Annotated in this window: 99 protein-coding genes and 1 tRNA gene (2 of these 100 running past the window's edge); 60 read left to right on the top strand and 40 right to left on the bottom strand. The window is 53.3% G+C overall.

The window, feature by feature from the left end:
• Positions 1-622, top strand: partial view of a histidine ABC transporter ATP-binding protein HisP gene (gene hisP / locus I6L74_RS01895; RefSeq protein WP_059179337.1) — the 3' portion only. The gene continues 152 nt to the left of window position 1, outside the view; only the last 622 of its 774 coding nucleotides appear in the window; the start codon falls outside the window, past its left edge; its stop codon occupies positions 620-622.
• A 33-nt stretch (positions 623-655) separates the two neighbouring features.
• On the opposite strand, the gene I6L74_RS01890 is transcribed toward hisP, so the two are convergent.
• From I6L74_RS01890 to yfcG, 4 genes are all read right to left on the bottom strand, one after another.
• Positions 656-1,165 carry a GNAT family N-acetyltransferase gene (locus I6L74_RS01890; RefSeq protein WP_059179336.1) on the bottom strand — a complete coding sequence of 170 codons (510 nt, stop codon included), beginning with the start codon at positions 1,163-1,165 and terminating at the stop codon, positions 656-658.
• A 57-nt stretch (positions 1,166-1,222) separates the two neighbouring features.
• Complete coding sequence (locus tag I6L74_RS01885) at positions 1,223-2,116, bottom strand: TIGR01777 family oxidoreductase (protein ID WP_059179335.1); 894 nt, start codon at positions 2,114-2,116, stop codon at positions 1,223-1,225.
• 19 nt (positions 2,117-2,135) lie between these two features.
• The gene (folX, locus tag I6L74_RS01880) at positions 2,136-2,498 is read right to left on the bottom strand and encodes a dihydroneopterin triphosphate 2'-epimerase (RefSeq protein WP_059179334.1); all 363 of its coding nucleotides are present in this window, start codon (positions 2,496-2,498) and stop codon (positions 2,136-2,138) included.
• A gap of 72 nt (positions 2,499-2,570) precedes the next feature.
• On the bottom strand, positions 2,571-3,200 hold the full coding sequence (gene yfcG / locus I6L74_RS01875; RefSeq protein ID WP_059179333.1) for a GSH-dependent disulfide bond oxidoreductase: 630 nt from the start codon (positions 3,198-3,200) through the stop codon (positions 2,571-2,573).
• Between the two features lie 137 nt (positions 3,201-3,337).
• On the opposite strand from yfcG, the gene yfcF reads away from it, so the two are divergent.
• The 3 genes from yfcF to yfcD are packed head-to-tail and all read left to right on the top strand — an operon-like array spanning position 3,338 to position 5,198.
• Positions 3,338-3,982, top strand: coding sequence for a glutathione transferase (gene yfcF / locus I6L74_RS01870; RefSeq protein ID WP_059179499.1), 645 nt, complete (start codon positions 3,338-3,340; stop codon positions 3,980-3,982).
• Positions 3,983-4,037: 55 nt separating this feature from the next.
• Entirely contained in the window at positions 4,038-4,589 is a 552-nt protein-coding gene (yfcE, locus tag I6L74_RS01865) for a phosphodiesterase (RefSeq protein ID WP_059179332.1), read from the top strand.
• Between the two features lie 54 nt (positions 4,590-4,643).
• On the top strand, positions 4,644-5,198 hold the full coding sequence (gene yfcD, locus I6L74_RS01860; protein WP_059179331.1) for an NUDIX hydrolase YfcD: 555 nt from the start codon (positions 4,644-4,646) through the stop codon (positions 5,196-5,198).
• A 3-nt stretch (positions 5,199-5,201) separates the two neighbouring features.
• Here yfcD and I6L74_RS01855 read toward each other — a convergent pair whose 3' ends face one another.
• The gene (locus tag I6L74_RS01855; RefSeq protein WP_015959845.1) at positions 5,202-6,221 is read right to left on the bottom strand and encodes a LacI family DNA-binding transcriptional regulator; all 1,020 of its coding nucleotides are present in this window, start codon (positions 6,219-6,221) and stop codon (positions 5,202-5,204) included.
• 236 nt (positions 6,222-6,457) lie between these two features.
• Between I6L74_RS01855 and I6L74_RS01850 the strand changes: the two genes are divergently transcribed.
• The 5 genes from I6L74_RS01850 to I6L74_RS01830 all read left to right on the top strand — a co-directional run bounded on the left by I6L74_RS01850 (position 6,458) and on the right by I6L74_RS01830 (position 10,432).
• Positions 6,458-6,901 carry a PTS sugar transporter subunit IIA gene (locus I6L74_RS01850; protein ID WP_059179330.1) on the top strand — a complete coding sequence of 148 codons (444 nt, stop codon included), beginning with the start codon at positions 6,458-6,460 and terminating at the stop codon, positions 6,899-6,901.
• Positions 6,902-6,978: 77 nt separating this feature from the next.
• Complete coding sequence (locus I6L74_RS01845; RefSeq protein ID WP_015959843.1) at positions 6,979-7,251, top strand: PTS sugar transporter subunit IIB; 273 nt, start codon at positions 6,979-6,981, stop codon at positions 7,249-7,251.
• A 16-nt stretch (positions 7,252-7,267) separates the two neighbouring features.
• The gene (locus tag I6L74_RS01840; protein ID WP_059179329.1) at positions 7,268-8,659 is read left to right on the top strand and encodes a PTS ascorbate transporter subunit IIC; all 1,392 of its coding nucleotides are present in this window, start codon (positions 7,268-7,270) and stop codon (positions 8,657-8,659) included.
• Positions 8,656-9,486, top strand: a complete 831-nt coding sequence (locus I6L74_RS01835) for a transketolase (RefSeq protein WP_059179328.1) — start codon at positions 8,656-8,658, stop codon at positions 9,484-9,486. The genes I6L74_RS01840 and I6L74_RS01835 overlap by 4 nt, the downstream gene beginning before the upstream one ends.
• Positions 9,479-10,432 carry a transketolase family protein gene (locus I6L74_RS01830; protein ID WP_059179327.1) on the top strand — a complete coding sequence of 318 codons (954 nt, stop codon included), beginning with the start codon at positions 9,479-9,481 and terminating at the stop codon, positions 10,430-10,432. Before I6L74_RS01835 ends, I6L74_RS01830 begins: the two co-directional genes overlap by 8 nt.
• A 60-nt stretch (positions 10,433-10,492) precedes the next feature.
• Here the strand turns inward: I6L74_RS01830 and pta are convergent, their stop codons facing one another.
• Both pta and ackA read right to left on the bottom strand, forming a co-directional pair.
• The gene (gene pta / locus I6L74_RS01825) at positions 10,493-12,634 is read right to left on the bottom strand and encodes a phosphate acetyltransferase (RefSeq protein ID WP_059179326.1); all 2,142 of its coding nucleotides are present in this window, start codon (positions 12,632-12,634) and stop codon (positions 10,493-10,495) included.
• A 76-nt stretch (positions 12,635-12,710) separates the two neighbouring features.
• Entirely contained in the window at positions 12,711-13,913 is a 1,203-nt protein-coding gene (ackA, locus tag I6L74_RS01820) for an acetate kinase (protein ID WP_059179325.1), read from the bottom strand.
• Positions 13,914-14,250: 337 nt separating this feature from the next.
• Here ackA and yfbV point away from each other — a divergent pair, with 337 nt between their 5' ends.
• The 4 genes from yfbV (at position 14,251) to I6L74_RS01800 (ending at position 17,869) form a co-directional block, all read left to right on the top strand.
• Positions 14,251-14,706, top strand: coding sequence for a terminus macrodomain insulation protein YfbV (gene yfbV / locus I6L74_RS01815; protein WP_059179324.1), 456 nt, complete (start codon positions 14,251-14,253; stop codon positions 14,704-14,706).
• A gap of 91 nt (positions 14,707-14,797) precedes the next feature.
• Positions 14,798-15,292, top strand: coding sequence for a YfbU family protein (locus I6L74_RS01810; RefSeq protein WP_015959836.1), 495 nt, complete (start codon positions 14,798-14,800; stop codon positions 15,290-15,292).
• A gap of 10 nt (positions 15,293-15,302) precedes the next feature.
• Positions 15,303-15,962 carry a sugar phosphatase gene (locus I6L74_RS01805; protein WP_059179323.1) on the top strand — a complete coding sequence of 220 codons (660 nt, stop codon included), beginning with the start codon at positions 15,303-15,305 and terminating at the stop codon, positions 15,960-15,962.
• A 74-nt stretch (positions 15,963-16,036) separates the two neighbouring features.
• Positions 16,037-17,869 carry an SLC13 family permease gene (locus I6L74_RS01800; protein WP_059179322.1) on the top strand — a complete coding sequence of 611 codons (1,833 nt, stop codon included), beginning with the start codon at positions 16,037-16,039 and terminating at the stop codon, positions 17,867-17,869.
• 32 nt (positions 17,870-17,901) lie between these two features.
• On the opposite strand, the gene yfbR is transcribed toward I6L74_RS01800, so the two are convergent.
• Both yfbR and alaA read right to left on the bottom strand, forming a co-directional pair.
• Complete coding sequence (yfbR, locus tag I6L74_RS01795) at positions 17,902-18,501, bottom strand: 5'-deoxynucleotidase (RefSeq protein WP_059179321.1); 600 nt, start codon at positions 18,499-18,501, stop codon at positions 17,902-17,904.
• A gap of 93 nt (positions 18,502-18,594) precedes the next feature.
• The gene (gene alaA, locus I6L74_RS01790; RefSeq protein WP_015959832.1) at positions 18,595-19,812 is read right to left on the bottom strand and encodes an alanine transaminase AlaA; all 1,218 of its coding nucleotides are present in this window, start codon (positions 19,810-19,812) and stop codon (positions 18,595-18,597) included.
• An 885-nt stretch (positions 19,813-20,697) separates the two neighbouring features.
• On the opposite strand from alaA, the gene lrhA reads away from it, so the two are divergent.
• The 14 genes from lrhA to nuoN all read left to right on the top strand — a co-directional run bounded on the left by lrhA (position 20,698) and on the right by nuoN (position 37,409).
• Entirely contained in the window at positions 20,698-21,636 is a 939-nt protein-coding gene (gene lrhA / locus I6L74_RS01785) for a transcriptional regulator LrhA (RefSeq protein ID WP_059179320.1), read from the top strand.
• A 630-nt stretch (positions 21,637-22,266) separates the two neighbouring features.
• Positions 22,267-22,707, top strand: a complete 441-nt coding sequence (gene nuoA, locus I6L74_RS01780; RefSeq protein ID WP_015959830.1) for an NADH-quinone oxidoreductase subunit NuoA — start codon at positions 22,267-22,269, stop codon at positions 22,705-22,707.
• 15 nt (positions 22,708-22,722) lie between these two features.
• Positions 22,723-23,397 (top strand): NADH-quinone oxidoreductase subunit NuoB, encoded by a 675-nt coding sequence (gene nuoB / locus I6L74_RS01775; protein WP_015959829.1) that lies wholly within the window; start codon positions 22,723-22,725, stop codon positions 23,395-23,397.
• 90 nt (positions 23,398-23,487) lie between these two features.
• The gene (nuoC, locus tag I6L74_RS01770; RefSeq protein WP_072241875.1) at positions 23,488-25,287 is read left to right on the top strand and encodes an NADH-quinone oxidoreductase subunit C/D; all 1,800 of its coding nucleotides are present in this window, start codon (positions 23,488-23,490) and stop codon (positions 25,285-25,287) included.
• A gap of 2 nt (positions 25,288-25,289) precedes the next feature.
• Positions 25,290-25,790 carry an NADH-quinone oxidoreductase subunit NuoE gene (gene nuoE, locus I6L74_RS01765; protein WP_015959827.1) on the top strand — a complete coding sequence of 167 codons (501 nt, stop codon included), beginning with the start codon at positions 25,290-25,292 and terminating at the stop codon, positions 25,788-25,790.
• A complete protein-coding gene (gene nuoF, locus I6L74_RS01760) occupies positions 25,787-27,124 on the top strand; it encodes an NADH-quinone oxidoreductase subunit NuoF (protein ID WP_059179319.1) in 1,338 nt (445 codons plus the stop codon). The genes nuoE and nuoF overlap by 4 nt, the downstream gene beginning before the upstream one ends.
• A gap of 179 nt (positions 27,125-27,303) precedes the next feature.
• Complete coding sequence (gene nuoG / locus I6L74_RS01755) at positions 27,304-30,030, top strand: NADH-quinone oxidoreductase subunit NuoG (protein WP_059179318.1); 2,727 nt, start codon at positions 27,304-27,306, stop codon at positions 30,028-30,030.
• Positions 30,027-31,004, top strand: coding sequence for an NADH-quinone oxidoreductase subunit NuoH (gene nuoH, locus I6L74_RS01750; RefSeq protein WP_059179317.1), 978 nt, complete (start codon positions 30,027-30,029; stop codon positions 31,002-31,004). The genes nuoG and nuoH overlap by 4 nt, the downstream gene beginning before the upstream one ends.
• A gap of 13 nt (positions 31,005-31,017) precedes the next feature.
• On the top strand, positions 31,018-31,560 hold the full coding sequence (gene nuoI, locus I6L74_RS01745; protein WP_015959823.1) for an NADH-quinone oxidoreductase subunit NuoI: 543 nt from the start codon (positions 31,018-31,020) through the stop codon (positions 31,558-31,560).
• Positions 31,561-31,571: 11 nt separating this feature from the next.
• Positions 31,572-32,126, top strand: coding sequence for an NADH-quinone oxidoreductase subunit J (gene nuoJ, locus I6L74_RS01740; RefSeq protein ID WP_015959822.1), 555 nt, complete (start codon positions 31,572-31,574; stop codon positions 32,124-32,126).
• A complete protein-coding gene (gene nuoK, locus I6L74_RS01735) occupies positions 32,123-32,425 on the top strand; it encodes an NADH-quinone oxidoreductase subunit NuoK (protein ID WP_015959821.1) in 303 nt (100 codons plus the stop codon). Before nuoJ ends, nuoK begins: the two co-directional genes overlap by 4 nt.
• On the top strand, positions 32,422-34,263 hold the full coding sequence (nuoL, locus tag I6L74_RS01730) for an NADH-quinone oxidoreductase subunit L (protein ID WP_059179316.1): 1,842 nt from the start codon (positions 32,422-32,424) through the stop codon (positions 34,261-34,263). The genes nuoK and nuoL overlap by 4 nt, the downstream gene beginning before the upstream one ends.
• A 152-nt stretch (positions 34,264-34,415) precedes the next feature.
• Positions 34,416-35,945: an NADH-quinone oxidoreductase subunit M gene (gene nuoM / locus I6L74_RS01725; RefSeq protein WP_015959819.1), complete on the top strand. Its 1,530-nt coding sequence runs from the start codon at positions 34,416-34,418 to the stop codon at positions 35,943-35,945.
• 6 nt (positions 35,946-35,951) lie between these two features.
• Positions 35,952-37,409 carry an NADH-quinone oxidoreductase subunit NuoN gene (nuoN, locus tag I6L74_RS01720; RefSeq protein WP_059179315.1) on the top strand — a complete coding sequence of 486 codons (1,458 nt, stop codon included), beginning with the start codon at positions 35,952-35,954 and terminating at the stop codon, positions 37,407-37,409.
• A 104-nt stretch (positions 37,410-37,513) separates the two neighbouring features.
• On the opposite strand, the gene I6L74_RS01715 is transcribed toward nuoN, so the two are convergent.
• Together I6L74_RS01715 and rnz are read right to left on the bottom strand one after the other, a co-directional pair.
• Positions 37,514-38,509 carry a chemotaxis protein gene (locus tag I6L74_RS01715; protein ID WP_059179314.1) on the bottom strand — a complete coding sequence of 332 codons (996 nt, stop codon included), beginning with the start codon at positions 38,507-38,509 and terminating at the stop codon, positions 37,514-37,516.
• A 64-nt stretch (positions 38,510-38,573) separates the two neighbouring features.
• Positions 38,574-39,491 carry a ribonuclease Z gene (gene rnz, locus I6L74_RS01710; RefSeq protein WP_059179313.1) on the bottom strand — a complete coding sequence of 306 codons (918 nt, stop codon included), beginning with the start codon at positions 39,489-39,491 and terminating at the stop codon, positions 38,574-38,576.
• A gap of 71 nt (positions 39,492-39,562) precedes the next feature.
• On the opposite strand from rnz, the gene I6L74_RS01705 reads away from it, so the two are divergent.
• The 10 genes from I6L74_RS01705 (at position 39,563) to I6L74_RS01660 (ending at position 49,587) form a co-directional block, all read left to right on the top strand.
• A complete protein-coding gene (locus I6L74_RS01705) occupies positions 39,563-40,027 on the top strand; it encodes a GNAT family N-acetyltransferase (RefSeq protein ID WP_059179312.1) in 465 nt (154 codons plus the stop codon).
• A 50-nt stretch (positions 40,028-40,077) separates the two neighbouring features.
• On the top strand, positions 40,078-40,383 hold the full coding sequence (gene elaB / locus I6L74_RS01700) for a stress response protein ElaB (protein ID WP_015959814.1): 306 nt from the start codon (positions 40,078-40,080) through the stop codon (positions 40,381-40,383).
• A 98-nt stretch (positions 40,384-40,481) separates the two neighbouring features.
• Positions 40,482-41,777: an isochorismate synthase MenF gene (menF, locus tag I6L74_RS01695; protein WP_059179311.1), complete on the top strand. Its 1,296-nt coding sequence runs from the start codon at positions 40,482-40,484 to the stop codon at positions 41,775-41,777.
• Positions 41,778-41,865: 88 nt separating this feature from the next.
• Positions 41,866-43,536, top strand: coding sequence for a 2-succinyl-5-enolpyruvyl-6-hydroxy-3-cyclohexene-1-carboxylic-acid synthase (menD, locus tag I6L74_RS01690; RefSeq protein WP_059179310.1), 1,671 nt, complete (start codon positions 41,866-41,868; stop codon positions 43,534-43,536).
• Entirely contained in the window at positions 43,533-44,309 is a 777-nt protein-coding gene (gene menH / locus I6L74_RS01685; RefSeq protein WP_059179309.1) for a 2-succinyl-6-hydroxy-2,4-cyclohexadiene-1-carboxylate synthase, read from the top strand. The genes menD and menH overlap by 4 nt, the downstream gene beginning before the upstream one ends.
• Complete coding sequence (gene menB / locus I6L74_RS01680; RefSeq protein WP_059179308.1) at positions 44,306-45,163, top strand: 1,4-dihydroxy-2-naphthoyl-CoA synthase; 858 nt, start codon at positions 44,306-44,308, stop codon at positions 45,161-45,163. The genes menH and menB overlap by 4 nt, the downstream gene beginning before the upstream one ends.
• Positions 45,163-46,128 (top strand): o-succinylbenzoate synthase, encoded by a 966-nt coding sequence (gene menC / locus I6L74_RS01675; protein ID WP_059179307.1) that lies wholly within the window; start codon positions 45,163-45,165, stop codon positions 46,126-46,128. The genes menB and menC overlap by 1 nt, the downstream gene beginning before the upstream one ends.
• Positions 46,125-47,486: an o-succinylbenzoate--CoA ligase gene (gene menE / locus I6L74_RS01670; protein ID WP_059179306.1), complete on the top strand. Its 1,362-nt coding sequence runs from the start codon at positions 46,125-46,127 to the stop codon at positions 47,484-47,486. The genes menC and menE overlap by 4 nt, the downstream gene beginning before the upstream one ends.
• Positions 47,487-47,657: 171 nt before the next feature.
• On the top strand, positions 47,658-48,200 hold the full coding sequence (locus tag I6L74_RS01665; RefSeq protein WP_059179305.1) for a YfaZ family outer membrane protein: 543 nt from the start codon (positions 47,658-47,660) through the stop codon (positions 48,198-48,200).
• A 187-nt stretch (positions 48,201-48,387) separates the two neighbouring features.
• On the top strand, positions 48,388-49,587 hold the full coding sequence (locus I6L74_RS01660) for a nicotinamide mononucleotide deamidase-related protein YfaY (protein WP_059179304.1): 1,200 nt from the start codon (positions 48,388-48,390) through the stop codon (positions 49,585-49,587).
• A gap of 31 nt (positions 49,588-49,618) precedes the next feature.
• On the opposite strand, the gene glpC is transcribed toward I6L74_RS01660, so the two are convergent.
• Genes glpC through glpA form a run of 3 tightly spaced genes read right to left on the bottom strand, consistent with a single transcriptional unit; the run spans position 49,619 to position 53,683 of the window.
• Entirely contained in the window at positions 49,619-50,809 is a 1,191-nt protein-coding gene (glpC, locus tag I6L74_RS01655) for an anaerobic glycerol-3-phosphate dehydrogenase subunit GlpC (protein WP_059179303.1), read from the bottom strand.
• A complete protein-coding gene (gene glpB / locus I6L74_RS01650; protein WP_059179302.1) occupies positions 50,806-52,065 on the bottom strand; it encodes a glycerol-3-phosphate dehydrogenase subunit GlpB in 1,260 nt (419 codons plus the stop codon). The genes glpC and glpB overlap by 4 nt, the downstream gene beginning before the upstream one ends.
• Complete coding sequence (glpA, locus tag I6L74_RS01645; RefSeq protein ID WP_059179301.1) at positions 52,055-53,683, bottom strand: anaerobic glycerol-3-phosphate dehydrogenase subunit A; 1,629 nt, start codon at positions 53,681-53,683, stop codon at positions 52,055-52,057. Before glpA ends, glpB begins: the two co-directional genes overlap by 11 nt.
• A 253-nt stretch (positions 53,684-53,936) precedes the next feature.
• On the opposite strand from glpA, the gene glpT reads away from it, so the two are divergent.
• On the top strand, positions 53,937-55,289 hold the full coding sequence (gene glpT, locus I6L74_RS01640; protein ID WP_015959802.1) for a glycerol-3-phosphate transporter: 1,353 nt from the start codon (positions 53,937-53,939) through the stop codon (positions 55,287-55,289).
• A 23-nt stretch (positions 55,290-55,312) separates the two neighbouring features.
• Here the strand turns inward: glpT and yfaE are convergent, their stop codons facing one another.
• The 4 genes from yfaE to ubiG form a co-directional block, all read right to left on the bottom strand.
• A complete protein-coding gene (gene yfaE / locus I6L74_RS01635; protein WP_059179300.1) occupies positions 55,313-55,567 on the bottom strand; it encodes a class I ribonucleotide reductase maintenance protein YfaE in 255 nt (84 codons plus the stop codon).
• Entirely contained in the window at positions 55,567-56,697 is a 1,131-nt protein-coding gene (nrdB, locus tag I6L74_RS01630) for a class Ia ribonucleoside-diphosphate reductase subunit beta (protein WP_059179299.1), read from the bottom strand. The genes yfaE and nrdB overlap by 1 nt, the downstream gene beginning before the upstream one ends.
• Before the next feature lie 51 nt (positions 56,698-56,748).
• Positions 56,749-59,034 carry a class 1a ribonucleoside-diphosphate reductase subunit alpha gene (gene nrdA / locus I6L74_RS01625; RefSeq protein ID WP_059179498.1) on the bottom strand — a complete coding sequence of 762 codons (2,286 nt, stop codon included), beginning with the start codon at positions 59,032-59,034 and terminating at the stop codon, positions 56,749-56,751.
• A 350-nt stretch (positions 59,035-59,384) separates the two neighbouring features.
• A complete protein-coding gene (ubiG, locus tag I6L74_RS01620; RefSeq protein WP_059179298.1) occupies positions 59,385-60,113 on the bottom strand; it encodes a bifunctional 2-polyprenyl-6-hydroxyphenol methylase/3-demethylubiquinol 3-O-methyltransferase UbiG in 729 nt (242 codons plus the stop codon).
• A gap of 146 nt (positions 60,114-60,259) precedes the next feature.
• Between ubiG and gyrA the strand changes: the two genes are divergently transcribed.
• Both gyrA and rcsC read left to right on the top strand, forming a co-directional pair.
• Positions 60,260-62,926 carry a DNA topoisomerase (ATP-hydrolyzing) subunit A gene (gene gyrA, locus I6L74_RS01615; RefSeq protein WP_059179297.1) on the top strand — a complete coding sequence of 889 codons (2,667 nt, stop codon included), beginning with the start codon at positions 60,260-60,262 and terminating at the stop codon, positions 62,924-62,926.
• A 129-nt stretch (positions 62,927-63,055) separates the two neighbouring features.
• On the top strand, positions 63,056-65,905 hold the full coding sequence (rcsC, locus tag I6L74_RS01610) for a two-component system sensor histidine kinase RcsC (RefSeq protein WP_059179296.1): 2,850 nt from the start codon (positions 63,056-63,058) through the stop codon (positions 65,903-65,905).
• Positions 65,906-65,956: 51 nt separating this feature from the next.
• Here the strand turns inward: rcsC and rcsB are convergent, their stop codons facing one another.
• Together rcsB and rcsD are read right to left on the bottom strand one after the other, a co-directional pair.
• Positions 65,957-66,607, bottom strand: a complete 651-nt coding sequence (gene rcsB / locus I6L74_RS01605) for a response regulator transcription factor RcsB (protein ID WP_015959795.1) — start codon at positions 66,605-66,607, stop codon at positions 65,957-65,959.
• Between the two features lie 15 nt (positions 66,608-66,622).
• Positions 66,623-69,295 carry a phosphotransferase RcsD gene (rcsD, locus tag I6L74_RS01600; RefSeq protein WP_059179295.1) on the bottom strand — a complete coding sequence of 891 codons (2,673 nt, stop codon included), beginning with the start codon at positions 69,293-69,295 and terminating at the stop codon, positions 66,623-66,625.
• Between the two features lie 741 nt (positions 69,296-70,036).
• Between rcsD and I6L74_RS01595 the strand changes: the two genes are divergently transcribed.
• The 6 genes from I6L74_RS01595 to mgtE all read left to right on the top strand — a co-directional run bounded on the left by I6L74_RS01595 (position 70,037) and on the right by mgtE (position 77,438).
• Positions 70,037-71,167: a porin OmpC gene (locus I6L74_RS01595; protein WP_059179294.1), complete on the top strand. Its 1,131-nt coding sequence runs from the start codon at positions 70,037-70,039 to the stop codon at positions 71,165-71,167.
• 116 nt (positions 71,168-71,283) lie between these two features.
• Positions 71,284-72,339, top strand: a complete 1,056-nt coding sequence (gene apbE / locus I6L74_RS01590) for an FAD:protein FMN transferase ApbE (RefSeq protein ID WP_059179293.1) — start codon at positions 71,284-71,286, stop codon at positions 72,337-72,339.
• Positions 72,340-72,411: 72 nt separating this feature from the next.
• Positions 72,412-73,476, top strand: coding sequence for a bifunctional DNA-binding transcriptional regulator/O6-methylguanine-DNA methyltransferase Ada (ada, locus tag I6L74_RS01585; protein ID WP_059179292.1), 1,065 nt, complete (start codon positions 72,412-72,414; stop codon positions 73,474-73,476).
• Positions 73,476-74,126: a DNA oxidative demethylase AlkB gene (gene alkB / locus I6L74_RS01580; protein ID WP_059179291.1), complete on the top strand. Its 651-nt coding sequence runs from the start codon at positions 73,476-73,478 to the stop codon at positions 74,124-74,126. The genes ada and alkB overlap by 1 nt, the downstream gene beginning before the upstream one ends.
• A 76-nt stretch (positions 74,127-74,202) precedes the next feature.
• Positions 74,203-75,846 carry a multidrug ABC transporter permease/ATP-binding protein gene (locus tag I6L74_RS01575; protein ID WP_059179290.1) on the top strand — a complete coding sequence of 548 codons (1,644 nt, stop codon included), beginning with the start codon at positions 74,203-74,205 and terminating at the stop codon, positions 75,844-75,846.
• Between the two features lie 155 nt (positions 75,847-76,001).
• On the top strand, positions 76,002-77,438 hold the full coding sequence (mgtE, locus tag I6L74_RS01570) for a magnesium transporter (protein WP_059179289.1): 1,437 nt from the start codon (positions 76,002-76,004) through the stop codon (positions 77,436-77,438).
• On the opposite strand, the gene I6L74_RS01565 is transcribed toward mgtE, so the two are convergent.
• The gene (locus tag I6L74_RS01565; protein ID WP_059179288.1) at positions 77,401-78,648 is read right to left on the bottom strand and encodes a SulP family inorganic anion transporter; all 1,248 of its coding nucleotides are present in this window, start codon (positions 78,646-78,648) and stop codon (positions 77,401-77,403) included. The genes mgtE and I6L74_RS01565 overlap by 38 nt on opposite strands.
• 241 nt (positions 78,649-78,889) lie before the next feature.
• Between I6L74_RS01565 and mqo the strand changes: the two genes are divergently transcribed.
• Positions 78,890-80,545, top strand: a complete 1,656-nt coding sequence (gene mqo, locus I6L74_RS01560) for a malate dehydrogenase (quinone) (protein ID WP_059179287.1) — start codon at positions 78,890-78,892, stop codon at positions 80,543-80,545.
• 37 nt (positions 80,546-80,582) lie between these two features.
• On the opposite strand, the gene eco is transcribed toward mqo, so the two are convergent.
• Positions 80,583-81,092, bottom strand: a complete 510-nt coding sequence (eco, locus tag I6L74_RS01555) for a serine protease inhibitor ecotin (protein WP_059179286.1) — start codon at positions 81,090-81,092, stop codon at positions 80,583-80,585.
• 207 nt (positions 81,093-81,299) lie between these two features.
• Here eco and I6L74_RS01550 point away from each other — a divergent pair, with 207 nt between their 5' ends.
• The gene (locus tag I6L74_RS01550; protein ID WP_059179497.1) at positions 81,300-81,560 is read left to right on the top strand and encodes a DUF2534 family protein; all 261 of its coding nucleotides are present in this window, start codon (positions 81,300-81,302) and stop codon (positions 81,558-81,560) included.
• Positions 81,561-81,616: 56 nt separating this feature from the next.
• Here I6L74_RS01550 and I6L74_RS01545 read toward each other — a convergent pair.
• The 3 genes from I6L74_RS01545 to I6L74_RS01535 form a co-directional block, all read right to left on the bottom strand.
• Positions 81,617-81,693, bottom strand: a tRNA-Pro gene (locus tag I6L74_RS01545).
• Between the two features lie 74 nt (positions 81,694-81,767).
• On the bottom strand, positions 81,768-83,528 hold the full coding sequence (yejM, locus tag I6L74_RS01540; RefSeq protein ID WP_059179285.1) for an LPS biosynthesis-modulating metalloenzyme YejM: 1,761 nt from the start codon (positions 83,526-83,528) through the stop codon (positions 81,768-81,770).
• A 19-nt stretch (positions 83,529-83,547) separates the two neighbouring features.
• Positions 83,548-83,775 carry a YejL family protein gene (locus tag I6L74_RS01535; protein WP_059179284.1) on the bottom strand — a complete coding sequence of 76 codons (228 nt, stop codon included), beginning with the start codon at positions 83,773-83,775 and terminating at the stop codon, positions 83,548-83,550.
• 142 nt (positions 83,776-83,917) lie between these two features.
• Here I6L74_RS01535 and yejK point away from each other — a divergent pair, with 142 nt between their 5' ends.
• Complete coding sequence (yejK, locus tag I6L74_RS01530) at positions 83,918-84,925, top strand: nucleoid-associated protein YejK (protein ID WP_059179283.1); 1,008 nt, start codon at positions 83,918-83,920, stop codon at positions 84,923-84,925.
• Between the two features lie 51 nt (positions 84,926-84,976).
• Here yejK and rplY read toward each other — a convergent pair whose 3' ends face one another.
• Positions 84,977-85,261, bottom strand: coding sequence for a 50S ribosomal protein L25 (gene rplY, locus I6L74_RS01525; RefSeq protein ID WP_059179282.1), 285 nt, complete (start codon positions 85,259-85,261; stop codon positions 84,977-84,979).
• 124 nt (positions 85,262-85,385) lie between these two features.
• A complete protein-coding gene (radD, locus tag I6L74_RS01520) occupies positions 85,386-87,146 on the bottom strand; it encodes a DNA repair helicase RadD (RefSeq protein WP_059179281.1) in 1,761 nt (586 codons plus the stop codon).
• A 150-nt stretch (positions 87,147-87,296) separates the two neighbouring features.
• Here radD and rsuA point away from each other — a divergent pair, with 150 nt between their 5' ends.
• From rsuA to I6L74_RS01505, 3 genes are all read left to right on the top strand, one after another.
• The gene (gene rsuA / locus I6L74_RS01515) at positions 87,297-88,004 is read left to right on the top strand and encodes a 16S rRNA pseudouridine(516) synthase RsuA (RefSeq protein WP_059179280.1); all 708 of its coding nucleotides are present in this window, start codon (positions 87,297-87,299) and stop codon (positions 88,002-88,004) included.
• 15 nt (positions 88,005-88,019) lie between these two features.
• A complete protein-coding gene (locus tag I6L74_RS01510; RefSeq protein ID WP_059179279.1) occupies positions 88,020-89,216 on the top strand; it encodes a Bcr/CflA family multidrug efflux MFS transporter in 1,197 nt (398 codons plus the stop codon).
• Positions 89,217-89,547: 331 nt separating this feature from the next.
• Positions 89,548-89,892 carry a YejG family protein gene (locus I6L74_RS01505; RefSeq protein ID WP_059179278.1) on the top strand — a complete coding sequence of 115 codons (345 nt, stop codon included), beginning with the start codon at positions 89,548-89,550 and terminating at the stop codon, positions 89,890-89,892.
• Positions 89,893-89,895: 3 nt separating this feature from the next.
• Here the strand turns inward: I6L74_RS01505 and yejF are convergent, their stop codons facing one another.
• The 9 genes from yejF to I6L74_RS01460 form a co-directional block, all read right to left on the bottom strand.
• On the bottom strand, positions 89,896-91,485 hold the full coding sequence (gene yejF / locus I6L74_RS01500; protein ID WP_059179277.1) for a microcin C ABC transporter ATP-binding protein YejF: 1,590 nt from the start codon (positions 91,483-91,485) through the stop codon (positions 89,896-89,898).
• A 1-nt stretch (position 91,486) separates the two neighbouring features.
• The gene (locus I6L74_RS01495) at positions 91,487-92,512 is read right to left on the bottom strand and encodes an ABC transporter permease (protein WP_059179276.1); all 1,026 of its coding nucleotides are present in this window, start codon (positions 92,510-92,512) and stop codon (positions 91,487-91,489) included.
• Positions 92,512-93,606: a microcin C ABC transporter permease YejB gene (locus tag I6L74_RS01490; protein WP_059179275.1), complete on the bottom strand. Its 1,095-nt coding sequence runs from the start codon at positions 93,604-93,606 to the stop codon at positions 92,512-92,514. Before I6L74_RS01490 ends, I6L74_RS01495 begins: the two co-directional genes overlap by 1 nt.
• A 9-nt stretch (positions 93,607-93,615) precedes the next feature.
• Positions 93,616-95,418 carry an extracellular solute-binding protein gene (locus tag I6L74_RS01485; RefSeq protein ID WP_059179274.1) on the bottom strand — a complete coding sequence of 601 codons (1,803 nt, stop codon included), beginning with the start codon at positions 95,416-95,418 and terminating at the stop codon, positions 93,616-93,618.
• A gap of 89 nt (positions 95,419-95,507) precedes the next feature.
• The gene (locus tag I6L74_RS01480) at positions 95,508-97,064 is read right to left on the bottom strand and encodes a cyclic di-GMP phosphodiesterase (protein WP_059179496.1); all 1,557 of its coding nucleotides are present in this window, start codon (positions 97,062-97,064) and stop codon (positions 95,508-95,510) included.
• 194 nt (positions 97,065-97,258) lie between these two features.
• Complete coding sequence (gene mepS, locus I6L74_RS01475) at positions 97,259-97,828, bottom strand: bifunctional murein DD-endopeptidase/murein LD-carboxypeptidase (RefSeq protein ID WP_015959769.1); 570 nt, start codon at positions 97,826-97,828, stop codon at positions 97,259-97,261.
• Positions 97,829-98,238: 410 nt separating this feature from the next.
• Complete coding sequence (locus I6L74_RS01470) at positions 98,239-98,955, bottom strand: phosphatase PAP2 family protein (RefSeq protein WP_059179495.1); 717 nt, start codon at positions 98,953-98,955, stop codon at positions 98,239-98,241.
• Positions 98,956-98,987: 32 nt separating this feature from the next.
• Positions 98,988-99,974 (bottom strand): CobW family GTP-binding protein, encoded by a 987-nt coding sequence (locus I6L74_RS01465; RefSeq protein ID WP_059179494.1) that lies wholly within the window; start codon positions 99,972-99,974, stop codon positions 98,988-98,990.
• Positions 99,975-100,094: 120 nt separating this feature from the next.
• Complete coding sequence (locus I6L74_RS01460) at positions 100,095-101,561, bottom strand: mannitol dehydrogenase family protein (RefSeq protein WP_059179273.1); 1,467 nt, start codon at positions 101,559-101,561, stop codon at positions 100,095-100,097.
• Positions 101,562-101,766: 205 nt separating this feature from the next.
• Here I6L74_RS01460 and uxuA point away from each other — a divergent pair, with 205 nt between their 5' ends.
• A complete protein-coding gene (gene uxuA / locus I6L74_RS01455; protein ID WP_059179272.1) occupies positions 101,767-102,957 on the top strand; it encodes a mannonate dehydratase in 1,191 nt (396 codons plus the stop codon).
• Positions 102,958-102,990: 33 nt separating this feature from the next.
• Here uxuA and yeiP read toward each other — a convergent pair whose 3' ends face one another.
• The gene (gene yeiP, locus I6L74_RS01450; RefSeq protein WP_015959764.1) at positions 102,991-103,563 is read right to left on the bottom strand and encodes an elongation factor P-like protein YeiP; all 573 of its coding nucleotides are present in this window, start codon (positions 103,561-103,563) and stop codon (positions 102,991-102,993) included.
• Between the two features lie 165 nt (positions 103,564-103,728).
• On the opposite strand from yeiP, the gene I6L74_RS01445 reads away from it, so the two are divergent.
• Positions 103,729-103,983, top strand: coding sequence for a YkgJ family cysteine cluster protein (locus I6L74_RS01445; RefSeq protein ID WP_059179271.1), 255 nt, complete (start codon positions 103,729-103,731; stop codon positions 103,981-103,983).
• Here I6L74_RS01445 and setB read toward each other — a convergent pair.
• Positions 103,980-105,161, bottom strand: a complete 1,182-nt coding sequence (gene setB, locus I6L74_RS01440) for a sugar efflux transporter SetB (RefSeq protein WP_059179270.1) — start codon at positions 105,159-105,161, stop codon at positions 103,980-103,982. The two genes, I6L74_RS01445 and setB, sit on opposite strands and share 4 nt — an antisense overlap.
• Before the next feature lie 365 nt (positions 105,162-105,526).
• On the opposite strand from setB, the gene fruB reads away from it, so the two are divergent.
• The 3 genes from fruB to fruA are packed head-to-tail and all read left to right on the top strand — an operon-like array spanning position 105,527 to position 109,303.
• Positions 105,527-106,657: a fused PTS fructose transporter subunit IIA/HPr protein gene (gene fruB, locus I6L74_RS01435; RefSeq protein WP_059179269.1), complete on the top strand. Its 1,131-nt coding sequence runs from the start codon at positions 105,527-105,529 to the stop codon at positions 106,655-106,657.
• Positions 106,657-107,595, top strand: a complete 939-nt coding sequence (fruK, locus tag I6L74_RS01430) for a 1-phosphofructokinase (RefSeq protein WP_059179268.1) — start codon at positions 106,657-106,659, stop codon at positions 107,593-107,595. Before fruB ends, fruK begins: the two co-directional genes overlap by 1 nt.
• A gap of 16 nt (positions 107,596-107,611) precedes the next feature.
• A complete protein-coding gene (gene fruA, locus I6L74_RS01425) occupies positions 107,612-109,303 on the top strand; it encodes a PTS fructose transporter subunit IIBC (protein ID WP_059179267.1) in 1,692 nt (563 codons plus the stop codon).
• A gap of 48 nt (positions 109,304-109,351) precedes the next feature.
• Here the strand turns inward: fruA and nfo are convergent, their stop codons facing one another.
• Positions 109,352-110,209, bottom strand: coding sequence for a deoxyribonuclease IV (nfo, locus tag I6L74_RS01420; protein WP_059179266.1), 858 nt, complete (start codon positions 110,207-110,209; stop codon positions 109,352-109,354).
• Between the two features lie 64 nt (positions 110,210-110,273).
• On the bottom strand, positions 110,274-111,320 hold the full coding sequence (locus I6L74_RS01415) for a YeiH family protein (RefSeq protein ID WP_059179265.1): 1,047 nt from the start codon (positions 111,318-111,320) through the stop codon (positions 110,274-110,276).
• Between the two features lie 98 nt (positions 111,321-111,418).
• Here I6L74_RS01415 and yieE point away from each other — a divergent pair, with 98 nt between their 5' ends.
• The 3 genes from yieE to cirA all read left to right on the top strand — a co-directional run.
• Positions 111,419-112,285, top strand: a complete 867-nt coding sequence (yieE, locus tag I6L74_RS01410; protein ID WP_059179264.1) for a DNA-binding transcriptional regulator YeiE — start codon at positions 111,419-111,421, stop codon at positions 112,283-112,285.
• A 159-nt stretch (positions 112,286-112,444) separates the two neighbouring features.
• On the top strand, positions 112,445-113,914 hold the full coding sequence (lysP, locus tag I6L74_RS01405; protein WP_059179263.1) for a lysine-specific permease: 1,470 nt from the start codon (positions 112,445-112,447) through the stop codon (positions 113,912-113,914).
• Positions 113,915-114,208: 294 nt separating this feature from the next.
• Positions 114,209-115,343: the 5' portion of a catecholate siderophore receptor CirA gene (gene cirA / locus I6L74_RS01400; RefSeq protein WP_059179262.1), read on the top strand. 836 nt of this gene lie beyond the right edge of the window; the window shows 1,135 of its 1,971 coding nt (coding positions 1-1,135); the start codon lies at positions 114,209-114,211; its stop codon lies beyond the right edge, outside the window.

Genomic DNA, 115,343 nt, shown 5'->3' with positions numbered 1-115,343 from the left:
TAACTTCCTCGAAAAACCGAGCGAAGGCTCTATCATCGTCAGCGGGCAACAAATTAATCTGGTGCGCGATAAAGACGGACAGCTGAAAGTGGCGGATAAACATCAGCTGCGTTTGCTGCGTACCCGTCTGACGATGGTATTCCAGCACTTCAATCTCTGGAGCCATATGACGGTGCTGGAGAACGTGATGGAAGCGCCGATTCAGGTATTAGGTCTGAGCAAGCAAGAGGCACGCACCCGCGCAGAAAAATATCTGGCGAAAGTGGGCATTGACGAGCGCCAGCAGATTAAATATCCGGTGCATCTGTCAGGAGGCCAGCAACAGCGCGTTTCGATTGCGCGTGCTCTGGCGATGGAGCCCGAAGTGCTGCTGTTTGATGAACCGACGTCGGCGCTGGACCCGGAGCTGGTGGGTGAAGTGCTGCGCATCATGCAACAGCTCGCCGAAGAGGGAAAAACGATGGTGGTGGTGACGCACGAAATGGGCTTTGCCCGTAACGTATCTAACCACGTCATCTTCCTGCATCAGGGCAAAATCGAAGAGCAAGGACATCCGGATGACGTTTTAGCGAATCCGAAAAGCCCGCGCTTGCAGCAGTTTTTGAAAGGGTCACTCAAGTAGTTATCGTTCCCCCTCTCCCGCTGGGAGAGGGCATCAAACCGCACTCATTTCCAGCCGATACACCCAGTCGTCAAACTTCACGCCGTCAATCTCGTAGGCTTTTTCCAACACCTGCGTACGCACAAATCCGGTTTTCTCAAGCACCCGCACAGAACCGACATTGTCCGCCAGCACATACGCATTCACCGCTTTAACGCCCACCAGGTTAAATGCGTAATCGCACACCGCGCGTAGTGCTTCGCTGGCGATACCTCTGCCCTGCGCTTGCGGAATTACGGTGTAACCGATGTCTGCCTCTTCACGGAACTGGGTGCTCACCTGCAGGCCAATGTCACCCAGCGGGGTGTCATCGTCATGAGCGCGCATGACAAAGGTATGCTGCGCCGTCAGGCGGGCGGCAAAAACGCGACGGGTCTCTTTTTCTGAAACGATGCTGGCCATAAACCGCATGATGTCGCGGTCTTCACGCAGCGAACGAAAAAACGCCCAGTCGGAGGGTTCAAAAGGAGTGAGAAGGAGTCGAGGAGTGGTGATTGTTGCCATCGTTACGCCATCGCAGTGAGTCTGAATGCTGACTTTACCATACGTAACGCGGCAAATTTAACCCACCACATCTCCCAGGGCTTCTTCTAAGTCATACCAGCGAAACGCAAATCCTGCCGCTTCTAGTCGTTTTGGCAGCGCACGCTGCCCACCAAGCACGAGCACCGACGATTCCCCCATCAGCAGGCGAACGGCGGTTGCCGGGGCACGCAGAATGGCAGGACGTTTTAGCGCATGACCGAGCGCATGCGCAAACTGTTCATTGCGAACCGGATACGGCGACACCATATTGAACGGGCCGCGCAGATCGTTATCCAGCAGCCAAATAATCGCATTGATCATATCGTCCACATGAATCCACGCCAGATACTGACGTCCGTTGCCAATGGGGCCGCCCAGTCCCAGCTTAAAGACGGGCATCATTTTCGCCAGTATCCCGCCTTTGGGGGCGAGTACAACGCCGGTGCGCAGCAGGCAAACGCGGGTGCGATCGCTTTGCGCGCCGCAGGCAATCTGCTCCCAACGGGCGCACAGTTTGTGGGTGAACTCGTTATGCGGAGGCTCTTCTTCGGTGACAACGACTTCGCCGAGATCGCCGTAGTAACCCGCAGCCGATCCTGAGATGAATACCGATGGCGGCGTTTCACTGGCATGAAAAAGATCGACCAGTTTTTGCGTGATGTTCCAGCGGCTATCGCACAAACGCTGTTTTTGCTGCTCCGTCCAGCGCTTATCGGCAATGGGTTCACCGGCGAGATTGATGACAGCTTCAAAGCCGTCGAGATTCTGATGCTCAGCCAGCCCTTTCCAGATGCCAACATCATTGCCGAGCACCTGGCGCGCTTTATCCGGGCTGCGCGTGACGACGGTGACGTCATGTTTCAGCGCTTGCAAACGTGGAATAAGATGGCGACCAATCAGGCCAGTACCGCCTGTCATCAGAATCTTCATGCAACCTCCTGGCTTGCGCTTAGCCTCGCCAGCTCAACGTCATCGAGACGGAGTCGGCATAGCGTAGCGCGTGAAGTTTATCGATCTCTACCTCAGCATAAGTGACCCAATGATGTTCGCGTGCGATATCGAGCACATCCTGAGTTAATTTTTCCAGCAACGAGAAACGGTTGTTTTCAACATATTTAATGATGTTTTTGGTAACGGTGCGATAGTTCAGCGCATCGTTAATATCCTCACTGGCGCGCGCTTTATCAGCCGGATAATGGATAACCACATTGATGAGGATATCCTGTCGATTCTCCATCTCTTCGGCTTTGATCCCAATAAACGTGCGCAGGCGTAAATTTTTTATACGAATAATCGCGTCGTGCTGTGACATTGCAGGCTTCCTCCGTTCATTATTTGCCTCATGATACATGAGGAAATACGCCGCGCACATTCCGCCACGCGCTTATATTTGCTGCATTTTCTGCATGGCACGTTCGGTTGCCGGGCGGTGACGGATTCGCTCGAACCAGTTGTTTACCGCAGGATAGTTGGTCAGATTGATTCGCTGACGCTCATGCGCGTTGATCCACGGCCAGCAGGCGATATCAGCAATGCTGTAATGGTCTCCGCCCAGCCATGGCGACGTCTCCAGCCGTTTGTTCATCACGGTGTAAAGTCGTTGAGTTTCAAACTGATAACGTTCGATGGCATAGGGAATGGTCTGCGGGGCGAAATGATTAAAGTGATGATTTTGCCCAAGCATTGGCCCCAGCCCGCTGGACTGCCAGAAGAGCCATTGCAGCGTGTGGTGGCGCTCACGCAATTCACCACTCAATAGTTTTCCGCATTTTTCAGCCAGATACAGCAAGATCTCGCCAGATTCAAATAAGCTTAATGGCTTTCCGCCATCGGCCGGCTCGCTATCGACAATGGCCGGGATTTTGTTGTTGGGGGAGATGGCCAGAAAGTCGGGCCTGAACTGATCCCCCTTACTGATATCCACTTTAATGACACGGTAATCTAATTGTGTTTCTTCCAGAAAAAGCGTGATTTTATGACCGTTTGGGGTTGGGGCGTAATAGAGGTCTATCATTTCAACTCCTGTCGTAACATGGCTCAGCGAATAGAATCGAGTATAGGTGCTTGCGGTAAATCGTGAGTTTTGATCAAGTGACAGGAAAGCCAGGAGGCGATATGTTGGATGAAAACCGAACTGCCGATGAGGATGCTATGAGTCAACCTACGATTACCCTTTGGTCCGATGCTAACTATTTCTCACCTTACGTCATGAGTGTGTATGTTGCGCTGGCGGAGAAGGGGCTGACTTTCACGCTTAAAGCCGTAGATTTGGATCGGGGTGAGCATCTCACGCCGCAATGGCAGGGCTATAAGCAAACGCGTCGCGTTCCTGTTCTGGAAATTGATGACTTTGAGTTGAGCGAGTCTTCCGCTATTGATGAGTATCTGGAAGAGCGTTTTGCACCGCCAGAATGGGAGCGCATCTATCCTCACGACCTGCAAAAGCGCGCCCGCGCCCGGCAGATTCAGGCGTGGTTACGCAGCGATTTGGGACCGATTCGTGAAGAGCGTTCGACCGACGTTATTTTTGCTGGTGTGAAAAAGCCTGCGCTGACACAAGCGGGCGCGGCGAGCGCCAGTAAACTGTTCGATACGGCCTCCAGGCTGCTCGAGCATGGCAATCCCAATTTGTTTGGTGAATGGTGTATTGCGGATGCCGATCTCGCCCTCATGCTCAATCGCCTTGTCCTGAACGGTGATGACGTACCGCAAGCGCTGGCAGATTATGCCGCATTCCAGTGGCAACGCGCTTCCGTGCAGCGTTATGTCGCGCTTTCTGCTAAGCGCGCAGGCTGATTAAGACAGCAGACTGCGGTATCATAGGGCCGTGTTTTTTCGTCAGGAGTGATTGATGAAACTAATGTTTGCATCAGATATCCACGGCTCGCTGCCCGCCACAGAACGCGTGTTGTCGCTGTTTGAACAAAGCGGCGCACAGTGGCTCATTATTTTGGGTGACCTGCTCAATCATGGCCCACGAAACGCCTTGCCGGAAGGTTATGCCCCTGCGCAGGTAGCTGAAAAACTTAATCAGTACGCAGATAAAATCATTGCGGTTCGGGGAAATTGCGACAGCGAAGTGGATCAGATGCTGCTGCATTTTCCGATAACCGCACCCTGGCAACAGGTTTTGCTGGAGAATTGCCGTTTATTTTTGACCCACGGCCATCTCTTTAGCCCGGATAATCTGCCCGCGCTGACAACTGGCGATGTGCTGGTTTACGGTCATACTCATATTCCAGTGGCGGAGACGCGGGGGGATATTGTGCATTTTAATCCCGGCTCAGTCAGTATTCCGAAAGGCGGGCATGTTCCCAGCTACGGTGTTCTGGACGATAATCAATTACGCGTTATCGCACTTAATGATCAGCAAGTTATTGCGCAGGTCAGCATTAATACGTAAGTTACACCTCAACTGTAAACGCGCCAAAAGAGCGCTTAACGAGAAGGGTTCCCGATGGTGGAGCAGAGTCATTTGGCAAGTACAGAATGGGTTGATATTGTCAGCGAAGACAATGAAGTGATCGCCCAGGCGAGCCGCGAGCAAATGCGCGCAGAGCGTCTGCGTCATCGCGCAACTTACATCGTTGTTCACGACGGAATGGGCAAGATCCTGGTACAGCGACGTACTGAAACAAAAGATTTTCTTCCGGGTATGCTCGATGCCACCGCTGGGGGTGTCGTACAGGCAGATGAAATTCTGCTGGACTCTGCTCGCCGCGAAGCAGAAGAAGAGTTAGGCATCGCGGGCGTGCCGTTTGCCGAGCACGGTCAGTTTTATTTTGAAGATCAACACTGCCGCGTCTGGGGAGGCCTGTTTAGCTGCGTGTCCCACGGACCCTTCGCCCTTCAGGAAGAAGAAGTGAGCGAAGTGAGCTGGATGACGCCAGAAGAGATTACCGCGCGCTGCGATGAGTTTACGCCGGACTCACTTAAAGCGCTGGCTCTGTGGATGAGCCGTAATGCTAAAAATGAATCCGCTAAACCCGAAAAGCAAGAACAGGCTGAATAAGCCTTAGCAACTTTCCCGCAGACACAGACTGGAAGCGATCGGTTTCTGATCGCGCCAGTCGCCACCGTTCATCCGTTCCAGCAAAGCCCGTCCTGCTTCAACACCAATCTTACGATGGGGTACTGCCATTGTGGTCAAGGGTGGCTGACAAACGCGGCTCACATCACTGTCGCCAAACCCGACAACGGCCAGATCGTCAGGCACTTTGATGCGTCTGCGCTGACATTCATACAGCACCCCGCACGCCAGCTCATCCGAAACGCATACCAGCGCATCCAGTTCCGGCCAGGCGAGTAAAAATTCCGGCAGTTGCGACGCGCCGGTCGAGAAATTAGGTGGCAGCGCCGCGTTGATCACTCTATTAGGCGAAAGGTGGTGGCGTAACATCGCTTTATACCAGCCTTGCAGATGCTGCTGGAAAATCCACTGCTCCTGATTGGCGCACAGCAGACCAATGTTTTGATATCCCCGCTGAATGACCAGCTCGGTTATCTCGTACATCGCGGCAACGTTATCAATTCCAATGTTCATATCAAGCGGATCGGCGCGCATCGCACCCATTTCCATCACTGGAATTGACGCATTCTTCAGCCAGTGACGGACGGTGTCAGTATGTTCAACGCTGAGCAAGATCGCGGCAGCGATATTCGATGCCAGCAGCGTTTCCAGTAATTTCTCTTCTTGCTCGGGGCGGTGTTGAGATTCAGCCAGGATAATCTGGTATCCGGCGGGTTGCAGGATTTGTTGCAATCCGGCAAACATCTCAGAACAACCATCCTCTGCAAGATTTGGAACAACCATTGCGATGGTCCATGATGACGCGGACGCCAACGCACTGGCGGCAAGATTGGGCATGTAGCCCAGTTCATGTACCGCCGCTTCTATTTTTTCTCTTAGCTTATCGGAAACCTGTTCGGGCGTGCGCAATGCGCGGGAAACCGTCATTGTCCCTACGCCGGCAAGCTGTGCAACGTCAGAGATCGTCACTTTGCCGGTACTACGTCGTTTTCGGGTTAAAGACATACTCGTTCCTGATGACAGACGCGATCTTCTTCTCATCCTTCGCTTCACGTTGATTGAGTATACGCCTTAAATCCCTTTTTTTACTGTGATTTACCGCGCTGATTGTAATTTGATAGCGCTATCACAATTTTGAATGTTAGAAATTGGTAGCGCTATCTTTGTGATCTTGATCGCAGCTAACTATTCATGGGTTGAATAAAGTTTGCTCATTGTAGGCGCAAGGGCAGGAGGAGAAGGTGCTCAATAAATGGTTAAACGATGCCACCATCATGCTTGAGGATCGGGTTGAAAACTGGCCACAGGCACTGGAATTATGTGCCCAGCCACTGCTGGATATGAACGTGATTGCTCCGGAATACGTTACGGCGATCGTTGAACAACATCACAAGTTAGGACCGTATTATGTGCTGGCACCAGGGCTAGCAATGCCGCATGCGCGGCCAGAAGAAGGGGCAAAAGGACTGGGTCTCTCATTATTAAAACTTAAACAGGGAGTTTCATTTGGCGCCGGAGAATTCGACCCGGTTGATATTATCATCATGCTTGCTGCACCTGACAAAAATAGTCACATCGAAATGATCTCTGCACTGGCTGAGTTATTTTCCAGTGATGATGATTTGGCTGAATTGCACAGGGCAAACACACGCGAGGAAATAAACGCCGTCATCGAACGATTCTAGATATTACGCATTCCAGTCATTAAACACATTACGCCTGCGCGTGATGCGGATGTACTCTACTCGAAAAAGGCATAACAATGAAAATTATGGCGATTTGCGGTTCCGGCCTGGGCAGCAGTTTCATGGTCGAAATGAATATCAAAAAAGTGCTAAAAAAATTAAATATTGAAGCTGAAGTAGAGCACTCCGATCTCTCCTCCGCAACACCGGGTGCTGCCGACGTTTTCGTGATGGCGAAAGATATTGCCGCCAGCGCAAGCGTGCCTGAAAGCCAGCTGGTGGTGATCAACAACATCATCGACATTAATGAACTCGAAGCGCAATTACGCGCCTGGTTCGACAAACAATAACTTTAGTGAGGTGGATATGTTTATCCTCGAAACGCTGAATTTCGTTGTTGATATTTTAAAAGTCCCTTCAGTACTGGTTGGCTTAATTGCATTGATCGGGCTGGTGGCGCAAAAAAAACCTTTTTCTGATGTTGTTAAAGGTACGATTAAAACTATTCTCGGATTTATTGTATTGGGCGGTGGTGCGACCGTGCTGGTCGGATCATTAAATCCATTAGGCGGTATGTTTGAGCACGCGTTCAATATTCAAGGGATTATCCCGAATAATGAAGCGATTGTTTCCATCGCGCTGGAAAAATATGGCGCATCAACCGCGCTAATCATGGCCTTTGGTATGGTGGCAAATATTATTGTCGCCCGCTTTACGCGCCTGAAATACATCTTCCTCACCGGCCATCACACTTTTTATATGGCCTGTATGATCGGTGTGATCCTTACGGTCGCTGGGTTTGAGGGTGTCGGTCTGGTCTTTACCGGCTCGTTGATCCTCGGTCTGGTGATGGCGTTCTTCCCGGCGATTGCGCAGCGCTACATGAAACGTATCACCGGAAACGACGATATTGCCTTTGGTCACTTCGGTACTCTGGGCTATGTGCTCTCTGGTTGGATCGGCAGCAAATGCGGTAAAGGTTCACGTTCAACGGAAGAGATGAATCTGCCGAAAAACCTGAGCTTCCTGCGCGACAGCTCCATTTCAATCTCGCTGACCATGATGATTATTTATCTGATCATGGCGGTGAGTGCCGGACGTGAGTACGTTGAAAGCACGTACAGCGGCGGGCAAAACTATCTGGTTTACGCGATTATCATGGCCATTACGTTTGCCGCTGGCGTATTCATCATCCTGCAGGGTGTGCGTCTGATTTTGGCAGAAATCGTTCCGGCCTTTACCGGGTTCTCGGAAAAACTGGTACCGAATGCGCGCCCTGCGCTGGACTGTCCGGTGGTTTATCCCTACGCCCCTAACGCGGTGCTGATTGGTTTCCTGTTTAGCTTCCTCGGTGGGCTGGTGGGCTTGTTAATTTGCGGCCAGTTGAACTGGGTGCTGATCCTGCCAGGCGTTGTTCCGCACTTCTTCACCGGTGCGACAGCGGGTGTATTTGGTAATGCGACGGGCGGGCGTCGTGGCGCAATGATAGGTGCTTTTGCCAACGGCCTGCTGATCACGTTCCTCCCGGTCCTGCTGTTGCCCGTGCTCGGTGCTATCGGGTTTGCTAACACCACGTTCTCGGACGCTGACTTTGGTGCTGTCGGGATCCTGTTGGGCAATCTCGCCCGCTATCTCTCACCGTTTGCGATTACAGGCCTTGTCGTGGCGGTCTTCGCACTGCTGGTGGCCTACAACGTGTTTGCTAAACAAAAATCTGCTGGCGGTAATGCGCAGGAAAACACTGGAGCGAAATCATGAATGTGAATGAGGTTACCCGACTGGCGCGTGATATTCGCGTGGCGACGCTCAAATCGCTGACGCAGCTGGGTTTTGGGCATTATGGCGGCAGTATGTCAGTGGTCGAGACTCTTGCCGTGCTTTACGGTTCGGTGATGAAAATTGATCCAGCGGATCCCGACTGGCCCGAGCGTGATTACTTTGTGCTGTCGAAAGGTCACGCGGGTCCGGCGCTTTACAGCACGCTGGCGATTAAAGGCTATTTCCCGGTTGAAGAGTTAAGCACCCTTAATCATAACGGCACACGTTTGCCGAGCCATCCGGATCGGCTCAAGACGCGTGGTGTAGATGCCACGACCGGTTCCCTGGGTCAGGGGATCTCCATTGCGGGTGGCATGGCGTTGTCGCATAAGCTGGCGGGACGACCAAATCGCGTTTTCTGTATTGTGGGCGATGGCGAGTTGAACGAAGGCCAGTGCTGGGAGGCGTTCCAGTTTATCGCCCATCATCGTCTGAATAACCTGACCGTGTTCGTCGACTGGAATAAACAACAGCTCGATGGTGAACTGGACGAGATCATTTGCGCCTTTGATCTGGAAGGGAAATTCCGCGCATTCGGTTTTGACGTGGTGACGGTTAAAGGTGATGACATTCCCGGCCTGCTGGAGGTGGTTACGCCAGTACCTGATGCTCAGGCCAGGCCGCGCGTGGTCATCCTCGACAGCATTAAAGGGCAGGGCGTGCCGTATCTGGAGCAGCTAAGTAACTCCCACCACTTACGCCTGACGGATGAAGTTAAAGCCACACTCAACGAGACGATTCGCCAACTGGAGGCCGCAAATGATTAAGGTTGCACCCGCAGGACAGAAAGACGCTGTTGAGATGCGTAAAGTGTATGCCGGATTTGTGGCGAGTCAGATAGAAGCGGGCAGCGAGATTATTGCCCTTGAAGCGGACCTGATGAGCTCAATGGCGATGGACGGCGTGGCGCGTGATTATCCACAGCACGTCATCAACTGCGGCATTATGGAAGCCAACGTGATTGGCACAGCCGCGGGGTTATCGCTGACCGGGCGTAAGCCGTTTGTGCATACCTTTACGGCCTTTGCCAGCCGTCGTTGTTTTGACCAGCTGTTTATGTCGTTGGATTATCAACGAAATAACGTCAAGGTCATCGCGTCGGATGCAGGCGTTACGGCCTGTCATAACGGCGGCACGCACATGTCATTTGAGGACATGGGCATTGTGCGCGGTCTGGCGCATTCCGTGGTGCTGGAAGTGACGGATGCTGTCATGTTTGAGGATGTACTGCGTCAACTAATCGATCTGAAAGGATTCTACTGGGTCCGCACCATTCGCAAGCAAGCACCCAGCGTTTACGCGCCGGGCTCAACGTTTACCATCGGCAAAGGCAACGTATTGCGGGAGGGGGATGACATTACCCTTATCGCCAACGGAATCATGGTCGCGGAAGCGTTAGAAGCTGCACGTCAGCTTGAACAAGAGGGCGTAAGCGCGGCAGTCATTGATATGTTCACCCTTAAACCTATCGACCGAATGCTGGTGAAAAATTACGCTGAAAAAACGGGTCGGATTGTGACGTGTGAAAACCACAGTATCCACAACGGGTTGGGTTCTGCGGTCGCAGAAGTGCTGGTCGAAACGTGCCCGGTACCGATGCGGCGCGTAGGCGTAAAAGAGCGATACGGTCAGGTCGGAACGCAGGATTTCTTGCAAAAAGAGTATGGTCTGACGGCTCACGATATCGTGTCAGCGGCGCGAGAGTTGCTGTAATTGCGCAGTAAATAAAAAGGGCGACCCACGGGTCGCCCTTTTTGATTGCCCGGAGGCAGATTACTGCTGCTGAGAAGACTGAATCGCAGTCAGCGCGATGGTGTAAACGATATCGTCTACCAGTGCGCCACGGGACAGGTCGTTCACAGGTTTGCGCATGCCTTGCAGCATCGGCCCAATGGAGATCAGGTCGGCAGAACGCTGTACCGCTTTGTAGGTGGTGTTACCGGTGTTCAAATCTGGGAAGATGAACACGGTAGCGCGACCCGCAACCGGAGAGTTTGGTGCTTTGGATTTTGCCACATCAGCCATCACGGCGGCGTCATACTGCAGCGGACCATCGATGATCAGATCAGGACGTTTTTCCTGCGCCAGACGTGTCGCTTCGCGAACTTTCTCTACATCGCTACCTGCACCAGACGTGCCGGTTGAGTAGGAGAGCATTGCAACGCGTGGCTCGATACCAAAGGCAATAGCGGAATCCGCAGACTGAATCGCGATTTCAGCCAGCTGTTCTGCGGTTGGATCTGGGTTGATCGCACAGTCACCGTAAACATAAACCTGTTCTGGCAGCAGCATGAAGAACACGGAAGAAACCAGAGAACTGCCTGGGGCCGTTTTGATCAGCTGCAGCGGCGGACGAATGGTGTTCGCAGTGGTATGAACCGCACCGGAAACGAGGCCATCAACTTCATCCTGTTCCAGCATCAGCGTACCCAGCACCACGTTGTCTTCCAGCTGTTCGCGGGCAACGGCTTCGGTCATGCCCTTGCTCTTACGCAGCTCAACCAGACGGGCAACATAGCTTTCGCGTACCACTTCTGGATCAACGATTTCGATACCTGAACCCAGCTCAACGCCTTGAGATGCGGCGATGCGGGTGATTTCATCAGGATTACCGAGCAGTACGCAGGTCGCGATTCCGCGTTCTGCGCAGATAGCAGCTGCTTTAACGGTACGTGGCTCATCACCTTCTGGCAGAACAACGCGTTTGCCGGCTTTACGTGCCAGCTCAGTCAGCTGGTAACGGAAGGCTGGCGGAGACAGACGGCGGCTGCGCTCAGAGGTAGCTGTCAGGGATTCGATCCAGTCAGCATTGATGAAGCTTGCAACGTATTCCTGAACTTTCTCGATACGCTCATGGTCGTCAACCGGAACTTCCAGGTTGAAGCTCTGCAGGCTCAAAGAGGTCTGCCAGGTGTTGGTGTTAACCATGAATACCGGCAGGCCAGTCGCGAAAGCGCGTTCGCACAGCTTGCTGACGCGCGCGTCCATTTCGTACGCGCCGGTCAGCAGAATTGCACCGATTTCTACGCCATTCATTGCGGCCAGACACGCTGCAACCAGCACGTCTGGGCGGTCTGCGGAAGTCACCAGCAGAGAACCTGCACGGAAGTGTTCCAGCATGTGCGGAATGCTACGGGCACAGAAGGTCACGGACTTCACGCGGCGGGTCTGAATGTCGCCTTCGTTGACTACGGTAGCGTTCAGGTGGCGCGCCATGTCGATTGCGCGAGTCGCAATCAGATCAAAGCTCCACGGTACCGCGCCCAGAATAGGCAGTGGGCTGCTTTCGCTAAGCTGAGCAGGGTCCACTTTCACGACTTTCGCTTTGGAAGAGTCGTCAAAAATTTCTGACAGATCCGGGCGAGTACGGCCTTGTTCATCAACCGGCGCATTCAGCTTGTTGACGATAACGCCAGTGATGTTAGCGTTTTTCGCGCCACCGAAGCTGCTGCGGGTCAGTTCGATACGTTCTTTCAGCTGTTCCTGAGTGTCGGTACCCTGAGACATCACAAACACGATTTCAGCGTTCAGAGTCTTAGCAATTTCGTAGTTCAGTGACTGAGCAAACTGGTGTTTACGCGTCGGAACCAGACCTTCAACCAGAACCACTTCCGCGTTCTGGGTGTTCGCGTGGTAGTTCGCGATGATCTCTTCCATCAGCACGTCTTTCTGATTGCTGGAAAGCAGAGATTCAACGTGGCTCATCTTCAGCGGTTCAGCCGCTGGCAGATTAGAATTGGCACGCACAATGGCGGTGGTTTGGTCTGGCGCATCGCCACCCGCACGAGGCTGGGCGATAGGCTTAAAGACGCTCAGACGAACGCCTTTGCGTTCCATAGCACGGATAACGCCAAGGCTGACGCTGGTCAGGCCGACGCTGGTTCCGGTAGGGATCAGCATAATAATACGGGACACGGTTTATCCTCTTTTGGTTACCGCCGCAGTGGGCGGGGTACAAAACAGCACCGCCAGCAAGGCTGGCGGTGTGGTATTAGGCAGTCAGACGGTTTGCGTCTTGTGCGATGACCAACTCTTCATTGGTTGGGATAACCATCGCCAGACGGGTGCCTTCTTTGTTGATGTAACCGGATTTGCCGAAACGAGCAGCCAGGTTACGTTCGTGATCAACTTCGAAGCCCAGAACGCCCAGTTTGCCCAGGGACAGTTCGCGAACCATCGCGGCGTTTTCACCGATACCACCGGTGAAGACAACAGCATCCAGACGACCGTCCATCAGTGCAGTGTAAGAACCGATGTATTTCGCCAGACGGTGGCAGTAAACGTCCATGGCACGTTTTGCGTCTTCTTTATCTGCGTAGTTGTCTTCAACATAACGGCAGTCGCTGGTGACTTCGGTCAGACCCAGCAGGCCAGACTCTTTGGTCAGCATTTTGTTGATGTCGTCAACGCTCATGCCCAGAGTGTCGTGCAGGTGGAAGATAATCGCCGGATCGATGTCACCGGAACGCGTACCCATCACCAGACCTTCCAGCGGGGTCAGACCCATAGAAGTATCAACACATTTGCCGTTACGGATAGCAGAAACAGAACCGCCGTTGCCCAGGTGGCAAGTGATGATGTTCACTTCTTCAACCGGCTTGTTCAGGACTTTTGCCGCTTCCTGAGTCACATAGAAGTGGCTGGTGCCGTGTGCGCCATAGCGACGTACGCCATGTTCTTTGTAGAGTTTGTACGGCAGGGCATAGAGGTAAGACTCTTCCGGCATGGTCTGATGGAACGCAGTATCGAACACAGCCACGTTTTTGTCTTTCAGATGCGGGAAGGATTTCAGCGCTTCGTAGATACCGATCAGGTGAGCCGGGTTGTGCAGCGGTGCAAATGGTGCTGCATCTTTAATACCCTGAATCACGGTCTCATCAATGATCACGGATTTGGTGTATTTTTCGCCGCCGTGGACGATACGATGACCAATTGAGGTCAGCTGAGCAGACAGTTCTGGTTTTTGTGCCAGAATAGTGTTAACGATAAAGTTCAGCGCTTCACTGTGAGCGGCGCCTGCACCTAAAGCCGCTTCTTGTTTGCTACCGTCCATTTTCCATTTGATACGTGCTTCAGGAAGATGGAAACACTCGGACAAACCAGAGAGGTACTCTTCACCGTTGATTGCATCGATGATGGCAAATTTGAGGGAAGAACTACCGCAGTTCAGAACCAGTACTAACTTACTCGACATGGAAGTACCTACTATTGATACGTGGCTAAAAAAACGTCAGTGAGTCTAAAAGCGTAACGCAAGATGACTCAGACATTTATGATTAACATCATGCCAAACAAACTTTCTGGCATGATGAAAGAAATCCATATGATTTTACGCCATTTTGAACGATTTTCAGACAATGGCATAATATGCGATAATTTGACGAGTTAACGATTCTCGTCTAAGGCCCTTTGAGGCTGGCACAGAATACCCGATACTGGGTAGCGATGACAAAATATTTTGAACGTTGTCATGGCGTGTTGTGGATTTGCACGAAAATTTTAAATTTTATATGTGAAGTTGAGGTACAGCCATGTCGACACCTGAAAACCCCTCCGTGAACTTCTTCAGTCTGTTTCGTCGGGGACAGCATTATGCAAAGACGTGGCCGTTGGAAAAACGCCTTGCGCCAGTGTTTGTCGAAAATCGTGTCATCCGTATGACGCGCTATGCGATTCGCTTTATGCCGCCGATCGCGGTGTTTACCCTTTGCTGGCAGATAGCGTTAGGTGGCCAACTTGGCCCGGCTGTCGCCACCGCACTCTTTGCGCTTACGCTGCCCATGCAGGGTTTATGGTGGCTGGGTAAACGCTCTGTTACGCCGCTGCCACCTACTATTTTACACTGGTTTTATGAAGTGCGCGGCAAACTTCAGGAAGCAGGGCAAGCGCTCGCTCCGGTCGAAGGCAAACCCGATTATCAGGCGCTGGCGGATACGCTCAAGCGGGCGTTTAAGCAACTTGATAAAACATTCCTTGATGACTTGTGATTGATCATCGAAACGGTTGTAAAAAGAAGGCACAGTAACAAACAGTTACCGTGTCTTTTTTTTAAGTGCCATGCGCAACAGGAGTCGAAAGATGGAAATGACCAACGCTCAACGTCTGATTTTGTCCAATCAGTACAAAATGATGACCATGCTTGATCCCGACAACGCTGAGCGCTACCGCCGCTTGCAAACCATCGTCGAACGCGGCTTTGGCTTGCAGATGCGCGAGCTGGACCGTGAGTTTGGTGAATTGAAGGAAGAAACCTGTCGCACCGTTATCGACATCATGGAGATGTATCACGCGCTTCATGTTTCCTGGACCAACCTGAAAGATGCCCAAACCATTGATGAGCGTCGTGTGACGTTCCTGGGCTTTGATGTCGCCACCGAATCACGCTATCTGAGTTACGTCCGCTTCATGGTCAACACGGAAGGGCGTTACACCCATTTTGATGCGGGTACGCATGGCTTTAACTCGCAAACTCCGATGTGGGAAAAATACCAACGGATGTTGAGCGTGTGGCATTCATGCCCGCGTCAGTACCATTTAAGTAGCAACGAGATCCAACAAATCATCAACGCCTGAGGGGGTGAATGTGCAGTGTAAAGGTTTTCTGTTTGATCTGGACGGTACGCTGGTGGATTCGCTGCCGGTTGTCGAGCGTTCATGGTGCCATTGGGCCGACAGGCATGGCATTCACCATCAGGATGTACTGAATTTTATCCATGGCAAACAGGCCATTACTTCTCTCCGCCATTTTCTGCCTGGAAGAAGCGAAGAGGAAATTCAGTCCGAGTTCACGTATCTGGAGCAAATCGAAGCGGCCGATACCGACGGCATCGTTGCGTTGCCGGGTGCAATTGAACTGCTCCAGCATTTGAATGAAGCGCACATTCCATGGGCAATTGTGACGTCAGGTTCGATTCCGGTTGCGCATGCGCGCCACAAAGCGGCGGGCCTCCCGTTACCGGAAGTTTTCGTCACGGCAGAACGTGTTAAGCGCGGTAAACCTGAGCCTGACGCCTTTTTGTTGGGGGCGGAATTGCTGGGACTTCACCCTGCCGATTGCGTTGTGGTCGAAGACGCCGCCGCCGGTGTGCTGGCAGGCCTTAACGCTGGCAGCCATGTGATTGCCGTCAACGTGCCGGCCGGTTCACCCCGACTGGACGAAGTCGACTTCGTGATCTCCTCTCTCGAGACGCTTGACGTCCACAGGAATTCAGACGGGAATGTGACCGTCTCCCTGAAAATATAACCCCATGAATTGGCCCCACATTGTTGGGGCCTTTTTGTGGCAAAATGTCTTCTTTTCCCTGACAAGGACATGTTGTGAACGGTGAATTGATTTGGGTGCTCAGCCTGCTCGCTATCGCCATTATCCTCTTTGCAACCGGCAAAGTACGCATGGACGCCGTTGCGCTGCTGGTTATTGTTGCGTTCGTACTGAGCGGTACGCTAACGCTTTCTGAAGCGTTCTCTGGCTTTAGCGATCCCAACGTCATTCTGATTGCCGCCCTCTTTATTATTGGTGACGGACTGGTCCGAACCGGAGTGGCGACGGTGATGGGCTCGTGGCTGGTAAAAGTGGCGGGTAGCAGTGAAACCAAGATGCTCATTTACCTGATGCTCACTGTGGCAGGGCTTGGCGCATTTATGAGCTCCACTGGCGTGGTCGCCATTTTCATCCCGGTCGTGTTAAGCGTCTCAATGCGTATGCAAACGTCACCCTCGCGGTTAATGATGCCGCTGAGTTTTGCAGGGCTCATCAGTGGGATGATGACGCTCGTGGCGACGCCGCCGAATCTGGTGGTGAACAGCGAGCTGTTGCGAGAAGGATACGCAGGTTTCAGCTTCTTTAGCGTGACGCCTATTGGATTGGTCGTGCTGGTACTCGGCGTGTTTTACATGCTGCTGACCCGTTTTGCCCTGAAAGGGGATCCCCTCCATAAAAATAAAGATGGCTGGCGTCGACGGACTTTTCGCGATCTGATCAAAGAGTATCGCCTCACCGGGCGGGCACGCCGTCTGGCTATCCGCCCGGGTTCGCCCCTGATCGGCCAGCGTCTTGACGATCTCAAGCTGCGCGAGCGCTATGGCGCGAATATTATTGGTGTCGAACGCTGGCGGCGGTTTCGTCGCGTCATCGTCAACGTCAACGGGGTATCGGAGTTTCGTGCACGAGACGTTTTACTGATCGATATGTCGACGGCAGATGTCGATTTACGTGAGTTTTGTGCTGAACAACTGCTCGAGCCGATGGTGCTGCGCGGGGAATATTTCTCCGATCAGGCGCTTGACGTCGGAATGGCGGAAGTTTCGCTTATCCCTGAATCCGAACTGCTGGGCAAAACTGTGCGTGAAATGGGTTTTCGTACCCGGTATGGCCTTAACGTTGTTGGGTTAAAGCGTGATGGCGTTGCGGTTGAAGGGGCATTAGTGGATGAGCCGTTACAGTTGGGCGACATCTTCCTGGTCGTCGGAAACTGGAAACTCATCAACCAGTTGGGGCAAAAAGGACGCGATTTTGTGGTGTTGAATATGCCCGTAGAAGAGAGCGATGCATCGCCCGCGCACAGCCAGGCTCCACACGCCATTTTCTGTCTGGTGCTCATGGTGGCTTTGATGCTGACCGACGAAATTCCGAATCCTATCGCCGCGATAGTTGCCTGCTTGCTGATGGGGAAATTCCGCTGTATCGACGCCGAAAGCGCCTATAAAGCCATCCATTGGCCGAGCATTATTCTTATCGTGGGGATGATGCCTTTTGCCCTTGCACTGCAAAAAACAGGCGGCGTGGATTTAGTCGTTAAAGGATTGATGGACGTCGGCGGGGGTTACGGGCCTTACATGATGCTGGTGTGTCTGTTCGTGATGTGCGCGTCGATTGGACTCTTTATCTCCAATACCGCAACGGCAGTATTGATGGCGCCCATCGCTTTGGCGATGGCGAAATCAATGGGGGTATCGCCTTATCCGTTTGCCATGATGGTGGCGATGGCGGCTTCCGCTGCGTTTATGACGCCCGTGTCATCACCGGTCAATACGCTGGTGTTGGGGCCAGGAAATTATAAATTCAGTGATTTCGTCAAGCTTGGCGTGCCGTTTACGCTTTTAGTGATGATGGTGTGCGTCGTGCTGATCCCGGTGTTTTTCCCGTTCTGATTTATTCGCCCGGCACTCACCGGGCGAGACGGTTACAGTGGTGAATCCTGACTTATCTCATCCAGCGACAGCTGAAAACTCGGCACAAACACCTGCATGAAATAATCCATCTCCTCACTGCGCCGTGATTCCAGTGTTTTTTCCAGGCGCGATTTCGCTAACAGGAATTCATTGTTGCCCGCGGAGAGTTCTTCCAGACATTTCAGATAGGCGCACAGAGCATCGGCCTGTTTCACCAGTAATCTCTCTTCTTCGCTGCACTGATGCTCGTCGATCAGAGGAGCAAAAATATCGCGTAACTCCTCCGGAACCATATCAACCAGCTTCTGTTGGGCGATCTTTTCAATGGCTTTATATTCTTGCGCAATCTGCGAGTTGAAATATTTTACTGGCGTCGGTAAATCGCCCGTTAACACTTCTGACGCATCGTGATACATCGCCAGCAGGGCAATGCGTTCGGCGTTGACTTTCCCATTGAATTTGCGATTTTTAATCGCCGCCAGCGCATGGGCGACCATAGCTACCTGCAAACTGTGCTCAGACACATTTTCAGTACGCACATTGCGCATCAGCGGCCAGCGGTTGATGAGTTTCAGGCGGGAGAGATGGGCGAAGAAATGACTTTGACTCATAAGTTACCTTTTGTCTTTCACGGCGACAGATTTCATTGTGCGGGGAGGGGAGGCAAGATGCAAATCAGGCTGCCGTGGGCAGCCTGATGAAGGTTAGAGCTGATGGTAACCTGACAGGAAACGGCCAAATCGGCTGATTGCCATTTCAAGCTCGTCTTCGCGAGGTAAGGTAACAATACGGACGTGGTCAGGCCATGGCCAGTTAAACGCCGTACCCTGTACCAGCAGCACTTTTTCCTGTAACAGGAAATCGAGTACCATTTTCTGGTCATCATGAATATTGAAGCGCTTTGCATCAATTTTCGGGAACATATAGAGCGCACCATTTGGCTTCACGCACGACACGCCAGGAATATCATTAATCAATTCCCACGCGCGGTTACGCTGTTCGTACAGGCGCCCGCCCGGCACGATAAATTCGCTGATGCTTTGATACCCGCCAAGCGCGGTCTGAATCGCGTGTTGTGCCGGAACGTTTGCACACAGGCGCATAGACGCCAGCATTTCAAGGCCTTCAATATAACCTTTAGCGTGCTTTTTCGGGCCATGAAGGACCATCCATCCCTGGCGGAAACCCGCCACGCGGTAAGTTTTTGACAAACCGTTAAATGTCACCGTTAGCAGATCGGGTGCCAGTGCCGCGATGGAGTGGTGCTGTGCGGCGTCGTACAGAATTTTGTCGTAAATCTCGTCGGCGTAAATGATCAGGTTATGCTGACGGGCGATCTCAACGATCTCCATTAACAGCTCTTTGGAGTAGACCGCACCGGTTGGGTTATTCGGGTTGATAATAACGATACCACGGGTGCGCGGCGTGATTTTAGAACGGATATCGTCAAGGTCCGGGAACCAGTCAGAAGATTCATCACACAGATAATGCACGGCTTTACCGCTCGAAAGCGATACGGCGGCAGTCCACAGCGGGTAATCCGGCGCGGGAACGAGCATCTCATCGCCGCTGTTCAACAGCGCCTGCATGGCCTGCACGATCAATTCGGAAACGCCGTTACCGATATAGATATCTTCAACGGTGACATCACGCATACCACGGGCCTGATAATGCTGCATGATCGCTTTACGGGCGGAGTACAACCCCTTTGAATCACAGTAGCCTTGGGCCGTGGGAAGGTTTCGAATCACATCAACGAGGATTTCGTCCGGCGCATCAAAACCAAACGGCGCAGGGTTACCAATGTTGAGTTTCAGAACTTTGTTGCCTTCCTCTTCCAGGCGTTTTGCCTCTTTGAGAACGGGGCCGCGGATGTCGTAACAGACGTTATCTAATTTGCTGGATTTTTCGATAGGGGACATGAATCTTTGACCTTTTAGCTGTTATTGCCACTCCCTGCCGTGGAAGTCAGCACGAAACAATGTACTCCCACCGCGGGGCATTTTGAAGGGTGTGCAGTAGAAGATTTTGTAGAGTGAATAAAATGATGTGGAATGTCTTTAACTGAGTAAATAGCTTTTATGTGGTCAAAACGTTTGCTTAATTAATGTTTTTTAGTGTTATATCTTGATGGGTAAAATTTTTATTGTATTTTATCCTGTTTGAAATTAAGGTAAAGCAACTAAAGTCGATGAGTCTGGAATGGTTTCTTCTCGTGACCTTTCGTAAAATCGGAATGCTTCTTACTATCTTTGGTACATGTTTAATTTTGACAAACGTTACGCGTGTGAAAATAATGTTAAGCAGTATTAATGAATAAACCTAATCTAAATTAATGTTTATTTATTATTGACGCTTAAATCTTAACTTTCGTTAATTTTAATAAAATTAGTTTAGCGCTATATCAACATCGTTTAATCAGTGATGATGCGATAATACTTATAAATAAAGTGGGTTTGAGTTAAGATGTTGTCTCAGTAAACGGATGAATGTTTACATTTCAGTGTATTTTTTTCTGTTTTGACTGTATTAATTGATTGTTATTGTAAGAATTATCTCTGTTATAACGGATATGCGACACTTTTGCTGCTGTAGCCGTGTTGCCTGAAAGATGAGGCTGATTTGAAATTTCTTTAATGGAATTTACCTGGATCGGCAAAACCTCTAAATATTCTTAACGTTTAAGAGAATAAAATTATCGTCATGGAACGTTGTTTCTGACTTTCGCTATACACCAGCCAATAACTATCTGTCAGGTAGTCTGCCGGTCTGGCAGCTCCGCACGAGCAACTAGTAAGTGAATAGATATGATAAATGCAAATCGTCCGATAATGAATCTCGACCTCGATCTGCTGAGAACTTTTGTTGCGGTCGCTGATCTCAATACATTTGCAGCCGCTGCTGCGGCTGTGTGTCGTACCCAGTCGGCTGTTAGTCAGCAAATGCAGCGGCTGGAACAACTTGTCGGTAAAGAGCTTTTTGCCCGTCATGGCCGCAATAAGCTCTTAACCGAGCATGGAATTCAGCTTCTGGGTTACGCCAGGAAGATACTTCGCTTCAACGACGAAGCATGTATGTCATTAATGTTTAGCAACCTTCAGGGTGTTTTGACCTTAGGTGCATCTGATGAGTCAGCTGATACGATCTTGCCTTTTTTGCTTAATCGCATTAGTTCGGTTTATCCGAAGCTTGCCCTGGATGTAAGCGTAAAACGCAATGCGTTTATGATTGATATGCTGAAAGAGCATCAGGTCGATCTGGTGGTGACAACACATCGTCCTGGACAGTTTGATTGTTTGACGCTGCGAACGTCCCCAACGCATTGGTACTGCGCTGCAGAATATGTGCTGCAAAAAGGCGACCCTATTCCGTTGGTGCTGCTAGACGATCCGAGCCCATTCCGCGATATGGCGCTTAATGCGCTGAATGAAGCCAATATTCCATGGCGTCTGGCCTATGTTGCTTCAACATTGCCGGCCGTACGTGCCGCTGTTAAGGCAGGGCTGGGTGTCACGGCACGTCCTGTTGAGATGATGAGTCCAGATTTACGTGTGTTAGGCCGTGCAGATGGACTGCCAACTCTCCCGGACACGGAATATCTCCTTTGTCATAACACAGCCAGCAATAATGAACTGGCGAAAATCGTGTTCGACGCGATGGTGAGCTACCACAATCCATGGCAATTCGAGAATCTTACTCCTGAAGGGGGGGATGATTCCCTTGTTACTGAAAAGGATTTTCAGTGATCCGGATCCTACAATTCTCGTAACAATTTGTAATTGTAAAAAAAGACCACTCGCGAGTCATTCTCGCGGAGTGGTTTTTTTTTGACAATAATATCAATATTATTATTATGCCTTTTGGAAATATCTGTTTATTTTCATCCGGATAATGAGTTTTGATGGATTTATGGGCATTTTGATTTTGAAATTTTGTTTTAGGTGCCAATGTTAAAAAAACAGTAAAAATGTTGCCGTTTTTTTGATTGGATTAACAAAAGCGTGTCTCAGATCAAGAAAATACTCCCATTTGGGGGGAGGAATCAGCGGCAAATCCTGTCAAAATAGGAGGGTAATATTACTTTTACTGCAAAACGGACACGATTCAACAGCATGCAGTTGACGTAAAGTCATCCACCCACCAGGGTTAAAGGGCATGAAATGTTAATGAGAATTGATCCGTGTGATTTAATGTGAAGAAACCTTTGTTAAAGTTGACAAAAGGTTATAGAAAGGAGTAAAAAACCACATCATTTTGCTGTCTATGTCTCATTTCTGACAGTCGATGTAAGGTTATTTATTCCTCCCCATGAATCGATGTGATGTCCATCTGCCAGTAAGAGCAGAGCTATAGGTATCACTTTTGATGAGTAAGCAATGAGTATGTCAACATCCACAGAAGTCGTCGCTCATCACTGGGCATTCGCAATCTTTCTTATTGTTGCCATAGGTCTGTGCTGCCTGATGTTAATCGGCGGCTGGTTCCTGGGCGGTCGCGCCCGCGCAAGGCACAAAAACACCCCATTTGAATCGGGTATCGATTCGGTAGGTACTGCACGCTTACGCCTGTCCGCCAAGTTCTATCTGGTGGCCATGTTCTTCGTGATCTTCGACGTTGAAGCGCTCTACCTGTTCGCATGGTCAACCTCAATTCGTGAAAGCGGATGGGTGGGCTTTGTCGAAGCCGCAATTTTCATTTTAGTGCTACTGGCCGGTCTGGTTTATCTGGTGCGCATCGGCGCTCTGGACTGGACACCGACGCGTTCACGCCGTGAACTGGTTAACCCGGAAAACAGTAACTCTAATCGTCAGCAGTAACAGCGAGGCAATAAGATGGATTATACGCTCACCCGCATAGATCCTAACGGTGAGAATGACCGTTACCCCCTGCAAAAACAGGAGATCGTAACCGACCCCCTGGAGCAAGAAATCAACAAAAGCGTGTACATGGGCAAGCTCGAGCATGCCATGCACGATATGGTCAACTGGGGTCGTAAGAACTCAATCTGGCCATACAACTTTGGTCTTTCTTGCTGCTACGTTGAAATGGTGACGTCATTCACTGCGGTGCATGACGTTGCGCGTTTTGGTGCCGAGGTACTGCGTGCTTCACCACGTCAGGCTGACCTGATGGTGGTTGCGGGAACCTGCTTCACCAAAATGGCGCCTGTTATTCAGCGTCTTTACGATCAAATGCTCGAGCCGAAATGGGTTATTTCCATGGGCGCATGTGCAAACTCCGGTGGTATGTACGACATTTATTCTGTCGTGCAGGGGGTCGATAAATTTATCCCAGTGGATGTTTACATTCCTGGCTGTCCGCCACGTCCGGAAGCTTACATGCAGGCACTGATGCTGCTGCAGGATTCGATTGGCAAAGAGCGCCGTCCGCTTTCCTGGGTGGTTGGCGATCAGGGCGTGTATCGCGCCAATATGCAATCAGAGCGCGAGCGTAAACGCGGCGAACGTATCGCAGTGACAAACCTGCGTACGCCTGACGAAATTTAATTTACGCCTGCGGGCAGTGGAGAAACCCTTCGCATATCACTATACAAATAGCGCGAAGCCATGCCCGACAGTCACCACGGACCATTTGCAATGGTGAACAATATGACCGACTTAACCGCGCAAGCCGCTTGTCTTACCCGGGACCATCTGGATGACCCGGTCATCGGCGAACTGCGCAACCGTTTTGGGCCGGATGCCTTTACTGTTCAGGCCACCCGCACCGGGGTACCCGTCGTTTGGGTTAAGCGTGAACAATTACTGGAAGTGGGCGATTTCTTAAAGAAACTGCCAAAACCTTACGTCATGCTGTTTGACCTCCACGGCATGGATGAGCGCTTACGCACGCACCGTCACGGTTTACCCGCGGCGGATTTTTCCGTTTTCTACCACCTGATCTCAATAGACCGCAATCGGGATATCATGCTCAAGGTGGCATTGTCTGAAAACGACATGCGCTTGCCAACGTTCACCAAACTTTTCCCGAACGCTAACTGGTATGAGCGTGAAACCTGGGAAATGTTCGGTATGACCTTCGACGGTCACCCGCATCTGACGCGTCTTCTGATGCCACCGACGTGGACGGGCCACCCGCTGCGTAAAGATTATCCGGCGCGTGCGACCGAATTCGATCCGTTTGAGCTGACGAAAGCGAAACAGGATCTGGAGATGGAAGCGCTGACGTTCAAGCCTGAAGACTGGGGCATGAAGCGCAGCACCGAAAACGAGGACTTCATGTTCCTCAACCTCGGCCCGAACCACCCGTCTTCACACGGTGCATTCCGTATTATCCTCCAGCTTGATGGCGAAGAGATTGTCGACTGCGTTCCTGATATCGGCTATCACCACCGTGGTGCTGAGAAGATGGGCGAGCGTCAGTCCTGGCACAGCTACATTCCGTACACCGACCGTATCGAATACCTCGGCGGCTGCGTGAACGAAATGCCTTACGTGCTAGCGGTAGAAAAATTAGCGGGCATTACCGTTCCGGATCGCGTGAATGTCATTCGCGTGATGCTCTCCGAACTGTTCCGTATCAACAGCCATTTGCTGTACATCTCTACGTTCATTCAGGACGTCGGTGCGATGACACCGGTCTTCTTCGCCTTTACCGACCGTCAAAAAATCTACGATGTCGTCGAAGCCATTACCGGTTTCCGTATGCATCCAGCCTGGTTCCGTATCGGCGGTGTTGCACACGATCTACCGCGCGGCTGGGATAAGCTGCTGCGTGATTTCCTCGACTGGATGCCAAAGCGTCTGGACTCATACGAGAAAGCCGCGCTGCGTAACACCATTCTGATTGCCCGCTCTAAGGGTGTCGCCGCTTACGGTGCGAAAGAAGCCCTGGATTGGGGTTGTACCGGTGCTGCGTTGCGTGCGACAGGGATTGATTTTGACGTGCGTAAAGCGCGTCCATACTCAGGCTATGAAAACTTCGACTTTGAAGTCCCGGTTGGCGGCGGTGTTTCTGACTGCTATACCCGCGTGATGCTGAAAGTTGAAGAGCTACGCCAAAGCTTGCGTATTCTTGAGCAGTGTCTCAACAACATGCCGGAAGGCCCGTTCAAGGCGGATCACCCGCTGACAACGCCGCCACCGAAAGAGCGTACGCTGCAACATATCGAAACCCTGATCACCCACTTCCTGCAGGTTTCGTGGGGCCCTGTTATGCCGGCCAACGAATCCTTCCAGATGATTGAGGCGACCAAGGGTATCAACAGTTATTACCTGACCAGCGATGGCAGCACCATGAGCTACCGTACTCGTATCCGTACCCCGAGTTTTGCGCATTTGCAGCAAATTCCGGTAGCGGTACGCGGCAGCCTGGTGTCCGACTTGATCGTCCATCTGGGTAGTATCGATTTTGTTATGTCAGATGTGGACCGCTAATTATGCACGAGAATCAACAACCACAAACCGAGGCTTTTGAGCTGAGTGCGGCAGAACGTGCGGCGATTGAGCATGAGATGCACCACTACGAAGACCCGCGTGCGGCGTCCATTGAAGCGCTGAAAATTGTTCAGAAACAGCGCGGTTGGGTGCCAGATGGCGCGATTTATGCGATCGCTGAAGTGCTCGGCATTCCGGCAAGTGATGTAGAAGGGGTGGCAACGTTCTACAGCCAAATCTTCCGCCAGCCGGTTGGCCGTCACGTGATCCGCTATTGCGACAGCGTGGTGTGTCATATCACGGGTTATCAGGGAATTCAGGCCGCGCTCGAGAAAAAACTCGACATTAAGCCAGGGCAAACGACGTTTGACGGTCGTTTTACTCTGCTGCCGACCTGCTGCCTGGGTAACTGCGACAAGGGGCCGAGCATGATGATTGATGAGGACACTCACAGCCATCTGACTCCGGAAGCGATTCCTGACCTGCTGGAGCAGTACAAATGAAAACTGTAATTCGTACTGCTGAAACTCATCCGCTGACCTGGCGTCTGCGCGATGACAAACAGCCGGTATGGCTCGATGAATATCAAAGCAAAAACGGTTACGAAGGTGCTCGCAAAGCGCTTGCTGGCATGGCACCGGATGAAATCGTTAATGCGGTGAAAGACGCTGGCCTCAAAGGGCGCGGTGGCGCTGGCTTTTCCACGGGTCTTAAGTGGAGCCTGATGCCGAAAGACGAATCCATGAACATCCGTTACCTGCTGTGTAACGCCGATGAAATGGAACCCGGCACCTACAAAGACCGCCTGTTGATGGAACAGCTGCCGCACCTGCTGGTGGAAGGCATGCTGATCTCGGCGTTTGCGTTGAAAGCGTATCGCGGCTACATCTTCCTGCGCGGTGAGTACATCGAAGCGGCAGAAAATCTGCGTCGTGCGATTGCCGAAGCCACCGAAGCGGGTCTGCTTGGCAAAAATATTCTCGGCACCGGTTTTGACTTCGAGCTGTTCGTGCATACCGGGGCAGGGCGCTACATCTGCGGTGAAGAAACCGCGCTGATTAACTCCCTTGAAGGCCGTCGTGCGAACCCGCGCTCTAAGCCACCGTTCCCGGCAAGTTCCGGCGTGTGGGGTAAACCGACCTGTGTGAACAACGTCGAAACCCTGTGTAACGTTCCGGCAATCCTGGCGAACGGCGTGGAGTGGTATCAAAACATCTCTACCAGTAAAGATGCCGGCACAAAACTGATGGGCTTCTCTGGTCGCGTCAAAAATCCAGGTCTTTGGGAATTACCGTTCGGTACCACCGCGCGTGAAATCCTTGAAGACTACGCTGGCGGTATGCGCGATGGGCTTAAATTCAAAGCCTGGCAGCCGGGCGGCGCAGGTACAGACTTCCTGACCGAAGCGCATCTTGACCTGCCAATGGAATTTGAAAGCATTGGTAAAGCAGGTAGCCGTCTGGGGACTGCGCTGGCGATGGCCGTTGACCACGAAATTGGTATGGTACCGCTGGTTCGCAACCTGGAAGAGTTCTTCGCTCGCGAGTCCTGCGGCTGGTGCACACCGTGCCGTGATGGTTTGCCGTGGAGCGTGAAGATCCTGCGTGCTCTTGAACGTGGCGAAGGCCAGCCTGGTGATATCGAAACACTTGAGCAACTGTGTCGATTCCTTGGTCCGGGCAAAACCTTCTGTGCCCACGCACCAGGCGCCGTTGAGCCTCTGCAAAGCGCGATTAAATATTTCCGCGAAGAATTCGAAGCAGGCATCAAGCAGCAGTTCAGCAATACCCATGCGATAAGCGGTATTCAGCCGAACCTGCTAAAAGCGCGCTGGTAGTTTCTTACGCACAAGCATTCAGGTTGCATCAAGGCAGCGACGGAGTGAATTCCTGGAGCTTACATCAGTAAGTGAGGGGAGTAAGCGAGGGAAGCTAACGCAGAAGCGGCCTGAAGGATGAAGCGTAAAAGAATTTTGATTAACGCTCGGATTTATTCGAGCCAACTGGAAGCATGCTAATGGCTACGATTCATGTAGACGGCAAAGAATACGAAGTCAACGGGGCGGACAACCTGCTAGAAGCTTGTCTGTCTCTTGGCCTAGATATTCCGTATTTTTGCTGGCATCCGGCGCTGGGAAGCGTCGGTGCTTGCCGCCAGTGTGCGGTGAAGCAATACCAAAACGCGGAAGACACGCGTGGTCGCCTGGTGATGTCCTGTATGACACCAGCAACCGAAGGCACCTTTATTTCTATCGACGACGCCGAAGCGAAACAGTTCCGTGAAAGCGTGGTGGAATGGTTAATGACCAACCACCCGCACGACTGTCCGGTCTGTGAAGAGGGCGGTAACTGCCACCTTCAGGATATGACCGTGATGACGGGTCATAGTTTCCGTCGCTATCGCTTTACCAAACGTACCCACCGTAACCAGGATTTGGGGCCGTTCATCTCGCATGAAATGAACCGCTGCATCGCCTGTTACCGTTGCGTGCGTTACTACAAAGATTACGCAGATGGCGAAGATCTGGGCGTCTATGGCGCACATGACAACGTCTACTTTGGTCGTCCGGAAGACGGTACGCTTGAAAGCGAATTCTCCGGCAACCTGGTAGAAATCTGCCCGACCGGTGTGTTCACTGATAAGACACACTCCGAGCGCTACAACCGTAAGTGGGACATGCAGTTTGCGCCAAGCATCTGCCAGCAATGTTCTCTTGGCTGTAACACCAGCCCGGGTGAGCGTTATGGTGAACTGCGTCGTATCGAAAACCGTTATAACGGTACCGTTAACCACTACTTCCTCTGTGACCGTGGCCGTTTCGGCTATGGCTATGTAAACCTGAAAGACCGTCCGCGTCAGCCGGTTCAGCGCCGTGGCGATGATGTCATCACCCTGAACGCCGAACAGGCAATGCAGGGCGCGGCAGACATTCTGCGTCAGTCTAAGAAGGTCATCGGCATCGGCTCTCCACGTGCCAGCGTTGAAAGCAACTTTGCGCTGCGTGAGCTGGTGGGTGCAGAAAACTTCTACACCGGTATTGCTAACGGTGAGCAAGAACGTCTGCAACTGGTCCTGAAAGTGCTGCGCGAAGGCGGTATTCGTACTCCTGCGCTGCGCGAAATCGAATCCTACGATGCCGTTCTGGTGCTGGGTGAAGATCTGACGCAAACGGGCGCGCGCGTTGCTTTGGCAGTTCGTCAGGCAGTGAAAGGTAAAGCGCGTGAAATGGCAGCCGCCCAGAAAGTGGCTGACTGGCAGATTGCGGCGATCATGAACATCGGCCAACGTGCCAAACATCCGCTGTTTGTCACCAATGTCGACAACACGCGTCTTGACGACATCGCTGCGTGGACCTATCGCGCACCGGTTGAAGATCAGGCGCGTCTTGGCTTTGCGATTGCACATGCGTTGGATAACAGCGCGCCGGCCGTTGACGGTCTGGATCGCGATTTGCAAAACAAGATCGAGGTGATCGTGCAGGCGCTGGCGGGTGCGAAGAAACCACTGATTATTTCCGGTACCAATGCCGGAAGTGCGGATGTGATTCAGGCTGCGGCAAACGTCGCAAAAGCCCTGAAAGGCCGTGGTGCTGACGTTGGCGTGACCATGATCGCTCGCGCGGTGAACAGCATGGGTCTGGGTATGATCGGCGGCGGCTCTCTGGAAGAGGCGCTCAGCGAACTCGAAACCGGTGCGGCTGATGGCGTCATCGTGCTCGAGAACGACCTGCATCGTCATGCCTCTGCGGCACGCGTTGATGCTGCACTCTCCAAAGCGCCGCTGGTGATGGTGATTGACCATCAGCGTACGGCGATTATGGACAAAGCGCACCTCGTGTTATCTGCGGCAAGCTTTGCGGAAAGCGACGGTACGGTCATCAACAACGAAGGCCGCGCGCAGCGTTTCTTCCAGGTTTATGACCCGTCGTACTACGACAGCAATATTGTGATGCTGGAAAGCTGGCGCTGGCTGCACTCCCTGCACAGCACCGTTCAGAGCCGCGAAGTGGACTGGACGCAGCTTGACCACGTTATCGATGCGGTTGTGGAAAAACTGCCTCACCTGGCCGGTATTAAAGACGCTGCGCCAGATGCGAGCTTCCGTATTCGCGGTCAGAAACTGGCGCGTGAACCGCACCGTTACAGTGGCCGTACTGCGATGCGCGCCAATATCAGCGTGCATGAACCGCGTCAGCCGCAGGATAAAGACACAATGTTTGCCTTCTCAATGGAAGGGAACAACCAACCGTCTGCTCCACGCTCTCAGGTTCCATTTGCATGGGCACCAGGCTGGAACTCCCCGCAGGCATGGAACAAATTCCAGTCTGAAGTGGGCGGTTCTCTGCGCCACGGCGATCCAGGCGTACGTCTGATTGAAGCCAGCGAAACGGGTCTGGATTACTACACGACCGTTCCGGCAAGTTTTGAGGCTCAGGAAGGCAACTGGCGTATCGCACCGTATTACCATCTTTTTGGTAGCGATGAGATGTCCCAGCGTTCCCCTGTGTTCCAGACGCGCATGCCGCAGCCATACATCAAGCTCAATCCGGCGGATGCCGCGAAGCTTGGCGTCAATGCGGGCAGCCAAATCTCCTTTAGCTACGAAGGCCAGACAATCAGCTTGCCGCTGATTATCGCCGAAGGTCTGACAGCAGGGCAGGTGGGTCTGCCGATGGGATTACCGGGTATTGCACCGGTCCTGGCGGGCGCGCGTCTTGATAATCTGCAGGAGGCACAAGCATGAGTTGGTTAACGCCGGATCTTATCGACATTCTGTTAAGCATCCTGAAAGCGATTGTCATTCTGCTGGTGGTGGTCACCTGCGGTGCGTTCATGAGCTTTGGTGAGCGTCGTCTGCTCGGTCTGTTCCAGAACCGTTATGGACCGAATCGTGTTGGCTGGGGTGGTTCACTCCAGCTGGTCGCGGACATGATCAAGATGTTCTTTAAAGAAGACTGGATCCCGAAATTCTCGGACCGCGTCATCTTTACCCTTGCGCCGATGATCGCGTTCACCTCGTTGCTGCTGGCATTCGCCATCGTTCCGGTTAGCCCGACCTGGGTTGTGGCTGACCTGAATATCGGGATTTTATTCTTCCTGATGATGGCTGGCCTTGCGGTGTACGCGGTGCTGTTCGCGGGATGGTCCAGTAATAACAAATACTCGCTGCTGGGTGCGATGCGTGCTTCCGCGCAGACGCTGAGCTACGAAGTGTTCCTCGGACTCTCCCTGATGGGCGTGGTGGCGCAAGCCGGTTCATTCAACATGACCGACATCGTCAACAACCAGGCCGACATCTGGAACGTGATCCCGCAGTTCTTTGGTTTTGTCACCTTTGCTATCGCGGGTGTGGCTGTGTGTCACCGTCACCCATTTGACCAGCCAGAAGCCGAACAGGAACTGGCGGATGGTTACCACATTGAATATTCCGGTATGAAATTCGGTCTGTTCTTCGTGGGCGAATACATCGGTATCGTCACCATTTCCGCGCTGATGGTCACGCTGTTCTTTGGTGGCTGGCACGGTCCGTTCTTACCGCCGTTCATCTGGTTCGCGCTGAAAACCGCGTTCTTCATGATGATGTTCATTTTGATTCGCGCCTCATTACCGCGTCCGCGTTATGACCAGGTAATGTCCTTCGGCTGGAAAGTGTGTCTGCCGCTGACGCTAGTCAACTTGTTGGTAACGGCGGCTGTCATTCTCTGGCAGGCGCAATAGGGGCGAATAGATCATGACCTTGAAAGAATTATTAGTAGGCGCCGGCACCCAGATTCGCAGTATCTGGATGATCGGGCTGCACGCGTTTGCAAAACGCGAAACCCAGATGTATCCGGAAGAGCCGGTATATCTGCCGCCGCGCTACCGTGGCCGTATCGTGCTTTCCCGCGATCCGGACGGCGAAGAGCGTTGCGTTGCCTGTAACCTGTGTGCGGTAGCGTGTCCGGTAGGCTGTATCTCTTTGCAGAAAGCAGAGACCAAAGACGGCCGCTGGTACCCTGAGTTTTTCCGCATCAACTTCTCGCGCTGCATTTTCTGCGGTCTGTGTGAAGAAGCGTGCCCAACCACGGCGATTCAGCTGACTCCCGATTTTGAAATGGGTGAGTACAAGCGCCAGGACCTGGTGTACGAGAAAGAGGATCTGCTGATTTCCGGTCCGGGCAAATACCCGGAATATAACTTCTACCGGATGGCGGGTATGGCAATCGACGGCAAAGATAAGGGCGAAGCAGAGAACGAAGCTAAGCCTATCGACGTCAAGAGCCTGTTACCGTAAGGAGAAGGGCAATGGAATTCGCTTTTTATATCTGTGGCCTCATCGCCATCCTGGCCACGCTGCGAGTGATCACGCACACCAACCCGGTGCATGCGCTGCTGTATCTGATCATCTCGCTGCTGGCTATTTCCGGCGTGTTTTTCGCACTTGGCGCGCATTTCGCGGGTGCACTGGAAATCATCGTCTACGCGGGCGCCATTATGGTTCTCTTCGTGTTCGTCGTGATGATGTTGAACCTGGGCGGTGCTGAAATCGAACAGGAACGTCAGTGGCTGAAGCCGCAAGTGTGGATTGGTCCGGCTATTTTGTCGGCCATCATGCTGGTAGTTATCGTTTACGCCATTCTGGGTGTTAACGACCAGGGCATTGACGGTACGCCAATTAGCGCTAAAGAAGTGGGTATTGCGCTGTTCGGCCCGTACGTTCTGGCGGTTGAACTGGCTTCGATGCTGCTGCTGGCGGGTCTGGTTGTGGCATTCCACGTTGGCCGCGAAGAGCGTGCTGGCGAAGTGCTGAGCAACCGCACTGACGATCGCGCGAAAAGAAAAACGGAGGAGCGCGCATGATTCCTTTAACACATGGACTGATCCTCGCCGCGATTTTATTCGTTCTCGGGCTGACGGGTCTGGTTATCCGCCGTAATCTGCTGTTTATGCTGATCGGTCTGGAAATCATGATTAATGCTTCCGCGCTGGCCTTTGTGGTCGCGGGTAGCTATTGGGGTCAGCCTGATGGGCAGGTTATGTACATTCTCGCCATCAGCCTTGCGGCTGCAGAAGCGAGTATTGGCCTGGCGCTGTTGCTGCAGCTCCATCGTCGCCGCCAGAACCTGAACATCGATTCAGTAAGTGAGTTGCGTGGATGAACATGCTTGCCTTAACCATTATTTTTCCTTTGATTGGCTTCTTGCTGCTGGCATTCTCCCGCGGCCGCTGGTCGGAAAATCTGTCCGCAACGGTGGGCATTGGCTCAATCGGCCTTGCTGCGCTGGTCACAGCGTATGCGGGAATTGACTTCTTTAACAACGGCAAGCAGGCCTTCAGCGTACCGCTGTGGACCTGGATGTCGGTCGGTGATTTCAACATCGGTTTCAACCTCGTACTGGATGGTCTGTCATTGACCATGCTGTCGGTGGTGACCGGTGTCGGCTTCCTGATCCACATGTTCGCCTCCTGGTATATGCGCGGTGAAGAGGGATATTCTCGCTTCTTCGCATACACCAACTTGTTTATCGCGAGCATGGTGATTCTGGTACTGGGCGATAATCTGCTGCTGATGTATCTCGGCTGGGAAGGCGTGGGGCTGTGTTCCTACCTGCTGATCGGTTTCTATTACACCGATCCGAAGAATGGCGCAGCGGCCATGAAAGCGTTCGTCGTGACCCGCGTGGGTGACGTGTTCCTCGCTTTCGCGCTGTTCATCCTTTACAACGAACTGGGCACGCTGAACTTCCGCGAAATGGTGGAACTGGCTCCGGCTCACTTCGAAGCAGGCAACAACATGCTGACGTGGGCGACCCTGATGCTTCTGGGTGGTGCTGTGGGTAAATCCGCGCAGCTGCCGTTGCAGACCTGGCTTGCCGACGCGATGGCCGGTCCAACGCCTGTTTCCGCGCTGATCCACGCTGCAACCATGGTAACCGCGGGTGTTTACCTGATTGCCCGTACACACGGCCTGTTCCTGATGACGCCAGAAATTCTGCATCTGGTCGGTATCGTGGGTGCGGTAACGCTGGTTATGGCGGGCTTTGCCGCGCTGGTTCAGACCGACATCAAACGCGTTCTTGCCTACTCCACCATGAGCCAGATCGGGTATATGTTCCTGGCGCTGGGTGTGCAGGCGTGGGATGCGGCGATTTTCCATCTGATGACGCATGCGTTCTTTAAAGCGCTGCTGTTCCTCTCCTCTGGTTCGGTGATTCTGGCCTGCCACCACGAGCAGAATATCTTCAAGATGGGCGGTCTGCGCAAATCCATTCCACTGGTTTACGTCTGCTTCCTGGTGGGTGGCGCGGCGCTGTCAGCGCTGCCAATCATCACCGCGGGCTTCTTCAGTAAGGACGAAATCCTTGCAGGAGCTATGGCGAATGGTCATATCAATCTGATGGTGGCAGGTCTGGTCGGTGCGTTTATGACCTCCCTGTACACCTTCCGTATGATTTTCATCGTCTTCCACGGCAAAGAACAAATTCACGCGCATGCAGGGAAGGGGATTACCCATCATCTGCCGCTGATTGTGCTGCTGGTGCTGTCTACTTTCGTCGGCGCAATGATTGTTCCGCCATTACAGGGCGTGCTGCCAGATACCACCGAGCTTGAGCACGGCCGCGTTCTGACGCTTGAAATCACCTCGGGTGCGGTCGCTATCGCGGGCATCCTGATTGCTGCATGGCTGTGGCTGGGCAAACGCACTCTGGTGACGTCAATCGCCAACAGTGCGCCAGGGCGTCTGCTGAGTACCCTGTGGTACAACGCATGGGGCTTCGACTGGCTGTACGACAAGATTTTCGTCAAGCCATTCCTGGGTATTGCGTGGCTGCTCAAACGTGACCCGATGAACTCTATGATGAACATCCCGGCGATTCTTTCCCGCTTTGCAGGTAAAGGCCTGCTGTTGAGCGAGAACGGGTATCTGCGCTGGTATGTCGCATCAATGAGCATCGGCGCGGTTGTGGTGCTGGCTCTGCTGATGGTGTTGCGTTGAGTTTGATGGTTGTGTGAATAGGCCCGGTGAAATCCCGGGCCTGTGAACTAAGAATACATTTAGATTACTTTCCTGAAGTACAGGCTTTTCGACGTTGAGTATGACGAACGAAACAGCCTGGGCAGGAGTAAAAATAAGGGACATACTTAGCTATGTTATTGCCTTGGTTGATATTAATTCCCTTCATTGGTGGATTCCTGTGCTGGCAGACTGAACGCTTTGGCGTGAAGATGCCGCGCTGGATTGCGCTGATCACCATGGGATTGACGTTTCTGCTTGGCCTGCAACTTTGGTTGCAGGGCGGCTATTCTTTGACCCAGTCTGCGGGCCTTCCGCAGTGGCAATCTGAATTTATCCTGCCGTGGATCCCACGTTTTGGCATCACAATCCATTTGGCAATCGACGGTCTGTCGCTGCTGATGGTGGTGCTGACGGGTCTGCTCGGTGTTCTGGCGGTACTGTGCTCCTGGCGAGAAATCGAAAAATACCAGGGCTTTTTCCACCTGAACCTGATGTGGATTTTGGGCGGCGTCATCGGCGTGTTCCTGGCCATCGACATGTTCCTGTTCTTCTTCTTCTGGGAAATGATGCTGGTGCCGATGTACTTCCTGATCGCGCTGTGGGGCCACAAGGCATCCGACGGTAAAACGCGTATCACGGCGGCAACCAAGTTCTTCATCTACACCCAGGCGAGTGGTCTGGTGATGTTGATTGCGATCCTGGGACTGGTCTTTGTGCATCACAATGCGACCGGCGTCTGGACCTTCAACTATGAAGAGTTGCTGAAAACGCCAATGTCGCACGGTGTTGAATATCTGCTGATGCTCGGTTTCTTCATCGCGTTTGCGGTGAAAATGCCGGTTGTTCCGCTGCACGGTTGGCTGCCAGATGCACACTCCCAGGCACCAACGGCGGGTTCTGTTGACCTGGCGGGGATTTTGCTGAAAACCGCGGCCTACGGTCTGCTGCGTTTCGCACTGCCGCTGTTCCCGAACGCTTCTGCTGAGTTCGCCCCGATCGCGATGTGGCTGGGTGTTATCGGTATCTTCTACGGCGCATGGATGGCTTTCACGCAGTACGACATCAAACGTCTTATCGCGTACACCTCCGTTTCCCACATGGGCTTCGTACTGATTGCGATCTACACCGGCAGCCAGCTTGCGTACCAGGGGGCGGTTATCCAAATGATCGCGCACGGTTTGTCTGCGGCAGGTCTGTTCATTCTGTGCGGTCAGCTGTACGAACGTCTGCATACCCGCGACATGCGCATGATGGGCGGTCTGTGGAGCAAAATTAAATGGTTGCCAGCGCTGTCCATGTTCTTCGCGGTTGCGACGCTGGGTATGCCGGGCACCGGTAACTTTGTCGGCGAATTCATGATTCTGTTCGGCAGCTTCAAAGTGGTTCCGGTTATTACTGTTGTCTCCACTTTCGGCCTGGTCTTCGCGTCCGTGTACTCGCTGGCGATGCTGCACCGCGCTTACTTCGGTAAAGCGAAGAGTGAAATCGCGGCGCAAGAGCTGCCGGGGATGTCGCTGCGCGAGCTGTCCATCGTTCTGTTACTGGTCGTACTGCTGGTGCTGCTGGGCTTATATCCGCAGCCAATTCTGGATACTTCGCATTCCGCGATGGGTAACATCCAGCAGTGGTTTGTTAATTCTGCTTCTACTACAAGGCCGTAAATCGCCATGACAATAACTCCACAACAACTGATCGCGCTGCTACCGCTGCTGATCGTCGGATTGACGGTGGTGGTTGTGATGCTCTCCATTGCGTGGCGACGCAATCACTTCCTGAATGCCACGCTGTCGGTTCTGGGTCTGAACGCTGCGTTAGTTTCCCTCTGGTTTGTCGGCCAGGTGGGCGCTATGGATATCACCCCGCTGATGCGTGTTGACGGCTTTGCCATGCTGTACACCGGGCTGGTGCTTCTGGCGAGCCTGGCAACCTGTACTTTTGCGTACCCGTGGCTCGAAGGCTATTACGACAACAAAGAAGAGTTTTATCTGCTGGTCCTGATCGCCTCACTGGGTGGGATTCTGCTGGCAAACGCCAACCATCTGGCGGCGCTGTTCCTCGGTATTGAGCTGATCTCTCTGCCGCTGTTTGGCCTGATTGGCTATGCGTACCGTCAAAAGCGCTCTCTGGAAGCGAGTATCAAGTATACGATTCTGTCTGCTGCGGCCTCGTCCTTCCTGCTGTTTGGTATTGCGCTGCTGTACGCACAGTCCGGTAATCTTTCTTTCGTCGCACTGGGCAAGAGTCTTGGCGACAACATGCTGCATGAACCGCTGCTGCTGGCGGGTCTGGGCATGATGATCGTGGGTCTTGGCTTCAAGCTTTCTCTGGTTCCGTTCCACCTGTGGACGCCAGACGTATACCAGGGCGCACCGGCTCCGGTTTCCACCTTCCTGGCGACGGCGAGCAAAATCGCTATCTTCAGCGTGGTGATGCGTCTGTTCCTGTACGCTCCAGTGGGTGACAGTGAAGCCGTACGTGTGGTGCTGGGCGTGATTGCTTTCGCTTCCATCATCTTCGGTAACCTGATGGCGCTGAGCCAGACTAATATCAAGCGTCTGCTCGGCTACTCCTCTATCTCCCATCTGGGCTACCTGATGGTGGCATTGATTGCGTTGCAGAACGGTTCAATGTCAATGGAAACGGTTGGTGTTTATCTGGCAGGTTACCTGTTCAGCAGCCTCGGCGCGTTCGGTGTGGTCAGCCTGATGTCCAGCCCTTACCGTGGCCCGGATGCTGATTCACTGTTCTCCTACCGTGGTCTGTTCTGGCACCGTCCGATTCTGTCTGCGGTTATGACCGTCATGATGCTGTCTCTGGCCGGTATTCCGATGACGCTGGGCTTTATCGGTAAATTCTACGTGCTGGCAGTCGGTGTACAGGCTGGTCTGTGGTGGCTGACCGCTGCGGTAGTTATCGGTTCCGCAATTGGTTTGTACTACTACCTGCGTGTAGCGGTCAGCTTGTATCTGAGCGCGCCGCAACAGCTTAACCGCGATGCGCCAACCAACTGGCAGTACAGTGCGGGCGGTATTGTGGTGCTGATTTCTGCACTGCTGGTGCTGATCTTCGGTATCTATCCGCAACCGCTGATCACGCTCGTGCAGCACGCGATGCCGTTGATGTAAGCAATGCATGAAACAAAAAAACCCGCTTCGGCGGGTTTTTTTATGGTTTGCCCCTTTGCTCTGTAGGAGAGGGGCGCGGTTTGGGCATCAGCCCGTACCGCAACTCAGCCGCGACGGCTAATCAGCGGACCGTCAATTTTCTTCGCGGAACGATCCAGCACTTCTTCAATCACTGCGGACAGTTCGTTCAGTTCGAACTTAGCCACATAGCCATCTGCTTTTACCTTACGAATATGATCTTCGTTGGCGTTTCCAGAAAGGGAAGAGTGGATCACCACCGGGATGTGTTTGAGAATTTCATCGGTTTTGATTTTGCGCGTCAGCGTGAAACCATCCATCTCCGGCATCTCAAGGTCGGTTAAGACCAGTGAAATTTTATCGGTGATCGGGACGCCTTCTGCCTGCGCTTGCGCGGCCAGTACGCCAATTTTTTCCCACGCTTCTTTACCAGTGATGTGCATTTCGGCAGGAATGTTCATCGCTTCCAGCCCTTTTTCCAGCATAGAACGCGCGACTTTCGAATCTTCCGCAACAATTGCCACAGCGCCTGGCTTGATATTGAATTTGGTTGTATTCAGGTTAGTTGCATGCAGATCGTGATTGGATGGCGTGATGTCATACAGGATCTGCTCAACGTCGAGCACCATTGCCAGATCGTTCGTATCCGTATTTTCATCAAGACACGCGATGCTGGTGATGTAGCGGCCGCTGACGGCCGTTGCAGCATGAACTTGTTTCCAGTCGAGACGCATAATGTTCTCAACGGATTCCACAGCAAACGCCTGCACGCTGCGCGCGTATTCGGTAATGAGCAGAATATTCAGTCCGGTAGCCGGTTTACAACCCGCCACGGCCGCCAAATCGATAACTGGAATCACCTGATCGCGAATATTCACCATTCCCATCAGCGGCGATTTCATGCCCGCAGGTTTAGTGAATTCAGGCATAGGAACAATTTCGCGCAGTTTGAAAACGTTAATGCCAAACAGCTCAGACTTATTTTCATTCAACGACGTACCAAGACGGAACAGTAAAAGTTCGAATCGGTTTGACAGGGTGAGATTCGCCCTGTCATCAATATCTTTCTGGAAATTATCCATTCTACCCTCAAGTGAGATGCTTGCCTTTTAATCGTTATCGGCACGCAGAGGGAAAAGTGAAGGGCTAAACGTAAACCTGCATGAAATCTTGCGCCAGTTCGCATTCCGGGAACACCTCCTGGCACTCTTTCAGCAATAATTCGCAACCCTGTGCGTCGTAGCGCGAACTGACATGCGTGACGAGCAGTTTACCCGCAGAGGCGTCTCGGGCAAGCTGAGCGGCCTGACGCGTGGAGCTGTGACCGCGACGGTTTGCCTTCTCCTCCATCGCCGCTTCGAGCGTCGCTTCATGGACGATCACATCAGCATGTCTGGCCAGCGCAAGCGCCGCAGGGCAGGGGGCCGTATCACCAAAAATCACCAGCGTTTTACCCGGCTGTGGCGCGGAAAGATAATCCTGACCGTTCACAATACGCCCGTCCTCCAGTGTCACCATGTCGCCGTGCTTCAGCCGCTGGAAAAGCGGACCAGGCTTTACGCCATCGGCGATCAGCGCTGCGGCATCCAGCGCCCCGGGTTTGTCGTGCTCTTCAATGCGATACCCGTAGCATTCCACTGGGTGATTTAGCGCGCCTGCGGTCACGGTATAATGCTCATCTTCAAACACCACGCCTTCGTTCACTTCAACGATCTCAAGCGGGTAATCAGTCCATGAACCGCTCAAACGCAACGCGGTTTCTGTAAACTCGCGAATCCCCGCAGGGCCGTAGAGGGTCAGCGGATTGACGTTTCCGGCCATTGAGCGGCTGCATAACAATCCAGGCAAACCAAACACGTGATCGCCATGCAAATGGGTGATAAAAATTTTATCGAGCTTACCGGGATGATAAGGCGTATGTAACAGCTGATGCTGTGTCCCTTCACCGCAATCAAAAAGCCACAGGCCAGCGCGCGTGGGATGCTGCAAATCCAGCAGTATTGCCGTCACGTTTCGCGAGCGGGTTGGCACGCCCGCAGACGTGCCGAGAAAAATCAGTTCCATAACGCCATCAGACTCTTTGCTAACGAGAAAGTGTTTAGTATAACGGGATGATACCCAATAAGGAGCCTGACATGATTCAGTGGCAAGATTTACATCACAGCGAGCTGACCGTCCCGGTCCTGTATGGCGTCCTCAAATTGCGCTGTGAAGTGTTTGTCGTCGAACAGACCTGTCCGTATCAGGATATTGACGGCGATGACCTGATCGGCGAGAACCGCCATATTCTCGGCTGGAAGGATAACGCGCTGGTGGCGTATGCGAGGATTCTGAAAAGTGACGAGGACGTTGAGCCGGTGGTGATTGGCCGCGTGATTATCAGCAGCAAAGCGCGCGGCGAAAAACTGGGTTATGCGTTGATGGAACAAACGCTCTCAGCATGCGAAAAACAGTGGCCTGACAAGGCGTTATACCTCGGTGCGCAGGCTCATCTCCAGCCTTTCTATGCCCACTTTGGATTTGCACCTGTCACGCAAGTTTACGACGAAGATGGCATTCCGCACGTCGGCATGGCGAGAGAAACGAAACAGGCGCAATGAGTTGTCGTTGTCTATAGTTACCGAACTAATGCACTCATATGGAGAAAACTATGTCATTTCAATCCTGGGATACCCGTATCGATGACGATCTGGCGCTGCTAAGCGAGACGCTGGAAGAAGTGCTGCGTTCTTCGGGCGATCCGGCCGATCAAAAATACATTGAGCTTAAAGCCCGTGCCGAACAGGCGCTGGAGGACGTGAAAAATCGCGTGAGTCATGCGTCCGATAATTATTATTATCGCGCCAAAAAAGCGGTTTATCGTGCGGATGACTATGTGCATGAAAAACCGTGGCAAGGCATTGGCGTAGGCGCCGCTGCGGGTCTGGTTCTGGGGCTGTTGCTCGCCCGCCGCTAATATTACGCACGAACGGTTGACCCCTCCCTATACGTGGGTACTGCTTTTTATTGCCAGTACCCCGTATAATATGAGGTTTTTATAGAGGGGAGAACCGCGTGCACTCGATTTCCATCGCGCTGGAACGTCTTGGCGACTTTCTGCAACAAGATATTCCAGCCACGCCCGGTCTGCGTCACTTCGACGTCTCCTTCCCCTTAAACGATGCGTTTGATCCTCTTGCCTGGCTAGGTGCGCAGATCGCCTATCCGCAGTTTTACTGGCAACAACGCAGCGGCGATGAAGAGATGGCTGCGCTTGGCGTAGCAGAATTCTTTTCAACGCTGTCGGCCGCTCGCCAGTTTTTAAGTGACGGCCACGCCTCCCCCGATACCCGCATTTGCGGTCTTAACGCCTTTACCTCCGGACAGAGCCATTTATTTTTGCCGCGCCTGCTATGGCGGCGTACGGGCGGGGCGGCGACTTTACGGCTCACTCTGTCGAGCGAGGTGTCTTTGCAAGACGATGCCCGGTGTGCCCTCGTTTTTTTGCAGCAACTCCAGGCTATCAGGCCGATAACCACGCTCTCATCGCACATCGTGCGCGAAACGCATCTGCCCGCACGGCCAGAATGGTTGAGTTTGGTTTCGCAGGCGACGGATGCCATTGCACGCGGTGAATTTGAAAAGGTGGTACTGGCGCGTGCAACCGATTTGCAGTTTGACCAACGCGTCACGGCCATTGCACTGATGGCGGCCAGCCGTCGTATCAATCATAACTGTTACCATTTCTGCATGATGTTTGATGCGCAGAACGCCTTTATGGGCTCATCCCCGGAGCGACTGTGGCGGCGACGTGGCAAACGTCTGCGCACCGAAGCGCTTGCCGGAACGGTTGCCAGCCATGCTGACGACGCGCAGAGTCATCGTTTGGGTGAATGGCTGCTAAACGACGACAAAAATCAGCGCGAAAATATGTTGGTTGTAGAAGATATTTGCCAGCGTTTACAGCATCATACTCAGGCGCTTGAGGTGCTTCCGGCACAAATTGTGCGTCTGCGAAAGGTGCAGCATTTGCGCCGGTGTATCTGGACGGAACTGAAAACCGCCGATGATGAACAATGCCTGCGTTTATTGCAGCCAACCGCTGCTGTCGCAGGATTACCCCGCGACCCCGCGCGCGCCTTTATTCAGCGCAAAGAACCCTTTGAGCGCGAGTGGTACGCCGGCTCTGCGGGTTATCTTTCACCGGAGCAAAGCGAATTCTGCGTCACTTTGCGCTGTGCGCGCGTGAGTGACACCGCGGTAAGACTCTATGCGGGAGCGGGGATTGTTAGCGGATCCGTTCCCGAAGAAGAGTGGCAGGAGATAGAAAATAAAGCCGCAGGGCTGAGAACATTGCTCCTTATGGATTAATACTGAGTCGCACATTCCCGATTCATATCAAAATTCAATCTGTCTCTATTATTTATACTGTGCCCTAATATTGATACCGGACAATTTCATGTCAGTAAGTTCTTTTAACCGACGCTGGGCGGCGGTCATTCTTGAAGCCCTGACTCGCCATGGCGTCAGGCATGTGTGTATTGCGCCGGGCTCACGCTCCACGCCGCTGACGCTTGCTGCAGCGGAAAACCGCGCATTTATTCATCACACCCATTTTGATGAGCGTGGCCTGGGTCATCTGGCTCTGGGGCTGGCGAAAGTCAGTAAAGCGCCCGTGGCGGTGATTGTCACGTCCGGTACGGCGGTCGCGAATCTCTATCCGGCGCTGATTGAAGCGGGATTAACGGGCGAAAAGCTGGTGCTGCTCACCGCTGACCGACCGCCTGAGCTGATCGACTGCGGCGCCAATCAGGCGATTCGTCAGCCCGGTATCTTTGCCTCGCATCCTGCCGAGGCGCTCTCGTTGCCACGTCCCACTCAGGATATTCCTGCCAGTTGGTTGGTTTCAACGCTTGACCATGCCATGGGCGCACTGCGTCACGGGGCGCTGCACATCAACTGCCCGTTCGCTGAACCGCTTTACGGCGAACTGAACGATACCGGCGTTGAATGGCAGCAAACCCTGGGCGACTGGTGGCAAAGCGACAAGCCGTGGCTGCGCGCGCAAACGCATCTGGAAAGCGCGCAGCAGCGCGACTGGTTCCACTGGCGGCAGAAGCGCGGCGTGATCCTCGCCGGGCGTATGAGCGCCGCTGAGGGCAAACAGGTCGCTGAATGGGCCAAAACGCTGGGCTGGCCGCTGATTGGCGATGTGCTTTCGCAAACCGGTCAGCCGCTGCCGTGTGCAGATTTATGGCTGGGCAACGCAAAAGCGGTCACCGAACTTGCACGGGCGCAAATTGTGATTCAGTTGGGCGCAAGCCTCACCGGAAAACGTGTGTTGCAATGGCAATCCACCTGCGAGCCGGAAGAGTACTGGCTGGTTGACTCGCTGGAAGGGCGACTCGATCCCGCGCATCACCGTGGACGCCGTCTGGTCAGTCCGATTAGCGACTGGCTGGAAAAGCATCCTGCCGAAAAACGTCAAGCCTGGGCGACGGATATCCCTGCGCTATCCCGCCAGGCGTGGGGCCTCACCACGCAGCACTGCGAGAATTTTGGCGAGGCGGAACTGGCGCATCGTATCCGCCAGTATCTGCCCGACCAGGGCCAGCTGTTTGTTGGAAACAGCCTGGTGGTACGCCTTATCGATGCGTTTTCACAGCTCCCAGCCGGATACCCGGTTTACAGCAACCGTGGTGCCAGCGGTATCGACGGGCTGATTTCCACCGCCGCCGGCGTTCAGCGCGCCAGTACCAAACCAACGCTTGCGATTGTGGGCGATTTATCAGCGTTATACGACCTCAATGCGCTGGCCTTGCTGCGCCAGGCGTCGGCACCGTTCGTGCTGATTGTGGTCAACAATAACGGCGGACAAATTTTCTCTCTGCTGCCAACGCCGCAAAGTGAGCGCGAGCGTTTCTACCTGATGCCGCAAAATGTGCAGTTCGAGCACGCGGCAGCGATGTTCAGCCTCAAATATCACCGTCCACAAAGCTGGTCCGAACTGGACGATGCCATGAGCACTGCCTGGCGACAGCCGGGTGCGACGCTCATCGAGCTGGTGGTGAATGAGTCTGACGGCGCGCAAACGCTGCAAACTCTGCTCGCGCAGGTGAGCCATCTATGATGTTGGCCGGTAAAACGCGCGCAGGAAAACCGGGCTTTCCCTGGCTGATTTTTCTGCACGGTTTTTCCGGTGACAGTCGGGAATGGCAGGATGTGGGCGCGCAGTTGCCCAATTATCCGCAACTGCATCTCGATCTGCCCGGACACGGTGACTCCGCAAACATTGCCGTGACGGGGTTTGGCGAGGTCAGCGATTTGCTCGCCAAAACGCTAGTTAGTTACAACATACTTAAATTTTGGCTGGTGGGGTATTCCCTCGGCGGCCGCATTGCGATGTACCACGCCTGCCAGCAGCCAGCGGGACTGATGGGGCTGATCGTTGAAGGCGGACACCCAGGGCTGCTTGATGAACCGACCCGCAAAGCGCGGGCGGAATCGGACGCCCAATGGGCGGAGCGCTTGCGGCGCGAACCCTTAGACAACGTCTTCAGGGACTGGTATCACCAACCGGTTTTTGCCTCATTAAATGACGCCGAGCGTCACGCGCTAGTGACGCTTCGCAGTCAAAATAACGGCTTGGCGCTCGGTGCCATGTTGCAGGCGACCTCGCTTGCACACCAGCCCGATCTGCGATCGGCTCTGCGCTCGCGCAACTATCCGTTCCATTATGTGTATGGCGAACGCGACGACAAGTTTGGCGCAATAGCGTCTGAACTGAATGCCCAACGCCATGTGATTCCCAATGCCGGACACAACGCCCATCGGGAAAACCCCGTTGCGGTGGCTGCATGTCTGGCACAGATACTGCGTCTTCGAATAAAGGACAACTCATGATCTATCCTGATGAACAAATGCTGTACGCACCGGTTGAATGGCAAGACTGCTCCGAAGGTTACACTGACATTCGTTATCATAAGTCCGCCGACGGTATCGCTAAAATCACCATTAATCGTCCCCAGGTGCGTAATGCATTTCGTCCGCTGACCGTTAAAGAGATGATTCAGGCGATGGCTGACGCGCGTTACGACGACAACATCGGCGTCATCGTGCTGACCGGCGAAGGTGATAAAGCTTTCTGCGCCGGCGGCGATCAGAAAGTTCGCGGCGACTACGGCGGATATCAGGATGATTCAGGTACTCATCACCTGAACGTGCTCGACTTTCAGCGCCAGATCCGCACCTGTCCAAAACCCGTTGTGGCGATGGTGGCCGGTTTCTCCATCGGTGGCGGTCACGTGTTGCACATGATGTGTGACCTTACTATCGCTGCTGAAAATGCGATTTTCGGCCAGACCGGACCTAAAGTCGGTTCTTTCGACGGCGGCTGGGGCGCATCGTACATGGCGCGTATCGTGGGTCAGAAAAAAGCGCGTGAAATCTGGTTCCTGTGCCGTCAGTACAATGCCCAGGAAGCGCTGGATATGGGCCTGGTCAACACCGTTGTGCCGATTGCCGATCTGGAAAAAGAGACCGTTCGCTGGTGTCGTGAAATGCTGCAAAACAGCCCAATGGCGCTGCGTTGCCTGAAAGCCGCGCTGAACGCCGACTGCGATGGTCAGGCGGGTCTGCAGGAGCTGGCCGGTAATGCGACCATGCTGTTCTACATGACCGAAGAGGGTCAGGAAGGCCGCAACGCGTTTAATGAAAAACGCCAGCCGGACTTCAGCAAATACAAGCGTAACCCGTAATGCGTAGCGCGCAGGTTTACCGCTGGCAGATCCCCATGGATGCGGGTGTGGTGCTGCGCGATCGGCGGCTCAAAACCCGTGACGGCTTGTTGGTCCATCTTCAGCAGAACAGCCGTCAGGGCTGGGGCGAGATTTCACCTCTGCCTGGATTCAGTCTCGAATCGCTGGCTGAGGCCGAAACGGCGCTGCTGGCGTGGGTCAACGCCTGGCGTGACGGGAAATCCCCCGCATTGCCAGACATTCCATCTGCCGCGTTCGGGATTAGCTGCGTGCTTGCTGAGCTTGACGGTACGCTGCCTGACGCGGCGGATTACCGCGCTGCGCCGCTTTGTTCAGGCGATCCCGATGAGCTGTTTGAATCGCTGGCCGCGATGCCGGGTGAAAAAGTCGCTAAAGTAAAAGTGGGTCTGTACGAAGCGGTACGCGATGGGATGGTGGTCAATTTGCTGCTGGAAGCCATTCCGGATCTGCGCCTGCGTCTGGACGCCAACCGCGCCTGGACGCCGCTCAAAGCGCAACAGTTCGCGAAATACGTCAATCCTGATTATCGCGATCGCATTGCCTTTCTCGAAGAGCCGTGCAAAACCCGTGATGATTCCCGTGCTTTTGCGCAGGAAACCGGGATCGCTATCGCGTGGGACGAAAGTTTGCGCGAAGCGGATTTTGAATTTGTCGCGGAACCGGGTGTGACGGCGGTGGTGATCAAACCGACGCTCACGGGCAGTTTGGACAAAGTGCGTGAACAGGTTGCCGCTGCGCATGCGCTGGGGTTGACGGTGGTGATCAGTTCGTCGATTGAATCCAGCCTCGGCCTGACGCAGCTTGCCCGCATCGCCGCGTGGCTGACGCCACAGACCATCCCCGGACTGGATACGCTTAATTTGATGCAATCGCAGCTGGTGCGTCGTTGGCCTGGCAATACGCTCCCGCATCTGGATATTGAGGCGCTGGAGCCGCTGCTATGAGTTTTACCGACTGGCCATGGAAGCACTGGTGCACGCTGCATCCGGATAAACCTGCGGTACGGCTAAACCAGGAAATCCTGAGCTGGCGTCAGCTTTGCCAGCGAGTGGATGCGCTGGCAAACGGATTTCATCGGCAGAACATTCAGGAAGGCGACGGGGTGATGCTGATGGCGCAAAATCACCCCAACACGCTTTTGGCATGGCTTGCGCTGCTGCAATGCGGCGCGCGCATTTTACCGGTTAATCCGCAGCTTCCGCGCCCGCTCCTCAATGTGCTGATCCCGCAAATGACGCTGCGTTTTGCGCTGGTGCTGGATGGCGAATTTGACGGGCTAGGGCCGCTCGCCATGCGGGAGGTTCCGGGCAGCCATTCGGTCATGTGGCAACCGCAGCGGCTGGCGTCGATGACGCTGACCTCTGGCTCAACCGGACTGCCAAAAGCGGCCATCCATTCCCCCGCCGCGCATCTCGCCAGCGCAGAAGGGGTGTTGTCGCTGATGCCGTATTGCGCCGATGACGACTGGCTGCTGTCGCTGCCGATGTTCCATGTCTCGGGGCAGGGGATTTTGTGGCGCTGGTTGTTTGCCGGTGCACGACTCACCGTGCGGGAAAAACAACTGCTCGAACAGATGCTGCAGGGCTGTACGCATGCCTCGCTGGTGCCGACGCAGCTTTGGCGTTTACTGAATCATTCTGAGCCTGTTGCCCTCAACGCTGTCCTGCTTGGCGGCGCGGCAATCCCCGTTGAACTCACGCAAAAGGCTAAAGGGCAAGGTATTCGCTGCTGGTGTGGCTACGGTCTCACCGAATTCGCGTCGACGGTCTGCGCGAAAGAGGCTGACGGGAAACCGGATGTAGGCAGCCCACTCCCGGGACGGGAAGTCAAAATTGTCGACGGTGAGATCTGGCTCAAGGCGCAGAGCATGGCCAGCGGCTACTGGCGTGATGACAACATCATCCCGCTGGTCAATGAGCAGGGTTGGTTTGCCACCCGCGATCGCGGTGAACTTATCGAGGGCTGTCTGACGATTCTTGGGCGCATGGATAACCTGTTTTTTAGCGGGGGGGAAGGGATACAGCCGGAAGAACTCGAACGTGTCATCGGGGCGCATCCCCTGATCCATCAGGTGTTTGTGATTCCGCTGGACGACGCTGAGTTTGGTCAACGGCCTGTCGCCGTGGTTGAGTGTGAAACCGGCACCGATATCACCGTTTTTCCAGAGTGGGTGCGCGACAAGCTGGCTCGCTTCCAGCAGCCGCTACACTGGCTGGTGTTGCCCGCAGAGCTGAAAAGCGGGGGCATTAAAATTTCCCGCCGCGCGTTACAGCAGTGGGTTAATACTTTTCTGAAAGGCTGAACCTGCGGCAGGCGCGTCCTTCGACGCCTGTTTACTTAAGATAAACGGTCAAGTTTCAAATCGTTACAATCTAAAACTCCTGCGCACGCATAGCACTTGATCCCTGACAGACTCGCGTTAGAATCACGCGGTTTGGGACATTTAACGATAAATTTGTGTGGGATCACGACAATGAAAAAAGTGGCACTCTTGGGTCTTAGCGGCCTGTTTTTTGTTTCTGCGGCGGCAAACGCCATTTCTGTGAGCGGCCAGGCGGGTAAAGATTACACCAACCTCGGTTTTGGTCTGGGGACGGAGACGTCTGGTCTGGCAATGACCGGTAACTGGACGCACAACGATGACGACGGCGACGCGGCAAGCCTCGGTTTGGGTCTGAATATTCCTCTGGGGCCTTTCCTGGCAACCGTTGGCGGCAAAGGTATCTATACCAACCCGAACAACGGTGATGAAGGTTACGCAGCGGCAGTGGGTGGCGGTTTGCAGTGGAAGATTGGCGACAGCTTCGGCCTTTTCGGCGAGTACTACTATTCTCCGGATTCCCTCTCCAGCGGTATCGACAGCTATGAAGAAGCCAACGCTGGCGCGCGCTGGACAATCATGCGTCCCATCACTGTCGAAGCAGGTTATCGCTATCTGAATCTGGCGGGTAAAGACGGCAATCGTGACAACGCACTGGCTGATGGCCCGTACGTTGGCGTTAGCGCCGGTTTCTGATTTTCTGGCGCGGTATTCTGCCGCGCCTGTTCCTCTCTTCTGCCCCTCCTGGATTGCGCGAATACCCGTTATATCTCACGTTGGCGATGAGCCTCGAACCTCATCCTTTCAGCGAAACGGTGCGCGTTATCCTGCAATTCGAATGATTTAGGGTATAGTGTTTTGACCATAGAAGTGGGAGAACACAATGCTAAACGTGGAAATGTTATCCACCGGCGACGAAGTGCTGCATGGACAGATCACCGATACCAATGCGGCCTGGCTCGCCAATTTTTTCTTTGAGCAGGGATTACCGTTAACACGCCGCAATACCGTCGGCGATCGCCTGGATGATCTCGTCAGCATTTTGCGCGAGCGGAGTGAACATGCGGATGTGTTGATCGTCAACGGTGGCCTGGGGCCTACCAGTGACGATCTCAGTGCGCTGGCTGCCGCAACGGCAAAAGGTGAAGGGCTGGTGCTTCATGAAGCGTGGCTCACGCATATGGAACGTTTTTTCAACGATCGTGGCAGAGTCATGGCGCCGAGCAACCGCAAGCAGGCCGAAATTCCCGCCAGTGCGGAGCTTATCGACAACCCGGTCGGCACGGCCTGTGGTTTTGCCGTTAAGCTCAACCGCTGCCTGATGTTCTTTACGCCCGGCGTTCCGTCTGAATTTAAAGTTATGGTTGAGCAGGAGATTCTGCCGCGTCTGCGCGAGCGCTTTACGCTGCCTGAGCCGCCGCTGTGCCTGCGATTGACGACGTTTGGTCGCTCAGAAAGCGATTTGGCGCAAAGCCTCGATCATCTCAAATTGCCCGAAGGCGTGTCGATGGGCTATCGCTCCTCAATGCCGATCATTGAGCTCAAGCTCACCGGGCCGGCAACACAAAAAGCGGCAATGCTGGCGGCATGGCCTGAAGTGCAGCGCGTGGCGGGAGAAAATCTGATTTTCGAAGGGACCGAAGGGTTACCCGCGCAAATCACCCGCTGTCTGAATGAACGTCAACTGAGCCTGACGCTCAGCGAGCAGTTTACCGGCGGTTTGCTGGCCTTACAGTTATCACGCGAAAACGCCTCCTTGCTGGCGAGCGAAGTGGTGCCCTCGCAGGAAGAGACGCTGGCGCAAACCGCACATTGGGCGGCGGATCGTCGGGTGAAACATTTTGCTGGGCTGGCGCTGGCAGTGAGCGGGCTGGAAGATGAACATCTCAACTTTGCGCTGGCGACACCGCAGGGAACCCACGCGCTAAGGGTCAAAATGAGCGTCACCCGTTACAGCCTGCAGGTGCGTCAGGAAGTGTGCGCGATGATGGCGCTGAATATGCTGCGTCGCTGGCTGAATGGCAAAGAGGTTGCCAGCGAACACGGCTGGATTAACGTGGTGGATACGCTGTTTATTGAGTAAAAATATCGGGGCCTGAAAGCCCCGATAATGATCATCCCAGCGCTTTTGCCAGTAGCGAGATGGGATGTTCACAGCGTTTACTGGTGGACATCTCAATTTGCCATTTGCAGGTTTCGCAGTCGGTCACCACGATGTCTGCGCCGCTCTCTTCAATCTGGCGGAACAGGGGCGCACCAATCGCCTGTGACGTCGGGTAGTTTTCGCTTTTAAAGCCGTACGTTCCCGCAATCCCGCAGCAGCGCGAATCCAGAACCGTCAGTTCCAGACCTGGGATCAGCCTCAGCAATTCCAGCGTGTAGATCGACCAACCCATTTTTTCCATATGACACGGCGTGTGATACACCACTTTCAGCGGCAGCGGTTTTAAGGGCAGCGTCTGACCGTTATCCAGTTTGCGCCAGAGAAAACGCGTCGCCAGCTCAATATGTTCACGCAGGCCGCTGTTGTCCACATCCAGCACGTGCGGGTATTCATCGCGTAGCGTAAAGGTACAGGTGGACGAGGTGGCGAGGACCGGAATGCCTTTCCCGACAATGGCTTCTCGAAGCGACGACACGTTGCTTTGCGCCTGTTTGCGTGCTTTGTGGGTAAAGCCGTTGGCAATGAGTGGCACTCCGCAGCACTTCTCTTTATTTAGCAACTGCACGCCGGTGCCCATCGCGTTTAACACCGTGATCAGATCTTTGCCCAACTGCGGATGGTTATAGTTGACGTAACACCCATGGAAAAAGGCAGCCTGATCGGCGTAGGTTGCCTGCTTCTCGGCGACCGATTTGTACCAGCGACGGAAGGTGCCGTGTGAATATTTTGGCAGGCTGCGGTGGTGATCGATTTTCAGCGCCACGTCGAGGAGCTGACGTACCGGCTTCAGCGATGTCGCGGCATTCACCAGCGGTGCAAACGGGGTTGAAACAGTGCCCATCAGATCCGTGTGGCTCAAAATTATATCGCGCAGTTTTGGCTTCTGTTTGCTGTATTGCGCCCGCGCGCGCTGAATGATGTCGCCGATTTTGACATCGGAAGGGCACGCGACCTCGCAACGTTTGCAGTTGATACAGTATTTGAGCGCCTCATCGTACAAAGCGCCGTCTTTCAATCGCAGCCGCTCGCCATCCGGTCCCGCCTGTTTCGGCCCAGGATAGTGCGGATTCACGCTGCTGACCGGGCAAACCGTGGTACACACGGTGCATTTAATGCAGCTTTCAAAACGGGTGTCGTTCATTGCTCGCCTCCTGCGCGCTGACAAATTTGTTCTGCGGCATACAGGGCGGTAATGGCGCAAACGCCGCCACCGCAGCCCAGCGCGATGGGATCAAAACCGCCCAGCACGGAACCGATAGCGTAAAGATTATCGACGGGAGAGCCGGAAAGCTGCGGTCGTAGGGTATTGTCAGCGATCACGCCGAATTGTTGCCACGGCTGCGGGGCAAAGAAATCGCTTTGATACCAGTCGGCACGGGAGGTGTTTTGCCGCACATCCAGGCCCAACACGGCTTCGCGTATCCCTTCGCGGGTACTGATAAGCCCGTTGCTGAAAAAACTGCCGCTTGCCAGCACCACGAACCGAGGGCGCAGCGGGATATCACCATGATTTCGTGTCCAAAGGGCGCTGACGACGCCGTTGTCGAGCGTCACTTTTTTGACTTCATCGCCCGCCATCCAGACGCCGCCCTGGGCAATAAACTGGCGCTGGAGTTGATTATTCAGGCGTATGCCCGGCACTGAAGGCGGAAGCGTCGGCAATAAATGGAGCGCGCACGGTAGGCGGTCTGACAGCCAACGCCAAAGGCGATTATCCGCTAAGCCAAAACAGGCCGGCATGTACAACGCATCGCATCCCTGGCTGAGCGGCTGCAGGGCGTTGAACAGCAGCGGCCATTTGTCATCGTTATCAAGAAAACGGGCGATATTGACCGCGCGAAACTCGCTGGCGTTATCGCGCAGTACGTCCAGTTCCGGCAACTCTATTTCTGCGGTATCGGCGCTGATGCCCTGATTGCGCAGCGATGCGGCGGCAAGATGCGCCTGAAAATCCAGAAAACCGCTAATCCCGACCACGCGTACCCGCTGCGATTGAATCGGGGCGACGGGAACCTCTTCGGGGCTGAGCCATGCGGGACGGAGCATGCCGAGCGGGGTGACGCGCTGATGATTTCGACGCGCATGTCCACGGAGTCGCGCCCCGCAGGTGGCGAGCAGCGTTTCAGTCTCATCGGCAAGACGCGCGATATTGTCCGTGCCCACCAGCCGGTAGGGATGTTCTGCGGGCAATGCGTCGGGGTTTTGCAACGCGGTTAACGGTGTGTCTACCACGGAGCCATCAGGAAGCGCGCCCAGCAAATCTAACGATCCGGACGAAAAATGCAGAGCGCTTTGGCCACGACTGACGATCGCACATCGCAGACCGCGCTGGGTAAGCTTAAGTCCGCACAGAATTCCTGCCAGACCGCCGCCGATAATCACCGTATCAAACTTCATCGTGCTGCTCCTTTTCCAGGCCGCATAATCCCTGGTATACCCAGCGGGTGAATTCGCTTTCGCGCAGCGCATCGCCCCAGGCAATGGGCTGCACGCCTTTCCAGCGTTCGTTAAGAAACTCGCTTAACTGTGCGAGCGACTGTGCTGATGTGGTGACGTTGAAGCGCTGCAAAAGTCCGGCGGCGCGACATGCGCACAGTTCACCCTGACAGGTTCCCATGCCGACTCGGGTGCGGCGACGTAAATCGAGCAGATTATTGACCGTCAGATTTTCAACCGCGTATTGCACTTCGCCCGCCGTCACGGCTTCGCATTCGCACACCAGGCTGCGGCTGAGACGACTCTGACCGAGCCAGGCGGGCGTGCGATCGCCATGGCGGTAGAGGGCCGAACCGCGCAGTGGCGCGGGGAGCGAGATAATTTTGTGCAGCGTTTTTTCGGTAGATTCCTGCGAGCCTGGTAGAGGGCGTTGCGCTGTGGAGCAGGGCTGCGTATTGCCCAGCTTTTGACATACAGCGTCTGTTGCCCACTCGGCCATCAAGCGATAAGTCATCAGTTTGCCGCCGGTGATGGTAATAAAACCTTCCATACCGTCGCGTTTGGCGTGGTCCATCAGGACAATCCCGCGGCTGACGTTGCGCCCGGTAGGGTCATCGTCGCTGGCTACGAGCGGACGCACCCCTGCATACGCGCGAAGAATGCGCGTTTGCGCCATGACAGGGGCCAGTTTTTCTCCTTCGCGCAACAGGATATCCACCTCTTCGGCGGTGACGCGATTGCAGTCGATATCGTTATAGTCGATGTGCGTGGACGTGGTGCCAATGAGCGAAATGGTATCGCCGGGCACCAGAATGTCCGCGTCTGACGGCTTGCGGCAACGGTTGATGACGTGATTGTTGATGCGATGGTCGAGGATCAGCAGCGAGCCTTTCGCCGGGAACATGCGGATCGAGAGGTCGGCGTATTCAGCGATGCACTGGCCCCAGATCCCGGCAGCGTTGACCACCACGTTGGCATACAGCTCACTGTGTTCGCCATAAAGCGTGTCATAGACGCGCACGCCCCGGACGGTATCGCCGTCGCGGATAAGGCCAGTGACCTCGTGAGCCGTCAGAACGATCGCGCCATGCTCGCGCGCGTCAAGCATGTTGGCGGCGGTCAGACGGAAGGGATCGACGGTTCCATCGGGGACTTTCACTGCGCCAATGAGTGCAGGATTCACCGAGGGTTCAAGGCGTCTGGCGAGCGCCGGATCGAGCGTTTCGGTGCGAACACCCGCTTCGGTGCAGGCACGGACAAAGGTCTGCTGAAACGCGAGATCGTCTTCGGGCAGGGTAATAAACAGGCCGTCGGTAGGCTCAATGCAGTGGCGGGCGATGCGTTTGAGAATTTGGTTTTCTGCGATGCACTCGCGGGCGGACTCGTTGTCGGTCACCGCGTAGCGCGCGCCGCTGTGTAGTAAGCCATGGTTTCGCCCGGTCGCACCGGTGGCGATATCGTGACGCTCCAGCAGCGTAACCTTTAGCCCGCGCAGGGCACAGTCTCGTGCGATACCAGCCCCTGTTGCGCCGCCGCCGATGATAATCACATCGCTATAACGAGGATCGCGGAGTGTCATTATCTTCCCTCATGTTCGTTTTTTACTATTCAGCCACATTAATAGTGTGGTTTGTTTGATTTCGAACATAATCGAGCGCAATACGAAACTAAAGCGTGATCTCATGCGCTTATTTGCTCATGCTGTCATATTTCTGTAACAATTTGTGCGTTGATTCACAGTAACAATCGCTGTGATTTTTTAACATCGCGGCCTCTGGAATCGGGGTGGCTACACAACCTCGAAAATTTATGACATGGCCACGGAGGCTCTAATGCTCAGTATCTTCAAACCTGCGCCGCATCAGGCGCGCGTGTCAGAGGCAGAAGTCGACCCGCTATACCGTCGCCTGCGTTGGCAAATTTTCCTCGGTATTTTCTTCGGCTATGCCGCTTACTATCTGGTGCGTAAGAACTTTGCGCTGGCGATGCCGTATCTGGTTGAACAAGGATTTTCACGCGGTGATTTAGGTTTCGCACTGTCGGGTATTTCGATTGCCTATGGGTTTTCCAAGTTCATTATGGGGTCCGTTTCGGATCGCTCGAATCCGCGCGTCTTCTTGCCTGCCGGTTTGATTCTGGCGTCCGCCGTGATGTTATTCATGGGCTTTGTACCGTGGGCAACGTCCAGTATCGCCATCATGTTTGTCCTGCTGTTCCTGTGCGGTTGGTTCCAGGGAATGGGATGGCCGCCGTGCGGACGTACCATGGTGCACTGGTGGTCGCAGAAAGAGCGTGGTGGGATTGTCTCGGTGTGGAACTGTGCGCATAACGTTGGCGGCGGTATTCCACCGCTGTTGTTCCTGCTGGGGATGGCGTGGTTTAACGACTGGAAAGCGGCGCTGTATATGCCTGCTTTCGGGGCCATCGTTATTGCGATCATTGCCTTTGCTTTGATGCGTGATACCCCGCAATCGTGCGGTCTTCCGCCGATTGAAGAGTATAAAAACGACTACCCGGACGATTACAACGAGCAGCATGAAGAAGAGCTGACGGCAAAACAGATCTTTATGAAGTACGTTCTGCCTAACAAACTGTTGTGGTACATCGCTATCGCCAACGTGTTTGTCTATCTGCTGCGTTACGGCATCCTCGACTGGTCGCCGACCTATCTGAAAGAGGTGAAGCATTTCGCACTGGATAAGTCGTCGTGGGCCTATTTTCTGTATGAATACGCCGGTATTCCAGGCACGTTAATTTGCGGCTGGATGTCGGACAAAGTGTTCAGAGGCAACCGTGGTGCAACGGGCGTGTTCTTTATGACGCTCGTGACCATCGCCACTATCGTGTACTGGCTGAATCCTCCAGGTAATCCGGGCGTGGATATGGCCTGTATGATTGTGATCGGCTTCCTGATTTACGGTCCGGTGATGCTGATTGGTCTGCATGCGCTGGAACTGGCGCCGAAAAAAGCCGCAGGCACTGCCGCGGGCTTTACCGGTCTGTTCGGCTATCTTGGTGGCTCAGTCGCGGCCAGCGCCATCGTGGGTTACACGGTCGATTTCTTCGGCTGGGATGGTGGCTTTATGGTGATGATTGGCGGCAGCATTATGGCGGTATTACTGCTGATCGTCGTTATGATTGGCGAAAAACGCCATCATGCGGAGATGATGCAGAAACGAGGCTAAAAAAATGCCCGCGTAAGCGGGCATTACATTTCGATTTCGATATCGCCTTTTGCCCGGCAACAGCAGGGCAAAATTTCCCCATCGTTGATAAACGCCAGCGGTTCCGTTAGCCAGTCCACTTGTCCTGCCACTAAACGACAGCGGCATGAGCCGCAGTAGCCCGCACGGCACTGATACTCAACTTCAACCTGATGCGACTCCAGGGCCACCAGCAGGGAAGGGTGTTCTTCCCGGCACAATACTTCTGTACCGGAAAGGCTTAACGTTACGCGGCTCATCAGAGCTGGAAATCGCTCAGATCGTCAGTGTTCACTTCGGAATCAATCTGACCGACCAGATAAGAACTCACTTCCACTTCCTGCGGCGCAACTTGCACGTTATCGGACACCAGCCAGGTGTTGATCCACGGAATCGGGTTGGAGCGCGTTTTGAACGGCAGCTCAAGCCCTACCGCCTGCATGCGGATATTGGTGATGTATTCGATGTATTGGCACAGAATATCTTTGTTCAGGCCGATCATGGAGCCATCGCGGAACAGGTACTCTGCCCACTCTTTTTCCTGCTGGGCGGCCAGCACGAACAGGTCATAGCATTCCTGTTTGCACTCTTCGGCGATCTCCGCCATCTCCGGATCGTCCACGCCGCTGCGTAAGAGATTCAGCATGTGCTGAGTGCCGGTCAGATGCAGCGCTTCGTCACGGGCGATCAGACGAATAATTTTGGCGTTACCTTCCATCAGTTTGCGCTCAGCGAAGGCAAACGAGCAGGCAAAGCTGACGTAGAAGCGGATCGCTTCCAGTGCGTTGACGCTCATCAGGCACAGGTACAGCTGTTTTTTCAGCGCACGCAGATTGACGGTCACGGTTTTACCGTTAACAGAATGCGTCCCTTCACCCAGCAGATGCCAGTAGCTGGTCATTTCGATCAGCTCATCGTAATAGTGGGAAATGCCTTCCGCGCGTTTCTGGATCTGCTCGTTTGTGACGATATCGTCAAATACCACCGCCGGATCGTTAACGATATTACGGATGATATGGGTGTAAGAACGCGAGTGGATCGTCTCGGAGAACGCCCAGGTTTCAACCCATGTTTCCAGTTCAGGAATCGAGATCAGCGGCAGCAGCGCCACGTTCGGACTACGGCCCTGAATGGAATCCAGCAGCGTCTGGTACTTCAGGTTGCTGAGAAAAATGTGCTTTTCATGATCCGGCAACGCGTGGAAATCGATACGATCGCGAGAAACGTCCACTTCTTCCGGACGCCAGAAGAAGGAGAGTTGCTTTTCGATCAGCTTTTCGAAAATGTCATATTTTTGCTGATCGTAGCGTGCCACGTTGACCGGCTGACCGAAAAACATCGGCTCTTTGAGCTGGTCGTTTTTCGTCTGTGAAAAGGTGGTATATGCCATGAATAGATGTCCTGTCTTACGAAATAAAGGCGGGGAAATCCCCGCCCTTCATTAGATCTTACATGCGCCGCTTTCGCAGCCATCGTCCTGAATAGAAGGTGCCATATCGTCCTGCGCATCTTCTGCACCGTCACGGGTGTTGTGATAGTACAGGGTTTTTACGCCAAATTTATAGGCGGTCAGCAGGTCTTTCAGCAACTGCTGCATCGGCACTTTTCCTGACGGGAAGCGCGTTGGATCGTAGTTGGTGTTAGCAGAGATCGACTGATCGATAAACTTCTGCATGATGCCCACCAGTTGGAGATAACCGTCGTTATTCGGCATTTCCCACAGCAGCTCGTAGCTGTCTTTCAGCAGTTCATAATCCGGAACTACCTGACGCAGCACGCCGTCTTTCGACGCTTTGATGCTAACGTGACCGCGCGGCGGCTCAATACCGTTGGTGGCGTTAGAGATCTGCGAAGAGGTCTCTGACGGCATCAGCGCAGACAACGTGGAGTTGCGCAGGCCGTGGGTCTTGATGGACTCACGCAGCGTTTCCCAGTCGAGATGCAGCGGCTCATTGACGATCGCATCCAGGTCTTTTTTGTAGGTATCGATCGGCAGAATGCCTTTCGCGTAGGTGGTTTCGTTGAACCACGGGCACGCGCCTTGCTCTTTCGCCAGCTCGTTAGAGGCTTTCATCAGGTAATACTGAATCGCTTCGAAGGTTTCGTGCGTCAGGTTGTTGGCGCTGCCATCGGAGTAACGCTTGCCGTTTTTCGCCAGCCAGTAGGCGAAGTTGATCACGCCAATACCCAGCGTACGACGACCCATTGCGCCACGTTTTGCCGCCGGAATTGGGTAATCCTGATAATCCAGCAGGGCATCCAGTGCACGAACCGCCAGCACAGCCAGCTCTTCCAGCTCGGCCAGGCTCTTGATCGCGCCCAGGTTGAATGCAGACAGCGTACACAGCGCGATTTCGCCGTTTTCGTCGTTAACGTCGTACAGCGGTTTGGTCGGCAGAGCGATTTCCAGGCACAGGTTAGACTGGCGCACTGGCGCAATCGCCGGATCGAACGGGCTGTGCGTGTTGCAGTGGTCAACGTTCTGAATGTAGATACGGCCAGTAGAAGCACGTTCCTGCATCATCAGGGAGAACAGGTCGACGGCCTTAACGCGCTGCTTACGGATGCTGTCGTCTTGCTCGTATTGCGTGTATAGACGCTCAAATTCATCCTGATCGGCGAAGAACGCATCGTACAGGCCCGGTACGTCGGAGGGGCTGAACAGGGTGATGTCCTGGCCTTTCAGCAGACGGGTGTACATCAGTTTGTTGATCTGCACGCCGTAGTCCATATGACGAACGCGGTTGCCTTCAACGCCACGGTTGTTTTTCAGGACCAGCAGGCTTTCGACTTCCAAATGCCACATTGGGTAGAACAGGGTGGCTGCACCGCCGCGTACGCCGCCCTGAGAGCAGGATTTCACCGCGGTCTGGAAGTGTTTGTAGAACGGGATACAGCCGGTGTGGAACGCTTCACCGCCGCGAATTGGGCTGCCCAGCGCACGAATGCGGCCGGCATTGATACCGATACCGGCGCGCTGGGAGACGTATTTCACAATCGCGCTTGAGGTTGCGTTGATGGAATCCAGGCTGTCGCCGCACTCGATCAGTACGCAGGAGCTGAACTGACGCGTCGGGGTGCGCACGCCAGACATAATCGGCGTAGGCAGAGAAATTTTAAAGGTGGATACGGCGTCGTAAAAACGCTTCACGTAGTCCAGGCGCGTTTCACGCGGATAGTTTGAGAACAGGCACGCGGCAACCAGAATATACAAGAACTGTGCGCTCTCATAGATTTCGCCTGTGACGCGGTTCTGAACCAGGTACTTGCCTTCCAGCTGCTTCACCGCGGCGTAGGAGAAGTTCATGTCGCGCCAGTGGTCGATAAACCCGTCCATCTGCTTGAACTCTTCTTCCGTGTAGTCTTCCAGCAGATGCGCGTCGTATTTGCCCAGGTCAACCATTTTCGTGACGTGATCGAGCAGCGCTGGCGGCTCAAACTGACCGTAGGCCTTTTTGCGCAGATGGAAAATGGCGAGGCGTGCGGCCATGTACTGGTAATCCGGTGCTTCGCGGGAGATCAGATCGGCTGCGGCTTTGATAATGGTTTCATGAATATCTGAGGTCTTAATCCCGTCGTAGAACTGAATATGTGAACGCAGTTCCACCTGAGAGATAGATACGTTGTTCAGTCCTTCTGCTGCCCAGTCGAGAACTCGATGGATTTTGTCGAGATTGATACGCTCGGTAGTACCGTCGCGCTTTGTCACCAGCAGACTTTGATTCATGTGGTTTTTTACCTGTCCGTGAAATAAAAAAATATCCCCCTGCTTATCCACAGAAGCGCCTTGTGGCTAACTCTGTGGATAAATACTACATATAGGGGGTTTGCGATAAGAAAAACGCTATATGGTGAGTATTCTAGTAAGGAATCATTTCAGTACAAGAGTTGATTTTGACGTTAATTTCAGGTTGCTAAAGCGTAATAAACCCTAAGTCCTCGTATCGTAAGGCCTGGACGTCATGTCAATAATTTAGAAAAAAAATCTAAAATTTGATCGAGTGCTGATTTCTTCAACGAGAGGTCAGAATTGCGCAACGTGATGTCGCGCAATCTTTATAAGAATAACGAATGACGTTAGTCGTTTTTTGTCGTCGTGTGCAACATATAGTTAACATCTACACCCGGCGCGAGCTTGAATTTGTCGGTCAATGGATTGTAATGCAAGCCGGTGATGTGTTGCTCTTTCAGCCAGGTCAGATCTACCCAGCCTAATAATTCAGCAGGTTTGATGAATTTCTTAACGTCATGGGTTCCTTTCGGCACCATGCGCAGCACATATTCCGCGCCCACTACCGCCATCAGCCACGCTTTTCCGTTGCGGTTAATCGTCGAGAAGAAGACGTGCCCACCGGGTTTCACCAAAGCGGCGCAGGCGTTGACCACCGATTGCGGGTCAGGCACGTGTTCGAGCATTTCCATGCAGGTGACGACATCGTATTGATGCGCGTGTTTAGCGGCGTGCTCTTCAACGGTTTCCTGAACATAGTCAACCTGAATACCGGATTCCAGGGCATGCAGACGCGCAACCTGGAGTGGTTCAAACCCCATGTCCAGGCCGGTAACCGTTGCGCCTTCGCGCGCCATGCTTTCGGCCAGAATGCCGCCGCCGCAGCCGACGTCGAGCACTTTTTTACCGAACAGACCGCCGGAGCGCTCCGCGATATAGCCCAAACGCAGCGGGTTTATGCGGTGCAGAGGTTTGAACTCACCGTCGAGATCCCACCAGCGGGATGCCACCGCTTCAAATTTGGCGATCTCTGCATGGTCGACGTTGTGAGCTACCGGGGATTTTTCGGCATTCATGGGCGCTTTTACTCCTTAATTCGCAAGAGGATCGAGTATATCAGGCTCTCCCCGCGAATAAACCATACAGGTTTACCTGTATGGGAGCGATTGTGTTATAATTTGCGACCTTTGAATCCGGGATACAGTAGAGGGATAGCGGTTAGATGAGCGACCTTGCGAGAGAAATTACACCGGTTAACATCGAGGAAGAGCTTAAGAGCTCCTATCTGGATTATGCGATGTCGGTCATTGTTGGCCGCGCGCTGCCAGACGTCCGAGATGGCCTGAAGCCGGTACACCGTCGCGTACTATACGCCATGAACGTATTGGGCAATGACTGGAATAAAGCCTACAAAAAATCTGCCCGCGTCGTTGGTGACGTCATCGGTAAATATCACCCCCATGGTGATACTGCCGTGTATGACACGATCGTCCGTATGGCGCAGCCTTTCTCCTTACGTTACATGCTGGTGGATGGCCAGGGTAACTTCGGTTCTGTCGATGGTGACTCCGCTGCGGCGATGCGTTATACGGAAATCCGTATGTCGAAAATCGCCCATGAGCTGATGGCTGACCTGGAAAAAGACACGGTTGATTTCGTCGATAACTACGACGGCACCGAGCGTATTCCTGATGTTATGCCGACCAAGATCCCAAACCTGTTGGTTAACGGTTCTTCCGGTATCGCCGTCGGTATGGCCACGAACATTCCGCCGCACAACATTACTGAAGTCATTAACGGGTGCCTCGCCTACATCGACGATGAAGAGATCACCGTCGAAGGGCTGATGGAACACATTCCAGGCCCGGACTTCCCAACTGCCGCCATCATTAATGGCCGCCGTGGGATTGAAGAAGCGTACCGCACCGGTCGCGGCAAGATTTACATTCGCGCCCGCGCGGAAGTGGAAGCCGACGCGAAAACCGGTCGTGAAACCATTATCGTCCACGAAATTCCGTATCAGGTGAACAAAGCTCGCCTGATCGAGAAAATCGCGGAGCTGGTAAAAGAAAAACGCGTTGAAGGCATCAGCGCGCTGCGTGACGAGTCTGATAAAGACGGTATGCGCATCGTGATTGAAATCAAACGCGACGCGGTGGGTGAGGTTGTGCTGAACAACCTGTACTCCCAGACTCAGCTTCAGGTTTCCTTCGGCATCAACATGGTTGCGTTGCACCATGGCCAGCCGAAGATCATGAACCTGAAAGATATCCTGAGCGCGTTCGTGCGTCACCGCCGTGAAGTGGTGACTCGCCGTACTATTTTCGAACTGCGTAAAGCGCGCGATCGTGCGCACATTCTGGAAGCGCTGGCTGTCGCACTGGCCAACATCGACCCGATCATCGAGTTGATTCGTCGTGCGCCAACCCCTGCCGAAGCGAAAGCAGGATTGGTTGCTCAGCCGTGGGCATTGGGCAACGTCTCTGCCATGCTGGAACGTGCGGGTGATGACGCGGCGCGTCCTGAGTGGCTGGAACCTCAATTTGGCGTGCGTGACGGTCAATATTACCTGACCGAACAGCAGGCACAGGCGATTCTGGATCTGCGTTTGCAGAAACTGACTGGCCTTGAGCATGAAAAACTGCTCGACGAGTACAAAGAGCTGCTGGAGCAGATCGCAGAGCTTCTGCATATCCTCGGCAGCGCCGATCGTCTGATGGAAGTGATCCGCGAAGAGCTGGAACTGGTCCGCGACCAGTTTGGTGATGCGCGTCGCACTGAAATCACGGCGAATACGTCTGATATCAACATTGAAGATCTGATCAACCGCGAAGATGTGGTTGTGACCCTGTCTCATCAGGGCTATGTGAAGTATCAGCCGCTCACCGACTACGAAGCGCAGCGTCGTGGTGGTAAAGGCAAATCGGCAGCCCGTATCAAAGAAGAAGACTTTATCGATCGCCTGCTGGTGGCGAACACCCATGACACGATCCTGTGCTTCTCAAGCCGTGGTCGTTTGTACTGGATGAAAGTGTATCAGCTGCCGGAAGCGAGCCGCGGTGCGCGTGGTCGTCCGATCGTCAACCTGCTTCCGCTTGAGCCGAACGAGCGTATCACCGCGATTCTGCCGGTACGCGAGTACGAAGAAGGTGTGAACGTCTTTATGGCGACCGCGAGCGGTACCGTGAAGAAAACCGCGCTGACCGGTTTCAGCCGTCCACGTTCTGCCGGGATTATCGCCATCAACCTGAACGAAGGTGATGAACTGATCGGTGTGGATCTGACCTCCGGTTCTGACGAGGTTATGTTGTTCTCTGCCGCCGGTAAAGTGGTGCGCTTTAAAGAGAACGCCGTACGCGCAATGGGTCGTACAGCGACCGGCGTTCGCGGTATTCGACTGGCGGGCGAAGACAGCGTTGTTTCACTGATCATTCCACGCGGTGAAGGCGCTATCCTGACCGTGACGCAGAATGGTTACGGTAAACGGACTGCGGAAGGCGAATATCCGACCAAGTCTCGTGGCACACAGGGCGTTATCTCCATCAAAGTCACCGAGCGTAACGGCTCTGTTGTGGGTGCGGTGCAGGTTGATGACTGTGACCAGATCATGATGATCACTGATGCCGGTACGCTGGTGCGTACGCGCGTGTCTGAGATCAGCGTGGTAGGGCGTAACACCCAGGGCGTTATCCTCATCCGAACTGCGGAAGATGAAAACGTGGTGGGCCTGCAACGTGTCGCTGAGCCAGTCGACGACGAAGAACTTGATTCCATCGACGGTAGCGTCGCGGAAGGTGACGATGAAATCGCACCGGAAACCGAGACCGATGAAGCTGATTCTGACGAAGCAGATTCTGATGACGATGCGGCAGATGATGCCGAAGAGTAATGTCTCCTGACATAAAAAGGGCCGGATTCCGGCCCTTTCTTTTTTGCAGACAACTGAGCATTGCGGCACGCCGCGTTTACCGCTACCTTAACCACATTCTTTTGCCTCTGACGGCGGAGCTTCGCCCCCTTGAAATACCTCGTCTCCTTTCGCACCACTCTTAAAGTCTCTCGCTATCTTTTTCGCGCGCTGGCGTTATTGCTTTGGTTGCTGGTTGCATTTTTTTCGGTGTTTTACATCGTTAATGCGCTGCATCAGAAGGAGTCAGAGATCCGTCAGGAGTTTAATTTAAGTTCCGATCAGGCCCAGCGTTACATTCAGCGTACGACTGATGTCATGAAAGAGCTGAAGTACATAGCTGAAAACCGTCTGACGGCGGAAAACGGCATTCTGGCTACGCGCGGGCGAAATGACAAATCAGAAGTGCCGGATTTCGAACCGTTATTCCCCGACTCCGATTGCTCGGCAATGGGCACGGCGTGGCGTGGCTCGCTTGAGTCGTTGGCCTGGTTTATGCGCTACTGGCGCGATAATTTTTCCGCGGCCTATGATCTCAACCGGGTATTTCTGATCGGCAGTGAGAATCTCTGTTTAGCCGATTTCGGCCTGCGGGATGTGCCGGTTGAGCGCGAAGATGCGCTGAAAAGTTTGCACGAACGCATCATTAAGTATCGTAATGCCCCACAGGACGAACGTGGCAATAATATCTTCTGGATAAGCCAAGGACCGCGTCCGGGTGTGGGTTATTTCTACGCCCTCACGCCGGTTTATCTCGCCAATCGCCTGCAGGCGCTGCTGGGCACTGAACAAACGGTTCGCATGGAGAACTTCTTCACACCGGGCAGTTTGCCTATGGGTGTGACGATCCTCGATGAAAATGGTCATACGCTGATTTCGCTGACCGGGCCTGAGAACCGCTTAAAGGTTGATCCTCGCTGGATGCAGGAACGCTCGTGGTTTGGCTATACGTCGGGTTTCCATGAGCTGGTGCTCAAGAAAAGTTTACCGCCATCGTCACTGAGCATTGTCTACTCCGTGCCCGTTGATATGGTGCTGGAACGCATTCGGATGCTCATCCTTAACTCCATCCTGCTGAATGTGCTGGTGGGGATTGCGCTGTTCATGCTGGCGCGCATGTATGAGCGTAAAATTTTCATCCCGGCGGAGAGCGATGCTCAACGCCTGGAAGAGCACGAGCAATTTAACCGCAAAATAGTCGCCTCGGCACCCGTTGGGATTTGTATCCTCCGTACGCAGGATGGCACGAATATTCTGAGCAACGAGCTGGCGCATAACTATCTGAACATGCTGACGCATGAAGACCGACAGCGACTGACGCAGATTATCTGCGGACAGCAGGTCAATTTTGTCGACGTATTAACCAGCAATCACACCAACCTGCAGATAAGCTTTGTCCATTCGCGCTATCGCAATGAGAACGTGGCGATCTGTGTACTGGTGGACGTCTCTTCGCGTGTAAAAATGGAAGAGTCGCTACAAGAAATGGCGCAGGCAGCAGAACAGGCCAGCCAGTCCAAGTCGATGTTCCTCGCGACCGTGAGCCATGAGCTGCGCACGCCGCTGTACGGGATTATTGGTAACCTCGATCTGCTGCAAACGAAAGAGTTGCCGAAGGGAGTAGAGCGCCTGGTCACGGCGATGAACAACTCTTCAAGTCTGCTGCTGAAAATCATCAGCGACATTCTCGACTTCTCTAAAATTGAGTCTGAACAGCTCAAAATCGAACCGAGCGAGTTTTCGCCCCGTGAAGTGATGAACCATATCAGCGCTAACTATATGCCGCTGGTGGTCCGCAAACAGCTTGGGCTGTACTGCTTTATCGAGCCGGATGTGCCGCTGACGCTGCTGGGCGATCCGATGCGTTTACAACAGGTCATTTCAAACCTGCTCAGCAACGCGATTAAGTTCACCGATGTCGGCTGTATCATTTTGCATGTTTCTCGCGCAGGGGATTATTTAAGCATTCGCATCCGCGATACCGGCGTCGGTATTCCGGCAAAAGAAGTGGTGAAACTTTTCGATCCGTTCTTCCAGGTTGGCACCGGGGTGCAGCGTAACTTCCAGGGCACAGGGCTGGGGCTGGCCATTTGCGAACAGCTGATCAGCATGATGGATGGCGATATTTCTGTCGATACCGAGCCGGGCATGGGCAGCCAGTTTACGATCCGCATTCCGCTCTATTCTGCGCAATATCCGGTGAAAAGTCCGGCAGAAGGGTTGAGCGATAAAATGTGCTGGCTCGCTGTGCATAACGCGTCACTGTACAGCTTCCTGGAATCATTGCTCTCGAACCGAGGCATTCGTGTTGCACGCTATGAAGCTGGGCAAAAAACGGACGCTGACGATACGCTGATTACGGATGTTGAGGTCGACCCGTCCTGGCAGGGCAAAGCCGTAATTACGTTCTGTCGTCGCCATATTGGTATTGCGCAGGAGCGTATTCCCGGAGAGTGGACGCACAGCGTGGCAACGCCGCATGAGATTCTGCATCTGTTGGCACATATCTACAATGTGGAAGGGGATGCCCACGACGGCGGTACCGCGCTGCCTTCACCGCAGTCCGCTGTTACGATGAATGACGACATGATGATTCTGGTGGTGGATGACCATCCGATCAACCGTCGCCTGCTGGCCGATCAGCTGGGATCGCTGGGATATCAATGCTTGACCGCAAATGACGGCGTGGATGCGCTAAACGTGCTGAGCAAAAATCACATCGATATTGTGCTCAGTGACGTGAACATGCCTAACATGGACGGGTATCGTCTCACCCAGCGCATTCGCCAGCTTGGTATGACCTTGCCGGTTATCGGGGTCACCGCCAACGCGCTGGCCGAAGAGAAAGAGCGCTGTCTGGCGTCAGGCATGGACAGTTGCCTGTCAAAACCGGTGACGCTTGATGTCATAAAACAGACGTTGTCGATTTACGCGGCCCGCGTCAGGGAATCGAGGGCATAAAAAAACCCGGCAAGCGCGAGCGCTGCCGGGTTTTTTATTACCAGAACGGAATCAGTCTTTATCGACTGCGCTCAGGGTAACCGAAGAGAGATAATTCAGCAGGGCGATATCATTCTCTACGCCCAGTTTCATCATCGCCGATTTCTTCTGGCTACTGATGGTTTTGATACTGCGGTTCAGCTTCTTGGCAATTTCAGTGACCAGGAAACCTTCAGCGAACAGGCGCAGTACTTCACTTTCTTTCGGTGATAAACGTTTGTCACCGTAACCACCCGCGCTAATTTTCTCAAGCAGGCGAGAAACGCTTTCCGGGGTAAATTTCTTGCCTTTCTGCAGTGCAGCCAGAGCCTTAGGCAGATCCGTCGGCGCGCCCTGTTTCAGGACAATCCCTTCAATGTCGAGTTCTAGCACGGCGCTTAAAATCGCCGGGTTATTGTTCATGGTAAGAACAATAATTGAAATACTCGGAAAGTGGCGCTTGATGTATTTGATCAGCGTGATGCCATCGCCGTACTTATCTCCAGGCATGGAGAGGTCAGTAATGAGCACGTGTGCATCAAGTTTCGGAAGATTATTTATAAGTGCTGTAGAGTCTTCAAATTCACCGACAACATTCACCCACTCGATCTGTTCAAGTGATTTGCGAATACCGAACAGTACAATCGGGTGGTCGTCGGCAATAATTACGTTCATATTGTTCATGTAAAGGCTACCTTGCTACAGCAAGCTTTTGACGTAGGCGTCAATGTCGCTGATGTATTTTTCTGTGCCAGAAGCATCCTTCTCACGAATAAGATGTTCCAGCGTTTCACATAATTGCTTGCCCGGAACCAGATTAAGCATGGCAAACACCCCTTTAAGCCGGTGTGCTGTCTGTGTCAGCGCGGCGAAATCCTTCGCAGCGGACTCAGTATACAACCGCTTAACATCATCTGGTACTGTATCTACAAATAGGGAATAGTATCCGCTGGCCTGGAGTTCGGCATTTTCATCACCACCCAATGGGGACTCCAGTATCTCTTCTTGCGCCAGATTCTCTTCTATTAGTTGTAGTACAGCTTCCTGCATCGCATTGCTCATATTAAAGTTGACGCGCAGCTGACCGGGGCCGATTTTCCGCACGCCTGACTCATCATCGCTTAAAAGCAAGCCCGAGGCAGTAAGATTAGACGGATTATCAGTTAAAAAGAGATCATATTCTTGACTCGTGAGCCTTTCATCCGGGTTTATGCAGGCCGCACCCCAGTTTTCTAGCTGGCGAACCACGATGTTGCGTATTTCGCTGGACGTCACATCCACCATGACGATCACATCATCAAGCAGGCGCTCTTCACCCTCTTCCTGAGGATTTGCGTCCATTTTGACATGCAGCGAATAGCGGGTACCCAGCGACTCACGGGCCTTAATATTCAGGTGTCCGCCAAGCTTACGCGCCAGCTGATCGCACAGCCAGAAGGTGAGGGCGTTGGCTTTGCCGTAGCTGTCGCTCTGCGTATCGTTCAGGAACGGGAAGTGTAAATTATCGATTTCGCTCATCGTCACGCCTTCCCCCGTATCCAGAATACGGATTGTCAGGCGGTCTTCGGCAGATTCATCCGTACCCACTTCCAGCGTGATTTTGCCGATTTGCGTGGTGGTTACAGAATATTGAATTAGCATCAGCACGATGCGGCGTAATGCCTCGCGATCGCCATGACGTTCATCGTTGGCAGGAAGATTGTTATTGATCAGAAGCTGCAGGCCTTTGCGCTTGATAACGGGCAGGACTTCAGGCACCACTTCGTTAATAAGATCCTGAACTGAAAACAGCGTAGAGCTCCCTTTCCAGGTATCGCTTTCAAGCATATTGGCTAACTGGATTTCATCGACCATACGCACAAGCGTATCCGCCTGGTTGGCCAACTGATGGCTCTCTGGCGTGCTCAAATTCGCGGCCTGGCTGGCAAGCTCTTTCAACGGGCGCTTGAACGCATCGCCAATGTTTTGCATAAACGCCACGCGGCCCTGCTGATTTTTCTCATACAGTCTCTGCGCTTGTTTCAGCTTCTTGTTCACCAGCACTTCTCTGTCCTGATCGCGAATGATAAAGATCTGGGTACGTGAAGCGACCTGACTGCGGAACTGACGAATTTCGTACAGTTCATTATTAATGGTGGCCTGAATCACCCCCTGATGCTGGTCAGCCATGGTGGTGATGTTTTGCAGATTAAGATGTGGCAACAGGTGATCGGCAATCTTGTTGCTCATAATTGTGCGATTGGCCTCCTGGTCATGCACCAGAAGCCCCAGCGGTAGCACCGACACAATCTCTTCATTTAGCGCGCGCAACACGCGTAATTCATTGTTAGAGCCTGAAGAAGAGATGTGCTCAGTTGGGCGGCCAGGCTGAAAGCGGAAGGTGGTATACCCAAACAACGCCAGCGCGAGCAGACCAATATTAAGCAGTAGCGGCAGCAGAATGTTTTGCAGCGTGTCGAGCAAAAGCGTTCCAAAGGGAACCTGCCAAACCAAGCGCATACCGGTGGAGTTCAAAGATGAGGCGATCTCAATCTTCGAGCCGTTAAAAGTAATGGACGCGCTTTCCGGGCCTTCTTTTTTATCCGCTGGCGCGCGCATATTTTGCGCGGAAGTATCTGGCTCAAGACGGAAGCTGTCGAGCGGCATATCCGGTGGAATGAGATCGTTAATCGGCAGATCAAAGGCGACAACTGTTGCCAGATGCCCAGGCTGGTTAAATGTGGTGCGCAGGGTAAAGTAATGCCCGTTTTGCCAGGCGAGGCGGCGAAGAGAAGAGAAACTTTCGCGTTCGTCCAGGGTGTTAGCCTGCTGGAGCATTTCCGCGCGGCGGGAATCAACAATCGAGCCAATGGAGGACTCTTTAAAACCGGATGAGAGATCTTTTAATGGCAGCGTGGAGATCAGGATCATGCTGTTATCCTGACCATTAAGGTAGTACATCGACCAGGGGACAGTTTCCGCGCCCCAGAGCGTGTCGAGGTACGTCGAGATTCGCTGTGTCATCTCAAGCGTAGCGCTGTCGTGAGAGCCAAAAATTAATGCTTCGGTTTTGCGGCGCGTTTTTTCAAGATAATAGACGTCTTGCTTAAGACGCGTTTCCTGTAAACCTTCACCCGATGCCGTTCCCGGCGCTGCGGCGATATTGTCGTAAATCTGCCAGGTCGCGTAGCGCCAGGTATCGATACGCTTGTGCACTGCATGGGTAATATCAACGATTTGATAGCTTCGGTCTTTCAGCCAGGTGTTGACCGCGCTCTGCACCATCACTCCCATCGTCACTAACAGCACAACGATCAATAGAAGAAAGAAACGCGTGATGCTCCCCGGAAGAAGGGAGAATTTACCTGGTGCTGTTGTTTCAGACTGACTCATTAATGTGATTAACCCGTGATGGCCGCACGTAAAGACGATAGGGCAGTATAAAGGGTAATACCTGAATTTCCAGTATCGAGCCCGGTCAGGGAGGGACTTTTTCACGCTTTATCAACGTAGCGCTAATCAGTATCGAAAGTGTACAAATGGAACCCTATTGTACAAATAATTATCGATGTCCTGAATAAATAGCACGAATTAACAAGAAATTAGGAATTGAATAATAATTTAAAGTGAGTGAAGGCGTTATCTGAGAATTAGTTAATAGTCGTTATAATTTCACGGCGGTAGCACAAAATTATTCACATAACGTAAAGAAGGGTAAAAAAAAACCGAATGCATCGCACTCGGCTCAATTCGGGATAAACAGACATTCGAAAATGAATGACGGTAATAAATAAAGTTAATGATGATAGCGAGGGTTATTTTAATGATCTCTTGTGATTTTGTTTTGACAATCAGTGCGGTAATGAAATGTTTGTTAAATTATTGATTAAAATGCATAAATATAAATTGTTGATTTTAAGTGCTTAATATTTTAGCTATCTGTGCTATTGAAAAGTTCCCTGTTATTTACAAATTGAAACATGTTATAAGAACAATGAAACATCTTCAAAGTTTTAGTATCATATTCGTATTGGATTATTCTGTATTTTTGCGGAGAATGAAGTGGCCGACTGGTTAAGAGGGTTAATCAGTGAGCAGTGGCAATAATAAGGCATATAACAGAGGGTTATTAAAATGAAAGTTAAAGTCCTGTCCCTCCTGGTACCAGCACTGCTGGTAGCAGGCGCAGCAAATGCGGCTGAAATTTACAACAAAGATGGCAACAAATTAGATCTGTTCGGTAAAGTCGACGGCCTGCACTATTTCTCCGACGACAAAGGTAACGACGGCGATCAAACCTACATGCGTATCGGCTTCAAAGGCGAAACTCAGGTTAATGATCAGGTGACCGGTTATGGTCAATGGGAATACCAGGTTCAAGGTAACACCAGCGAAAGCGACAACCAGTCCTGGACGCGTGTTGCCTTCGCTGGCCTGAAATTCGGTGACGCAGGTTCCTTCGATTATGGTCGTAACTACGGCGTAATCTACGATGTCACTTCCTGGACCGACGTTCTGCCAGAATTTGGCGGTGACACTTACGGTGCCGATAACTTCATGCAATCCCGTGGTAACGGCGTCGCGACTTACCGTAACCAGGATTTCTTCGGTCTGGTTGATGGTCTGAACTTTGCTCTGCAGTATCAGGGTAAAAACGGTAGCGTCAGCGGCGAGAATGATGCTACTGGCGGTCGTAGCCTGTTGAAACAAAATGGTGACGGTTACGGTGCGTCTCTGACTTACGATTTGGGCGAAGGCTTCAGCGTCGGCGGTGCGATGGCGTCTTCTAAACGTACTGCTGACCAGAATGCAGCAGGCGTTTACGGTGACGGTGACCACGCTGAAGTTTACAGCGGCGGCCTGAAATATGACGCGAACAACATTTATCTGGCAGCGCAGTACTCCCAGACTTACAACGCGACGCGTTTCGGGACATCTAACGGTAGCGGCCGTTCCGACATCTACGGTTTTGCTAACAAAGCGCAAAACTTCGAAGTTGTAGCTCAGTACCAGTTCGACTTCGGTCTGCGTCCTTCCGTGGCTTACCTGCAGTCTAAAGGTAAGGACGTAAGCAACAACACCACCAACTTCGGCGATCAGGATCTGCTGAAATACGTTGATGTTGGCGCGACTTACTACTTCAACAAAAACATGTCCACCTACGTGGACTACAAAATCAACCTGCTGGATGAAAATAACTTCACCAAACAGGCTGGTGTAGGTACTGACGATATCGTTGCTCTGGGTCTGGTTTACCAGTTCTAAGACACCGTCAGTAACAGAAAGGGGCCAAATGGCCCCTTTTTCTATGCTTTTTTAGGGTCTTAACGAAGACGCGTTTTGGTATACTCTTGCCGCCCCAGGCATGAGGATAATAACGAATGGAAATGACTTTTTGGCGAGCCGGCATATTGTCGGTATTTTGCTTACTTGCGGCATGCGATTCTTCTTCCCCTACCACGACAGCAAATACGCCGGCAGCAACCGTGCTGGAAGGCAAGACTATGGGAACGTCCTGGCGCGTTAGCGTCATGGATATGGATAAAAATCGCGAGAATGAACTTCGCGGTAAAATCCAGTCCCAGCTTGATGCTGACGATCAGCTGCTTTCTACCTATAAAAATGATTCCGCGCTGATGCGGTTCAACCTCTCGAACAGTACATCGCTTTGGCCTGTGAGTGAGGCAATGGCTGCTATCGTTACCGAGTCCCTGCATGTCGGTTATAAAACTAACGGCGCAATGGATATCACCGTCGGGCCACTGGTGAATTTATGGGGCTTTGGGCCAACGAAACAGCCGGAGACGGTACCGAGTCAGGCACAGATTGACGACGCGCGCGCTCGCACAGGCCTGCAGCATCTGAGCGTATTGAATCAGTATGGTCAGCAGTACCTGCAAAAAGACATTCCCGATCTGTTTGTTGATCTCTCCACGGTTGGCGAGGGATACGCGGCGGATCATCTCGCCGCACTGATGACTCAGGAGGGCATCTCACGTTATCTGGTTTCCGTCGGGGGCGCACTCGTGAGTCGCGGTCTCAATGCCAGTGACAAACCCTGGCGTGTCGCTATCCAAAAGCCAACCGATCAACAAAATGCGGTGCAGGCCATTGTGGATATCAACGGTCACGGCATCAGCACATCCGGTAGCTATCGCAACTATTACGAGCTGAACGGCAAGCGTCTCTCGCACGTGATCGATCCAAAGACGGGGCGCCCAATCACACACAATCTGGTTTCCGTGACGGTTATTGCAACTACGGCACTCGAGGCAGATGCCTGGGATACCGGACTGATGGTCCTCGGGCCGGAAAAGGCCAAAGAAGTGGTGCGTCAGGAAGGTCTGGCCGTGTACATGATCACCAAAGAGGGTGAGAATTTCAAAACCTGGATGTCGCCGCAGTTCCAGGCTTTTCTGATCGACGAACAACATTAAAAAGCAAGGTTGCAGGTTTTTGTTCAGTGGCGCATGGGCATACTTTGAGTATGCTTGAAAGAGGAGCCAATGATGAAAAACCTGACCCTGAATACTGATGACGATCGCTGGCTGGCCGTGATGGCCCGCGATCCAGCCGCCGACAACCAGTTTGTTTTCGCTGTCCAGACGACCGGTATCTTTTGCCGCCCCTCGTGCCGGGCGCGTCATGCCCTGCGAAAAAACGTCGTGTTTTATCCCGATTCACATCATGCCCAACAGGCGGGATTTCGACCGTGCAAACGCTGTTTGCCCGACCGGGCCGATCCGCAAGCGCACAAGATAGCGAAAGTCGAAAAAGCCTGCCGCTTGCTTGAGCAGGAGCAACTGCTAACGCTGGATGCACTGGCGGAGCAGGTGGGTATGAGCGCCTTTCATTTCCATCGTCTGTTCAAATCCGTGACCGGAATGACACCAAAAGGCTGGCAACAGGCTGCGCGCGCGCGACGCTTACGCAGCGCGCTGACGCAGGGCGAAAAAATAACCGACTCGGTGCTGGCCGCGGGTTTCCCGGATAGCAGCACGTTCTATCGCAAAGCGGACGAAACGCTGGGCATGACGGCAAAACAGTATCGTAATGGCGCGAGTAGCGTGACTGTGCGCTTCGCCGTGACGGATTGCGAGCTGGGCCGCTGCCTTGTGGCAGAAAGTGAACGCGGGATTTGCGCTATTTTACTCGGCGACAATGACGATACGCTGATTGCTGAACTGCGCGCGCTTTTTCCTCTGGCTCAGTCTGAATCGGCTGATGGGGAATTTAGGGCTCGTATCGATCGGGTGATCAGCAGTCTGACGCATCATGACAAGGCGCTTGAATTGCCACTGGATATCCGTGGGACAGCGTTTCAGCAACAGGTCTGGCAGGCGCTGCGGGCTATACCTTGCGGGGAAACTGCAAGCTATCAGCAGATCGCCAAAGTCATCGGCAAACCCAATGCGGTACGCGCGGTGGCGAGTGCCTGCGCCGCCAATAAGCTGGCGATTGTGATCCCGTGCCACCGCGTAGTGCGTCGCGATGGCGCGCTGTCCGGCTATCGCTGGGGAGTTGAGCGTAAGGCGCAATTACTTAAACGCGAGGCCAAAATTCAGGAGGAGTAATGCTCGATTTATTTGCTGATGAGCAGCCCTGGCAAGAGCCGCTGGCGCCGGGGGCTGTCGTTCTTCGCCGCTTAGCCGTAGCCGATGCCGCCACGCTTTTACGTGATATTGAAGCGGTGGCGGCGCTCTCACCGTTTCGTCATATGGTGACGCCAGGTGGTTACACCATGTCGGTGGCGATGACCGGCTGCGGTGGGCTGGGCTGGACGACCAACAATCGCGGTTATCTCTATTCCCCCGTCGACCCCGTCACTCACCGCCCGTGGCCGCCGATACCCGAGGCATTCCATGCGCTTTGTTGTGAAGCGGCTATTGCGGCGGGATATCCCGATTTTCAACCCGATGCTTGCCTGATAAACCGTTATGCACCGGGCGCAAAACTGTCGCTGCATCAGGATAAAGACGAACCCAACCTGCGTGCGCCGATTGTTTCCGTGTCGTTGGGATTGCCCGCAATCTTTCAGTTTGGCGGCTTACAGCGTAACGACCCGCTAAAACGCTTAATGCTGGAGCACGGTGATGTGGTGGTGTGGGGCGGCGAATCACGACTGTTTTATCATGGCATTCAGTCACTTAAACCGGGTCAGCATCCCCTGGCGGGAGAATACCGATACAACCTGACCTTCCGCCGGGCTTCCAATAGCGAATAAAAATAAGAATTATTCTTGATGTGAGCGTCGGGCAGTTTACACTGCTGGCTGTTTTTTCTTGCCCGGATTGCTTTGCATGCAACTACTTTTACTCGTCTGGCGTCAGTACCGTTGGCCATTTGTCGCGGTGATGGCGCTCAGCCTCGCCAGCGCCGCGCTGGGGATTGGCTTAATCGCCTTTATCAACGTGCGTTTGATTGAAATGGTCGACACCTCATTGTCGGTGCTTCCCGAATTTCTGAGTCTGCTACTGCTGCTGATGGCGGTGACGCTGGCGTCGCAGCTGGCGCTCACAACGCTGGGACACCACTTTGTTTATCGCCTGCGCGGTGAATTTATCAAACGTATTCTGGACACGCAGATTGAGCGCATTGAACAGCTCGGTAGCGCGTCACTGTTGGCCGGGCTGACCAGCGACGTGCGTGCGATTACAATTGCTTTTGTGCGTTTACCGGAACTGGTGCAGGGGATCATTCTCACCTTCGGATCTGCGGCTTATCTTGCCTGGCTATCGACAAAAATGTTAGCCGTAACGGCGCTGTGGATTGTCGTCACTATCTGGGGCGGCTACATGCTGGTGGCGCGCGTTTACAAGCATATGGCCGTGCTGCGCGAAACCGAAGACAAGCTGTATAACGATTATCAGACGGTGCTGGAAGGTCGTAAAGAGCTCACGCTTAATCGTGAACGCGCCGAACACATTTTCAATAATCTCTACATTCCCGATGCCCGCGAGTACCGCCATCACATTGTTCGCGCGGATACGTTCCACTTGAGCGCTGTGAACTGGTCAAACATCATGATGCTGGGTGCGATTGGTCTGGTGTTTTGGATGGCGAACAGCCTGGGATGGGCGGATACCAATGTGGCCGCGACGTACTCGCTGACGCTGTTGTTCCTGCGTACACCGCTGCTGTCTGCGGTAGGCGCGCTGCCCACGCTGCTTAGCGCACAAGTGGCTTTCAGAAAGCTCAATCAGTTTGCTCTCGCCCCCTTCAGACCTGAGTTCCCGCGCCCTGAAGCGTTCCCTGACTGGAAAACGCTGGAGCTGCGCAACGTCATGTTCCGCTACCATGACAATAATTTTGCGGTAGGCCCGGTGAACCTGACCATTAATCGCGGGGAGATGCTGTTTCTGATTGGCGGCAATGGCAGTGGAAAATCCACGTTGGCTATGCTGCTGACCGGGCTGTATCAACCTCAGTCGGGTGAAATTTTGCTGGATGGTAAACCGATTTCCGCGCAAAAACCGGAAGACTATCGCAAGCTGTTTTCAGCGGTCTTTACCGACGTGTGGCTCTTTGATCACCTGTTAGGAACGGAAGGTAAACAGGCTAATCCTGAACTGGTCGAGAAGTGGCTTGAACAGCTGAAAATGTCGCACAAGCTGGAGCTTCAGGACGGTAAAATCCTGAATCTTAAGCTGTCGAAAGGGCAGAAAAAACGCGTAGCGCTGCTGCTGGCGTTAGCTGAAGAACGCGACATTATTCTGCTGGATGAATGGGCTGCTGACCAGGACCCGCATTTCCGCCGCGAGTTCTATCAGGTGCTGTTGCCGCGGATGCAGGAGATGGGCAAGACAATTTTTGCTATCAGCCACGACGATCACTACTTTATTCACGCTGACCGGTTACTCGAGATGCGTGACGGTCAGTTAAGTGAACTGACGGGTGATGAGCGCGATGCCGCCTCGCGTGATGCGGTCGCGCGTACCGCCTAGCAAACGCAAGATGTCCTCATTTCTGCCCTCTCATCCACCGGGAGGGCGGAAATTTACGTAACCGCATTTTTTTCCCCTATTTTTCCTCTGTTTATTATCATTTACATATCCTCGCGCTATTCTTACTGCCAACTCATTTTATGGATTAATGATTGATGTCTGTCATAAACAAAAACAGCGCAAGGCTGCGCGACCAGGAGCGTGCCCGACTCATCTGGCTCCTGACCACGGATAAAGCCGTCACATCGACGCTATTGGGCAAACTCACCCTGGCTGAGCAATATGACGTCGGCACGCTGGCCGACGATATTGCTGAGGTAGGGGCGTTAGTTGCTCATCTGCCCCCGCCGGATCTGGCCGATACCCTGGAAGCGCTGCCTTCGGAAGAGCGCCACGCATTATGGCGGCTGGTGCAGGTCCATGAACGTGGACAAGTCTTACTGGAAGCGTCAGAGAACGTTTGGGACGATCTTATCGAGGATATGAGCGACCGCGATATTCTCGAGGCCATGCAAACGCTCGATATCGACGAGCAGATCTATCTGGTGCAACACCTGCCGCGTAACCTGACGGGCCGCATGCTGGCTTCGCTGCCGGCGGAAGAGCGCGCGCGCGTGCGCCAGGTGATGAATTACGCGAAAAACAGCGTCGGCGCGATCATGGAGTTCGAGGTGATTATGGTTCGCCCGGACGTCACGCTGGCAACTGTGCAGCGCTTTTTGCGTCGTCGAGGCAAGATGCCGCAGAACACCGATAAACTGTTCGTGACATCGCGTGATAAAACTCTGCTGGGTGAACTGACGCTGCAAACCATTTTACTGAACGGCAGCCAGCGTCAGGTGAGCGAGGTGATGGAAACGCAGCCGATGATTTTCTCCCCGGAAGATGACGCGGAAAAAGCAGCGCGAACCTTTGAACGTGACAACCTGATCAGCGCCGCGGTAGTCGATTCGGTGGGCAAACTGATGGGCCGCGTCACCATCGATGAGATCGTTGATGTCGTCTATGAAGAAACCGATAACGACATGCGTGCGATGGGGGGCTTGAGCGCGGAAGAAGATGTCTACGCGCCCGTGAGTAAAGCGGTCAAAACGCGCTGGGCCTGGCTGGCGGTGAACTTATGCACCGCGTTTATTGCCTCGCGCGTCATTGACGGTTTTGAACATACCATTTCGCAACTTGTGGCTCTGGCCTCCCTGATGCCCATTGTCGCGGGAATCGGCGGGAACACAGGCAACCAAACTATCACCATGATCGTGCGCGCGCTGGCGCTGCAGCATATTCAGCCGGGGAACTTCAGCTTCCTGATCTTTAGAGAGATGGGTGTTGCGCTGATTAACGGCCTGGTCTGGGGCGGGATTATGGGCTGTGTCACCTGGTGGCTCTATGGTGACATGGCGCTCGGCGGCGTGATGACGCTGGCAATGGTGCTCAATCTGCTGATGGCTGCCGTGATGGGCGTTATCATTCCTCTGACGATGACCAAACTGGGGCGCGACCCCGCAGTGGGGTCGAGCGTGATGATCACCGCCATTACCGATACCGGCGGGTTCTTTATTTTCCTTGGGTTGGCGACGATTTTCCTGATGTAGCCGCGCGCTTGAGTTTTAGCCGGGCGGGAATGATCGCCATGATGACGATCCCGCCCACCACGCCAATCGCCAGATTGCCCGTATAAACGGTGGCAGCCACGGTCACCAGCATCACCAGCGTTTCCGCAATCGGTGCGCCTTTAACCGTAGTCGGCTGAATGCTGTGCCAGTTAAACGTCTTAAAGGCGACGATCGCCATAATCCCGGCAAGCACCGCCATGGGGATTTTGGCCATAACCTCACTCAGGGCGGTCACCAGAACGAGCAGCACCAGCCCAGCGGCGAGTGTTGAAACGCGGCTGCGGCCTTTGCCCATCTCGACGTTAACGATGGTTTGTCCAATCATCGCGCATCCGGCAATCCCCCCGTAAAACCCAGACATGATGTTCGCCACGCCAAGGCCAATACTTTCCCGGCGTTTACTCGAAGGCGTTGCGGTCAGCTCATCCACCAGTTTTGCTGTCAGTAACGACTCCATCAGACCGACGAACGCGATACTCAATGCACACGGCCAGATTATGCTCAGCGTTTGCAGATTTAACGGTACCAGCAGCTGGGTAAAGCCCGGCAGGCCACCGCTCATGGAGCCTTCGTCACCCACGGTCGGCAGAATTTGTCCACTGAACACGGTGAACAGCGTCAGGAGGACAATCGCAATCAGCGGCGACGGAACGCTTTTAATAAAGCGCGGCACCCACAGAACGATCAGCAGCGTCAGCACAAACAGGCCGACAATCAGCGGGCTTTTGGTCCAGAAATGGGGAACCTGCGCAAAGAAAATCAGCACCCCGAGGGCATTAACAAACCCGGTCATCACGGGCTGCGGAATAAATCGCATCAGGCGCGCCATACCGAGAACGCCAAACAGAATTTGAATGATCCCGGCCAGGATCACGGCAGGCAAAATGTACTGCACGCCATGCTGAGCCACCATCGGGCCGATGACTAACGCAACGGAACCGGCCGCGGCAGTGACCATCGCCGGACGACCGCCCATTACGGAAAGCGCCAGACACAGCACCACCGACGCAATCAGACTGACTTTCGGGTCAACGCCCGCGACCACGGAAAAGGAGATCACTTCAGGGATCAGGGCCAGCGCCGTAATAACGCCCGCTAAGGTTTCACGCATGAACAGTTTCGGTGAACGCAGGACGTTCGCAACGCGGCCATCATCAGGCGTCAGGGCAGAGGAGTGTGGTATTGACATAAAATTCGCAGGTTAGGGCAGGCTTCCGTGCGCGCGATCACAAAGTGCAGCATAGTAGCCAGAAAAGACGCGTTTTGCCAGTCGGCAAAATAATACCCTTATAAACATTCCATCATTAAATTTCACAATTACAATAATTTCGTAACCTTTAAACGCGAGTTGATAATTGATACCGTTGCCCCGCAGCTTATTTCACCTGCAATTCCACGTACAAACCAAGACAACAAGTAAGGCATAAATGATGAAAAAAATGACTGCCATGCTCTTTTCTATGGCGGTGGGGCTGAACGCTGTCTCCCTGACCGCGATGGCCGATGCGCCGAAAGAGCAGGAAACGGATGTCCTTTTAATTGGCGGCGGTATCATGAGCGCCACTCTGGGAACGTATCTGCAAGAATTACAGCCGGACTGGTCGATGACCATGGTTGAACGCCTCGATGGCGTGGCAAAAGAAAGCTCGAACGGCTGGAATAACGCCGGCACGGGCCACTCGGCACTCATGGAACTGAACTATACACCGCAGAAAAAGGACGGTTCCATTAGTATCGAGAAGGCCGTTGAGATCAACGAAGCCTTCCAGGTTTCACGCCAGTTCTGGTCACATCAGGTCAACAGCGGCGTGATGCACGACCCGCACTCATTTATTAACACCGTGCCGCACATGAGCTTTGTGTGGGGCGACCAAAACGTGAACTTCCTGCGCGCACGTTACGCCGCTTTGCAGCAGAGCAGCCTGTTCCGTGGCATGAAGTTCTCTGAAGATCATGCTCAGATCAAAGAGTGGGCACCGCTGGTCATGGAAGGGCGCGACCCAAACCAGAAGGTTGCAGCAACGCGTACTGAAATCGGCACCGACGTTAACTACGGCGAAATCACGCGTCAGCTGGTTAGCGCCTTGCAGAAAAAAGATGACTTCCATTTGCAACTCAGCACCGAAGTGCGCGGCTTTAAGCGTAACGCGGATAACAGCTGGAGCGTGACGGTTGCCGATCTGAAGAACAACGAAGCAGAACACGTCATTAAGGCGAAATTTGTCTTTATCGGCGCGGGTGGCGCAGCGTTAAAACTGTTGCAGGAAACCGGTATTCCAGAAGCTGACGACTATGCGGGCTTCCCGGTCGGCGGACAATTCCTGGTATCCGAGAATCCGGAAGTGGTGAATCGTCACCTGGCGAAAGTGTATGGTCAGGCTTCTGTCGGTGCGCCGCCAATGTCAGTGCCACATATCGACACCCGTATGCTGGACGGTAAGCGCGTGGTGCTGTTTGGGCCGTTCGCCACCTTCTCCACCAAATTCCTGAAAAATGGTTCGCTGTGGGATCTGCTCAGCTCCACCACCACGTCTAACTTTATGCCGATGGTGGATGTGGGCATGGATAACTTCGATCTGGTGAAGTACCTGATGAGTCAGGTGATGCTTTCCGATGACGATCGTTTTGCGGCACTGAAAGAATACTATCCGCAGGCGAAAAAAGAGGACTGGCGCTTATGGCAGGCAGGTCAGCGCGTGCAAATTATCAAGCGTGACCCGAAAGAAGGCGGCGTATTGCGTCTTGGCACGGAAGTGGTGAGCGATAAAGACGGCACGATTGCGGCACTGCTGGGTGCCTCTCCGGGCGCATCAACAGCCGCGCCAATCATGCTGCATTTGATGGAAAAAGTGTTTAAAGATAAAGTTGCCAGCCCGGAATGGCAGGCGAAACTGAAAACCATTATTCCGTCTTACGGCACCAGGCTGAACGGTAACGTAGCAGCGACGGAACAAGAGCTGGAGTTCACCAGTCGCGTTCTGCAGCTCAAGTACGAAAAACCGCAAACGGCTGTTGCTGCGCCACAAGCGCAACCGCAGTTAAAACCTCAGCCGGACTCTAAACCGGTCGCGGATATCGCACTCTGAGTATAAAAAAGCCGGGTATCGATACCCGGCTTTATTTTTAACGCACGACTGCGTTTTCGATTTTGTCTTCCGCTTTCCAGACCCGATATTTCACGTCGATATTCTCAGGCGTATACACCACGATCGGTAGCTTGCTGTTATAACGCAGCAGACCATTATCACCCAGATACGCCGTCACAAACTTCTGCGTTTTCGTGTTTTCCGGACAAGCCATCATAGTGGATACCGGAGAGGTGACGTTATCGAAGACGTAATAGTCATAGCCCCAGCCTTCCAGCGTTTTGCTTTCCAGTTTGCCGCCAAGACGATGCTGGTTGCAGTCTACTTCCAGATTCTGGCCAATCAGCAATTCAACCTTGAAACCGGACTCATCATCCTGAGCAGGGAGCTGGATAACCTGGCGCTTCATCCCTTTGTCGGCCTGTGGCCACGGGGCGATTTTTTCCAGCGGCGCATTTTTCGGCGTCTCACTGGCGAACGCGCTGGTGTTCATGCAGGCAGCGGCGAGAAGGGCAATAGCAAATTTAGGTGCGTTTTTCACAGTCATTCCTTGTATGTCAAACGATCGGTACAAGGCTAGCACAGCAAAATGTGAAGGTTGATATTATTTACTCATATTTTCATATTAAACAGTATATGTGCCTGGTGATTTTGTCTTTTGGTGGCTGTAAATGCTGATATGGAACGAAAGGGGTGAACGTGTTAGGGTTAGCAGCAAATATTGTTATTCATCTGTGAAGGGAAGAGAGACATGATGGTTCGCGCTAAGCTTAATACGCCTGAGGGCAGAAAATTTTTAGTGGCACTTTTCGTTGTGTTTATGATTGCCGCGACGTGCGTGGGTCGGGCGACCATTGTCGGGGTGATCGAACAGTACAACATTCCGCTTTCGCAGTGGACCACCAGCATGTTCGTGCTGCAATCGGCGATGATCTTTGTCTACAGCCTGGTCTTTACGGTTCTTCTTGCCATTCCGTTGGGGATATTTTTCCTCGGTGGCAGTGATAAGAAATAAGTCATTAGACATAAAAAAACCAACCCTGAGCGGTTGGTTTTTTTATGTCGTAATTTTGGTCGGCACGGAGAGATTTGAACTCTCGACCCTCGCCACCCCATGACGATGCGCTACCAGGCTGCGCTACGTGCCGTTACCGTAGAAATTTATACTAACCTTTTGCAGAATGAATGCAAGTCTGCGTCACGCTAACTGACTCATTTTTAATCAGTTAGCGATAAACCGTTTCTCGTCAGTCAGCACCTGAAGGAGCAGACTCAACTGCGGTTTCTGGTCATGTATTTTCTCGCCCTGCAGATTATACGTCTGGTAATTGCCGTTGCTGCTGAGCACTAAGGTTATTGCTGGCGTCGTCACTGCCAGAGTATTTCCGTTGGCTGCCGTCACCCAGTTGTGGCGACGCGTTGCGCTGAAAATATCCTGACCCTGCGAGTACTCATTCGCCGGTGTGCTGACGTGCAGCAACCGCTGCATCAACGTCGTCATAATATCTTTATGATCGGTCAACATGCTGATGCGTTGTGCAGGTGTGCCCGGCCAGTGAACAACCAGCGGGACGTGCAGGTTAGGGCGCGACCAGTCCATTTCTTTTGTCTCATCACCCAGCGGCACACCGTGGCCTGCGGTAATGATCACCACGGTATTATCCAGTTTGCCGGATTCACGGAGTGCGCTAATGACGCGTGCGATCTGCGCGTCGACATCACCCGCCGCACGGCTGTAACGTCGGGTAAAGCCTTTCTGATTGCTGTCATCCAGCGTCGTGCCGTTAAACGCAACCCAGGAGAACCAGCGGTTATCTTCCTGCGCATAGCGATTCAGCCAGTTTACCCACTGATTCGCCGTTTTTTCGTCGGACTGACTCTGCGCAGCAGGCAGCGAGAAGTCGGACAGCAGCGCCTGGCGATAAAGCGGGCTGCTGAAACCGTCCGATGAGAACAGCCCCAGTTGATAACCCTGCTGATTAAGAGAGGTAATCAGTGCCGCTGGCGTACGGGAAGACAACACACCGTCCATATAACCTGCAGAAATGCCATAGAACAGACCGAAAATGCCTGCATCGGTGCTATTCCCGGCGCTCATATGCTGCGTAAAGTTAATGTTCTGCTCGGCGAATTCAGCCAGCGCGGGCATCTGTTTCTCATAGCGAGAATAATTGAGACCGTCGACGGTAATGAGCAAGACGTTCTGGCCTTGTCCCATATCGCGATAGCGCAAATCACTCAGAGGATACTGTACCGATACGGCCTCTGGATTGCCTTGCTCGACCAGACGACGCTGATATTCCTGCGCATCGAGCAGCCCGTGTTTTTCAAGGAAGCGACGCGCCGTCATCGGATAGGAAAGCGGCAAGTTGGCGCGCTGCATGGTAATAGGGCGATAGAAGTTGGCATCAGCCCAAATGTACATCACATGCGAGCTGATAAACGCCACGAAAAATAGCGCGGCGACAGGTTTGGCGTAGTGACGCCGACGTGTCAGGCTACGGAGTTTTTGCCAGCTCCATGTGGCAAACAGCATCTCAATCAGCAGAATAATGGGCACGCTGATAAACATCAGCTGCCAGTCACGTGCGGTTTCGTTCTGGTCGGGGTTAATCACCAGTTCCCAGACGATGGGATTGAGATGCAGGTGGAAACGTGTGAAGACTTCGCTGTCGATAAGCAGCAGCGTCATGCCCGCAGTGGCAAGTATCGCGGATAAAAACCGCATCAGCCGCTGCGACATGACGATAAACGTCAGAGGGAAAAGAATCAGCAGGTACGTGGCGAACACTAAAAAGCTAAAATGCCCAACCACGCTTATCCAGGAGTATATACGCCCGGTTAGCGTCGTCGGCCAGTCGGCCACGAACAGATAACGGCTGCCCAGCACCATGCCCAACAAAATGTTGAACAAGGCAAACCAGTGCCCCCAGCTAACCATCTGGGAGACTTTTTCGCGGTAGCGCTGACGATTCGTCACCATAAACTGTTGTTCGTTTCCCTTAATGCGCCTGATCGTTGCTCACCGAGGACTGCAAAGCCTGGGCGAATGATTTTGCGATCGCCTGACGTTGAGCCGGAGCAACGCTGGTATTGATAAGGTTGGTGACCATATTTCCCAAAACCATCAGAGAAAGATCGGTCGGCGTTTTGTTTTTTTCAAGTACGTTGGCCAGCTCACTGAGCAGGTGTTCAACGTGTTCATCACTATAGCGGGAATGTTGTGGCATAAATCGAAATCAGTTTGTTGATGAAAGGGCAACATATTACCGTAGCAACAGCTTTTTTTCCCCTTTTTTATCTGCCGTTCTTCTGTTGCACAGATCCGAAGGGGGTGATTGAATACCGCCCGGTCTAAAAGGAGAGTTTATCATGAGTCTGGATATCAACCAGATTGCGTTGCACCAGCTTATCAAGCGTGATGAGCAAACCCTTGAGCTGGTGCTGCGTGATTCGTTACTGGAACCAACGCCTACCGTTACGGAAATGATGGCGGAATTACACCGCGTTTACAGTGCCAAAAATAAAGCCTATGGCATGTTCAACGAAGAGAGCGAGCTGGCGCAAAGCTTACGCTTACAGCGGCAGGGCGAAGAGGATTTCCTGGCGTTTAGCCGGGCGGCGACAGGGCGTCTGCGCGACGAACTGGCGAAATATCCGTTTGCGGATGGCGGTATCGTGCTGTTCTGCCAGTATCGTTATCTGGCGGTGGACTATTTGCTGGTCACCGTGCTGAACAATCTGAGCAGTATGCGTGTGAATGAGCAGCTCGACATCAGCTCCACGCACTATCTGGATATCAATCATGCCGATATTGTGGCGCGTATTGATTTAACCGAATGGGAAACCAACCCGGAATCCACGCGCTACCTGACGTTCCTGAAAGGACGTGTCGGGCGCAAAGTGTCAGACTTCTTTATGGACTTCCTCGGTGCCAGCGAAGGCCTGAACGCGAAAGCGCAGAACAAAGGGTTGTTGCAGGCGCTGGATGATTTCACCGCAGAGGCACAACTTGATAAATCTGAGCGCCAGAACGTGCGTCAGCAGGTTTACAGCTATTGCAGCGAGCAGTTGCAGGCCGGCGAAGAGATTGAGCTTGAATCGCTGTCGAAAGAGTTAGCGGGTGTCAGCGAAGTCAGCTTCCAGGAATTTACGGCTGATAAAGGCTATGAGCTGGAAGAGAGTTTCCCGGCAGATCGCAGTACGCTGCGTCAGTTAACCAAATTTGCCGGCAGCGGCGGCGGGTTAACCGTTAATTTTGACGCCATGCTGCTGGGTGAGCGCATCTTCTGGGATCCCGCAACCGACACGCTGACCATCAAAGGGACACCACCGAATCTGCGCGATCAGCTGCAGCGTCGTACGTCAGGCGGTAAATAACCGCCATAAAAAAACCCCGCAGCGCGGGGTTTTTTCTCAACCTGTTGGCGATTAAGCGCGAACGAAGTCGACGTGAGACAGTTTTGGCTTGAACGGGTGACGCTGAACAGCCTGAACTTTCACTTTTTCTTCTTTACCATCGATAACGATAGTCAGAACTTCAGTGTAGAACCCTTCTTTGGTCTGCTGGTTCCAGACTTTATCCTGTTCCAGTTCGATAGCAACTGGAGCGGCTTCGCCACCATAAATGATAGCCGGGAACTTGTTAGCTGCGCGCAGGCGGCGGCTCGCACCCTTACCCTGCACTGCACGTACTTCTGCATTGATAGTGAACATTGATTTCTCTCTGTAAATAAGTCCTGCTACAGGCGACCCAGCAGCAGGTAAGTGTTCTGCCTCACGGATGTGAAGCGGGCGGCATTTTATACTCAAACACACTTTACATCAATCAAAAGTCCCTTTAACCCCGCAATTCATTGGCCCGGCGGAAACGTCCTTCGTAGTCGAACATCTTTTCACGCACCTGCCAGAACTGGCCTTTTTTACGGGCGACAACAAAATCAGGATGGCGCAAAAACGCCTGCTGGTGGACGATATCCGCGACGGTAATCCAGCGCAACGGCACGCCAGGCGTTCGGGTATGCGGGCGGATAAACAGCTGTTCGAACGCCGTGCGCTGAGCGGGCGTGTGCAGCCGGAAACGTTCGCTAACGTCCGCGCCGTCTTCGTCGTAATAGGTGATTTTCAGCCACTCGCCTTTGTCATCCGCACCGGGTTGCAGCGCCATACCGGAGCAGCGCAATACCAGCGCATCTTTGAGCTTCAGCGCGGCTTTCAGCATGTCATCAGGGTCGACCAAGATGGTGTTACACTCCCGGCAGCGTCGTGCGGCGATATCATTTTCCGCGTTGCACTGCGGACAGTTCTTGAAGCGGAAGCGAAAATCGCACTGTTCGCGATGGCCTTCGTCGTCCTCAAACCAGCCCTGACAGCGGCGGCCAAAATGCTCAACGAGCGTGCCTTCAGCGGTCATTTTCCCCCAAAAGGTGTTGGCAAAACCGCAGGCCGGGCAAAAAACTTGTACCGGAACATTGCCGCTTTTGCCTTTTGGCGTGCCCACTTCGGGCGAATACAGGTCGTGCGGATTACCGGCGTAATCGAGAATCAGGCAGTCAGTTTTTCCGGGGGCCAGCCGTAATCCGCGCCCGACGATTTGCTGATACAAGCTGACGGATTCAGTGGGGCGCAGAATCGCAATCAAATCGACGTGTGGCGCATCAAATCCGGTGGTCAATACCGAGACGTTCACCAGATAGCGGAACTGCTGCGCTTTAAAGGCCTCGATGAGCGTATCGCGTTCCGGGCCGGGTGTTTCACCGGTAATCAACGCGGCGTCGTTTTTCGGCAGCAAACCGGTGATTTCGCGGGCATGCTCCACGGTGGCGGCGAAAATCATCACCCCTTTGCGTGTCTGAGCAAACTCTTCAATTTGGCTGATGATATGTGGCGTAATGCGCTGCTGCTTTTTCAGCTCCAGATTCATGTCCGCTTCGCTAAATAACCCATTGCTTTGCGCCTGTAAGCGGCTGAAATCATACTGTACGACGGGCATATCCAGGCGTTCAGGGGGCGTCAGATAGCCGTGTTTGATCATGTAGCGCAGCGGCAGTTCATAGATGCAATCGCGAAACAGCGCTTTCTCATCGCCACGCACCATACCGTGATAATGAAACTGATAAATCCAGCCTTTACCCAGACGAAAGGGGGTAGCGGTCAGCCCCAGTAAGCGCACCTGCGGATTCACCTCCTTCAGGTGCGTGAGAATCTGCTGATACTGGCTGTCGTTGTCATCGCTGATGCGATGGCACTCGTCAATAATCAACAGCGAGAACTCGCTGCGGAACAGCTCAAGATTGCGCGCCACTGATTGTACGCTACCAAAAACGACTTTGCCGTGGCTCTCTTTGCGTTTGAGTCCGGCAGCGAAAATGTCCGCCTCCAGACCTAATGCCAGGTATTTAGCGTGATTCTGTGCGACCAGCTCTTTGACGTGCGCCAGCACCAGCACGCGGCCACGCGCCAGTCGCGCCAGCTCAGCGATGACCAAGCTTTTTCCTGCGCCGGTGGGCAGCACAATCGCAGCCGGCTCTTTGTGTTTGCGAAACCAGGCGAGCGTCGCGTCAACGGCTTCCTGCTGATAGGGGCGAAGTGTAAAAGTCATAGGTTCTCGTTTTGGTTCTCTCGCATTAGTATGCCACGAAACTTTTTCCCTTGAGTGGCACAGATAGGCCGCTATACTGGACAGTTCTTGACTGCTTCTTTTTCGGACATGTTGTCCGACTTCCTGCACCTTTAAGGCTAATTAGATTTCATGCGACTTGATAAATTTATCGCTCAGCAACTCAGCGTCAGCCGCGCTATTGCCGGACGTGAAATTCGCGCCAGCCGCGTTACCGTGGACGGCGATATTGTGAGAGACAGCGCGTTCAAACTCCTCCCGGAACATGACGTGGAGTTTGACGGTAACACGCTGACCCAGCAAATCGGCTCACGCTATTTTATGCTCAATAAGCCGCAAGGCTACGTCTGTTCGACGGATGACCCTGATCACCCGACGGTGCTTTATTTCCTTGAAGAGCCGGTCGCGCATAAACTGCATGCGGCGGGGCGTCTGGATATTGATACGACCGGTCTGGTGCTAATGACCGATGATGGTCAATGGTCGCACCGAATTACGTCTCCGCGCCACCACTGTGAAAAAACCTATCTGGTTACGCTTGAGTCGCCGGTCGCGGATGACACGGCTGAACAATTCACCAAAGGCGTTCAGCTGCATAATGAAAAAGATCTCACCAGGCCGGCAGTGCTTGAGGTTATTACGCCTACCGAAGTGCGTTTGACCATCAGCGAAGGGCGCTATCACCAGGTGAAGCGGATGTTCGCCGCCGTGGGCAACCGTGTGGTTGGCCTGCATCGTGAACGTATTGGTGAGATTGCCCTCGATCCGGATCTTGAACCCGGTGAATATCGCCCGTTAACGGAAGACGAAATTGCCAGCGTTGGCATGCCGCCACGCTAATTTCAGGAGCACACGGTGACCACCAGGCCACACTCATCAATTAGCATCGTCTTTATCCTTGGCCTCCTGGCCATGCTGATGCCGCTGTCTATCGACATGTACTTGCCTGCACTGCCGGTGATTTCCGCGCAGTTCGGCGTACCGGCGGGCAGCGCGCAAATGACACTCAGCACCTATATCCTCGGCTTTGCCGTTGGGCAATTGCTGTACGGCCCAATGGCGGACAGCATCGGGCGCAAGCCGGTGATTCTGGGGGGAACGCTGGTGTTTGCCGCGGCGGCGGTGGCGTGCGCACTGGCGCAAACAATCGAACAGCTGATCGTGATGCGTTTCTTGCATGGTCTGGCGGCTGCGGCGGCGAGCGTGGTGATTAATGCCCTGATGCGCGATATCTACCCGAAGGAAGAGTTCTCGCGCATGATGTCGTTTGTCATGCTGGTTACCACCATTGCGCCATTGCTGGCACCCATGATCGGTGGGGCAGTGCTGGTATGGTTTAGCTGGCATGCCATTTTCTGGATCCTGGCGATCGCCGCGCTGCTGGCGTCGGCGATGATCTTCTTCTTCATTGATGAAACCTTGCCGGTGGAACGTCGGCAGAAATTTCACATTCGCACCACCATCGGCAACTTTGCCTCGTTGTTCCGCCATAAACGCGTGTTGAGCTATATGCTGGCGAGTGGTTTCAGCTTTGCAGGGATGTTTTCGTTCCTGAGTGCCGGGCCCTTTGTTTACATTGAGATTAACCACGTTTCGCCGCAGCATTTCGGTTACTACTTTGCATTGAACATTGTGTTCCTGTTCGTCATGACCATTATCAATAGCCGCTTTGTCCGTCGTGCCGGGGCGCTGAATATGTTCCGGGCGGGCCTGTGGATCCAGTTTGTGATGGCGATTTGGATGGTGTTCACCGCCTTCTTTGATGTCGGTTTCTGGGCGCTGGTGGTGGGCGTGGCGGCGTTTGTCGGTTGCGTGTCGATGGTTTCATCGAATGGGATGGCGGTTATTCTCGACGAGTTTCCGCACATGGCAGGAACCGCCTCGTCGCTGGCAGGCACGTTCCGCTTTGGGATCGGTGCGATTGTTGGCGCGTTGCTCTCAATGGCGACGTTTAACACCGCCTGGCCGATGATTTGGTCTATCGCGTTTTGTGCCACCTGTTCGATACTTTTCTATCTCTACGCCAGCCGGCCGAGAAAATCAGCGCATTGATAAATGAAAAGGGACCAAAGCGGTCCCTTTTTTGATGCGCGTCAACCAAACCGATGTTTGTTTACCCCGTGATTGTTTCTTTTATGTAAAATCTATTTATGTAAAAAGTCACATCGTTGTAGTTAAAAAGGTTGAGTTAGATCGCAGAAACGGGTACATATAGCGCCGAAGCGAGCCTGTAACTTACATAATAACGCCCTGAAAAATGAGATACCAAAGCCCGTAACATAAGGCTGTAAGCGTTTCTCATCAAAAAAAAGGCAGGTCAGCAACGATGTGTTACTATAAATGTAAATAAATTGTGAAGGCTTTTTGCTTCCGGGGAAAGAACGTGAATACATTACAGCTCTCCATCGTCCATCGCCTGCCACAAAGCTATCGCTGGTTGGCGGGTTTTGCAGGTTCGAAGGTTGAACCGATTCCGCAAAGTGGAAACGACAGTGAGAATTGCCTCGTGGCGCTGAAATTACTCAGCTCCGACGATGAAAATGCGTGGCCAGTTATGGAGCGCCTGAGCCAGGCCTTGACGGATATCGAAGTGGTCAGCTCTATCGTGGAATGCGAAGGTGAACCTTGCCTGTTTGTTAACAGCCAGGATGAATTTGCCGCCACCTGCCGCCTGAAGAATTTTGGCGTCGCCATCGCTGAACCGTTTTCCCGTCAGCAACCTTTCTAAGCCTTAACGCAAGGCTAACAGCTGGCGTGTGTATTCATGCGTCGGTGCGGCAAACACGCGCTGGCAGTCACCTTGCTCAACCACTTCCCCCTGACGCAGCACGATCACCTGATGGCACAACGCGCGCACAACCTGCAAATCGTGACTAATAAAGATATACGCCAGCTGATGCTTTTCCTGCAGCGCTTTCAGTAACGCCAGGATTTGCGCCTGCACGGTTTTGTCGAGCGATGAGGTGGGTTCATCCAGGATAATCAATTCCGGTTTCAGGATCAGCGCCCGTGAAATGGCGATACGCTGACGCTGCCCCCCAGAGAAGGCAGCTGGATAACGAAAGCGAGTCTCCGGATCCAGCCCGACTTCTTCCATCACGCGAATGACTTCTTCTTCACGCTGCCGGGCGCTTAGCTCTGGCCGATGTACGCGCAGGCCTTCCTCAATAATTTGCAACACGTTGAGTCGAGGGTTGAGTGAGGAATTGGGATCCTGAAAAACCACCTGCATCCGATGACGCACGGGCAACATCTGTCGCCGGTTCAAGCCGTGCAGCGGTTTTCCATCAAACAGGATGGCTCCCTGTGAGGCAATTAACCGCAGCAGCGCCAGCCCGGTGGTGCTTTTACCCGACCCCGACTCTCCGACTAAACCTAGCGTTTCGCCTGGCCGCAGTGAAAAGCTGACGTTCTTCAGCACATGATTTTGATCGACGACACGGCGGAAAATCCCCTTCCGCACAGGGAACGAGACGGCAAGCCCCTCAACGTTCAATAGCGGCGTGCCGTGAGCCGGGAGTGGCACCGGATCGCCCGACGGCTCGCTGTTGAGCAGACGTTGCGTGTAAGGGTGTTGTGGCGCGTGGAAGAGCGCTGTCGCGGTGTTTTGTTCAACGCAGCGGCCTTTTTGCATGACGGCCACATTATCAGCGAGTTTTTTCACAATGCCGAGATTGTGGGTGATAAACAGCAGGCTCATGTTCAGCTCTTCTCGCAGTTCTCTCAGCAACTGCAAAATTTGCGCCTGTACCGTGACATCGAGTGCGGTTGTCGGCTCATCGGCAATCAGCAGTTCTGGACGGGTCAGCAGAGCCATAGCGATCATCACGCGCTGGCGCTCGCCACCCGAAAGCTGATGCGGGAAATCGGTCAGACGCTTAGCGGCGTTGCGAATACCGGTGCGCTCAAGGCAGTCCAGAATTTCCCCTCTGGCGGCTTCTTTACGCATTCCGCGATGCAGCGACAGCACTTCGTACAGCTGTTTTTCCAGCGTGTGCAGCGGATTCAGCGAGACCATCGGTTCCTGAAAGATCATCGCGATTTTATTGCCGCGGATACCGCGTAATGTGTGTTCGTCTGCATGCAGCAGCGACTGGCCGTGGAACAGAATATCGCCCTGCGGATAGACAACGGGAGGGGAGGGTAACAGGCGCAGCACAGACAGCGCTGACACGCTTTTTCCTGAGCCCGATTCGCCCACCAGCGCCAGCGTCTCTCCGGCGTGAATCTGCAGCGACAGGTCGCTCACCACCTCGCGTGTTTCGCCCTGGTGGGTAAACGCGATAGAGAGATTGTCGATACTGAGAAGGGGTTGCGTCATCTTATATCGCCTTATTGGGATCGAAGGCATCGCGGACCGCTTCGCCAATAAAAATCAGTAACGAGAGCAACACGGCAACGGAAAGAAATGCCGTAATACCCAGCCACGGAGCCTGAAGGTTATTTTTGCCCTGCAACAGTAATTCGCCCAGCGACGGTGAGCCAAGCGGCAGACCGAAGCCCAGAAAATCCAGTGACGTGAGCGTGGTGATTGAACTGCACAAAATAAACGGCAGGAACGTCAGCGTCGCGACCACGGCATTGGGCAGCATATGACGAAAAATAATGCTGCGATCGCTAACGCCGAGCGCCTGAGCGGCGCGGATATAATCAAAATTACGCGTGCGTAAAAATTCGGCGCGCACAACGCCGACCAGCGCCATCCAGCCAAAAATAACCGTGATGCCAAGCAGCCACCAGAAATTCGGCTGAACAACGCTTGAGAGCAGAATGATCAAAAATAATGTCGGCATTCCGGACCACACTTCGATAAAGCGTTGGCCCCACAAATCAATTTTGCCGCCGTAATAGCCCTGAATCGCACCGGCTACGACGCCCATTACGCTGGAGAACAGCGTGAGCATCAGCCCGAACAAAATGGAAATCCGCGTGCCGTAAAGAATGCGCGCCAGCACATCGCCACCGTTCGCATCCGTTCCCAGCCAGTTTTGTGCTGAAGGTGCGGAAGGGAAAGGGGAAGATGTCGCAAAATTAATGCTGTTGGCACCAAAGCGGATCGGCGCCCACAGCGCCCAACCGTGATTGTCTATCTGCTCACGAAGCCAGGGATCCTGATAATCAGCGGGGGTCGCGAACGGACCGCCGAAATCGCTTTCGCTGTAGTTATTCAACACTGGCGTATACCAGCGATCGTTAAAATGAACCAGCAGCGGTTTGTCGTTGGCAATCAGCTCAGAGCACAGGCTGAGCACAAACAGCACGGCAAAAATCCACAGCGACCAATATCCACGCCGATTGTGACGGAAACGCGCCCAGCGGGCCTGGTTGACGGGGCTTAAATGCGGCATCAGCGGCCCTCAAAATCAATACGGGGATCGACCAGCGTATAACTGATATCGCTAATAATATTCAGCAGCAGGCCGATCAGGGTGAAAATGTAGAGTGTGCCAAACATCACCGGATAATCGCGTGACACGGTGGCTTCATAGCCGAGCAGCCCCAGCCCGTTCAGGGAGAACATCACTTCAATCAGCAGAGAACCGGTGAAAAACATGCTGATAAACGTGGCGGGAAAACCGGCAATCACCAGCAGCATGGCGTTACGAAAAACGTGTTTCCACATGATCTGTTTTTCACTGACGCCTTTCGCGCGCGCGGTGACCACATACTGCTTGCGGATCTCATCGAGGAACGCATTTTTTGTCAGCATCGTCAGGGCCGCAAATCCGCCGATCACCGTCGCCAGCACCGGCAGGGTTATGTGCCAGAGGTAATCGGTGATTTTTTGATACCAGGGAAGTGAACTGAAATCAGCGGACACCAGACCGCGCAGCGGGAAGATATCGAAATAGCTGCCGCCCGCGAAGAAAACAATCAATAGCACGGCGAACAGAAATGCGGGGATCGCGTAGCCAATAATAATGAAGGTACTGCTCCAGATATCGAAACGGCTGCCGTTGTACACCGCTTTGCGTATCCCCAGCGGGATCGACACCAGATAGATGATGAGCGTGCCCCACAAGCCAAGCGTAATTGAAACCGGCAGACTGTCTTTGATGAGCTGTAAAACAGAGGCGCTGCGGAACAGGCTGTTACCGAAATCAAATCGGACGTAATCCCACAGCATCTTGAAATAACGCTCATGGAGAGGTTTATCAAAGCCGTAGCGCTGGGTGATCTCGGCAATCACTTCGGGGTCCAGACCGCGTCCACCACGATAGCTGCTGTCACTGATATTCCCGGTACCGGTTTGAGCGTGACTGGCGCGCAGACCCTCGCTGCCGCCTCCCGGTAAGCCATTGCTATGGCCAAACTCAATAGCCGCAATGGCCTGATCAACGGGCCCGCCCGGCGCAATTTGCACAATGAAGAAGTTGATGGTGATAATCGCCCACAGCGTGGGGATAATCAGCAATAAGCGTCGAATCAGATAAGCGCCCATCGTTATTCCTTAGCGCCGCTCTGCAGGCAGTTTTGCGGCTTTATTGACGTCATACCACCAGTTATCAAATCCCAGCGAGTAAATGGGGCGTACGGACGGTTTAGCAAATTTGTCCCAGTAGGCCAGCCGATCCTGAGCCATGAACCACATCGGCAGCATGTAGTAATTCCAGGTTAATACCCGATCAAGTGCGCGACCTAGCGGGAGTAACTTTTCTTTATCGCCTTGCGCCGCAATGATCTTACCGATCAGCGTGTCGATTGCCGGGCTTGAGACGCCAGGGGCGTTATAGGTAGAGTTGATATATTCCGACGCCCATGAAATGCGTAAGTTAGTGCTGGGCCATGGCTGGGCCTGCCACAGACGCGTCATCATATCGTAATCACGATTGCGCATTCGATTGGTTATCTGCGCGTTATCAACCTGACGGATTTCCAGGGTGATCCCGAGTCGTTCCAGATTGTGCTGGAACGGCAGAACCCACTGATTATTTCCGCCAGAGGAGAGCAGCAGCTCAAAGGTGAGCGGTTTGCCCTGGGCATTCACTCGTTTTTGATTTTTTAACACCCAGCCGGATTCATCCAGTAAAGCGCTCGCTTTGAGCAAATTGTCACGATCGTAACCGCTCCCTTTAGTGGTGGGCGGCACAAAAATGGTCGTGAAAACTTCAGGGGGAACTTCTGCTTTCAACGGTGCGAGCAACGTTAGCTCTGCGGCGTCGGGATAGTCGCGGGCGGCATATTCTGTATTCTGGAAATAGCTGTTGGTCCTGCTGTAGGCATTGTAAAACAGCGCCTTGTTCATCCACTCAAAATCAAAGGCGAGGGTAATGGCCTGGCGTACACGCCTGTCGGCGAAAACAGGACGTTGTATATTAAATGCCAGCCAGCGCGTGTCCTGCGCTGATTCATTTTTTTGTTCATCTTTGACGATGTAATGATTCGCAAAATTCTTGCCGATGTAGCGGGTGGCCCAGTTTTTGGCGCTGACTTCCTGGCGCATATCGAATGCACCGGCTTTAAAGGCTTCAAAGGCCACATTATCGTCGAGATAGTAGTCGTAGCGGATAGTATCGAAATTCCAGCGGCCGCGATTGACCGGTAAATTGGCGGCCCAGTAGTCTTTTACGCGCGAGTAAACAAGATATTGCCCCATCCGCCAACTCGTGATGCGGTAAGGACCTCCAGCCAGCGGAGGCGTGGAAATCGGGTCGCTCAGCTTATGATCTTTCCAGAATGATTCCGGCATAACGGGCAACGAGAAAAGACTCAGCATGCTCTCTTTGCTGGGCTCCGCCAGTTGAATACGCACGGTTAATGGCGCAATCGCTTTAACCGTTGTTCCTTTAAACACCAGACGGAACTGCGGCACGCCTTCGGTCATAAACTTATGAAAGGTAAAGGCGATATCGCTGGCTTTTACCGACGACCCATCATGAAAACGTGCGCGGGGATTGATCGTGACTTCTGCCCATGAAAAATCATCAGCGTAACGAACCGCCTCGGCGACGAGCGGGTAGTAGCTTCCGGGCTCGTCATCGGAGGTGACAAAGAGTGTGTCATAGAGCGAATCGGTGCGTTCGGCGGCAACACCACGCAGCGCAAAGCGGTTGAAGTTATCGAACGTTCCCATTGCGGAGAGCGTGATGTTCCCGCCTTTTGGTGCAGCCGGATTTACGTAATCAAAGTGGGTAAAGTTAGCGTCGTATTTGGGTTCACCCAGAACGGCAAAGGCATAGCTCTCTTTGATGGTCTGCGCCTGGCAGGTCACGCTGAACAACGTCAGCAGTAGCAAAACAAAGCGCATAGTCATGTGCAGCGTATCCCTCTTTTATTCTGACTCACCCGCAGTGAGGCTTTCGGTTTAGCTGAATAATAAGTGACGACGCTGCCATTGTGAAATTATTCACTGTGTTTCGTGGAATCTGGCTTCCAGTTAAGGAATTGCATCAGCGGCATCGGGCGGCTAATCCAATAACCCTGCAGGAAGTTAACGCCGTGTTCACGCAGCCAGGCGGCTTGTTCTGGCGTTTCAACACCTTCCGCCACCGTGGCCATGTTGAGCCGCCGCGCCAGCGTCAGCACGGCGTCGAGCACCGGGGACGTGACCGTTTCCGTTCCAATGGCGTTCACAAAGCCGCGATCGATTTTAAGATAATCCATCGTAAAACGTTCCAGATAAATCAGCGCGCTGTGGCCTGTCCCGAAATCGTCGATGGCTATCTCAAACCCTTCGTGCTGTAGCCATTCGAATAATGGCGCGGCTTCAAGCTGATTTATCATGTCGCGCTCGGTGATTTCCAGCACCACCTGGAAGTGATCGGGAGGTAACGACGCGGAAAATCGACGCATGTCATCTTTAAAACTGTCGGCATGCAGATGCCCTGGCGCAATGTTAACGCCGAGTTTTGCGCCTGCGGGCAGCACCGTTTGTAACTGTGCCGCATCGCGGACAATCAGATCAAACAGATGTAACGTCAGAGGCACGATCAGTTTCTGCGCTTCGGCAAAATTGATAAACGCATCCGGCGGGATTTCGCCCATCGTCGGATGTTTCCAGCGCATCAGCACTTCGGCGCCCTGCATCTTGAGGTGTGCGGCATCGACAACCGGCTGATAGACCACATAAAATTGACCCTGCTTGATGGCCGTCAGGATCTCTTTGCCAGGATTCAGTCGAATGGAGAGGATGTAATAGGAAAGCGTTCCCGCGGCAATACCGCATATCAAACCAAAAAATAGCGCAAACAGGATTTCATCGCTGGTCCACTCTTGCGCGTAGAGATTGATGGTCAGCGGCACGTCTTTAAGCGTCGTACTGCGGGTGGCTGGTTCATGTAAATCGTGAACATTGACCAGGCGGTTTGACTCGGTTGATAACGCCGTATCGCCAATAATGATCGCAACACCCGCGAATTCGTCCTGACGTGCGGTATAAAGCAGATATGGCGTCATATTGATATTGATCGACGTGAAGACACCGCCACCTTTCACCAGCGGATTTTGGTACCAGATAGCGATAGCGGGTTTGTCCGGCAGCATGGGCGTTCCGGGCAAAAGGGCCATGTCGACTGATTTAGTCGTATTCAGCGTGGGTATGAGTTCAGTCAGGGGAACATTCATGGCGCCTGTAGCTGAAGAACAAAACGCAATGTTGTCTTTTACCAGTAGAAAGGCACGAACGTTGACGCTAAACGCGGCGCGCGAGGTTAACTCATCGCGCACATCCTGACAGGCGTCCAGCGTATAGGGCTGCAGGGTATCAATGGACGTTTTAAGCTCGGAGAAGTAGCTCTCCATGTATACGCGAAGGTCGACGATGAGGGTGTCGAATTTTACTTCCCGCTTATGATAGCTAAGGAAAAATTGCAGCATTCCGCAGAGGAGGGCGACGAGTAAGGCTGCCAGAATGCTGCCTGTCAGAATTTTACGGCTGGTGGAAAAGTAACGGGTGAACATAAACGTCATTGTTCCTGAACGACCGTCAGTTGCGGCACGACGGCTAAACTTACGAATTTACAAGACTATAGCCTGGATTATCTCGCTTCCCCTTCTTGCAGGGGGAGATTTCTCGTAGGCAAAAAAAAACACCGCCGAAGCAGTGCTTTTTTTTATTATGTCGCCAGCCAAGGGATAACCAGCGACATAACAGATTAACTGCGGGTCAGAACACGGCGCGCTTCGTTATAGCGCTTCTTCCAGTAGGGCTCATTCATGCTGGAAATCGTCACACCGCTGCTGGTGGATGCATGAACAAACTGGTCGTTGCCGATGTAAATGCCGACGTGTCGACCGGTTGAACCCGCACGGAACAGCACTAAATCACCGGTACGCAGTTTCGTGCGTGAAATAGATTTACCTGTTTCCTGCTGTTCGTAGGTAGAACGCGGAAGGTCTAACCCGAATTGCTCGCGGAAAGTACGCTGTACAAAACCGGAACAATCGATACCTTTTTTGGTGCTGCCGCCCAGACGATAGCGCACGCCTTTCCAGTCAGCATACTGGTCCATAATACGGGACTTAACGTCCAGATTACGTACCATATTCTCAAATTCATCCTGAGAGGCTTGCAGTGACGAGGCATCTTCCATGCCCACAACACGCGTCTCAGGATGCATATTCTTTGCAGTGTTTGTCGAACTACATGCAGACAGCAGTACTGCAACTGCTATTGCCGGGATTCCCCGCAAGATATATCTCAAAATCGGTTGAGATTTGACCATGTTGATTATTTTCCCTTGAAGTCCTTAACGATAAAAGTCGTTATAAAATGCCAAACGTGACGAGACTAAATATCTGCGCACAATGAGACAATTCTTTATGGTCAAATCTGTGGTCTAACGCACAAACTTATTCACTGTGAGAATAATTATCTCTGTGAGGCAAAACGAGTTCGAGATTAACTGATCGGCTTAGTCATTGCGAGCAATAATATTGGTTTTTTTATAAGAAATTGTGATAGAGAAAGTGATTAGTTGGGATTGCGCAAAATACCGTCAATTTAGCTTAAAAAGCATGCAATGCATTCATTTACAACGTGAATGATATTACGAAGAGATGACAATCGAGTAGAAATATAGCGGAGAATTTCCAGGGATCTAAAATGATCCCTGATGAATAGCGTTAATTTAAGTTAGTTATTTGTCTTTTCTTTGTTGCATTTTAGAGGCAGATACCGATCGAAAAGGGCAATTAGACGATCGCTCAACGGCGTCATTAATACCCAGGGCAAACCAATCAGGACGGCAGAAAGTGAACCGACCACAATATCGGTCAGCCAGTGAGCGCCGATCATTACGCGTGGGAAAGCGAAAACCACAACAATAATCAGGGCAACCCCAAACGCTTTTTTGCCAAAATAACGCAGCATGAATGCCGAAAAAATAAGCAGCATCATTCCGTGATCCCCAGGGAAACTATCCTTCGAGGCATCCTTAGTCGAAATATGCAGTAATTCACTGACGCGGTTGATGTCCGGGAAAAAGAGCGACGGACTGGATCGCTTAACCGGCATCAGCCCTTGAGCCAGTTGATTCACCACCACGGCAGTCAGCAACATCACCAGCCCAATGGCGATGATGCGGCGACGGCCAGCTGCGTCCTCTTTTCGCCAGAAAGAGAGCATCAGGCAGCCCATGGCGAGCAATGAAAACCCGTCGAAGGCGCGGTTGTTGGTGACGGCCACCAGCCACAAAAAGGCCTGGCTTTTTGCCAACAGCTGGTTAAAAAAGTGGAAAATACCGGAGTCCAGCGGGAACCAGAAGCCATGATTCGCTGGCAGATACCAGGACAAAAACAGCGCAAAACCGGCAGCGTTAAGCAGTAAAATGTATGGAAGTCTTTTAATCATCATCATCTTGAATAGTTTAGTCGGTGACAACGTTAATCACCCAAACTTAAACGAAGCTTCAACAGGCTAGCCTGAAGCAGGTTCCAGTCGGTGTTAACCGCACTAATGAGCTCTATTCTGCTATCAGGTGGTGCAACGTTCTGCGTTTCGATAAAGAAATCTGTTCCCTGACGATTGATCCGCACCAGCCCATCTTGCGTTCGCATCACACCTTTTACGCGTTCGACCGGGGCGAGCCTGGCCCATTCCAGAATACCGATCGTATCAAAGCGCGTGTCAGCATCAAAAATCCAGCCGCAGGCCTGATGGCCCTGACCGCTATTGAGACTGCGGCGCCAGCGCTGATGAGCTGGCAGGCTCAGTGCCGCCAGGCCTTTTTTCTCGACATGACTGTGCGAATGCGCAGCGCTTGCAGGCAGTTCAGCTGAATTCATACGCGGAAGATCCAGCAGCGCATTATCGATATGACCCTGGGTTGTCTGCACAAACTGGCGGTCGCCGCCAAAATGCTGCCACCACAGCGTAAACGCCGCTCGACTCTCGTCCGTAGCACGGTCTTCTTTATTCACTACAATGATGTCTGCGCTGGCAAGCTGGTCGCGGAAGTTTTCATTTTGCACGGATTTCTCATCCAGCAGCTGGCGTGGGTCGAGAACACAAAGCGTGGCTCGCAGATCGATCCACGGCTCATATACCGGCGCGGTGAGCAGGTCGAGGATCTGTTTGGGATGGCCCAGACCGGTCGGTTCGATGATTAAACGGTCCGGCTTCCCCTGACGCAGCAGCGTATTTAGCCCAACCTGCATCGGTAAACCGTTGACGCAGCACATGCATCCGCCTGGGATTTCTTTGACCATCGCGCCGCTGTCTGCCAGCAATGCGCCATCAATCCCGACCTCGCCGAATTCGTTGACCAACACGGCCCATTTTTCTGCCGGATCTTTATTGGCCAGCAAATGAAGGATGGAAGTGGTTTTACCGCTGCCGAGAAAACCGGTTACGAGGTTTGTTTTGGTCACATGCGCTCCAGGAAAATTGTAATACATCACAATTATCAATAATCCTGGCGAAAAATGACAGCCTTGAGAAGGGAAGGGCGAACGGACAGTGTCTCCATTCGCCCTTTAGAGCAAAAAAAGTTAAATCGCGAGGGTATCGATAACGGCCTGACGTGCGCCACGCTCGACAATACGCTGGTAGGCATCAGTTATCGCATCGACAAACTGGGCGTGCTGTGGCAAGTCGCTGCCAAAAATTTCTGAAAGGGCCAGTAACGCTTTTACGCGGCCTTTTTCGCTGCTGGTTTCAACAATCGCCCGAATTTTTTCGCTCAGCGGATCGCGAACATCGATGACATTCCCTGCATCATCAACGCCGCTCACATAGCGCATCCATCCGGCAATACCAAGGGCCAGCAGTGGCCAGGCGCTTTTACGTTGCAAATGTACGCGCACGCCTTCCAGCATTCGCTGCGGCAATTTTTGGCTGCCGTCCATCGCGATTTGCCAGGTACGATGCTGTAACGCCGGATTGGCAAATCGGTCGATCAGGCTGTCAGCATACGCCGTTAAATCGACATCCGTGATGCGTAATGTCGGCGCTTGTTCATCCAGCATCAGGCGACGCGCGGCTTCGCGAAATGCGTCGTCCTGCATGCAATCACTCACATGCGCAAAACCCGCGAGGTAACCCAGATACGCCAGAAACGAGTGGCTCCCGTTGAGCATGCGTAATTTCATCTGCTCCCACGGCAAAACGTCCTGCACCATCTGAACGCCAGCGATTTCCCATTCCGGGCGACCGGCCACGAAATTATCTTCTATCACCCACTGGATAAACGGCTCGCAGCTGATCGCGCAGGGATCTTCAACGCCTAACTCTTGAGTGATTTCTGCCAGCGATACTTCCGTGGCTGCGGGCACAATGCGGTCAACCATGGTGCCAGGGAAACTGACGTGCGTCTCAATCCATTTGGCCAGCTCTGGCGAGCGTTTTTGTGCCATCCCCAGCACCGCATTTTTGACCACATGTCCATTATCAGGGATGTTGTCGCACGACAGGACGGTGAAAGGTGTGAGACCGCGTTCGCGGCGGCGATGGAGAGCTTCAACCAGAATACCGGGCGCTGAGTGCGGTTCTGTGGGGTTTTCAAGATCGTGAAGGATACGTGCATTTTGCGTATCCAGCTTGCCCGTCGCCGGATCGATGCAATAGCCTTTCTCGGTTATGGTCAGCGAAACAATGGCCACCTGCGGTTCGCAAAATTTCTCAATAATGGCCGCCAGCGAATCGAGTTTGGCATTCAGGCATTCATGCACAGCGCCGATAACAATCGACTGATTTCCGTCAGCGCCTTTTTCCAGCACGGTAAACAGGTGATCCTGTTCGCGAAGCTGACTCATCAGCACATCGCCACTGAACAGGCTAATCTCACAGATACCCCAGTCGCCCCCTTTGGCGTTTAGCACACGGTTTGTTAACAACGCCTGATGCGCACGATGAAAAGCGCCAAAACCGAAATGAACAATGCGGGAGCGCAGTTGCTGGCGATCGTACTGAGGCAGTTGCACGTGCGGAGGAAGCGAGGCGGAGGCAATATTCTTCATGTGGTACACACCTGATTAACCATTAATTAACAATGGCAGTGTAAAGTTATATGACAGCAAATTGAATTGGTAAGCCGTAAATATCCAGATTCTGTGAGTTGGATCAATCAATACTGCCGAGCGCGTTGACCGTTTTTATCAAACATGTATGGTAGTCGTCATTGCAGTATCACATATTGGTATAACAACTTTAGAGGGTGAAGCGATGGAACAAACCTGGCGTTGGTACGGGCCGAATGATCCGGTTTCTCTTGATGATGTGCGTCAGGCTGGCGCAACAGGCGTCGTGACCGCATTGCACCATATTCCAAACGGTGAAGTTTGGCCGGTGGAAGAGATCAAAAAACGTCAGGCCGTGCTGGCAGAGAAAGGGCTGACCTGGTCGGTTGTTGAAAGCATCCCGGTTCATGAAGATATCAAAACGCATTCAGGACAATTTGAGACCTGGATCGCCAACTATCAGCAGAGTATTCGTAACCTGGCGACCTGCGGTATTGATACCGTGTGCTACAACTTCATGCCAATTCTGGACTGGACGCGTACCGATCTCGAATATCAAATGCCAGACGGTTCCAAAGCGCTACGCTTTGACCAGATCGCCTTTGCAGCGTTTGAACTGCACATTCTAAAACGTCCAGGCGCAGATGCGGATTATTCCGCAGAAGAGCAGCAGCAGGCGCTGAAATGGTTTACCGATGCCTCTGACGCGGATATTGAAAAGTTGACGCGTAACATTATCGCGGGTCTGCCGGGTGCTGAAGAGGGTTACACGCTGGATCAGTTCCGCGCGCGTCTGGCGGAATACGGCGACATAGACAAAAACCAGCTCCGTGAAAATATGGCGTATTTCCTGCGTGCAATTGTGCCGGTGGCGGAAGCCTGTGGTTTACGCCTGGCCGTTCATCCGGACGATCCACCGCGCCCGATTCTCGGTCTGCCACGCATTGTTTCCACTATTGAAGACATGCAATGGCTGAAAGAGACGGTTGATAGCATTCATAACGGTTTCACCATGTGCACGGGCTCGTACGGCGTGCGTGAAGATAACGATTTGGTGAAGATGATCGAAGCCTTTGGCGATCGCATTCACTTCACCCATTTGCGTGCTACCTGTCGCGAAAATAATCCAAAAACCTTCCACGAAGCGGCTCATTTGGGGGGCGACGTGAATATGGTGGCGGTAGTGGATGCGATTCTGAGCGAAGAACAGCGTCGTAAGCACGCTGGCGATGTGCGTCCGATTCCATTCCGTCCGGATCACGGGCATCAAATGCTCGACGATTTACGCAAGAAAACGAACCCGGGTTATTCTGCGATTGGCCGTCTGAAAGGGATGGCGGAAGTGCGGGGCGTTGAACTGGCGCTGAAAATGCTCAAGTATCCAGAACTGTTGTAAAAGAAAAACCCGGCGAAAGCCGGGTTTTTTGTATCAGTCTGCGCGACCCATATAACGTTTTTCTTCAATATGGATGCGAATTTTTTCGCCAGCGGAAAGGTATTCAGGAACCTGAACGACCAGGCCTGTAGTCAGCGTCGCGGGTTTGTTACGCGCACTTGCCGACGCGCCTTTGATGCCCGGTGACGTTTCTACGATTTCCAGATCAACCGTCTGCGGCAATTCAAGCGCCAGCAGTTGGCCATCCCAGGTCAGAACCTGCATATCCGGCATGCCGCCTTCAGGAATAAAGAGCAACTCGTCTTCAATCTGATCTTTGGTGAAGATATACGGCGTGTAGTCTTCTTTATCCATGAACACATATTCGTTGCCGTCAATGTAGGAGAAATCGACGAAGCGGCGCGTCAGGGTCACGGTATCAACAATATCATCACCTTTAAAACGCTCTTCAACCTTCAGGCCGGTACGCACATCGGCAAAGCGCATTTTGTAAAGCGTTGCTGCGCCACGGGCGCTAGGAGACTGAACATCAATGTCTTTCACAATCAGCAGCTTGCCGTTGTAGTTCAGCACCATACCTTTCTTAATTTCATTCGCTCTTGGCATTGCAGTAATCCTGTTTACTGTGAGGTAAAAAATATCGCGTCAAATTACTCGTGCGCAGCCTTTCAGGCAAGCGGAATTCGTGGCTTTTGCTATCAATACGCAAAAGGTGTTACTGTGCGTGGCATGCCTGACAGCACGGGCCTTAGTGACTTATAGAGAGTGTTTATGGATTGTCGCCCAGACTGTGGCGCGTGTTGCACCGCACCGTCCATCACCAGTCCTATTCCGGGCATGCCGAATGGCAAACCCGCCAACATCCGTTGCGTTCAGCTTTCTGACAATAATCTGTGTAAAATCTTCGGTTCACCGTCACGCCCAAAGGTCTGCGCCGGGCTGCAACCCGCGAAAGAGATGTGCGGTAATACGCGTGCGCAAGCGATGACCTGGCTTCTTGAGCTGGAAATGCTAACCGCGCCCTAAATATCTTTGATGCGCGTCAGGCAGCCTACGGTGATAATGCACATCACCAGTGCGAACCAGAAGACCGTGTGATAACTCCAGATTTCCGCCACAATTCCTGCTAACGATCCGGCAATAATCCAGCCCACGCGCGTGGTATTGGTATAAAGGGTAGTCGCCGCGCCTGCCTGGCCGGGCATCAAATCCTGAAAATAGAGCATGCCGATACCCGCGAGAATGCCGATGTAGATCGCGTTCAGGAGTTGTAAAGCCAGCAGCAGGGCCGGTTCTTGTACCGTCAGCATTCCGATGTAAAACAGCAGACCTGCCACCACCGCGATGCGCATCAGAAAACGCTTCCCGAAGCGTTTTGCATAATATCCCGCAATGAGCATGGTCGGAATTTCCAGACCGGCCGCCGTCCCCATCATGATGCCCGCCAGTTTTTCCGGCAGATGCAGCTCATCAATAATAAACAGCGGCATATTAATGATATAGAGGCTGTTCGTGCCCCACATCAGCGTGCAGATGATGAACAGGAGTAAGGCGTCGCGACGGTTACGCCGTGGCGCTTCCAGCGTGCCGGTTGCCAGTTTTGGCTCTTTGCGCATCGACGGCAGGAAAAACCACACCATCGCGCCGCAGACGATAAAAGCGGCGGCAGCGCTGAGATACATCACGGTGAAACCAAATCCCATCGCCAGGGCGTAAGCCAGAGGGGGCCCGATAACCCACGCCAGTGAGACCTGAGCACGTAAAATGGAGCTGAACATCACCGCTTCACGGCCCGTATGGTCGGCATGTTCCCGTGCGAGGGCAAACATTTGCGGGTTGGCAGTCGATCCAAAGCTACTGAGAAATACGCCCACAAACAGCAAGACAAAATAGTTGCGGTTCCAGGCGAAAAGTACGCAAGCGAACACGCCCAGCAGACAGCAAAAAACAATCAGACTTTTGCGGTCACCTTTTCTGTCCGAGCGGCCTGCCAGGAACTGGCTGACCAGGATGCCGATAACGGCGCTTCCGGTAAAAAAGAAGCCGACCATAGCCGGACGGGCATGGACTTCATTAGTCAGAAATAAGCTAAGCGTTGGCGTTTGCAGTGCACCGGCAATACCCGTGAGGAAGGCAACAATCAAAAACGCCGATGACGTCAGATCAAATGGCTTTGGTGAGGCGGCAGCGGGGGTATTGTGCATGTTTCTATATCAGTGATGTAAAGAGGAGCGGAGTTTACGCCGCTTGTCAGATAATAAACAGGTGATGCGGTCAATTATCCCACAACTAAATCAAAATAGCATTTCAAAATGACAGGTTGCTGAACGGTGCTGAAGCGAAGCGGCAGGCATCACCCAACCATCAGCAGATGTAAGTCAATCGTTGAAGAAATGTGCTGCAGTTCTAAATTCTGAAACAGAAACGGCAACTTTCCTTGCAAGCTTTATCAGAAAGCGCAAGACTCCTTGAAACGTTTCAGCGCTATCCTATCTCTCTAACAGAGCACGTTAGCGCATTTTTTCTCATTAAGGCTGAAACGATTCAAGTTCAGCGAGAGAGGAGAACCATGTTCAAGTTATCAGTGCAAGACATCCATCCGGGCGAACAGGCCGGTAATAAAGAAGAAGCCATTCGCAAGATTGCGGCGAGCCTTGTGCAGGCAGGGAACGTTGCTGAAGGCTACGTTAACGGCATGCTGGCGCGCGAGCAACAGACCTCAACCTTCCTGGGTAACGGTATCGCCATTCCTCACGGCACTACGGATACCCGCGATCAGGTCCTGAAAACCGGCGTTCAGGTTTATCAGTTCCCGCAGGGCATTTTGTGGGGCGAAGGGCAGGTGGCATACGTTGCCATCGGTATCGCCGCCAGTGGTGATGAACACCTGGGCTTGCTGCGTCAGCTGACGCATGTGCTGAGCGACGACGCTGTGGCTGAACAACTGCAGTCAGCGACCACGGCTGAAGAGCTGCGTGCGCTGCTGATGGGTGAAAAGCAGAGTGAAGTGCTGAAACTGGATAACGATACGCTGACGCTTGATGTTCTCGCCACCGATCTGGTGACGTTACAGGCGCTGAACGCGGGTCGCCTGAAAGAAGCCGGTGCGGTTGAGACCGCCTTTGTCGCCCGCGTAATCAACGACAAGCCGTTGAATCTCGGTCAGGGTGTCTGGCTGAACGACAGCGCAGAAGGCAATGTCCGCAGCGCAATCGCGGTGAGCCGTGCAGCAACAGCTTTTGATGTGGATGGTGAACAGGCAGCGCTGCTGGTGACCGTCGCGATGGCGGATGAGCAGCCGGTTGCGGTGCTTAAGCGCCTCAGCGACTTGCTGCTGAGCAGTAAAGCTGACCGTTTGCTGAACGCAGATGCCGCTACGTTGCTGGCACTGCTGACCAGCGATGACGTTTCTACCGATGACGTGCTCAGCGCTGAATTTGTAGTACGTAACGAGCACGGCCTGCATGCCCGTCCGGGCACCATGCTTGTCAACACGATCAAACAGTTCGACAGTGAAATCACCGTGACCAATCTCGATGGTTCCGGCAAACCGGCCAATGGCCGCAGCCTGATGAAAGTGGTTGCGCTGGGTGTCAAAAAAGGCCATCGCCTGCGCTTCACTGCGCAAGGTGCTGATGCTGAACAGGCGCTGAAAGCGGTTGGCGACGCCATCGCGGCAGGTTTGGGGGAGGGCGCATAATGAGCAGACGTGTCGCCACTATTACGCTAAACCCCGCATACGATCTGGTTGGTTTTACGCCAGAAGTGGAACGCGGTGAAGTCAACCTCGTGCGGACCACGGGCCTGCACGCTGCGGGTAAAGGCATTAACGTTGCTAAGGTGCTCAAAGATTTGGGCATTGACGTGACCGTGGGCGGATTCCTGGGAAAAGACAACCAGGATGGTTTTCAGCAGCTGTTCAGCGAGCTGGGGATTGCGAACCGTTTCCAGGTCGTTCAAGGCCGTACCCGTATTAACGTGAAGTTGACAGAAAAAGACGGAGAAGTGACCGACTTCAACTTCTCCGGTTTCGAAGTGACGCCCGCAGACTGGGAACGCTTTGTTAACGACTCTCTGACCTGGCTTGGTCAGTTTGACATGGTTTGCGTGAGTGGCAGTTTGCCATCCGGCGTAAGCCCGGAAGCGTTCACCGACTGGATGCTGCGTCTGCGTAGCCAATGCCCATGCATCATCTTCGACAGCAGCCGCGAAGCGCTGGTTGCCGGTCTTAAAGCGTCTCCGTGGTTGGTTAAACCCAACCGTCGCGAACTTGAGATCTGGGCGGGTCGTAAACTGCCAGAATTAAAAGATGTTATTGAAGCCGCTCATGCGCTGCGTGAACAAGGTATCGCTCACGTTGTGATTTCTCTGGGTGCGGAAGGTGCGTTGTGGGTTAACGCGTCTGGCGAATGGATTGCCAAACCACCGTCGGTGGAAGTTGTGAGTACCGTGGGCGCAGGGGATTCGATGGTCGGCGGCCTGATCTATGGCCTGCTGATGCGTGAATCCAGTGAACATACTTTACGTCTTGCAACCGCTGTTGCTGCCCTGGCCGTAAGCCAGAGCAATGTTGGTATTACCGAACGTACCCAGTTGGCCGCGATGATGGCGCGCGTTGACTTAAAACCTTTTAACTAACAGCAGGAGAGGCATAATGAAAACGCTGCTGATCATTGATTCCAGTCTTGGACAGGCTCGCGCCTATATGGCGAAAACGCTGCTGGGCGCAGCGGCAGACAAAGCGCATGTTGAAATTGTCGATAACCCGAATGACGCTGAACTGGCGATTGTTCTGGGCGACAAAATGCCCGCTGACAGCGCGCTGAACGGTAAAAAAGTGTGGCTGGGCGATATTAACCGCGCCGTGGCACACCCAGAATTATTCCTGAGCGAAGCGAAAGGCCATGCGGCGATTTACAGCGCGCCGGTCGCCGATGCTGCTGTATCCGCAACGGGTCCAAAACGTGTTGTGGCTATTACCGCATGCCCAACCGGCGTGGCGCATACCTTTATGGCGGCTGAAGCCATCGAAACCGAAGCGAAAAAACGCGGCTGGTGGGTGAAGGTTGAAACCCGTGGTTCTGTCGGCGCAGGCAATGCGATTACGGCTGAAGAAGTGGCTGAAGCCGATCTGGTGATTGTGGCGGCTGATATCGAAGTTGACCTGGCAAAATTTGCCGGTAAGCCGATGTATCGCACTTCAACCGGCCTGGCGCTGAAGAAAACAGCACAGGAGTTTGACAAGGCGCTGGCCGAAGCCAAGCCGTATCAGGCCTCTGCAAAATCACAATCTGCAACTGAAGGTAAGAAAGAGTCCGCGGGCGCCTATCGTCACCTGCTGACCGGTGTTTCTTACATGCTGCCGATGGTGGTGGCGGGCGGTTTGTGTATCGCGCTCTCATTTGCCTTCGGTATCGAAGCGTTTAAAGAGCCGGGCACACTGGCTGCTGCGCTGATGCAGATTGGTGGCGGTTCAGCGTTTGCGCTGATGGTACCAGTGCTGGCGGGTTACATTGCATTTTCCATCGCTGACCGTCCAGGTCTGACGCCAGGTCTTATCGGCGGCATGCTGGCAGTGAGCACCGGCTCCGGATTCATCGGCGGTATTATCGCAGGTTTCCTGGCGGGTTACGTTGCGAAAGCGATCAGCTCGAAGCTGAAGCTGCCGCAAAGTATGGAAGCGCTGAAACCGATCCTGATCATTCCACTGATTTCCAGCCTCGTGGTTGGTCTGGGCATGATCTACCTGATTGGTAAACCGGTTGCTGGCATCCTTGAAGGTCTTACCCACTGGCTGCAAACCATGGGTACGGCGAACGCGGTACTGCTGGGCGCAATCCTCGGCGGCATGATGTGTACCGACATGGGCGGTCCGGTAAACAAAGCGGCATATGCCTTTGGTGTTGGCCTGCTGAGTACCCAGACCTATGCGCCGATGGCGGCAATCATGGCGGCGGGTATGGTGCCACCACTGGCCCTGGGCCTGGCAACGATTATTGCACGTCGTAAGTTTGATAAAGCGCAGCAGGAAGGGGGCAAAGCGGCTCTGGTTCTCGGTTTGTGCTTCATCACTGAAGGTGCCATTCCGTTTGCCGCACGTGACCCAATGCGTGTTCTGCCTTGCTGTATCGTTGGCGGCGCAGTGACGGGGGCTATCTCCATGGCAATCGGCGCAAAACTGATGGCACCGCACGGTGGTCTGTTCGTTCTGCTGATTCCTGGTGCGATTACGCCGGTGCTGGGTTATCTGTTCGCGATTATTGCGGGTACGCTGATTGCTGGTCTGTCTTACGCGGTGCTCAAGCGCCCGGAAGTGGAGTCCGCAGCGGTAACTAAAGCAGCATAAGTTCGTTGAATCAATAAAAAGCCGGGTGCTAATGCGACCCGGCTTTTTTTATGCCGCTTGTTCAGCGGTCTGCTGTGCTTTCAGCCACGCGATTTCTTCAGCCCAGATATCCGGATTAACCGTCTCCAGCACCATTGGAATACCGTCAAAGCGCGCGTCTTGCATAATAAAGCGGAACGCATCGTGACCAATGTTGCCTTCGCCGAGGCTATGGTGGCGGTCAACACGGCTGCCAAACGCGCTTTTCGCATCGTTTAAATGCATACCGCGCAGATACTTGAAGCCGACAATGCGCTCAAATTCTGCAAAGGTTTTCTCGCACTCTTCCTGACTGCGCAGATCGTATCCTGCGGCAAAGGCATGGCAGGTATCGATGCACACGCCCACGCGCGTTTTATCTTCCACCCCATCGATAATTGCTGCCAGATGTTCAAATTTGAAACCCAGATTACTGCCCTGGCCAGCCGTATTTTCGATAACCGCCGTGACGCCTTCTGTTTGCGCCAGCGCGATGTTGATGGATTCCGCAATGCGCGCCAGACAGGCGTCTTCGTCGATTTGCATCAGATGGCTGCCCGGATGGAAATTCAGCAGCGTCAGGCCAAGCTGTTCGCAACGCTGCAATTCATCAAGAAAGGCCTCACGTGATTTATCCAGCGCTTCCTGAACCGGATGGCCCAAATTGATGAGGTAACTGTCGTGCGGCAGGATCTGCCCCGGCCCGAAGTTATACTTTTCGCAGGCGGCTTTGAAATCATTAATAATTTCAGGGGTGAGCGGCGCAGCGCGCCACTGGCGCTGATTTTTGGTGAACAGGGCGAACGCGGTCGCCTCAATTTCGGCGGCGCGGATGGCGGCATTTGCAAGGCCGCCTGCTGCGCTAACGTGCGCTCCAACATATTTCATAAAGGGACTCCTGTTAACCCGAAACGCTTATGATAGCGGGTTAACAGGAGAAGGATGTAGTGCTTTATGCCATCAGACTGTGTACGGCCAGGTTGATAGCGCCCCCGCCGACAATCAACCAGACAAAGAGCATTAATGCCATCAGCAGAGGTTTTGCACCTGCTTTTTTCAGTGCGCTGACGTGTGTAGTGACGCCGAGCGCCGCCATCGCCATTGCCAGCAACACGGTATCCAGCGTGACGAGCATATCAACCATTGCTTTTGGCAGCAGATGGAATGAGTTAAACACCGCCACTGCGATAAACAGAATCGCAAACCACGGAATGGTAATTTTACTTTTTTCACCTTTCCCGGCGGGTGTCAGCTGTTTAACACGTGCGGCCAGAATAATCAGGAACGGTGCCAGCATCATCACGCGCAGCATTTTGGCAATGACCGCTGAATTTTCCGCCTCAGGGCTGATGGCGTGACCCGCAGCGACAACTTGTGCCACTTCGTGCATCGTTGAGCCAATATAAATGCCGTACGTTTCAGGTGTGAACCAGTGTGCGACCAGCGGATACATCGCCGGATAAAGGAAAATCGCCAGCGTACCGAAGATAACCACGGTCGCCACTGCAACCGTGACTTTACTGGATTCCGCCTTAACCACCGGTTCCGTCGCGAGTACTGCCGCGGCCCCACAAATACTGCTGCCCGCACCAATCAGCCAGCTGGTTTTTTTATCCAGCCCGAAGACTTTTTGGCCGATAAAGCAGGCCAGCAAAAAGGTGCTGGTCAGCGTCAGAGCGTCAATGGCAATTCCGCTGACGCCCACGTCCGCAATCTGCGAAAAGGTGAGGCGGAAACCATACAGAATAATGCCCAGACGCAGCAGGTGCTGTTTGGCGAAAATCACACCGCCGTCGCAGGATTGTGAAATCTGTGGATATACCGTATTGCCGACCACCATGCCGAGCAGAATAGCCAACGTGAGTGCGCTAAACCCGGCACCTGCGACGGCCGGAATACTCCCGCCCCATAATGCTGCACCAGTGATGGCGGCACTGAGCGCAAGCCCCGGCGCGTAATGCCACACTGAACGATGATTGTGTAGGGTAATTGCTGTCATAACCTTCTCCTCTCTCTGGTTAAAAGATTACGGCGCTCTGGCTTAAAAATAAAATTGATTATATATTTATAATTAATCTTTATAAGTGGTAAGCAACCATGCACATAACATTGCGTCAGCTTGAAGTTTTTGCCGAGGTCCTGAAAAGCGGATCAACGACTCAGGCCTCTGTGCGCCTGGCATTGTCACAGTCTGCAGTCAGCGCGGCGCTCACCGATCTTGAAGGCCAGCTGCGCGTTCAGCTTTTTGACCGGGTAGGCAAACGCCTGGTGGTGAATGAACATGGGCGCCTGCTGTACCCGCGTGCGCTGGCGTTGCTGGAGCAGGCGGTTGAAATCGAGCAGTTATTTCGCGAGGAGAATGGCGCCATCCGTGTGTTCGCCAGCAGCACCATCGGGAACTATATTCTCCCGGAGGTAATCGCCCGCTACCGTCGCGATTTCCCGACGCTGCCGCTGGAGATGAGCGTCGGCAATAGCCAGGATGTGATTAACGCCATTATCGATTTTCGCGTGGATATCGGGCTTATCGAAGGGCCGTGTCATAACGTCGATATTATTGCCGAGCCGTGGCTGGAAGATGAACTGGTGGTCTTTGCTTCTCCAGCTTCAGCATTGTTGCACGGCGACGTCACGCTGGAACGCCTGGCGCAGGCCCCGTGGATTTTACGTGAACACGGTTCCGGCACGCGCGAAATCGTCGATTATCTGCTGCTTTCCCATTTGCCGCAGTTCCATCTGGGAATGGAATTAGGGAACTCCGAAGCCATTAAACATGCCGTGCGTCACGGCCTGGGAATCAGCTGTTTGTCGCGTCGGGTGATTGCCGAACAGCTTGAGAGCGGTTCGCTGGTGGAAATCCCCGTCCCGTTGCCCAAGCTGGTGCGCACGCTGTGGTGTATTCATCATCGGCAGAAACACCTCTCCAGTTCTCTTCAGCGTTTTCTGCGTTACTGCAACAACTAGCCTTCTCTTTCCCCGCGCGGGGGGAGGGGAGGTCGCTCAGCTTTACTTATAATCCTCGGCCAGTCATGAAGCTCTCTTATAACTGCGCATTTCTGCCAGAAGGAACGCGGATCGTCTGCTACAATCGCGCCTCATTTTTAAAATGGACAGCATTTTCACATGGTTTCAGAAAATAAAACCACAGAAGCGCCCGCGCTACGTCGCGAACTCAAGGCGCGTCACCTGACAATGATCGCCATTGGCGGATCCATTGGGACAGGTCTTTTTGTTGCATCCGGTGCAACCATTTCAGCGGCAGGTCCTGGCGGCGCGCTGTTTTCGTATATGTTGATTGGCCTGATGGTGTATTTCCTGATGACCAGCCTGGGCGAACTGGCGGCATACATGCCGGTTTCCGGCTCCTTTTCGACTTACGGTCAAAAATACGTAGAAGAAGGCTTTGGCTTCGCGCTGGGCTGGAACTACTGGTACAACTGGGCGGTAACTATCGCTGTTGACCTCGTGGCCGCGCAGCTGGTGATGAACTGGTGGTTCCCGGACACGCCGGGCTGGATCTGGAGCGCTATTTTCCTGGCGGTGATTTTCCTGCTGAACTACATCTCGGTACGTGGTTTTGGTGAGGCAGAATACTGGTTCTCCCTGATCAAAGTGACGACCGTGATTATCTTCATCATTGTCGGCGTGGCGATGATTGTGGGCATCTTTAAAGGGGCGGAACCGGCGGGCTGGAGCAACTGGGAAATTGGCGAGGCGCCGTTTGCCGGGGGATTTGCGGCCATGATTGGCGTGGCGATGATTGTTGGTTTCTCCTTTCAGGGAACGGAACTGATTGGTATTGCTGCCGGTGAATCGGAAGATCCGGAGAAGAACATTCCGCGCGCAGTGCGTCAGGTGTTCTGGCGTATTCTGCTGTTCTACGTGTTCGCCATTCTGATTATCAGCCTGATCATTCCTTACACCGACCCGAGCCTGCTGCGTAACGATGTGAAAGATATCAGCGTCAGCCCGTTCACGCTGGTCTTCCAGCATGCTGGTCTGCTTTCTGCGGCGGCGGTGATGAACGCGGTTATTCTGACGGCGGTGCTTTCTGCGGGTAACTCCGGCATGTACGCCTCAACGCGTATGCTGTACACCCTGGCGTGCGACGGTAAAGCGCCCCGCATTTTTGCCAAACTGTCACGCGGCGGTGTGCCGCGCAATGCGCTGTACGCCACCACGGTGGTCGCGGGGCTGTGCTTCCTGACCTCTATGTTTGGTAATCAGACGGTCTATTTGTGGTTACTTAATACCTCCGGTATGACGGGCTTTATCGCCTGGCTGGGGATCGCCATCAGTCACTATCGTTTCCGTCGCGGTTACGTTATGCAAGGGCATGATATTAATGACCTGCCATACCGCTCAGGATTCTTCCCGATTGGGCCGATCTTCGCCTTCGTTCTGTGCCTGATCATCACGCTCGGTCAGAATTACGAAGCCTTCCTGTCAGACACCATTGACTGGGGCGGCGTGATGGCGACGTATATCGGGATTCCGCTGTTCCTGATTATCTGGTTTGGCTACAAACTGACAAAAGGCACGCGCTTCGTCAGCTACAGTGAAATGGACTTCCCTGGACGATTCAAAAAATAATCGCTTTTCCTCTCTTTTAAACCCGCTCACATGAGCGGGTTTTTTTATGTCCACAGTATGGAGAAAAGACATAATTGTTAACAATTTAATTGATAATAGTTATCGTTTGCTTTATCGTTACGACGATTTTCAACAGGATGAAAGCGTCAGCATTGCGGTCTGTTTTTGACGATGACGTGACGGCCACACCTGCACATAAACACCCATCCGACCGGCCAAAGAAGCAGGCGGAGCGCAAGGCATTGTGAGCAATAAAGATTTGATATTGTTGTGTTTACCTCATGGAGAAATGGAATGTTTAGGTTGAATCCCTTCGTAAGGGGAGGACTTTGTGCGTCCGCACTGTCCTTTGCCCTGCCTGTGATTGCTGCGGAATCTGGCGACACGTTGGTTGTCACTGCATCGGCCACCGAACAAAACCTCAAAGATGCGCCTGCCAGTATCAGCGTCATCACTCAGCAGGATCTGCAACGTAAGCCGGTCAACAACCTGAAAGATGTCCTGCGGGAAGTGCCAGGCGTGCAATTAACCAGCGAAGGGGATAACCGTAAAGGCGTGAGCATCCGAGGACTGGACAGCAGCTATACGCTGATTCTGGTTGACGGTAAGCGCGTCAGCTCGCGCAATGCCGTATTCCGTCATAACGACTTCGATCTCAACTGGATCCCGGTTGACGCCATTGAGCGTATCGAAGTGGTGCGCGGGCCAATGTCATCGCTGTATGGTTCCGATGCGCTGGGTGGGGTGGTGAATATCATCACCAAGAAAATTGGTCAAAAATGGACTGGTACGCTGACGGCGGACACCACCATCCAGCACCACCGCGATCGTGGCGATACCTATAACGGCCAGTTCTACACCAGCGGTCCGCTGGTGGACGGCGTTCTGGGGCTGAAAGCCTTCGGAAGCCTCTCTAAGCGTGAAAAAGACGATCAGCAAAAATCCTCCACGACCGCGACCGGCGAAACGCCGCGCATTGAAGGCTTTACCAGCCGCAGTGGTAATGTGGAACTCGCCTGGACGCCAGACGAAAATCATGATTTTACCGCAGGCTACGGTTACGACCGTCAGGATCGCGACTCCGACTCGCTCAACAAGAACCGTCTGGATCGCCAGAACTATTCTCTAAGCCACAATGGCCGCTGGGATATGGGCAACAGCGAACTGAAAGTTTACGGTGAAAAAGTCGATAACAAAAATCCGGGAAACAGCAGCCCGATCACCTCGGAAAGCACTGCCGTGGACGGGAAATACGTGCTGCCGCTGGGTGAAATCAGTCAGCTGCTGACTCTGGGTGGCGAATGGCGTCACGATAAGCTGAAAGATCCGGTCAACCTGACGGGTGGTACCAGCAATAACACCTCGGCCAGCCAGTACGCGCTCTTTATCGAAGATGAATGGCGTATCTTCGAGCCGCTGGCGCTGACCA

This window comes from Lelliottia amnigena (genome assembly GCF_019047465.1).
Taxonomy (GTDB): domain Bacteria; phylum Pseudomonadota; class Gammaproteobacteria; order Enterobacterales; family Enterobacteriaceae; genus Enterobacter; species Enterobacter amnigenus.
The sequence above is the reverse complement of the archived record's forward strand: the minus strand, read 5'-3'. Positions and strand labels throughout refer to the sequence as shown.

Bases quoted from the DNA above. Each gene is read 5' to 3' on its own strand.
- rplY (WP_059179282.1), bottom strand. From the start codon at position 85,261: ATGTTCACTATCAATGCAGAAGTACGTGCAGTGCAGGGTAAGGGTGCG.
- menD (WP_059179310.1), top strand. From the start codon at position 41,866: ATGTCAGTAAGTTCTTTTAACCGACGCTGGGCGGCGGTCATTCTTGAA.
- menH (WP_059179309.1), top strand. From the start codon at position 43,533: ATGATGTTGGCCGGTAAAACGCGCGCAGGAAAACCGGGCTTTCCCTGG.
- I6L74_RS01830 (WP_059179327.1), top strand. From the start codon at position 9,479: ATGATTAAGGTTGCACCCGCAGGACAGAAAGACGCTGTTGAGATGCGT.
- I6L74_RS01565 (WP_059179288.1), bottom strand. From the start codon at position 78,648: ATGTCAATACCACACTCCTCTGCCCTGACGCCTGATGATGGCCGCGTT.
- ubiG (WP_059179298.1), bottom strand. From the start codon at position 60,113: ATGAATGCCGAAAAATCCCCGGTAGCTCACAACGTCGACCATGCAGAG.
- I6L74_RS01855 (WP_015959845.1), bottom strand. From the start codon at position 6,221: ATGTCTTTAACCCGAAAACGACGTAGTACCGGCAAAGTGACGATCTCT.
- nuoF (WP_059179319.1), top strand. From the start codon at position 25,787: ATGAAAACTGTAATTCGTACTGCTGAAACTCATCCGCTGACCTGGCGT.
- yieE (WP_059179264.1), top strand. From the start codon at position 111,419: ATGCACATAACATTGCGTCAGCTTGAAGTTTTTGCCGAGGTCCTGAAA.
- I6L74_RS01835 (WP_059179328.1), top strand. From the start codon at position 8,656: ATGAATGTGAATGAGGTTACCCGACTGGCGCGTGATATTCGCGTGGCG.
- radD (WP_059179281.1), bottom strand. From the start codon at position 87,146: ATGACTTTTACACTTCGCCCCTATCAGCAGGAAGCCGTTGACGCGACG.
- fruK (WP_059179268.1), top strand. From the start codon at position 106,657: ATGAGCAGACGTGTCGCCACTATTACGCTAAACCCCGCATACGATCTG.
- mepS (WP_015959769.1), bottom strand. From the start codon at position 97,828: ATGGTCAAATCTCAACCGATTTTGAGATATATCTTGCGGGGAATCCCG.
- nuoK (WP_015959821.1), top strand. From the start codon at position 32,123: ATGATTCCTTTAACACATGGACTGATCCTCGCCGCGATTTTATTCGTT.
- ackA (WP_059179325.1), bottom strand. From the start codon at position 13,913: ATGTCGAGTAAGTTAGTACTGGTTCTGAACTGCGGTAGTTCTTCCCTC.
- alaA (WP_015959832.1), bottom strand. From the start codon at position 19,812: ATGTCCCCTATCGAAAAATCCAGCAAATTAGATAACGTCTGTTACGAC.
- I6L74_RS01575 (WP_059179290.1), top strand. From the start codon at position 74,203: ATGCAACTACTTTTACTCGTCTGGCGTCAGTACCGTTGGCCATTTGTC.
- I6L74_RS01445 (WP_059179271.1), top strand. From the start codon at position 103,729: ATGGATTGTCGCCCAGACTGTGGCGCGTGTTGCACCGCACCGTCCATC.
- menE (WP_059179306.1), top strand. From the start codon at position 46,125: ATGAGTTTTACCGACTGGCCATGGAAGCACTGGTGCACGCTGCATCCG.
- glpC (WP_059179303.1), bottom strand. From the start codon at position 50,809: ATGAACGACACCCGTTTTGAAAGCTGCATTAAATGCACCGTGTGTACC.
- nuoM (WP_015959819.1), top strand. From the start codon at position 34,416: ATGTTATTGCCTTGGTTGATATTAATTCCCTTCATTGGTGGATTCCTG.
- alkB (WP_059179291.1), top strand. From the start codon at position 73,476: ATGCTCGATTTATTTGCTGATGAGCAGCCCTGGCAAGAGCCGCTGGCG.
- rcsD (WP_059179295.1), bottom strand. From the start codon at position 69,295: ATGAGTCAGTCTGAAACAACAGCACCAGGTAAATTCTCCCTTCTTCCG.
- nrdB (WP_059179299.1), bottom strand. From the start codon at position 56,697: ATGGCATATACCACCTTTTCACAGACGAAAAACGACCAGCTCAAAGAG.
- nuoJ (WP_015959822.1), top strand. From the start codon at position 31,572: ATGGAATTCGCTTTTTATATCTGTGGCCTCATCGCCATCCTGGCCACG.
- yfbV (WP_059179324.1), top strand. From the start codon at position 14,251: ATGTCGACACCTGAAAACCCCTCCGTGAACTTCTTCAGTCTGTTTCGT.
- I6L74_RS01715 (WP_059179314.1), bottom strand. From the start codon at position 38,509: ATGGATAATTTCCAGAAAGATATTGATGACAGGGCGAATCTCACCCTG.
- I6L74_RS01485 (WP_059179274.1), bottom strand. From the start codon at position 95,418: ATGACTATGCGCTTTGTTTTGCTACTGCTGACGTTGTTCAGCGTGACC.
- yfcF (WP_059179499.1), top strand. From the start codon at position 3,338: ATGAGTCAACCTACGATTACCCTTTGGTCCGATGCTAACTATTTCTCA.
- yfbR (WP_059179321.1), bottom strand. From the start codon at position 18,501: ATGAGTCAAAGTCATTTCTTCGCCCATCTCTCCCGCCTGAAACTCATC.
- rcsB (WP_015959795.1), bottom strand. From the start codon at position 66,607: ATGAACAATATGAACGTAATTATTGCCGACGACCACCCGATTGTACTG.
- rsuA (WP_059179280.1), top strand. From the start codon at position 87,297: ATGCGACTTGATAAATTTATCGCTCAGCAACTCAGCGTCAGCCGCGCT.
- menC (WP_059179307.1), top strand. From the start codon at position 45,163: ATGCGTAGCGCGCAGGTTTACCGCTGGCAGATCCCCATGGATGCGGGT.
- glpB (WP_059179302.1), bottom strand. From the start codon at position 52,065: ATGAAGTTTGATACGGTGATTATCGGCGGCGGTCTGGCAGGAATTCTG.
- I6L74_RS01595 (WP_059179294.1), top strand. From the start codon at position 70,037: ATGAAAGTTAAAGTCCTGTCCCTCCTGGTACCAGCACTGCTGGTAGCA.
- fruB (WP_059179269.1), top strand. From the start codon at position 105,527: ATGTTCAAGTTATCAGTGCAAGACATCCATCCGGGCGAACAGGCCGGT.
- I6L74_RS01495 (WP_059179276.1), bottom strand. From the start codon at position 92,512: ATGCCGCATTTAAGCCCCGTCAACCAGGCCCGCTGGGCGCGTTTCCGT.
- yejF (WP_059179277.1), bottom strand. From the start codon at position 91,485: ATGACGCAACCCCTTCTCAGTATCGACAATCTCTCTATCGCGTTTACC.
- I6L74_RS01460 (WP_059179273.1), bottom strand. From the start codon at position 101,561: ATGAAGAATATTGCCTCCGCCTCGCTTCCTCCGCACGTGCAACTGCCT.
- nuoG (WP_059179318.1), top strand. From the start codon at position 27,304: ATGGCTACGATTCATGTAGACGGCAAAGAATACGAAGTCAACGGGGCG.
- yeiP (WP_015959764.1), bottom strand. From the start codon at position 103,563: ATGCCAAGAGCGAATGAAATTAAGAAAGGTATGGTGCTGAACTACAAC.
- yejM (WP_059179285.1), bottom strand. From the start codon at position 83,528: ATGGTGACGAATCGTCAGCGCTACCGCGAAAAAGTCTCCCAGATGGTT.
- fruA (WP_059179267.1), top strand. From the start codon at position 107,612: ATGAAAACGCTGCTGATCATTGATTCCAGTCTTGGACAGGCTCGCGCC.
- nuoA (WP_015959830.1), top strand. From the start codon at position 22,267: ATGAGTATGTCAACATCCACAGAAGTCGTCGCTCATCACTGGGCATTC.
- I6L74_RS01535 (WP_059179284.1), bottom strand. From the start codon at position 83,775: ATGCCACAACATTCCCGCTATAGTGATGAACACGTTGAACACCTGCTC.
- uxuA (WP_059179272.1), top strand. From the start codon at position 101,767: ATGGAACAAACCTGGCGTTGGTACGGGCCGAATGATCCGGTTTCTCTT.
- I6L74_RS01490 (WP_059179275.1), bottom strand. From the start codon at position 93,606: ATGGGCGCTTATCTGATTCGACGCTTATTGCTGATTATCCCCACGCTG.
- I6L74_RS01840 (WP_059179329.1), top strand. From the start codon at position 7,268: ATGTTTATCCTCGAAACGCTGAATTTCGTTGTTGATATTTTAAAAGTC.
- mqo (WP_059179287.1), top strand. From the start codon at position 78,890: ATGAAAAAAATGACTGCCATGCTCTTTTCTATGGCGGTGGGGCTGAAC.
- mgtE (WP_059179289.1), top strand. From the start codon at position 76,002: ATGTCTGTCATAAACAAAAACAGCGCAAGGCTGCGCGACCAGGAGCGT.
- nuoI (WP_015959823.1), top strand. From the start codon at position 31,018: ATGACCTTGAAAGAATTATTAGTAGGCGCCGGCACCCAGATTCGCAGT.
- yfcD (WP_059179331.1), top strand. From the start codon at position 4,644: ATGGTGGAGCAGAGTCATTTGGCAAGTACAGAATGGGTTGATATTGTC.
- apbE (WP_059179293.1), top strand. From the start codon at position 71,284: ATGGAAATGACTTTTTGGCGAGCCGGCATATTGTCGGTATTTTGCTTA.
- I6L74_RS01885 (WP_059179335.1), bottom strand. From the start codon at position 2,116: ATGAAGATTCTGATGACAGGCGGTACTGGCCTGATTGGTCGCCATCTT.
- I6L74_RS01550 (WP_059179497.1), top strand. From the start codon at position 81,300: ATGGTTCGCGCTAAGCTTAATACGCCTGAGGGCAGAAAATTTTTAGTG.
- yfaE (WP_059179300.1), bottom strand. From the start codon at position 55,567: ATGAGCCGCGTAACGTTAAGCCTTTCCGGTACAGAAGTATTGTGCCGG.
- lrhA (WP_059179320.1), top strand. From the start codon at position 20,698: ATGATAAATGCAAATCGTCCGATAATGAATCTCGACCTCGATCTGCTG.
- ada (WP_059179292.1), top strand. From the start codon at position 72,412: ATGAAAAACCTGACCCTGAATACTGATGACGATCGCTGGCTGGCCGTG.
- I6L74_RS01810 (WP_015959836.1), top strand. From the start codon at position 14,798: ATGGAAATGACCAACGCTCAACGTCTGATTTTGTCCAATCAGTACAAA.
- menB (WP_059179308.1), top strand. From the start codon at position 44,306: ATGATCTATCCTGATGAACAAATGCTGTACGCACCGGTTGAATGGCAA.
- nfo (WP_059179266.1), bottom strand. From the start codon at position 110,209: ATGAAATATGTTGGAGCGCACGTTAGCGCAGCAGGCGGCCTTGCAAAT.
- I6L74_RS01665 (WP_059179305.1), top strand. From the start codon at position 47,658: ATGAAAAAAGTGGCACTCTTGGGTCTTAGCGGCCTGTTTTTTGTTTCT.
- I6L74_RS01705 (WP_059179312.1), top strand. From the start codon at position 39,563: ATGATTCAGTGGCAAGATTTACATCACAGCGAGCTGACCGTCCCGGTC.
- folX (WP_059179334.1), bottom strand. From the start codon at position 2,498: ATGTCACAGCACGACGCGATTATTCGTATAAAAAATTTACGCCTGCGC.
- yfcG (WP_059179333.1), bottom strand. From the start codon at position 3,200: ATGATAGACCTCTATTACGCCCCAACCCCAAACGGTCATAAAATCACG.
- I6L74_RS01660 (WP_059179304.1), top strand. From the start codon at position 48,388: ATGCTAAACGTGGAAATGTTATCCACCGGCGACGAAGTGCTGCATGGA.
- I6L74_RS01845 (WP_015959843.1), top strand. From the start codon at position 6,979: ATGAAAATTATGGCGATTTGCGGTTCCGGCCTGGGCAGCAGTTTCATG.
- I6L74_RS01470 (WP_059179495.1), bottom strand. From the start codon at position 98,955: ATGATTAAAAGACTTCCATACATTTTACTGCTTAACGCTGCCGGTTTT.
- yfcE (WP_059179332.1), top strand. From the start codon at position 4,038: ATGAAACTAATGTTTGCATCAGATATCCACGGCTCGCTGCCCGCCACA.
- lysP (WP_059179263.1), top strand. From the start codon at position 112,445: ATGGTTTCAGAAAATAAAACCACAGAAGCGCCCGCGCTACGTCGCGAA.
- nuoB (WP_015959829.1), top strand. From the start codon at position 22,723: ATGGATTATACGCTCACCCGCATAGATCCTAACGGTGAGAATGACCGT.
- nuoL (WP_059179316.1), top strand. From the start codon at position 32,422: ATGAACATGCTTGCCTTAACCATTATTTTTCCTTTGATTGGCTTCTTG.
- eco (WP_059179286.1), bottom strand. From the start codon at position 81,092: ATGACTGTGAAAAACGCACCTAAATTTGCTATTGCCCTTCTCGCCGCT.
- I6L74_RS01890 (WP_059179336.1), bottom strand. From the start codon at position 1,165: ATGGCAACAATCACCACTCCTCGACTCCTTCTCACTCCTTTTGAACCC.
- nuoE (WP_015959827.1), top strand. From the start codon at position 25,290: ATGCACGAGAATCAACAACCACAAACCGAGGCTTTTGAGCTGAGTGCG.
- nrdA (WP_059179498.1), bottom strand. From the start codon at position 59,034: ATGAATCAAAGTCTGCTGGTGACAAAGCGCGACGGTACTACCGAGCGT.
- glpT (WP_015959802.1), top strand. From the start codon at position 53,937: ATGCTCAGTATCTTCAAACCTGCGCCGCATCAGGCGCGCGTGTCAGAG.
- glpA (WP_059179301.1), bottom strand. From the start codon at position 53,683: ATGACACTCCGCGATCCTCGTTATAGCGATGTGATTATCATCGGCGGC.
- nuoC (WP_072241875.1), top strand. From the start codon at position 23,488: ATGGTGAACAATATGACCGACTTAACCGCGCAAGCCGCTTGTCTTACC.
- I6L74_RS01415 (WP_059179265.1), bottom strand. From the start codon at position 111,320: ATGACAGCAATTACCCTACACAATCATCGTTCAGTGTGGCATTACGCG.
- rnz (WP_059179313.1), bottom strand. From the start codon at position 39,491: ATGGAACTGATTTTTCTCGGCACGTCTGCGGGCGTGCCAACCCGCTCG.
- gyrA (WP_059179297.1), top strand. From the start codon at position 60,260: ATGAGCGACCTTGCGAGAGAAATTACACCGGTTAACATCGAGGAAGAG.
- elaB (WP_015959814.1), top strand. From the start codon at position 40,078: ATGTCATTTCAATCCTGGGATACCCGTATCGATGACGATCTGGCGCTG.
- nuoH (WP_059179317.1), top strand. From the start codon at position 30,027: ATGAGTTGGTTAACGCCGGATCTTATCGACATTCTGTTAAGCATCCTG.
- nuoN (WP_059179315.1), top strand. From the start codon at position 35,952: ATGACAATAACTCCACAACAACTGATCGCGCTGCTACCGCTGCTGATC.
- setB (WP_059179270.1), bottom strand. From the start codon at position 105,161: ATGCACAATACCCCCGCTGCCGCCTCACCAAAGCCATTTGATCTGACG.
- I6L74_RS01480 (WP_059179496.1), bottom strand. From the start codon at position 97,064: ATGTTCACCCGTTACTTTTCCACCAGCCGTAAAATTCTGACAGGCAGC.
- yejK (WP_059179283.1), top strand. From the start codon at position 83,918: ATGAGTCTGGATATCAACCAGATTGCGTTGCACCAGCTTATCAAGCGT.